The following is a 94,975-nucleotide window of genomic DNA, read 5'->3' on the forward strand; positions in this document are numbered from 1 at the left end:
GGTCACGAAAGGGAGCCCGACGCAACCGCCCGGTGCCGGGGACCGAGGCGTAGACGGCGAGTGCGAGCAACCCGTCGACGATCAGTGCCAGCACGGCGACGAGGATGGCACCGACCAACACGCGGTCGTACTTGTAGAGCGCGAGACCGTCGAATATGTAGCGGCCGAGCCCGCCGAGGTTGACGTACGCAGCCACGGTGGCTGTGGCGATGACCTGCAGAGTCGTATTGCGAAGCCCCCCGAGCATCAGGGGTAAGGCATTGGGAATCTCCACGCGAAACAGCACCTGGGTTTCGGTCATCCCCATGGCCCGAGCTGCGTCGACGACGTCCGGATCGACGTTCGCGATTCCCGCGTAGGTGCCTGCCAGCAGCGGCGGGATTCCCAGCAGGACCAATGCGATGATCGGGGGCACGAGCCCGAGACCGATCAGGAGCACCAGAAACACCAGGATGCCCAGAGTCGGGAGCGAGCGAAGGGCGTTGACGAGACCGACGACCAGCACTTCACCGCGACGCAAGTGGCCGATGAGCAACCCGACGGGGACGGCGATCACGGCGGAGGCGACGACGGCGATCAGGCTGTACCAGATGTGTTCGAGGATGCGGGCGCCGATTCCGGTGCTGCCTTGCCAGTTCGCTGGATCGGATATGTAGGAGAAGGCCTCGGAGAAGATGCTCATGCGACGGCCTTGCCTTTCGAGAGCTTCTTTCCGGTGCGCGCCTTCTTTTCGAGGCGTGTCCAGGGGGTGAGCCACCGGCCGAGCAGGTACAGCGCCGCATCGAAGACCAACGCGAGGAACACGATCGAGATGATGCCTGCGACTATTTGATCCGGATAGTCACGTTGATAGCCCTGGGTGAACAGCGTGCCGAGGCCACCGATGCCGATGACCGAACCCACTGACACGAGCGAGATGTTCGTGACTGCGACGACGCGAACGTTGGCGACGAGGACAGGAAGTGCGAGTGGGAGTTCGACTCCGATCGCTCGCCGCAGCGACGTGTATCCCATGGCCTCGGCCGAGTCGACGACGGCTGCGGGCACCGAATCCAGAGCTTCGGGGACGGCCCTGATCAACAGTGCCGTCGAGTAGACGGCCAGTGCGATGACGACGTTGATGGAGTCGAGTACTCGCGTCCCCAACAGTGCTGGGATGGTCACGAACAGGGCGAGCGAGGGAATGGTGAACGCAATGCTGGCCGCAATCAACGTAATTCGACGAATCCACGACACGTTGCGGATCATCGTCCCGACCGGAACTGCGATGACGAGGCCGATGATCAGTGGCACGAGAGACAGGTACAGATGAGTTCTGGTGAGGCCGAGGACGACGTCGAAGTTGTCGACGAGCCACCGCATCAGCTCGTTCCGTCCTTGCCCAGTGAGAGCGTGTCGAAGTGATGGCTGTTCCTGGCCTCGTCCTCGGCTTTTCTCTGCGCGGCGAGGTGTTCGAGTATCTCGGCGCCGTCGACGCTACCTACTACGGCCCCGGACCGATCGATCGCGACTCCGATACCGGACGGCGACGAGATCGCAGCGTCGAGTGCCTGGCGAAGATCACCGCCGACGGGAAACAGTGATCCGCCGGCAGCGGTGCTCTGCTCGAACGAACGACCCGCGCGGATTCCTTCGACTCCGGTGACATCGATCCATCCGAGAGGAGTGCGTTCGGCGGTGACGACGAGGACCCACTGGCCTTGTTCGAGGCGCAGGTTCTCCAGATCCTCGGTCATCGACGTCTCGATGTCGTGGATCGGCACTGCTCCGGCCGTCCGGAACGACAGTCCGCGGTAACCGCGATCGCGTCCGACGAACGATGCCACGAAATCCGTTGCAGGGGAGGACAGTACGGTCTCGGGGCGGTCGTACTGCTGGAGGCGCCCAGCGGGGCCGAACACTGCGATGGTGTCGCCGAGTCGCACGGCCTCGTCGATGTCGTGGGTGACGAACACGATGGTCTTCTTCAATTCCGCTTGCAAGCGCAACATTTCGGTCTGCAGGTCCTCGCGGACGACGGGATCGACGGCGCTGAAAGGCTCGTCCATCAACAGAATCGGAGGGTCGGCGGCCAGCGCACGTGCCACACCGACACGCTGCTGCTGACCGCCCGACAGCTGGGCCGGGTAGCGGGAGGCCATTGCCGGATCGAGACCGACCCGCTCGAGCACTCCGAGAGCTGCTGTGCGGGCTGCACGCCGAGACTCGCCGCGTAACACCGGAACGGTTGCCACGTTGTCGACGACCGTGCGGTGGGGGAGCAGACCCGCGCTCTGAATGACGTACCCGATGCCGCGACGCAATGTCACGGCATCGGAGTGCGCGATGTTCTTTCCGTCCACCGTGATCACTCCCGACGTCGGTGCGATCATGCGGTTGATCATTCGCATCGACGTGGTCTTGCCGCATCCGGACGGTCCGACGAACACGGTGAACGACTCCGGCTCGATCCGGAGATTCAATGAGTCCACCGCGGTGGTGCCGTCGGGATACTGCTTGGTGACGTTCTCGAAAGTGATCACGGGGGGACGCTCTCTGATCGACCTGCTGGAGTGACTACATGTGCGGGTGTTCAGCCGATCGGTGTGTCGAGTCCCTGTTCCTTCACCCACTGCTGCGCGGCGGCGGCAGGCTCGGTCTTGGTGTCGCCGGATACGGCCTGATTCAGCGCGAGCAGCTCCTCGGTGGTCAGCTTCGCCGAGATCGCATTCAACACGTCGGTCAGCTTCTCCGAAGTCTTGCCTGCATTGATCACCGGGATGACGTTCTGGGCCGCGAAGTTGAACTTGGGATCCTCCAGCACGACGAAGTCGTTCTCGGCGATCGATGCCGACGTCGAGAAGATGTCCGCTGCCGTGATCTGTCCCTCGGCGAGGGCCTTGACCGTTGCGGGGCCACCGCCGTCGGCGATCGGGACGAACTTGCTCGGGTCGATGTCAACGCCGTAGTTGTTCTTCAAGCCGGGAAGGCCGTAGGTGCGCTCCTGGAACTCGGCAGGCGCACCGATGCTGATCTCGGCGGAGTGCGGTGCCAGGTCCGCGATGGTCTTCAGATTCCACCGATCGGCGGTGGCACGGGTGACGACGATGGAGTCCTTGTCCTCGGCGGGAGCCGGATCGGCCACGACGAGTTCGGAGCCCAGTGCGTCGGGAAGCGCAGCCTCCACGTCGGCGGAGGACGTGGCAGTGGCCTCCGGATCGAGGTACTGCAGGAGATTGCCCGTGTAATCGGGAATCACGTCGATGGACCCGTCCTTGACGGCCGGGATGTACGCCTCGCGGCTGCCGATGTTGAGGGTGGTGCTCACATCGAACCCGTTCGCCTTCAGCACCTCGGCGTAGATGTTCGCGATGGTCTCGGACTCGGTGAAGTTGGCGGAGCCGACGACGATCGTGTTCGAGTCCGAGTTGCTGTCTCCTCCGCCGCTGGACAGCGGGTCGGAGTTGCCGCCACATGCGGTCAGCGCCAGCACCGACAGTGTGAGCGCAGCGAAAGCTCGCGTGGTACGGGTGGTGTTCATGGGTTCCTTCCATCGGTTCCGACCGGTCGAGGCGCCACGTGGCGGCCGCTCGGGATGGCAATCGGGGCAAGTCTAGCCATAGGGTTGCCCCGGATGATCATCTCGTTCGGCAATCTTTCCCGGCGATCGAGAACGATAAACCCAACCACCGACATCTGTCCGAATGGAGTCCGTTTCGTGCCTGCGTTCGCCCCGCGGTTTGCTGTGGCCGTACTACTCGCGTGTGGCGTAGCCGGCTGCACCAACTCGGAGCAGGAGCCGTCGACGATTGTCGTCGGTTCCTCGGACGACGTCAGAGGCGAACTGCTCGCGGAGATCTATTCGGGGGCGCTTCGCTCGACGGGAGCGGACGTGCGAATCGACGCTCGCATCGGCGACCGACCGATGTACCTCGAGGCGCTGGACCGGGGTGAGGTCGATCTCGTGCCGGATCTCACAGGGGAATTGTTGACGACGTTCGATTCGACGTCGACGGCCACCGATGCCGAGGACGTCTTCGTCGATCTCAACAGATCGCTGCCTGCGGGGCTGTCGGTGACGGATTTCGCGACGGCGGAGGATCGACGGGCAATCGCGGTGTCTCCGTCCGGCCCGCTTGCCGACGCAGCTGCGGTGCCCGACATCGCACCGCGGTGTGGGGAGTCGACGGTTGTCGTCGGTGAGGCGGATGTCGCGGCGCTCGGCACCCTGGAGGCCCGCTACGGATGTGTGTTCTCCTCGGTACTGACGGTGCCCGAAGAGCAGGAGGTGGTCGACAAGATCGCCGACGGCTCTGCGGACGTGGCCGTGATCCGTACCGCGTCGGCGGGTCCCGGAGCCACGGATCTGACCGTCCTCTCGGACTCCGAGGAGGTGTTCGCGGCGCAGAACGTGGTACCGCTCTTTCGAGATGGAGTGTTGAGCGACAACGAGATTCGGTCGTTCAGCGTCGTGGCAGGTGAGCTTGCCACTGCGGACCTCGCCGACATGATCGGTGAGGTCCGCGGTGGTGAGAGTTCAGCCGACGTCGCTGCTCGTTGGCTCGGCGAGCACAACCTCTGACGTACGGACCCGCGTGCCGAGAAACGCGCCGAGGTGGTGGACCGCTTCGGCGGCTTCACGCAGGATGGACGCCTGCAGATGCGCTACGTGCCATAGCTTTTCGTATTCGACGTAGTCCACCTCGGCTCCCGAGAGCAGCAGCTTGTCGTGGAACGCGACGATCTGTGGATACAGCACCTCGGACGTCCCTACGTGAAGCACGATCGGTGGCAGTCCGGACAGGTCGCCCAGCAGGGGAGCGAATCGCTGATCGAGCGGATCCCCCTCGCCCAAGTAGGCTTCCGCCGATGTGTACGACCACGCCGTGTTGACCACCAGATCACGATCGAACGGCGCGTCTCGCGCGCCCGGGTCGACCCACGGTGAGATCAGTCCGAGTGCTGCGGGCTGCACACCGTCGTCGACGAGTTGGCGCGCGGTGGCGACAGTGAGCCCGCCGCCTGCCGAATCACCCGCGATGGCGATTCGGCCCGCGCTGAACCCGTGCGAGTGCACGAGTTCGCGGAATGCGGCGACGGCGTCGTTCAGGCCGGCGGGCAACGGGTGCTCGGGAGCCAGTCGATAGTCGAGAACGTATACCGCGCTTGCAGATTCGCGAGCCAGATGCGCCGCGAGCGAGCGATGAGTTCCGATCGAGCCGATGGTGTACGCCCCGCCGTGCAAGTACAGGATCGCGGTGGTGCGCTCGGTGGCTCCGACCGTGATGCGTTCGGCCTTGCGCCCCGCCAGCGTCAGCTTCTGGCTGACGGTCCCGTCGGGCAGGGTTTGGAGCGGCGACGCGGCGTCGAGAAGCCTGCGCTGTACGGAGAACGGCAGGCGAGCGTTCAGAGCCAGGCGGTAGAACGGCTTCAGCGACGCAGACACCAACGGCAGTGGCAGGTAGAAGGATTTCACCGCACTACTTCTTCCGCGGCATGACGCGCTTGGCCACCGTTGCGATCAGGCCCTGGTACTTCGAACCGGTCACGCGGACAAGCAGATCGAGCGCAATGGCGTCTGACCCGATCAGCACTCGGCCTTTGCCCTTCTCGACGCCCTTGAGGATCGTCTTGGCAGCCTGGTCCGGGGTGGTCTTGGCCAGTTTGGAGTCGAAGAACTTGGCCACCGACTGCTGATCGTAGTTCTCGGCGACGGTCGCGTTGCGGGCGATGGCCGTCTTGATTCCGCCCGGATGGACGACGGTCATCTTGACCGGCGCCTTCGAGATGAGCAGCTCGATGCGCAGTGCCTCACTGAAGCCGCGGACGGCGAACTTGGCTGCGTTGTAGGCGGCCTGTGACGGCATGGCCAGCAATCCGAAGAGGCTGGAGACGTTGACGATGTGGCCGTCGCCCGACTCGTGCAGGTGTGGCAGAAAAGCCTTGGTGCCGTTGACGACCCCCCAGAAGTCGACGTCGACGATGCGCTCGATGTCCTTGAACGAGGATTCCTCGACGTCGCCGTGGTACGCGATGCCTGCGTTGTTGTAGATCTGATTGATCTTGCCGAAGCGGGTCTTCACCGTCTCCGCGTAGTCGAGGACGTTCTCGCGTTGTGTCACGTCGAGGAACTGAGATTCGACCTCGCCGCCGAGTGCTTCCACCTGGCGGACTGTCTCGGCGAGTCCGTTCACGTCGACGTCGGACAGGGCCAACTTGGCTCCCCGCTGCGCGAGATTGAGCGCCAGGGCGCGTCCGATGCCCGAACCCGCGCCGGTGACGACGGCAACTTTGCCTGCGAATGCTGTGCTCACTGTGCTGCTACCTCGATGTCGGTGTCGGCGACGGTGTTGCCGGCAGAAATGGGGAGATCGGATTCCGCGACGCTACGGTACGCCGCGAGGTCGAACTTTCTGGTGATCGCGCGGAACCGGAACGTGAAGTCCGGCCAGAGCGTGGTGTTGTTGCCGTGCTTGTCGAGATACCAGCTGGCGCAGCCGCCGTTCATCCAGACGCTGTTGGACATGCGGTCCTGCAGGTCGGCGTTGTACTCGTCCTGGACATCCTTGCGGACCTCGATGACACCGATGTCGTGCTTGTCGATGGTGTCGAGTGCGTCGATGACGTAGTTGAGCTGCGACTCGATCATGAACACCATCGAGGTGTGTCCGAGACCGGTGTTGGGACCGACGAGGAAGAACATGTTGGGGTAGTTCGCGACAGCGGCGCCCTTGTAACCTTGCTGGCCCTCCTCTTCGAAGGTCTGCGCGAGCGTCTTGCCACCTTTGCCGTAGATGCCCTGGTACGCAGGCGAATCCGTGACGTGGAAACCGGTTGCGACGACGAGTGCGTCGATCTGACGCTCGGTTCCGTCCGCGGTGACGATGGAATTGGCCTTGACCTCGGCGATGCCGTCGGTCACCAGATCGACGTTGGCGCGATCCAGGGCGGGGTAGTACGCATTGGAGATCAGCATCCGCTTGCAGCCGATCCGGAAGTTGGGCGTCACCTTCTTGCGCAGCGACTTGTCCTTGATGCCCTTGTTGATCTGCTGCTTGGCGATGAGCTCGAAGATACGCATCAGCGCGGGCTTCTTGGCCAGGCCGACGACCTGCGTCTCACGCGCTGCGTATATGCCGGTGCGCGAGAGGCGCTGGAACCCGGGAATGCGCTTGAACGCGAACTTCTCCAAGCCGGTGTACTCACGGTCGAAGCGGGGGAGGATCCACGGTGCGGTGCGCTGGTAGACGTCGAGGTGGCTCACCGTGTCCGCGATGGCAGGCACGATCTGGATTGCCGACGCTCCCGTGCCGATCACGGCCACGCGCTTGCCCTCGAGGGACACGTCGTGGTTCCACTGCGCGGAGTGGAAGACGTCGCCCTCGAAGCTCTCGATTCCCTTGATGGGCGGAAGGTTCGGCTCGCACAGGGCGCCGACCGCCGTGACGACGACCTTTGCGGTGTACTCGCCGGTGCTGGCGACGATGTTCCAGCGGTGGGTGCTCTCGTCCCACGTGACCGAGGTGACGTCCGAGCCGAACACGTGCTTGTCGAGCACGTTGTACTTGCGCGCCACCGAGGAGATGTACTTCTGGATCTCGGGCTGAGTGGAGAAGGACCGTGTCCAGTCCGGGTTGAGGGCGAACGAGTACGAGTACAGGTGCGAGGGCACATCGCATGCCGCGCCCGGGTAGGTGTTGTCGCGCCACGTCCCGCCGACGTCGTTGCCTCGTTCGAGGACGAGGAAGTTGTTCTTGCCCTTCTGAGTCAGCTTGATCGCTGCTCCAAGGCCGGCGAAGCCGCTGCCGATGATCACCGTATCGACCTGGCGCGGCGCCGTCACACGCTCCGAAGTATCTGTAACCGTAAGACTCATGAAGGTGAGCGTAGGAGCTTATTGAGTGTGAGTCAATAGTTGTTGACTACTATTCAGTAAGCTGGTTGCATGGCCGGTGTGAACACACCAGCCGTCAAGCGAACGCGCATGAGTCCGGAGGAGCGTCGGGCCCAGCTGATCGAGCTCGGCACGGAAATGCTGGCGGACAGACCGCTCGACCAGGTGTCCGTCGAAGACATCGCCGATCAGGCGGGGGTCTCCCGTGGCCTGCTGTTCCACTACTTCTCGTCCAAGCAGGACTTCCACCTCGCGATCGTTCGTGAAGCCAGCAAGACGATGCTCGAGCGCACCGCACCCGATCTCAGCCTCGGACCGTACGAGATCCTGCGCGATTCCATCGCCAACTACGTCGACTACGTGACCGAGAATCGCGAAACGTTCATCTCGTTGCTCCGCGGATCCGCCAGCGGAGACCCGGAGATGCGCATGGTGTTCGAACAGACTCGCACCACCATGGCCGAACGCACCGTCGCCAACCTCTACAAACTCGAGGTCGAAGCCAGCCCCACCACCGAACTCGCGGTGCGCGGATGGATCGCCTTCGTCGAGGAGGCCACCATCTCGTGGCTGCGTGAGCCCAAGATCTCGCGCGACGAACTCATCGACCTCAACGTCGGAGCGCTCCCTGCCGTCGCCCTGGCCCCGGCGATGATCGCCTCGCTGCTCGGTGCGGGGTCGGTGCCGTCGGGTGCGGGGTCTGTGCCGTCCGCTTGAATGTGCCGTTCAAGCCACCTGATCGTATGAATGGGCCATTCAAGCGATGTGGGGCCGGCCGCCCGTGAAAGACCGAATGGCGCCCTCGATCACTGGTGAGTGACCGAAGGCGCCATTCGCTCCGAAAATGACCCGCAGAGGGCGCTGAAGCTAGTCTTCGCCGACCGCGTTGAAGGCCTCGTCGATGATCTCGAGCTGCTCGACGGCGTGGACCTTGCTCGACCCCGAGGACGGCGCGGACATCGCACGACGCGACACTCGCTTGATTCCGCTCAGGACGTCGGGCATGAGTTCCGGGAATGCCAGACCGAAGAACGGCCATGCACCCTGGTTCGCCGGCTCCTCCTGGACCCAGCGGAACTCGGTTGCGTTCGGGTAGCTGTGGATCGCCTCGGTGATCCGACGCGTCGGAACCGGGTACAGCTGCTCGATGCGCACGATGGCGACGTCTTCGCGGTTGTCCTTCTGCTTGCGGGCGAGAAGCTCGTAGTACAGCTTGCCGCTCACCATCAGGACGCGCTTGACCTTGCTGCGATCGCCGGTGCCGGTTTCGTAGGTCGGCTCGTCGAACACCGAGTGGAACTTGCCGTCGGTGAAGTCCTCGATGTTGGACACCGCGGCCTTGTTGCGCAGCATCGACTTCGGAGTGAAGACGATGAGCGGACGACGGATTCCATCGCGTGCGTGTCGACGCAGGAGGTGGAAGTAGTTCGCCGGCGTCGACGGAACCGACACGGTCATCGAACCTTCGGCGCACAGTGTCAGGAAGCGCTCGATGCGTCCCGACGTGTGGTCCGGTCCCTGACCTTCGTGGCCGTGCGGCAGAAGCAGCACGACGTCGGAAAGCTGGCCCCACTTGGCTTCACCGGAGGAGATGAACTCGTCGATGATGGACTGTGCGCCGTTGACGAAGTCGCCGAACTGCGCTTCCCACATCACCAGGGCGTCGGGGTTGCCGACCGAGTATCCGTATTCGAAGCCGACGGCCGCGAACTCGCTCAGCGCGGAGTCGTAGACCATGAACTTGCCGGGGGTCGCGCTGCCGATGTTGTGCAGCGGGGTGTACTCGGCGCCGGTCTTGCGGTCGATGATGACCGAATGACGCTGGGTGAACGTGCCGCGGCGCGTGTCCTGGCCGGAGAACCGGATGTTGCGTCCCTCGTCCACGAGCGATCCGAGTGCCAACAGTTCGCCGAAGGCCCAGTCGACCTTGCCCTCGTACGCCATTTCGCGACGCTTCTCGAGCACGGGCTTGACGCGCGGGTGCACGTTGAAGCCGTCGGGAACCTCGAGGTGTGCGTCACCGATCCGGTGCAGTACCGACTTGTCCACGGCGGTGGTCAGCTTGGCGGGCAGCTGCTGATCGAGCTCGACCGATTCGCTGGGCTCCGGGGTGTACTTCTCGAGTTCGCGTACCTCGTTGAAGACGCGTTCGAGCTGACCCTGGTAGTCGCGGAGAGCGTCTTCTGCCTCTTTGAGGGAGATGTCACCGCGGCCGATGAGGGATTCGGTGTAGCTCTTGCGGACGCTGCGCTTGGTATCGATGAGGTCGTACATCGCGGGCTGCGTCATCGACGGGTCGTCGCCCTCGTTGTGGCCACGCCTGCGGTAGCAGATCATGTCGATGACGACGTCCTTGTTGAACTTCTCGCGGAAGTCCACTGCGAGCTGCGCAACTCGGACACATGCTTCCGGGTCGTCTCCGTTGACGTGGAAGATCGGCGCGCCGATCATCTTGGCGACATCGGTGCAGTACTCGGACGAACGCGAGTGCTCGGGGGCGGTGGTGAAACCGACCTGGTTGTTGACCACGATGTGCACGGTGCCACCGGTTCGGTAGCCACGAAGCTGCGCGAGGTTGAGCGTTTCCGCGACCACACCCTGGCCTGCGAAGGCCGCATCGCCGTGCAGCATCAGCGGCAGAACGGAGAAGCCGCCCTCGCCTGCACCCTTGTCGAGTAGATCCTGCTTCGCGCGGACGAGACCCTCCAGGACCGGGTCGACGGCCTCGAGGTGGGACGGGTTCGCGGTCAGCGAGACCTTGATGTCGTTCTCGCCGAACATCTGGATGTACGTGCCCTCGGCACCGAGGTGGTACTTCACGTCTCCGGAGCCATGTGCGGCCGCCGGGTTCATGTTGCCCTCGAACTCGGTGAAGATCTTCGAGTACGGCTTGCCGACGATGTTCGCCAGCACGTTCAGGCGACCGCGGTGCGGCATACCGATGACGACCTCGTCGAGTGCGTGCTCGGCACTCTGGTCGATCACGGCGTCCATCATCGGGATGACGGACTCGGCGCCTTCGAGTGAGAAGCGCTTCTGGCCGACGTACTTGGTCTGCAGGAACGTCTCGAACGCCTCGGCGGCATTGAGCTTGCTCAGCGTGTACTTCTGCTGTGCCACGGTCGGCTTGACGTGTGTCGCCTCGACGCGTTCCTGGAGCCAGCCGACCTGGTCGGTCTCGAGGATGTGGGTGTACTCGACGCCGACGTGGCGGCAGTACGAATCGCGCAGCACGGACAGGACGTCGCGCAGACGCATCTTGTCCTTGCCGTGGAAACCGCCGACTTTGAACTCGCGGTCGAGATCCCACAGCGTCAGATCGTGGCTGATCACGTCGAGGTCCGGATGCATCCGGAACTTGTCCTTGGTGAACTGCAACGGATCCGTATCGGCCATGAGGTGGCCGCGGTTGCGGTACGCCGCGATCAGTTCGAGAACACGGGTGTTCTTGTCGACGGTGCCCTCGGGCAGATCCTTGCGCCAGCGGATGGGCTCGTACGGAATCTTCAGCGAATGGAAGACCCCGTCGTAGAACTCGTCGCTGATCAGCAGGTTGTGGATCGTGCGAAGGAAATCGCCCGACTCCGCGCCCTGGATGATGCGGTGGTCGTAGGTGGAGGTCAGTGTCATGAGCTTGCCGACACCGAGATCTGCCAGACGCTCGTCGCTCGAGCCCTGGAACTCGGCCGGGTACTCCATCGCACCGGCACCGATGATCGCGCCTTGGCCGTTCATCAGGCGTGGAACGGAGTGGACGGTGCCGATTCCACCGGGGTTGGTCAGCGAGATCGTGACGCCCTGGAAGTCCTCGCCGGTCAGCTTGCCGTCGCGCGCACGCCGGACGATGTCCTCGTAGGCGTTGTAGAACTGCGTGAACGTGTGGTCCTGTGTGCCCTTGATCGCCGCGACGACCAGGGAGCGGTTGCCGTCCTTGCCGGGCAGGTCGATGGCGAGACCGAGGTTGGTCGCGGCAGGCGTGACCGCGTTCGGCTTGCCGTCGATCTCGGCGAAGTGGCGGTTCATGTTCGGGAACGCCTTCACGGCCTGCACGATGGCATAGCCGAGCAGGTGAGTGAACGAGATCTTGCCGCCGCGCGTGCGAGCGAGATGATTGTTGATGACGAGGCGGTTGTCGACCATCAGTTTGGCTGGAATGGCGCGCACGCTGGTAGCGGTCGGGATCTGGAGCGAAGCCGACATGTTCTTCGCGACGGCAGCAGCGGCGCCGCGCAGAACCTTGCTCGACTCTTCGTTCGCGCCGGCTGCAGCAGCAGGCTTCGCAGGTGACGCGGACGGGTTGGCGCCCGCCGCCTTCGATGTAGCGGGCTTCGCCGTGGGTGCAGGCTTCGTGGCTGCAGCAGCGGGCTGGGCCTTCGGAGCCTCGGCCTTCGACGCTTCTTGGGCCTTCGGTGCTTCGGCTTTCGGTGCAGCAGACTGAGGGGCCTTCGGTGCGGCAGTCGCAGGCTTGCCGTTGGAGGGAGTCGTACTGCCGTTCGGAACCGCCGCGGACTCGTCACCCGCCGGCGCGTCCGGGTCGTAGTCGGTCAAGAATTCGTGCCAACTGGCGTCGACCGAGGACGGGTCGTCCTTGAATCGCTGGTACATCTCGTCGACCAGCCATTGATTTTGTCCGAATTGGGTAGTAGAGCTGCTGCTCACGGCAGTAGTTCGCCTCTTCTCTTCTCTTCGTTCCCGATCAGCGCGCGTACTTGTCCAGGCTAGACCTCGCCTGGCGGTGAGTGCTGCCCGGGACGTACCTGTGGTATGTACTCACGAGTAACTGTCTACTTCTGTGCTGACGACTCCATGGACTATCGGATTATTCCCGCCGCGCGTTTCTGCCGCATCCCACAATTGTGTGTAGAAGCCTCCGCGTGCCCGTAATTCCCGGTGTGTACCGGTTTCGACGATGCGCCCCGCATCGACCACGACGATCATGTCGGCTCTCGCCGCGGTGGCCAATCGGTGTGCGACGACGACTGCGGTGCGCGTGCGGGCAACGGCGTTGCTGGCGGCGAGAACCTTGCGCTCGGTCGCCGGGTCGAGGGTCGCGGTGGCCTCGTCGAGCAGCAGCAGATCCGGGTCGACGAGCTCGGCCCGCGCAAGGGCGATGAGTTGTCGTTGGCCTGCGGACAGACCCTGCCCGCGCTCGCCGACCGGCTGATACATACCGCTCCGAAGTGCAGCGATGGTCTCGAGAGCGCCGACCGCGCGTGCTGCCGATTCGATTTCCTCGCGGCTGGCATCGGGCTTTCCGAAGGCGATGTTGCTGGCGACATCGCCGGTGAAGAGATGGGCTTCCTGCGGTACGACACCGAGTCGGCGCCGGTACTCGGACAAGCGGTAGCGCCGAAGATCCGTGCCGCCGACACGGACCGATCCGGCCGTCGGATCGTAGAAACGCGCGAGCAGTTTGACGATCGTGGACTTGCCTGCGCCGGTCTGTCCGACGAGCGCGACGGTGGTCCCGGCTTCGATTGTGAGATTGACCTCACTGAGGGCATCGGTGTCGGCGCCGCCATACCGAAATCCCACGTTGTCGAGACGAATGTCACTTCTGAGATGGCCGCCTTCGATGGCGACCGGGGCCGCACTCGATGCGGATTCGATGGAGCTCGGCGTGCGGAGGAGATCACCGATGCGGTGTACGCCGACGTTGGCCTGCTGGTAGCCGTCGAAGACCTGCGAGAGCTGCTGTATCGGTCCGAACAGCAGACCGAGGTAGAGAACGAATGCCACGAGAGTGCCCGCCGAGGTCGAACCCGACGCGACCTGATGAGCTCCGACGAGCACCACGAACGCCAGCGCGATGTCGGACAGAAAAGTGATGAACGGGAAGAAGACGGAGATCGCACGCTGCGAGCGCATACGGCTACGGCGGTAACGGTCGGCGCGCTCGGCGAAGCGCTCGGCGGCGAACTCCTCGCGTCGATATGCCTGCGCCGAACGAAGTCCGGCGACGTTCTCCTGGAAGTCGGCGTTGACGATCGAGATGCGTTCCCGCGAAATCGAGTACGCCGACGAGGACACCTTGCGAAAGATCAGCGTCGATATCACCAGCGGCGGAACCACGGCCAGAGCCACGAGACCGAGCGTGACGTCGGTGATCAAGAGTGCGGCCGAGATGCCGAGAACGGTGAGAAGGCTGACCACTGCAGTCGAGGCACCGGTTTGGATGAACGACGACAACGCGTCGACGTCGGTGGTCATTCGGGTCATGATTCGACCGGACAGTTCACGTTCGTAGTAGTCGAGGCCGAGGCGCTGGATGTGTGCGTAGCTCTTGACCCGAAGACCGAACAGCACTCGTTCGCCCGCACGCGCGGTGATCGTGGTCGTGGCGGCGATGACGAACCACCCTGCCACGGCAAGGAAGACACCGATTCCGGTGGCTGTCCACAGGGCTCCCGCGTCGTCTCGCGACACCCCCGAGTCGACGGCGTAACGCACGATCGACGGGAATGCTATCGAGGCCAGCGAATCGAGCGCGAGCAACACGACGACCGTCACCAGTAGTAGTCGAACGGGCTGCAGCAGGCGGGACAGGCGGAATCGAGGGTCCGGTTCACGGAGCTCGGGGCCACCGTATGCGGGGTCCTCGAGCGCGGGAGGAAGGTCGTCGACTGCTGTCTGAAGCTGAGGGGTCGCAGCGAGGTGTCCGAGGGCACCGGAGGCAGGGCCACCCCGGCCGGGCGGAGCGATACCGGGGGCACGCTGGCCGGCACCGGCGGCCGGCTCCGGCGGCCACAGGGACTCGGCGCTCGGTTCGGGGTAGTCGTTTCCGATCTCGGCGACGGCGGAACCGAGCGGGTCGTCTTCGGATTCACCCCCGGCCAGCAGTAATCGGAACAACGGACATCGCTCGTCGAGTTCTTCGACGGTTCCGGAGTCGATGATGCGGCCGTCGTCGAGGACCGCGACGCGATCGGCCAGCGACAATGTGGATCTTCGGTGCGCAAGGATCACCGTCGTCCGGTCGCGTTGCGCACGGAGTGCATCGAAGATCGACGCCTCGGTGGTGGCGTCGACAGCCGAGGTGGCGTCGTCGAGCACCAGGATCCGCGGGTCGGTGAGCAGCGCGCGGGCCAGCGCGATGCGTTGACGCTGCCCGCCGGACAGCGTCAGACCCCGCTCGCCGACGACGGAGTCGTAGCCCTCGGGGAGTTCGACGACGAAAGCATGGGCTTCGGCGAGTACGGCGGCCCGCTCGATCTCCTCCGCGCTCGCGTCGGGGCGGCCGAGTGCGATGTTCGCGGCGATCGTGTCGGAGAACAGAAACGGCTCGTCGAAGACCAGTCCGACAGCGCCGCGCAGCTGCTCGGCGCTGATGTCCGCGACATCGAACCGCTCGCCGTTCGACGTCAGCGCAACCGATCCCGATGCCGGACTGTAGAACCGGGGGAGAAGTAGTGACAGGGCCGTCTTGCCGGAACCCGCATGACCGACGACAGCGACGCTCTCGCCTGGTGCGACGGTGAGATCGAACGAGCGAAGCACCTCACGTTCCGGTTCGAAGCCGAACGTGACCGACGACAGGTCGAGGCCGAGCGGGCCGTCGGGCAGTGCACGCGGACGCGCAGGCTCGGGGACGGACGGCTCGGTGTCGACGACCTCGTAGACGCGTTCGACTGCGGCCCTCGACAGCTGCGCCATCACGACGACCGAGGACAGAGTGCGAGTGATGGCCGACAGTGTGGCCACGTAGGTGGCGAACGCGAGAAACGTGCCGATCGTGATGTGACCGTGCAGCGCCAGGTATCCACCGAGCGCGATGACGCCGACGAGGCCGAGTTGCGGGATCGCCGCCATCGACGGCGCGAAGCGGGAGTTGATCTTCGCCGAGCGCATGCGTTCGGAGAACAGCATGCGTCCCAGCGACTCCAGCCTGTCGACCGCTCTCGACTCCTGTCCGAATCCCTTGACGACGCGCACGCCGGTGACAGTTTCTTCGACGTGTTGCGCCAGGTCGGCAGCCCGTTGCTGGGCCGACCACGTGGCCGCGAACAGCGTTGGCCGTATTCGGTACACCACTACCGATACGGCGGGAACGATCAGCAGCGCGACGACGGTGAGCAACGGTGACAGATAGGCCATGACGACGAGTGCGAGGAAGAATTGAAGCAGTGCACCCGCCGAGAGGGGCAGCATCGCGAGCAACCCCTGCACGAGCTGGAGGTCGGTGATCGACCGTGAGACGACCTGGCCGGTTCGGATGTCGTCCTGGCCCCGGCCGTCGAGACGCTGCAGCGCGCCGAGCAGTCCGAGGCGCAGATCGTGTTGGACGTCGATCGACAATCGGCCCGCCAGGAACCGTCTGCCGAACTGGCACGCGAACCGTACGACCCCGAGTACCGCGATGGCGATGGCGACTCCGGCGATGGCGCTGCTGTCACCGGCCGACGCGTCGTCGATGGCGATGCGGGTGAGCAGTGGGAACGAAATGTCGATCACCGCGGCGACCATGGTGACCGACAGTGCGCCTACAGCTGTGCGTCGATGAATCCAGCACTGTGCGCCGAGGCGCCGAATCCACCCGGTCCGTGGCTCGGCTGTATCTGTGTCATTACCGTTTCTCACCATCGCGATCCACGGTAGACCGGGCCACCGACACGGTCTCAGCCGATGTCGCGTTCCCTGGTACGCCACCATCCCGCGGCGGCGACAGCGACGGCCCACAGTGCCAACACGATCGGGGCGAACGGCCACGACATGAAGTAGGGGGCGCTGTCGGAGTCACCGGCGGTGAGGGTGGCCAGGGTCGTGGCGGCCGGAGTGATGGTCGAGACGTTGTGGATGCCGAGCCCTTCGAGAATGGAGATCACGATGATCTCGCCGAAGGGATACCACGCGACGATGACGATCGCGGCCCAGGAAGGCGAGCCCAACAGCAGTCCGAGACCGACGCCGATCAGCGACCACAGCACGACCGCGAGCAGTCCCGCGAGCAGTATCGCCAGAATGTGACCGGACAGGGCGAACGCGGTGGGCGAGAACAGCATCAGACAGACGACGCTGCCGAGTTCGACGACCAGGCCGTACCCGAGCGCGAACAGTGCGGTCACCGCGAATTTGGCTCCGATGATGCCGTCACGTCCAGACGCGGTGACGAACGACGTGGTGATCGTGTCGTGGCGAAATTCGGTGCCGCCGTTGACTGCGGCGAACACCGCAACGAATGCCATGGCGAATCCGAGGGAGACGTACAGCCCGAAGGTGGCGAAGCCGCCCTCCACGTCGACTTCGCCCACGCTTTCGGAGATCGCCGACGCGATCGTGCTGGTGAAGATGCCGACGAGGATCGGCGGCAGCGCGAGGGCCCACCAGAACCTCAAGGACGTGACCTTGCGTACTTCCGCGGTCAGCAGGTTCATGCCGCGCCTCCGTCGCGGGGAGACGGCCCCTGTCCCGGTGCCTGATATCCCGGCGGCGGTCCGTAGCCGGAGGGAGGCGGATACCCAGGGGGCCCTTGATAACCGGGCACTGGAAAACCAGGCGCTTGATAACCAGGCGCTTGATAACCAGGCCCTTGATAACCAGGCCCTTGAAAACCAGGCCCTTGAAAACCAGGCCCTTGAAAACCAGGCCCTTGAAAACCAGGCGCTGGATGACCGGGTGCCTGATATCCCGGTGGCGGCCCGTGGAAGTGCTGCGCGCCCGCATGTCCGTAGCCGTACTGCACCTGGCCGACGGGAGTGCCTGCGTACTGGCCTGCCGTCATCGACAGGAACACCTGCTCGAGATCGACGTGCTCGTAGGTCGTTCCGAACACGGTCAGTCCCGATTCCTCGGCTATCCGGGTGACGGTGGCGGAGTCGCTTCCCGCGACGCCCAGTCGGCCGTCGGGTAGTAGTTGGGCATTGCTGAAGCCGTTCGAAGCAAGTGCAAGTGCCAGCGCGGCCGGGTCGGACACCGCGATCAGTGTGCGGCTGGGACGCGAGGCACGCAGCTGTTCGATCGATCCCTGGTAGATCAATGTTCCGGCCGAGATGATCACGAGGTGATCGACCGTCGCCTCGACTTCGCGGAGTAGATGCGAGGAGATCAGTACGGTGCGACCGCTCGCCGCGTATGACTTCAGGAAGTCCCGTAGCCACGCGATGCCCTCGGGGTCGAGGCCGTTCGCCGGCTCGTCGAGGACGAGTATTTCCGGGTCGCCGAGCAGTGCGGTGGCGAGTGCGAGGCGTTGACGCATCCCGAGCGAGTATCCGCCGACGTGTCTGTTCGCTGCGTCGGCGAGCCCGACGACTCGGAGGACCTCGTCGGCGCGCGAGTCGGGAAGGCCGATGGCCGCGGTGTAGATGCGCAGGTGACGCAGTGCGGTGCGTCTGGGATGCAGGCTTCCAGAATCCAGGACCGCCCCGACTGCGCGCGCCGGGTTGGACAGTGCCGAGAACGGCGCCCCGGCGACGTACGACACCCCGCTCGTCGGTGTGGCCAATCCGAGAATCATCCGAAGAGTGGTCGTCTTTCCCGAGCCGTTGGGCCCGAGGAACCCCGTGATGGATCCACGGGGAACCGCGAAACTCAGGTCCGATACCGCTCGCACGGTACCGAATACCTTGGTCAAGCCCTGTGCTTCCAGTGCGCTGACACCGAACCCGTACGTCATTGCAGTCATGCCCCCGACTCTCCACAGCGCCGACTCTCGACAGCGCCGACTCTCCACAGCGCCGACTCTCCACAGCGCCGACTCTCCCAGAGCCTCGACTGTCCAGAGCTCGGACCGTCGCGACCGAGCCGCTACGAGGTTACGGTGTCCACCCGGCGTACGGGAGTCGCCGGCGCCGAAGAGATCGAGGGCATGACCCCAGGGATCAGGGCAGAAACGCTGCGGCAACTTCTCGATAGGTCACCGTGGGGTCGGCGTCATCCGGCAACGCGTGCACCGTGACGTGGGATGCACCCGCGTCGATGTGCTCGTGGAGGCGACGTGCGATCGCCTCGGCATCGCCGTGCGCGACGAGGGCATCGATCAGTCGGTCGCTGCCACCGTTGCCGATTTCTTCTGCCGTGTAGCCGAGCCGCTTGAGGTTGTTGATGTAGTTCTGCAGCCGCAAGTACGGGTAATCCACCGGAGGCCTGCCGATCTCTCGGCCCTTGGCCGGGTCGGTCTCGAGCACCACCTTGTGCTCGGGTGCGAGCACTTTGTCGGGTCCGAGGATCTCGCGTGCGATCGCGGTGTGCTCCGGCGTCGTCAGATACGGGTGCGCGCCTGCGGTGCGATCGGCGGACAGCTTCAGCACTTTCGGCCCCAGCGCGGCAAGTACGCGTCGGTGAACCGGGACACCGCCGTCGTCGAGCACGTCGAGGTACTGCACGAGCGCGTCGTACGGCTTCTGGTACTCCTGCACCGCCTCGGGGTGACCTGCACCGATTCCCAGGAGGAACCGGCCGGGGTGCTTCTTCTCGATGCGGTGGAACGATTCGGCGATTTCCTTCGCGGGTGCCGACCAGATGTTGACGATGCCCGTTGCGACGACGATGGATTCGGTTGCGTCGAGTATCTCCTCGGCCGAGGTGAGATCGGCGGGCGGGGAACCGCCGAGCCAGATCGTGCCGTAGCCGTTGCTCTCGATGCTTCGGGCGAGTTCCGGCGGAATCGCCGTGAAGTTCCGCCAGATACCGAGCGTGCCGAGATCAGGTGTGTTGGTGGTCATAGGTCACCTTAACGCCGAATCACCGATCGGGAATTCCTTCGGTCACAGTGTGATTGCTGCAACCGGTGCGATTCTGTCGAAACGGGTGCACTACTGCTCCAGAATTCCATCGGGTTCGGCGTCGATGACCTTGGGCGCGGGCCACGAGGTGGGCGCCGGGCCGAATGCGTCACGCGCATTCCGGATGACGCCCTTGCCGATCGCCCGGTTGCCTGCGCCGCCGATGACGGCGCCGATTCCTGCGGGCAGAAGTTTGCCGAACAACAGTGCACTGCGTTTGGCCAGGTACTTCGATACGAACTTCTTGACGAGCGAGCGGTTCATGGTGGTCATCGCACCGCCCGGGATACGTGAGGTGACCAGCGTTCCCCAGTTCTTCGCCGACGCGCCGACCGTCTTCTGCACGATCTGCATTCCCGATTCGCCGAGCGCGACCGCGAGAACGAGGGCCCTGCGTTGTTGATGATCGTGGACCGGGATGCCGTGTACGGACGCCACCGACAGCGTGAGCAACGCCGAGGACTCGATGAAGAACGCGGTCTCCGCACCCACCGCGGCCAGCGACGCGACGGTTCCGATCGCGGGCACAGCTGCCGCGCCTCCCACCGCGCTGCCGCTGCCGGTCACAGCCATCAGAAACCGCTTCTCCAGCCGCTCGATCAACTGGGCAGGGTTCTCGTTCGGGTGTGCCCGACGCATATGCGCGATGTATCTCTCGACGGCCGGACCCTGCAGCCTGCTGGCGTTGTCGAGGATGCCGACGAGGGACTTCTCGAGTCGCCCGCCCTCTTCGACGATGTCCACCTTGTCGTTCTTCTTGCTCGCCATCGGCGCTCCGATCGATGTGCAGTGCCGAGTGTCGGCACCAGAGCATTGCTACCCGTTCGTCTTCGGTTCTACCCTGCAAGGCATGACGGCGGCAGTCTCCGAAGGTGCGCGAGTATCCGAAGGCGAGCGCCGAATGCCCGCCGAGCGCTTGCGGCCGTTCGTCGCGCCGTACGACGGGTATCGATTGGCAGGGTTCGAGCCAGGGCACCACGTCGGCATGCCGAGCCCGTACCTCACCGTCATCCTCGCGATCGGTCCGAAGCTGGAGATCTCGCAGTCGCCGCGGCAGGGCGCGTGCGCATTCGAATCCTTGGCCAGCGGGATCTCGGCCGAGCCGGTCACCATCGCACACGATGGCAATCAGCACGGCATTCAACTCTCGTTCACACCGGCAGGGCCTCGCGCTCTGTTCGGGATCCCGACGTCGGCGCTCGGCGACTGGATGGTCGACCTTCCGGAGGTGCTCCCCGGTGCCGACGAGCTTCTCGATCGAGTCGGGACGGCGTCCTCGTGGGATCAGCGGTTCGACGTCGTCGACGACATCCTCTCTCGCGCACTGACCGAGCAACAGGTGGAGCCGACGCTGACCGAGGCGTGGCGCCGGTTGGTGGAGGGAGGGGGAGCGGTGCGAGTGGGGGAGGTGGCGTCGGACATCGGCTGGAGTCGACGGCATCTGATCAACCGGTTCGCCGCCGAGTTCGGTGTCACCCCGAAGGATTCTGCGAGGATCGCCCGCTTTCATCGTTCGCACCGAATACTGCGCAGACCGGTTGTCCCTCGTTTGTCCGAGGTAGCAGCGGAGTGCGGGTACTACGACCAGGCCCACATGGCACGTGACTGGCGAGATCTGGCGGGGGCTTCGCCGTCGCAGTGGCGACGGGACGAGAAGTTCGCGTTCATCCAAGACGCCTTCGCGTTCATCCAAGACGCCGAGGAGTAGTCGGCGGAGGATCGTGTTCATGACCGAAACGACAGGAAACAGATCAGCGATCTGGCCGTGCTTCCGCTACGAGGACCCGCGGGCAGCAATTCGATTCATCGTCGAGGTACTCGGTTTCACCGAGGCGGCCGTGTACGGCGAGGGCGATCGCGTCGACCACGCCGAACTCCGTTGGCCCGGTGGGGGCGGCGTGATGCTCGGGAGCGTCAAGGACGGAGATCCGCCGGGCGAGCGCCCGGGTGTGGGCAGTGTCTACGTCGTCACCTCGGAGCCGGACGCCGTGTTCGAGCGCGTCGTACGTGCAGGTGCTCGCGTGACGCGCCCGATGCGCGAGGAGGACTACGGGAGTCGAGGGTTCACCTGCGGCGACCCGGAGGGGGTGCAGTGGAGCTTCGGCACGTACGCCGGCGCCGAGTGAGGGAAGCGGTGTTCACGGTCGGGCGAGCTCGACCGAGGTGACCTCGCCCCACTCCTCGTAGCCGAGTCGGCTCGCGAGGCGTCGCGCCACGCCGTTCTGCGTGTCCGAGCGCCATTGCGGGATCAGGCCCTCGTCGATTGCGTCGTTGGTGGCCAGCCGCGCGACGACTTGGCCGTAGCCGTGGCGTCGGGCCTCGGGAGCGGTCAGGACCCCGACGTCGGCGAGCAGCCCTTCCCATTCGATGTACGCGGCACCCGCGAGTGGTGACGCCGATTCGGCCGGTTGTTCGTCGCCCATGAGCGTGAACCACGAATGTTTCTGCGTCAGCTCCGCGGCGATCACGTCGTCGGGCGCGCACGAAGCCTCCAGTGCGCGCGCGTGGGCGAGTTCATGGGAGATCAACGGATCGTGGTGGTCGAGGGCGGAGCCGACATCGCCCGCATACGACAGAACGATCGGGCCTCGAACTCGACCGGATCTGGCCGGGTCGAGCTCCGCGAGCACCCCCCGTTCGGCCAAGTCGTCGTCGGTGCGTTCTCGGGCCGCGTCGAGCGCCCACTGCGGTCCGACGAGAGCAGATGCGTCGCCGAGTCTGACAAATGTGATCTTGGTCGCATTCGGGTGTTCGAAACTGTGCCGCGTGCCGCTACGCAAAGCCGTATCGGCCAGTCCGAGGTGCCGTGACCACGCAAGTCTCACGATATCGTGATGATGGGAATCCACCGGGACAAGGCTATCCGGGGGTCGACGAAATCAAGCTATTGGTCTTTTTGTCCCCCGCAGTACCGCAACTCGTCCATGGATGGCATGATCAGGAAATGAGATTGGAACTTCGACGTGAAGGTCCAGCTCGCTACAGAAGGTTTACGGTATGACGCAGGGCAGTGTTAAGTGGTTCAACGGCGAAAAGGGCTTCGGCTTCATCGAGCAGGACGGCGGCGGACCTGACGTGTTCGTTCACTACTCGGAGATCCAGGGAACTGGCTTCAAGTCGCTCGACGAAGGTCAGCGCGTGGAGTTCGAGGTTGGACAGGGCCAGAAGGGCCCCCAGGCCACCGGCGTTCGCGCTATCTGATCCCCTCAAAGGATCGCCAACCTGGATTTGCTGACGGCTAGACGCTGTCCTACTCCCGGTAGCAGAGGCCGGATACACGAAGAGAAATCTTCGAGTATCCGGCCTTTGTTTGCGTTTGTGGCCCCTGTTTGTGTTTGTGGCTCCTCTTCGTGGTTGCGGCTCGCGCCCGTGCGCGCGTAGTGAAATCCGGACCGGACTGCGCACGCTCGGCATGCGCTACTATTCCAACTGGAATAATTCAGTTGGGAGATTCGAATGGCAGGGAAGGCGCTGACGCCACTCGGGGTCGCGGTTCTCGCGCTGCTCGCCGAGGGGCCCATGCACCCCTACGAGATGTGTCAGCTGTTGATAGCGAGAAACGAGGATCGGATAGTCAAGATCCGTCCGGGCTCCCTCTATCACGCTGTGGACCGGCTCGCCGAGAAGGACATGGTGCGGGCGGTCGGCACCGAACGTGAAGGAAATCGGCCCGAGCGCACCACCTACGAGGTCACCGAATCCGGTCGCGCGGCATTGACGAGCCGACTCTCGGAAATCCTCGCTCAACCGGTGTCCGAGTACCCGCAGTTCGTACTCGCGTTGTCGGAGATCCACAACATCGATGCTGCACGGGCGATGTCGTTGCTGCGCAAGAGAATCGAATGCAAATCGATCGAGGATGCCGAACTTGCCGAGATCGAGAGAGCGGTCTCGGCGCGAGCGGTCCCGCCGATCTTCTACGTCGGAGTGGGTTATATGCGGGCGGTCATCCAGGCCGAGGTCGCCTGGCTGAACCAGTTCGTCGACGACGTCGACAGCGGCCGCATCCCCTGGCTCACCGAGGACATGGCTTCGGACATGGCGGCCAGGCGTGCCGCGAGTTCAACAGAAACCGCGAATTCAAACAGAACAGCGAATTCAAACAGAACAGCGAATTCAAACAGAACAATGGGGAACGAATGAAAACCGAAGTAGCGGTAGCGGATACCGAGATCAAGCCGTGGCCTGCGCTGTGGGCACTGTGTCTCGGCTTCTTCATGATTCTCGTCGACACGACGATCGTCGCAGTGGCTCAGCCCGCGATCCTCGGGGGTCTGCAGACCGACATCAACAACGTCATCTGGGTGACCAGTGCCTACCTGTTGGCCTACGCAGTACCGCTTCTGGTGACCGGACGGCTCGGTGACCGTTTCGGCCCGCGCAACCTCTACATCGCCGGACTCGTGGTGTTCACGCTCGCCTCGGCGTGGTGCGGGCTCTCCGGTTCGATCGAGATGCTGATCGCAGCCCGCGCGGTGCAAGGCCTCGGTGCTGCCATGATCACTCCGCAGACGATGGCCGTCATCACGCGAGTCTTTCCCGCCGACAAGCGTGGAACCGCGATGGGCGCGTGGGGTGCCGTCGCAGGCGTCGCCACTCTCGTCGGCCCGATCCTCGGCGGAGTTCTCGTCGACTCGCTCGGGTGGGAATGGATCTTCTTCATCAACCTGCCCGTGGGCGTGGTGGCCATAGCGTTGGCGCTCAAGTTCGTTCCGGTTCTGCCGACGCACGAGCACAAGTTCGACATTCTCGGTGTGGCGCTCAGCGGAATCGGTCTCTTCTGCATCGTCTTCGGTATCCAGGAGGGGCAGAAGTACGACTGGGACGGCCGCATCTGGACGCTCATCGCCGCTGGAATCATCGTGTTCGCGGCGTTCGTGTACTGGCAGGCGAAGAACAAGAACGAGCCGCTCGTACCGCTCTCGTTGTTCCGCGACCGGAACTTCTCGCTGTCGAACATCGGAATCGCGGCAATGGGTTTCGCGACCGCGGGGATGATGCTGCCGATCATGTTCTACGCGCAGAGCGTCACCGGTCTTTCTCCGACGCGGTCGGCGTTGTTGTTCGTTCCGATGGCGGTGTTGACCGGGGCGCTTGCTCCGAACATCGGCAAATTGGTCGATCGAATGCATCCCAGGTACATCGCTGGTTCGGGCTTGCTCCTGCTGGCCGTCGCGCTGCTGGCGTTCGCCGCGTTGATGACGCCGACGACGGCGATCTGGAAGCTGCTGATTCCGGTTGCGCTGATGGGCGTCGCGAACGCGCTCATCTGGTCGCCGTTGGCGGCCACGGCAACTCGCAATCTGCCACTGAGTCAGGCCGGCGCAGGATCGGGAATCTACAACACGCTGCGCACGGTCGGGTCGGTGCTCGGTAGCGCCGGAATCGGTGCGCTGATCCAGTCGCGCCTTGCGGTCGAGATCCCGGGTTCGGCGACATCGGGCGCCAACGAGTTCAGCGGTCGCGTACCGGAAATGCTGCGCGACGGCTTCACGACGGCGATGGCACAGTCGCTGATCCTGCCCGCGATCGTCCTGCTGGTCGGAATGGTTGCGGTGTCGTTCTACGCCAGGCCCGAGTTCAAGTGATACTGCGGTGGCACGCCTTCGAAGGCGTGCCACCGTATCGCTACAACCCGAGATCGCGGCCGATCAGTTCTTTCATGATCTCGTTCGAGCCGGCCCATATCTTGGTGACCCTGGCGTCCTTCCATGCACGGGCGGCACGGTATTCGTTCATGAATCCGTAGCCGCCGTGCAGCTGTACGCAGTGGTCGAGGATCTCGTTCTGCACCTGCGAGCTCCACCATTTGGCTTTGGCGGCGTCGATGGCGGTGAGCTCGCCCCGTCCGTGCGCGACGATGCAGTTGTCGATGAATGCCTGTGCCACATCGAGTTTCGTGATCTGTTCGGCAAGAAGGAACTTGTTCCACTGCAGCGAGCCGATCTGTTGACCGAATGCCTTGCGGTCCTTCGCGTACTGGATGGTCTCCTCCAGAATCGGCCTGACGTGCCCGAGGTTGGCGACCGAGCAACTGATCCGCTCCTGCGGCAGCAGCTGCATCATGTGAATGAATCCGCCGTCGAACTCACCGATCATGTTCGCCGCCGGTACGCGCACGTCCTCGAAGAACAGTTCCGCGGTGTCGGATTCGGGCTGACCGACCTTGTCGAGTTTGCGTCCGCGCGAGAAGCCATCGGTGCCGTTCTCGACTGCGAACAGGGTGATGCCCTTCGCCTTCTTCTCGGGCGACGTACGGGTGGCGACGATGACGAGGTCGGCGCTGTTGCCGTTGGTGATGAACGTCTTCGAGCCGTTGATGATGAAATCGTCCCCGTCCTTGACCGCTGTGGTCTTCAGCGACGCGAGATCGGATCCGCCGGACGGCTCGGTCATCGCGATCGCGGTCAGGATCTCACCGCTGCAGAACCCGGGGAGCCAGCGCTTCTTCTGCTCCTCGGTGGTGAGCTTGACGAGGTACGGCGCGACGATGTCGTAGTGGATACCGAAGCACGACGCGATGGCCGCACTCGACCGAGACAGCTCCTCACCGAGCACGGCGTTGAAGCGATAGTCCTCGGCGCCGCTGCCGCCGTACTCCTCGGGGACCTCCAGTCCGAGAAATCCGTTGCGGCCTGCTTCGAGCCAGATGTCTCGATCGATGAAGCGCTGCTCGGTCAGCTTCTCCTCGCGGGGCGTGATCGTGCGGGTGACGAACTCGCGGACCGACTCGCGGAACGCGTCGTGGTCGGCGTCGAACAAGCTGCGCTTCATGTGTGTTCCTCCAGGTAACGGTAATCTCGACGCGATAATACTCGCCGGTAACTACGGCAAGCGAAACCCCTGGATCTTCGGGCCGCTGTATTTTCGGGCCGCGGTATGAAGGCCGGTAGAATCGCCTGGATGACTACCCCGCTCGCCGAACTGCACATGCACATCGAAGGTTCGCTGGAGCCGCCGCAGATTTTCCAGTTCGCCGAGCGCAACGGTATTACGTTGCCGTACTCCGACATCGACGAGCTGCGGGAACTCTACGAGTTCACCGATCTCCAGGCGTTCTTGAATCTGTACTACGCGAACACCGATGTGCTCAGAACTGCAGAGGATTTCGCGGATCTGGCGCGCGCGTATTTCTCCCGTGCGGCTGCCGGTGGCGTCACGCACGCCGAGATCTTCTTCGACCCGCAGGCGCACACGTCGAGGGGAGTCCCGCTGGAGGCCGTCGTCGAAGGGTTGGCCGACGCGGCGGCGTCGAGCGAGCGTGAGTTCGGTGTGACGAGTGGATTGATCGCATCGATCCTGCGGGACAAGCCGGTGCTGCACGCGAACAAGCTGCTCGACGATCTTCTCGCGATGCAGGCACCGATCATCGGCCTGGGCCTCGATTCGGCCGAGGTGGGCTTCCCGCCGTCGCTGTTCGTCGATGTCTTCGCCAAAGCACGCGCCGAGGGATTGCACGTCGTGGCGCACGCGGGGGAGGAGGGCCCGGCAGAGTACATCTGGGAGGCGCTCGATCTGCTCGGTGCCGAACGGATCGATCACGGCATCCGCTGCCTCGAGGACGACGCTCTGGTGAATCGTCTGGTGGAGGAGGAGATTCCGCTGACGGTGTGCCCACTGTCCAACGTTCGCCTGCAGGTGACCCCTGACCTGAAAGACCATCCGATCCGGCAGATGATCGAGCGTGGCCTGATCGTCACGATCAACTCCGATGATCCCGCGTACTTCGGCGGCTACGTCGACGACAATTTCGCTGCGTTGGTCGACCGACTGGGACTCACCGACCGCGAACGAGAGATCCTGTACGACAACTCGATCAAGGCGTCGTTCAACTGACCGAGATGAACGCCTTCGGATAGCCGGTGGCGCCGTCGGGCACGGTGTCGGCGGTCATCGAGGTCTGAATCTCGCCCGACGCGTCGGAGGCGCGTGCCCGGATGGTGTGATTGCCTGGGGTCGCATCCCACTGGTAGGTCCACTGTCGCCACGTGTCCTTCGAGTACTCCTCGGACAGTGTGGCGGGAACCCAGTTGCCGTCGTCGATCTGCACGTCGACGCCGGAGATTCCGGTGTGCTGCTTCCACGCGACGCCTGCCACGACCACTGTTCCCGCTTCGACCGAGCCGCCGGATCGTGGGGTGTCGATGCGCGATGCGGTCTTGATCGGACCGCGTGCGCCCCACCCGCGATCGGTCCAGTACGCAGTGACCTTGTCGAAGCGAGTGACTTCGAGATCGGTGACCCACTTGGTCGCCGAGACGTAGCCGTACAGACCGGGGACGACCAATCGCGCGGGGTAGCCGTGCTCGACGGGAAGGGGTTGCCCGTTCATCCCGACGGCAAGCAGGGCGTCTCGGCCGTCGAGCAGGGCGTCGAGCGGTGTGCCCGCGGTGAAGGCGTCGTGGCTCGAGGACAACACCATGTCGGCACCGTCCTGAATGCCTGCTTCCTCCAGCAGATCTTTCAGCGGGTAGCCGATCCATGTGGCGTTACCGACGAGATCGCCGCCGACGATGTTCGATACACATGTCAGCGTCACGGTGCGTTCCACGGCCTGACGAGCGGCCAGGTCGTCGAACGTGATCACGAGTTCCTTCTCGACCATCCCGTGAATGCGCAGCGACCACGAATCCGACGCCACCTGCGGCACGACGAGTGCGGTGTCGATGCGATAGAAGTCTTCGTTCGGTGTGATGTACGAGGCCAACCCGTCGATTCTCAGATCGGCTCCGGGCGGGATGGGTGGTTGCGGCGTCGGCGTCGGCAGCAGGAATCCCAGCCGGTTGGCGGTGACGTCGCGAGCCTGCGAGATCAGGCGACCTGCGGTCCCCGCGGCCACAGCGACGACGCCCGCTGCGACGGCGAGTCCGAGGAAGCTGCGGCGGGACATTCCTTCGGTGACGGGGTTTTCCGTTCGGAGAAGTGCATTCAGTACGACGATCCCGACCGCGACGCCCACGATGGTCGGCAGTGCCGACAGCGGCGTGGACGTGGATCTGGTCACTGCGGCGAGGACGCCGACTGCGCCGAGGACGCCGAACAGGACCGCGCCCAGAGGACGCCGTAGTACGCCAGCTCCTGCCGCGACCAGCGCGATGACGATTCCCATTCCGAAGAACAGCGCAGTCTTGTCCGACGTGCCGAACGTATCGATCGCCCACTCGCGCACCGCCTCGGGAGTGTTGTCCACGACCGTCGATCCGACCGCGTAGAACGGCGACGAATTCGGGCCGAACGGAACGGAAACGAGTTCTCCGACGCCGAGGATCACTCCGGCAGCGATGATCCCGGCGAGGGCTTTGCGCAACATCACTCCAGTGTGCCTGCGCCGGCCGTGCGCGCGGAGTTACGTTCGGCGGTCACTGCGCGCGCACGGGCAGCGTCGCCGCCAGATACGGGTTCGCGAACACGCCGCCCGGATCGACCGCGTCGCGTACTTCGCAGAAGTCGTCGAACTTCGGATACGCCTCGGCGAGGTCGGCGGCTCCGAGCGAGTGCAGTTTGCCCCAGTGCGGCCTGCCGCCGACGCTCCGGGCGATGGCCTCGACGGCATCGAAGTACGCACGATGATCTCGGCGGTGGTACTGGTGTACGGCGATATAGGCGGTGTCGCGGCCGTACGCCGTCGAGAGCCAGATGTCGTCCGATGCCGCGAACCGCACCTCGACGGGAAATGCGACGACAAAATCCGACGAGTGCAGCCACCTGTCGACCTCGCGCAGCACGTAGACGATCGACTCGGCGGGGACGGCGTACTCCATCTCGCGAAAACGAACGGTGCGCGACGACGCGAAGACCCGGTAACTGCGGTCGGTGAACTCTCGTGCCGACAGGGCCCGTGCGGAGAAGGCATTGACACGCGGGATCGCGCGCGGATAGCGAGTCACGATGCGGTTGACGGCCTCGAAGGCCTTGTTGGACAGCAACTCGTCGTCGACGAAGGCGCGTGCGCGACCGAGCGGAGCCAGCGGACTGTCGGCGGGCAGTCTGGTGTTTCGCTTGGTCAGCACCCGATCGGTGTGCGGGAACCAGTAGAACTCGAAGTGGTCGGTGGTCGCCACGCTGTCGGTAATTCCGGCGAGTGTTCCGGTCAGAGTGGCGGGGGTTTCTACGGCGTGCAGGGCAAACGCGGGTTCGCAGCGCAGTGTCACCCGCGTGATGATTCCCAACGCGCCGAGCCCGACGCGGGCGGCGACGAACAGCTGTGGGTCGGTCTCGGGCGAGCACGTCGTGACTTTTCCATCGGCGGTGACCATCTCGAGCGCCCGTACCTGAGTGGCGATGCCGCCGAAACGTGCACCTGTCCCGTGGGTGCCCGTGGAGATGGCCCCGGCGATCGACTGTTCGTCGATGTCGCCGAGGTTGGTCATCGCAAGACCGAGGTCCCACAGACGCGCTGTCAGCTCCCGTAGTCGTGTTCCGGCCAGGACTGTGACGAGAGCCGAGCCGTCGCTCGACGGTACGACGGACTCGATTCCGCTGAGAGCATCGAGACTCACCATGACACCGTCGGTCACGGCGATCGAGGTGAACGAGTGCCCCGCGCCGACGCACTTGACGCGAAGACCGTTCTCGGCGGCGCGCCGAACCGTACGTCGGAGTTCGTCGACCGTTTCCGGGCCTGCGTACTCGGCCGGTCGAGCGCTCTGGTTGCCTGCCCAATTTCGCCACACGGCCCCGTTCATCGTTCAATGATGGCTGCGAACCTCCGAGACGGTCAATAATCCGTCCGCGCAGCATGGTCCGCGCTTACTATCGGGTGCATGCAGACCCGGCTGTCGGCAGACTCGCGGCGTGCTCGGCTGGTGACTGCCGCGGTGAATCGGGCCGAACAGGTCGGAATCGAGTCGTTGACCGTCCGTGCCGTCGCGGAAGAGGCGGGCGTGAGCCAGGGATCGGTCTACTACTGGTTCGATTCCAAGGAGGCCCTCGTCATCGCGATGGGCGAGGGGCTCATCGTCGACGTGACACGTGCACTGGAGGCCGCGTTCACCGACTCGGTGAACCTTCCCGGCGTGCCAGGGCTGCGCGAGCTCGTGCACAGCGGGCTCAGTGCGATCTGGCCGCTCGTCGAGCAGACCGCGGACAGGCAACTGCTCTCGTACGAGATCAAGACCTACCTCCTGCGTCACCGTGCGCTCGGATCCGAACTGGCCGCCTCCATCGCGACGGGTCAGTACCGCATCAGGGACAGCGACACGCTTCTGTTTCTGGAGAAGTGCGCCCAGTTCACCGGCACCCGTTGGCTGGAACCGATCGACGCGGTCGCGCGTTTCGGCATGGCCACCGTCGACGGCTTGATTCTGCGGTGGTTGGTCGACCGCGACGACGTGGCTGTCATCGCGGCCCTCGACGATCTGTCCGGGGTCATCGCCTCGAAAGCAGTGGAGATCTGACGCTCGTCGGGTGAAAACCGCGCTCGGATGTTTGACTGGTCGAGAGCCAACCCCCCGGCGCTACGAAGACAAGGAAGTATCGCTGACGTGACGTCACTACTCGGGCGAATCTCGCAGGGTCGAGCAACACAGGGCCGAATCTCACAGGGCCGAACAACACTGGGTCGAGTAACACAGCGCGGGTCGATACAGGAACCGGGTGCACTCGACCGCATCTCGGCCGCGACAGCAGATCTCGAGCCTGTGTTCGCGGCCGTGGATTCGACTGCGCTCGACGCCAATGCCGCCGCCCTGGTGCGCCGCGCCAACGGGCTGCCGGTGCGGGTGGCGAGCAAATCGGTTCGCTCGCGCGCGGTACTCGAACGTGTCCTCGGTTCCGATCTCACTGCGAGAGAAGGCTTTCGGGGGATCATGACGTATTCGCCCGCGGAAGCGATCTGGCTTGCGGGTCTGGGCGCGCAGGACATTTTGATGGGGTATCCGAGCGTCGACCGCGAGTCATTGGCAACCATCACGCGTGATCGAGTGCTGTCCGGACGCATCACACTCATGGTCGACGCAGCCGAGCACCTCGACGTCATCCGTGCCGCCGCCGGATCCGATCACCTCAAACCGCGCATCTGCATCGACGTCGACGCCTCGTTGCGGCTCGGGCCGCTACATCTGGGTGTCCGACGTTCACCACTCCGTGAGCCCGCTGAGGTCGCAGGTTTCGCCCGCACGGCCAAGTCTCGCGGGTTCCGCGTGGTCGGCGTGATGTTCTACGAGGCGCAGATCGCAGGATTGCCCGATTCCAACCCGATCGTCGAGCTCGTCAAGCGCGCGTCGGCTTCGGAGCTCGCCGGGCGTCGGCGCGCGGTCGTCGAGGCGGTCACCGACGTCACCGGGAAGCTGGAGATCGTCAACAGCGGCGGCACCGGCTCACTGGAGGTCAGTTCGGCCGACCCGGTCGTGACGGAAGTGACCGCAGGCTCGGGCCTGTTCGCGCCGACGCTGTTCGACGGCTACACGGCGTTCACCGCCACCCCGTCGCTCTACTTCGCACTCCCGGTGGTGCGGAAGCCGACCCCGCAGATCGCGACAGCGTTCGGCGGCGGCTACATCGCGTCGGGTCCGGCGTCGACGTCTCGGACGCCGTCACCTGTCGCGTTCTCCGACGCGCTCGGCGGCCTGGTGCGCGGTGGCCTGAAATTGCTGCGCAACGAAGGGGCCGGCGAGGTGCAGACGCCCGTGGCCGGCACCGGGATAGCGATCGGCGACCGCATCTGGTTCCGACACGCCAAAGCCGGTGAGATCTGCGAGCGTGTCGACGCCCTTCATCTCGTCGAGCCCGACGGCACTGTCGCCGCCGTACCCACCTACCGCGGCGAGGCCAAGAACTTCGGCTAGCCCCGGCCAGCCCGCCAGCCCGCAGCCCACCGCACCGCCCGCCGGCCCGGCAGTGGGAACCTCGGATGACGTATCGTCCGGTCCGCAGACGAGCAGTAGAGCTGGAGACAAGAGGGTGGAACTGTGAAACGCGGAGTGATCGAGCGTGCTCGGTGGATTGCCATGACGTCGGTGGTGGCAACGATGCTCGCCGCGACGGGTCCGGTGGGCACTGCGGGCGCCGACGAGATATCGGCGGGAGCCCAGGTTTCGGACGACGGGTCGAAGATCGTGTCCAGCGGGGTCGACGGCCGCACGGTCACCCTGGAGGTCTACTCGGCTGCGATGGACAAGAACATCACGGTGAACGTGCAGCGTCCGAAAGATGCCTCGGTGCCGCGGCCGGTGCTCTACCTGCTCAACGGGGCAGGCGGCGGAACCGACTCGGCTACCTGGCAGGCCAAGACCGACGTCGTGGATTTCCTCGCCGAGCAGAACGTCAATACGGTGATGCCCGTGGGAGGCAAGTTCTCCTACTACACCGACTGGAAGCAGGACGATCCAGTTCTCGGCCGCAACAAGTGGCGCACGTTCCTGCTCGACGAACTACCCCCGCTTGTCGACCGAGCTCTGGGAACCAACGGAGTGCAGGCGATCGCGGCCAACTCCATGTCGGCCACCGCTGTGTTGCAACTTGCCATCGCCAGGCCCGGTTTCTACTCCGCGGCGGCGGGATACAGCGGATGCGCGCAGATCTCCGACCCGGTCGGGCAGCAGTTCGTCAAGCTGGTCACCGAGACCTGGGGTGGGGGCGATGTCCGCAACATGTACGGCGAACCCGACGATCCGGCCTGGCGCGCGAACGACCCCGTCGTCGGCGCGGAAGGTCTGCGCGGGACGGCACTGTTCATCTCCAACGGAACCGGGCAGCCAGGTCCGCACGACGAGTTCGCCGACCCCGCGACCTTCGATCCGACAGCGGAAAGCATTGCCGCGCAGATCGGAGTCGCGAACCAGATCGCGCTCGGGGGAGTCATCGAAAGTGCCGTGAACTGGTGCACTCACAATCTGCAGAATCGTCTCGACGAACTGCAGATCCCGGCGACATTCGACTTCGATCCAGTCGGTACGCACTCATGGGGTTACTGGCAGGACGCCTTCCACGCATCCTGGCCGACCCTGGTCGGCGGACTCGACGCGGCGCGCTAGCAACGTCGACGTCCGCCGGACCCTAGGCGTTCGGTCAGATCCCCATGCCCGTGGCCAGCAGCGGCCACGAGTCGTGCAGGGCTTCCTGCCAGTACGGCCAGTAGTGCGTACCGACCGGCGGGAACTGGTACGTCGCCGGTATGCCGATCGAATCGAGCTTGTTCATCAGATTGTGCGAGCAGTAGTTGGTCGCACCCTCGATGACAACACCGAGACCGAGGTTCACCACGCCCTGAGGGCCGTTGCCCTCGGTGTAGTAGCGCACGTCTTCGGGCTGGGGAATGCCACTACCGCTGGAGATGTAGAGGGCGGTGCCGCGAAGCTTCTCGGCGTTGATGACGGGGTCGTTCTCCGCCCAGGCAGGGTCGTTGTCGGGGCCGTACATGTTGACGGTGTTGCCCCCGCTCCAGGTTTCCACGGACAACTTCACGAATTGTCGGCCCAGGGGGTCGGCGATCTGCGCGCAGCCGCTGTAGGCGGCGACGGCCTTGAACAATCCGGGCCGTGCCTCGGCCATCTGGAGGACGGCGGTGCCGGAGGTGGACAGGCCGGCCAGTGAATTCAGCCCGGTCGAGCCGAGGGTGTCGTCGAGCAGCGGTGGAAGCTCCTGGGTGAGGAACGTCTGCCACTTGTTGACACCGAGCTTCGGATCTTCCTGACGCCAATCCGCGTAGTAGCTGCCGCGTCCACCGATCGGCAACACCACGTTGACCTGCTTGTCGGACAGGAAGGTGAGCGCATCGGTCTGTTGCTGCCAGCTCGCTGTGCCCTCACCGGCGTCGAGGCCGCTGAGGAGGTAGAGATTGGGGGCGGGCTTGGACTCGTCGACCGGGCGTTGCACCTGGACGGTGATGTCCTTGTCCATGGCTGCCGAGTGCACCTGCAGATGCCACGTCCGCCCGTCCTTGTCGACCGAGGTCACCGAAGATCCGGTGGCGTCCTCGGCCGAGGCGACTCCGCCGAAGGCGGACAGCACAAGGGCTGCCGTCGCGGCGACGACGGCGCCGCGAAGTACGGCTCGATTGCGTAGTGAAAGAAGCTTCATTGCGAAGTCGATTCCAGTCCCCGGGCCGCGGTCGGTCCCGATGTAGCGGTTGTTCCGGCCCAGGCTCGGTGTTGCACAGCGTGGAGACGGCTGAGTTGTACTTACACTGCATGTCTTTCTCGAAGGGTAGTTCGTTACTGTAGGCGATCGTCACATACATCCGCGTCAGAGTCGATCGTTCGGCTGGTCCACCAGCGACATGAAGGCGCCGAGCGTCTCCAGACCGTCGGGAGTCGCTGGTAGGAAGTGTGTCAACGTTCTGGATTGGATCACGATGGCCGCCCACTGGCCACGAGAGACGGCTACGTTCAATCGGTTTCGTGAGAGCAGGAAACTCGCGCCTCGGGGTGACTGCCCGAGGTTCGACGCCGTCATCGACAACAGCGCGATCGGGGCCTGCCGTCCCTGGAACTTGTCGACGGTTCCGACGAGTACGTCCGCGAGCCCGGCTCGATCCAGATGCTCACGAACGAGCGCGACCTGCGCGTTGTAGGGCGCGACGACGATGAAGTCGCTCGGTTCGAGGCCCCGAATTCCGTCGTGGGTGTCGGGGTCGGTCCACGGCGACCCGATCAGTTTCTCGATCTGCCTGCGGATCTCCTCTGCTTCCTCGGGCGAGTCGGTGGTGTTGTCATGATGCTCGACGGTGACCGTGTGCAGTCCGGGCCGGACACCGCCCATGATGCGCTTCGAGGTTGCCTCGACATTCGAGACGAGCTTGCCCTCGTACGACAGCACGGACACCGGCGCGCAGAGGTCGGGGTGCATGCGCCACGTTCGGCTGAGGAAGTAGCCGCGGTCGGCCGGGAGCGCTCCGTGGCCTGCGGCAAGCCACCCGAGCGCGGATTCGTCGACGGGCTCGGGGTGTGTTCCTTGACTGACCTGGGGGAGTTGCTGCGGATCGCCCAGTAGCAGCAGATTGCGTGCGGCGCCCGCGACGGCGATGGTGTTGGCCAGCGAGAACTGTCCCGCCTCGTCGACCACGAGCAGATCGAGCGAACCGGGTACGACGCGTGTGTCGTGCGAGAAATCCCATGCCGTGCCGCCGACGACACAGCCGCCTGTGGCGTCGGAGACGAACGCCGGATAGTCGGTGTCGCGTAGCTCGGTGTGTTCGGTCGGCTTCTTCTTGCCGACGAGTTCCGGCGCCACACCCGCCTTCACGATGCCGTCGAGCAGATTTTCGACGACGGAATGTGATTGTGCAACAACGCCGATCCGCCAGTGGTGCTCGGAGACGAGCCGGGCGATCACGGCCGCAGCGGTATAGGTCTTGCCGGTCCCCGGTGGCCCCTGCACGGCGAGGTAGGAGTCGTCGAGATCGAGCAGTGCGGAACTGATCGCGTCGATGTAGTTGTCCTCGACGACCTCCGGTAGCGGACTGCCCGATCGTGTCCTCGGCGGTGTCAGCGAGGTCAGGTCGGCGGCCGCGGTGCGTGGCAGTTGGGGCAGCATGGCCTGAACCTGGGTGGCAGCGCGCACGATCGCTTGCTCGAGGCTCGCCGTCATGATCGGCGACGTCGGCGCCACCGCCATCGGCAACTGTGTGTACGGTTCGACGCCAGCGGCGAGCTTTTCGTCGACGACGACGAAGTCGTCGCCGATCTCGACCACGTCGGCTTTGCTGCTTGCCCGGTACGTCGGGTGGGGTTGGTCGAGTCCGCCTGGAGCCGGGACGTCGTACAACAGCCGAACCGACTTGTCGACGCCGCCGGTACCGACGAGCCGGAGTCGTCGGCGCAGCAGTTTCTGGCGAGGCGAGGTCTTGGCCCACTCCGATTCGATCGATCCGGAGTCGATCTTCATGACGTCGGCCGCATCGGCCCACTCGTCGACCGGGCTCTGTAGACGGTCGAAGTGAGCCCACCAGAACGGCTTTCGTTCGCGTCGGTGATATCCGATGGATCCGCCGTACAGGGCAACGGCCCGTTGGATCGGTGTGCGTTCGCCTGCCGGGCCGGTGCCGACGTACTCGCGCAGCGATTCTTCCAGGGGAGTGGCCTGATCGTCGATCTCGGGTGCGAGCTCGGCGGGCGGCCTCGGGGAGATACCTGCGTCGGATGCTCGCTCCAGCAGCCAGTCTCGCAACTCGATGGTCGACACACAGTCGTAGCGGTTGTATTCGGTGATCTCTGCCAGCAATGCGTCCGCTTCCTCGGTGCGGCCCTCGTCCCGGAGGTCACACCAGTGGGCGTACTCGGCGATCGACGCTGCGGCATTGGTGACGTCGCCGTCGCGGTCTGCCTGCATGTAGAGAGGCTCTAGCTTCTTGATGCTGTACGACCGCTCACCGATCCGAACCGAGCCGCGTACAACGGGATACAAGTCCACCAGAACGTTCTCGCGCAGCAGGTTGTCGACGATGTCCTCGCCCACGCCGTATCGTCCGGCGAGTCGAAGCAGTGCGGTCTTCTCGTATGCGGCGTAGTGGTACACGTGCATGCCGGGGTACTCACGACGACGTTCGACGACGTATCCGAGAAATTGTTCGAGGGCAGCACGTTCCTGAGCGCGGTCGTGTGCCCAGAACGGCCGGAAGGTTCCGTCGGTCTCGAGCACACCGAACAGGTACTCGAGGCCCCATTCCGACGACCCCGGTTCGGCCCACAGCGGGTCGCCTTCGAAGTCGAAGAAGATATCGCCCTGGTCCGGCTGTGGAATGGATCCGAGTGCAGCGGCGTCGAAGATCTCGAACTCGGTCCGGCCGCTGTTTCGCTGCGCGATCTGCACGGCAGCCTGTGATCGAAGGGCCAGCAGTGTGCGAGCCGACATGTCCTCGACCGCTCCCTCCGAACGTGCGAGCTCGACGACGGTGGTGATGCCTGCCGCGTTGAGGTGTGCGCGTTGCCCACCGTTGAGCCCGGCGACGAACAGCAGATCGTCCCTGGCGACCACCTGCTCGTCGCACATCTCGCACCGCCCGCACATGCTGTACCTCGGATCGCCCCACTCGGCAGGGTCACCATCGGCGACGTGCTCGTCGATGATCTCTTCCAGATGTGCACGCTGACGTCGATAGACCGGGAGCAGGTCCTTGCGGGCATGATCGGTCGTCGAGCCGTCGCCGAGCATCAGGTGCAGTCGATCGGCCACCTCGATGCCGTTGTTCTCCAGCGCATCGGCGTAGGCGGCGAGCTGGAGCAGGGCGGGCACACGCGCGTGCCGCGACAGCTTGGTGTCGTAGACCGAATAGCCTCGATCCTCCTTGAGGAGGAAGTCGCAGAATCCGAGGAAGCGGCCGTCGAAGAACGTGGCCTGATACAGGACGTCGTAACCCCAGTGCGCGGTTTCGATGGTGGCCGCATTGGCGTCGGCGAGTGCCAGTTCGGTTCGCTCGGGCCTCGGCATGATCGAGACGCCCGAGCCGAACTTCGCTTGCAATGCCTCCAACTGGCGGCGCTCGTGTGCAAACCCAAGAGCGGACGTTCGTTCGAGCATCGGGTCGGGTGCGCTGGGCACGGCCTCGATGCGGCCCAGCTTTGCATCGAGGGTGCGCAGCATTGCGTATTCACAGACCGCAGCCGCCGACAGGTCGCTCGCGCTGTAGACGACCCGGTCGCCGAGGAGGAACACGCGCACAACTGTAGGGGAATGCAACGACACGAACTCGAAGCAGGCAAAATAGCCCAATGCCGTTTTTCGAAGGAGTCACCGGTGCCGTTCACTACCGTTCGTGGACGACGCCACATCCCCATCTGGTTGTGGTGTTCCTCCACGGACTCGGCCAGAACAGCGGGAACTACCACCGCTTCGCCCGAGTGCTGAACGGCGAGGACATCGATGTCTGGGCCATCGATCACGTAGGTCACGGACTGACCGAGGGGGAGTTGTCGGACGCGTCGCAGATCGGCGGCCTCGCCGACAACGCACTCCAGCTCGCCGACATCGCACGGTCCGAACGCTCCGGCGTGCCGATGGCGCTGATGGGCCATTCACTCGGCGCTGCGACGGCGATCGCCGCACTGGACAAGGCTCCGGGCGGTTTCGTCTCCGCGGTGCTGTGCGGAACCCCGACGTCGACGACAGGCAAGGCGTCCGACCTCAACGAGTCGACAGTGCCGCTTCTGGCGCTCCACGGCGTCGACGACCGCCTGGCCCCGATCGACGCCGTCCGTGCGTGGATCCCGTCGGTTCCCGGCGCGCGGCTACGGGAGTTCGAGAACGCAGGTCACGATCTTCTGCACGAGAGAGTGCACCGCACGGTCTCACTCGAAGCCGCGGAGTTCCTGCTCAGCCATACATGAAGACAAGCAGGCACGCATGAGAACAGGCAGGCCCGGGGTGCGGACCTGCCCGTTGTCGAAAGGAATGAGCTAGCTGTAGATCGACTCGATCTCGGCGCCTCGCTCCTTGTGAATGATGTTGCGCTTGAGTTTCAGCGTCGGGGTGAGCTCACCGGTTTCGACGGTGAAGTCGAGCTCGAGAATCTTGTACTTCTTGATCTGTTCCGCCTTCGAGACCTTCTTGTTCGCGTCGGCGACGGCTTTGTCGATCTCGGCGATCAGGTCGGCGTTCTTGGACAGATCAGCGAACGCGATGCCGTCGGTGATGCCGTTGCGTTCCTTCCACCCGGGCAGTGACTCGGGATCGAGCGTGATCAACGCGCCGATGAAAGGCTTCGCGTCTCCGACGACGAGGCACTGACTGATCAGCGCATGCGCACGTAGCGCGTCCTCGAGCACCGCCGGGGCGACGTTCTTGCCACCCGCGGTGACGATGATTTCCTTCTTGCGTCCGGTGATGGAGACAAAACCGTCCTGGTCGATGGCGCCGAGGTCGCCGGTGTGGAACCAGCCGTCGACGATCGACTCGGCTGTCGCCTTGTCGTTGTGCCAGTAGCCTCCGAACACGACCGGGCCCTTGACGAGGAGTTCGCCGTCATCGCCGATTTTTGCGGCATGGCCGTTGATGGGCTTGCCGACGGTGCCGACGCGCTGATCGGCTGTGGTGTTGACGGTGACCGCAGCGCTGGTCTCGGTGAGGCCGTAGCCCTCGTAGACCGGGACGCCGATTCCGCGGAAGAAGTGACCGAGACGTGCGCCGAGCGCGGCGCCACCGGATACCGCGCGGTCGCATTCGCCGCCGAGTGCCGCGCGAAGCTTCCCGTAGACCAGCTTGTCGAACACCGTGTGCTTGAGGTTCAGTACCAGGCCGGCTCCGCCCTTGTCCTGAGCCTCGCTCCACTCGATGGCGGTGGCGGCGGCCTTGTCGAAGATGCCGCCCTTGCCGCCGTCGTGCGCCTTCTGCTTCGCCGAGTTGTAGACCTTCTCGAACACGCGGGGGACCGAGAGGATGAAGTTCGGCTTGAACACGGCGAACTGCTCGACGAGCGTGCTGACGTCGGAGGTGTGCCCGACCGTCGTCTTCGATTCGAATGCTCCGAACGAGATGGCGCGGGCGAACACATGTGCCAGGGGCAGGAACATCAGCGTCCGCTTGCCCTCCTTCATCGCGTCACCGAGTGCGAGATGGACCGCCTTGGTCTCGGCGTAGAAGTTGGAGTGAGTGAGCTGCACACCCTTGGGGCGACCGGTGGTGCCGGAGGTGTAGATGAGGGTTGCCGGAGACGACGCGACGACCTGGTGACGGCGAGCGTGCAGGTCCTCGTCGCTGACACCGGATCCGCGAGTGGTCAGTTCTTCGACGGCACCGCCTTCGATCTGCAGCACCTCACGCAGATCCTTTGCGCCCTCGGTGACGTCCTTCAACGTCTCGGCGTGCTTGGTGGTCTCGACGACGAGGAGCTTGGTGGCGGAGTCCTCGAGGATCCACTGAGCCTGATCCGGCGCGGATGTTTCGTAGATGGCGACGGTGCAGCCGCCCGCGGTCCAGATCGCGTAATCGAGGACGACCCACTCGTATCGAGTCCCCGACAGGATGGCGACACGGTCACCGAGTTCGATGCCCGACGCGATGAGGCCCTTGGCGACGCCCGCCACCTCTTTCGCGAACTGGGCGGCCGTGACGTCGACCCACGCGCCGTCCTTCAGCCGCAGGAACGGGACGAGATCAGGGGACTCCTTCTCGTACCTGAACACGGTGTCTGCCATCGACGCGTCGTCGGGAATGGTGAATGAAGCCGGCACAGAATATTCGCGCACTGTAGATCCCCTCCGAAATACTGACGTATAGGTGTGCATTTCATCACATTCCGGGCCGCCGTGCACTACCGATTGGTGTCCGGTTTGCGAATTTTCGACCTGTCCTGCGGAGTTATGTGTGACTCACAGTGCACAATAACCGGCAAGGGCCCCGAATTCGAGGGCGGGTGTTGCCGCGGTCACGCCAACAACCGGGACACCTCGCCGTCCGTCAATTGATGAAAGTCGCTGTACGCAGCGCCGACGCCGCCCAGTCTCATGCCGACCCGAGCTACGACGTCGTCGGCGACCGATCCGACTCTGACCACCGCCTCGGGTGCAGCGACCGGAACGGCGACGACGATGGCCGACGGGTGTTCGGCGGCGACCACACGGCAGGCGGCCTCCGCGGTGGCCCCGGTGGCCATCCCGTCGTCGACGATGATCACGAGACGACCACGGCGGGAGATGGGGTCGCGTCGTCGCCAGCGGCGCGCTCGTCGCTGGAGTTCGATCTGCTCCTGCTGCCTGACGCTCGCGATGTCGGCCGGGGTGATCTCCATCCGATCGATGACCTGTTCGTTCAGCACGGTGATGTCGTTCTCGCCGATCGCGCCCATCGCGAGTTCGGGCTGACCGGGGACGCCGAGTTTACGGACCGGAACGACGTCGAGATCGGCGCCCAGGGCTGACGCGATCTCGGCAGCGACCGGTACACCGCCGCGCGGTAGGCCCAGTACCAGCGGATTCCTCGCTCGGAGGTAGTCCAGGTCCAGTGCAAGAGCGCGGCCGGCTTCGGCGCGATCGGTGTACATCATCACCTTCGACGCTAGATCCAACGACCGTCGTTCGCACCGATTACAGCCACTCGGTCTGTCTGTGTCGTGACAGGGACTAAACTCGGTTGTATATGAGCACAACAGAGCCGAATCAGGATGCCGCCGTGACGAAAGACGACTCCATTTCCGCAGGGCCGGCATCGGCGTCTTCGGACGCGACCCCCAACACCGAGGAAGCGGCGCAGTTGACGTTCGCCGACCTCGGTATCGACGAAAGGGTCCTGAAGGCTCTGCGCGATGTCGGGTACGAGACCCCATCGCCCATTCAGGCCGCGACCATCCCGCCGCTGATGAGTGGCAGTGACGTCGTCGGACTCGCGCAGACCGGAACCGGCAAGACCGCCGCGTTCGCGGTGCCGATCCTCTCGCGGCTCGACGTCGAACGGCGCGTGCCGCAGGCTCTCGTGCTCGCGCCGACGCGTGAGCTCGCGCTGCAGGTCGCCGAGGCCTTCGGCAAGTACGCGGCCAACATCCCTGGCCTGCACATCCTCCCGATCTACGGTGGCCAGGCATACGGCATTCAGCTGTCCGGGCTCCGGAAGGGCGCGCAGATCATCGTCGGCACCCCCGGCCGTGTCATCGACCACCTCGAGAAGGGCACGCTCGATCTCTCGCAGCTCGAGTACCTCGTTCTCGACGAGGCCGACGAGATGCTCAAGATGGGTTTCCAGGAGGACGTCGAGCGCATTCTCTCCGACACTCCCGAGTACAAGCAGGTCGCATTGTTCTCCGCGACCATGCCGCCTGCCATCCGGAAGATCTCCAAGCAGTATCTGCACGATCCAGTCGAGATCACCGTCAAGACCAAGACCTCGACGGCACCGAACATCACGCAGCGCTACGTGCAGGTCGCGCATCAGCGCAAGCTCGAAGCACTCACGAGGATCTTCGAGGTCGAAGAGTTCGAAGCGATGATCATGTTCGTTCGCACCAAGCAGGCCACCGAGGAGCTCGCCGAGAAATTGCGTGCACGGGGCTTCTCCGCGGCCGCGATCAACGGCGACATCGTGCAGGCGCAGCGCGAACGCACAATCGGCCAACTCAAGAACGGTCAGATCGACGTACTCGTCGCCACCGACGTCGCAGCGCGCGGACTCGACGTCGACCGCATCTCGCACGTCATCAACTACGACATTCCGCACGACACGGAGTCGTACGTTCACCGCATCGGTCGTACCGGTCGCGCGGGTCGTGCCGGTGAGGCACTGCTGTTCGTCGCGCCGCGGGAACGACACCTGCTCAAGGCCATCGAGCGTGCGACGCGTCAGCCGATCACCGAGATGCAGCTCCCCAGCGTCGACGACGTCAATGCGCAGCGCGTCACCAAATTCGGCGACTCGATCACCGACAGCCTGAACTCGGCTAATCTCGGTCTGTTCCGGAAGCTGATCGAGGACTACGAGCGAGAGCACGACGTCCCACTCGCCGACATCGCAGCAGCGTTGGCCGTCCAGTCACGCGACGGTGAAGAGTTCCTGCTCAAGCCCGAGCCGCCTGCCCCGCCGCGCGCACCCCGCGAAAAGCGTGAACCTCGCCCCCCACGCAGCTTCGACGACGACGCCGCCGACTCGCACCACCGCAAGACCGGCCAGGAGATGGCGACGTACCGCATCGCCGTCGGTAAGCGTCACCACGTGGCCCCCGGCGCCATCGTCGGAGCCATCGCCAACGAAGGCGGCCTGCGGCGCAGCGATTTCGGGCACATCAGCATCCGCCCCGACCACTCGCTGGTGGAACTGCCCGCCGATCTCGCCGACGAAACCGTGGAAGCCCTGCGGCGCACCCGCATCAGCGGCGTCCTGATCCAACTGACTCCCGACTCCGGCCCTCCCGGCGGCCGCGGCGGTCCCCGTAGCGGCGGCAAGTTCAAGGGTCGCCGTCCCCGAGACTGATCTTCTTCCCTCGCTTCCTCCTCACCCGCTGACGCGACGTTGTGCACCGGATTCCTCCGAGTCCGGTGCACAACCTCGTTCTCGGTGGGCAGCGTTGTCTTAGGTGGGGAGTGTTGTCTTAGGTGGGGAGTGTTGTCTTAGGTGGGGGAGCGGTGTTTCGGTGGGGCAGCGTTGTCTTAGGTGGGGAGTGTTGTCTTAGGTGGGGAGTGTTGTCTTAGGTGGGCAGCGTGTTTCGGTGGGGCAGCGTTGTTTCGGTGGGGCAGTGTCGTTTCGGTGAGCAGTGCCGTTCTCGGCGGCGAGTGGCGACAGAGCGTGCGTGCTGTCCGGCATAGTCGCTGAGCGCAGGGTTGTTGAGTGCTGCCGGCTGAGTGCTGATTTCTGGGTGAGGGCATGACTGTAAGCGGCACATGTGTTGCTCTGTGCCGCTTACAGTTCGGTGATCCTCGGCTCGATCCGCAGCCCTTGGGCTACGGCTCGGGTTCCCCGTGGCCAGGCGTCCCGGGTTCAGGTTTCCCAGGTTCAGGTTTCCTAGTTCCGGGCCTCCCAGTGCCAGGACTCCCAGGTCCAGGTTTCCCAGGTCCGGGCCTCCCAGGTCCTGGATCTTCGGGTTCTCGGTACAGGAATTCTTGTGGGTGATGGTAGTGATTGACCATGCCGCGGCGAGTCGGGTCGACCGCTTCGGGTGGGTGCCACAGCGTTCGCCCGGCTTGTGGATGATTCGGGCCTGCAGTGGTTGTGGCCCAATCGTTGGGGCCGTCGCCGACGAGGGGATGATGCCGGTCGCATCCGAATGTCAGCGAGTCGATATCGGTGTCGCCGCCTTTGTCCCACTCGGCGATGTGATGGACTTGGCTCCACGTCGCCGGGCGGGTGCAGGCGGGGAAGCTGCATCCGCGGTCGCGGGCGATCAGCACGATCCGTTGATCGGCCGAGGCGATCCGTTTGGACCGGCCCAGGTAGAGGGCTCGGCCGTCGTCGTCGAACACCGCCAGGAACTGGTGCGCATGCGAGGCCATTCGGATCGCATCCCGCATGCTCACCAACGATCCGGTTCCGGTGACCGCATGCCCGGACGCCGATTCCAGATCCGCGGCGGTCATGCTGATGACCGCGGTCACCGGCAGCCCCCGATGCCGGCCGAGGCTCCCCGACGCCAGCATCTGCCGCAGCACCGCTTTCATCGCATCGTGATTGCGTTGCCCCTGCGTTCTGATATCACGCCCGGCGCGGCGCCTTTCGTCCTCGGTGGTCACCCGATCCCGAGCAGCAGCAGCATCTTCAGGCCCGGTATCTCCCGGCCCTGTGTTTTCCGGCGCAGGGTCTTCGGGCCCTGTGTCTTCCGGCGCAGGGTCTTCCGGCGCGGTGTCCTCGGGGCCGAACAGTGTCGGATCGCTGCTACCGGAGCCGCCGGTCCCGCTCGGGCCACCGCCGCCACCACTGTCACCGCCGCCAGTCCCGCCAGTCCCACCGCCGCCAGTCCCACTACCGCCAGTCCCACCGCCATCACTGCTGCCGGGTTCGTCGGCGACGGGTTTCGGCTCATCCGGGTTGCACTGCCCGGGCCGGGCGAGCTTGGCCAGCAACGCCTCCAGGTAGGCACGGAATTCCGCGTCGATGACGAAGCCACCTTTGCTCAACCCGTCCTTGCCTTGCTGCCCGAGATGGAAGTAGCACTTCCGCGACAGATCCGTGTCATCGTCGAGTTCACCGTCGGGATCGAGCAACGCATGCAGCCTCGCGGCCGCGACCCGAAGCTGCTCGGGCGAAAGTTCTTTCGCGAGAGTGCCCAGCAGCATCTCCGACTGCACCTTCGAATCGTGATCGATCGCCTCGGGCAACTCCTTGAAGAACTCCTCGACCACGCTCACGTGCGCGGCATCGATCTCACCGGCACGATGCGCCTGCGCGGTGGTGGGAAACACCGGCTCCAACCGCTCCCCGGTCATCGCGCGCCGCGCCGACATCTTCGCCGCGATCTTGATGCGTTTACCGGCAACACCGGGATCGATCCGCAGCAGGCACGCCAGACGAGACGGATTCGCTCGCTCCGGCAGCACCGCCAACCCGTCGCCCTCGATCAACTCCGTCAACCACGTATGCGAGGTCCCGTACATCGCCCGCGAGAGCGTCTCCATCCGCACCAACACCGCACGCCGATCCGCATCGGTCAACGCCCACGTCTCGACATCCGCGACCGCAGCCCACGCCGCCTCCATCGACTCGACCGCATCACACAGGGAAGGATCCGAAATGGGCAGCACGCCACGCGAACCCACCCCCATATCGTCGACCAGACCGGCGACACTCTCCCCCGAAAGCATGCCCCAATACTATCCCACAAACCACCATCTGTCGAACACCAGTTCGAAAAAAGCGGGTCCGTGATAGGTGGATGGCAGAGTGGGTCGCGTGACGGGGCAGCAGGGGTACGACGCGATAGCCGATATCTACGCCTCGACGTTTCCGACGGCTTATCAGTTTCCGATCGAGCGGCACGCGGTAGCAGCGTTCGCAGAGGTGGTCGGTGACCGCGAGGGCGTCGTCGTCGATGTCGGCTGCGGGGTGGGCCACGTGACCGCCGACCTCGTCGATCGAGGGTTGGCCGCACTGGGATGCGACCCCAGTGCGGCCATGCTGGATCATGCGCGCCGCCAGTACCCCGAGCTCACATTCATCGAAAGCGACGCTGGTGCGGCCCTTTCGGCGCTCGGGCCGATTGCCGCAATCATCGCCCGGTTCAGCCTCGTTCACCTCGAACCGGCGAGCGTAGCGCACGTGCTGGGACTGTGGTCCGCTCGACTCACCGCTGGTACACCTGTTCTGATCGCCTTTCAGGCGAGCGACGAACGAGGCGCTCCGATCCTCTTCGATCATGCCGTCGCCCCGGCGTGGCGCTGGCACCCGGACGAGTTCGCTGCACTCCTCGGTCTGAACGGTTTTCACGAGGATTGGCGAATCGTCCATCGCGACAACAGCTACCGATTCCCCATGGCGCATCTGCTCGTGCACCGTGCCTTGGGGACTGCTCTGGTCACAGGGTGACAGTGAAGCTGTTCATCACCCGGTCGGCGGCGTCGAGGTCGGCATCGCTGTTGGCCTGTACCGCGACCAGCGTGAGATATCGGCCCGAATCTGCTTGCGCGGCAACGACGATGTACGTCGCGGCGGTCTCGCCGCAACCGGTCCACACCTCGAACCGGCCGGTGTGAAGGGCGTCGCTGTAATCCTCTCGGCCGGTCGAGACGCACCCCGCCTGCGGCAGTGTTGCTGTGGCCCAGTTCAGTAGATCCTCCGGCGACGAGTTTCCGACGGCGGTGTCCGAGGCCATGACCGAAGTCCCCACCGCGCCCCAACCGCCCTGGTACTGATCGAGATTCGAGCTGGCTTCGACGCCGTAGAAGGAGTTGCCTCGGTCGTCGACGAACTTGGTGCCGTCCACCTGATTCCAGGCTGCAGGAACGTCGACGGTGACGACGCCCTCGTTGTCCTCGACGGTGGTGAAACCGCCGGTGGACGTCTGTGACACACTACCGCCGTTCGATGAGCCCGACACTCGCGAGGACACGGTCGTGGTCTCCTCGATCGCATCGCCGTTGAACTGTCCGCGCAGGTACGAGTCGGTCGCGGGCCGATACACCTCGACCGACAACGTCGCATCCTGCCCGTGAGTACGCAGAACGCTGCAGTACTCGGCCATTGTGCCGTCGGCGCCGAGGGTGACACCTTCCATGCTCGTCAGCAGATCACCGGGTTCGACACCGGCCTTGTCCGCGGCCGATCCCGACGCGACGGAGTTGACCCAGACGCCGAGGCCGGTACCGTCGTCGTCGGTCAGTGCTTCGCCGTTGATTCCGAGGCTGAGGACGTTCCTGCCGTTCTTCAGATCCTCGACGACCTTCTGCACCTCGTCACGGTGAATGGCCATGTTGGTGTCGTACTTGTCGTTGCCCGCGTAGTTGACGCCGACCAGCCGCCCGTCCGGATCGACGAGTGGCCCGCCCGAGTTGCCGCCCCGGATCTTCGCGTCGTGCTCGATGACGTGATCGAGTGATGCCCACGGGGTGTCGCCCTTCGTGTCCGCCTTGGACACGATTCCCTTCGTCATCGTGAACGTCGGATCGCCGAGAGGAAAGCCCGCGGCGTAGATCTCGTCGGCGGTGTCGATCGAGCCTTCGTGGTACGAGACGTACGGGAAGTCGCTCCCGTCGAGCTTGACGACGGCCAGGTCGAGGCATTCCGACGAGCCGACGACGCGAGCATTGAGTTGCTCGCTCTGATCACCGCCCCGCCACACCTTCAATGTGCCCGCGCCGGTCACCACGTGGTTGTTGGTGAGTGCGTAACCGTCGGAAGAGATCAGGAAACCCGACCCGCGTCCGGCCGCCTCGTATCCACCTTCCTGCGGCGAGACGAACGTCCCGAACGCTTCGAGCTGGATCGTCGCCGACTGCAATCCCGTGAAGTCGACGCCTCCGCCGGACTCGGCGTCGGTGTCACCGCCGGTGCCGATGGAGAAGGAACATGCCGATAGAAGTGCGGCACCGGCGATCGTGGCCAGTGCGGCTGCAGATGCTCTGCGGGCTGTTGTTGTCATGGGGACACTGTCGCGGCACCCACTTGGAGGGCGGTTGGAAGCGACTTGGACCCACGCGGAGGAACACCAGGCGCCCGGCGCGAGGCATGATGACACGGTGATCGCGCGAACGGTATACGGGCAGGTCGAGGGAATCGCCGACGACGGTATCGCCGTCTGGAAAGGCATCCCGTATGCGGCGCCGCCGGTCGGGGACGGAAGGCTGCGCGCACCGGTGACGCCCGGATCGTGGTCGGGAGTACGTTCGGCGACCGAGTTCGGGCGGATCGCTCCGCAGAGCGCGCAGGGTCCGATGCCGATCGATCCGTCGCTCACGCTCGGTGAGGACTGTCTGACGCTCAACGTCTGGGCGCCGCAGGACCGACACGGCCTTCCGGTGATGGTGTGGATCCACGGCGGTGCGTATTTCATCGGGTCGTCGGCGCAACGGATGTTCGACGGCCGCACCCTGGTCCGCGAGGGCGGAGTCGTCCTGGTGACGGTCAACTACCGTCTCGGTGCGCTGGGGTTCCTGGACTTCTCGTCGTTCGGGGACTTCGATTCGAATCTCGGTCTGCGAGATCAGATAGCTGCCCTCGAATGGGTGCGAGAGAACATCTCCGCGTTCGGTGGGGATCCGTCGAACGTGACGCTGTTCGGCGAGTCGGCAGGCGGAGGGGCGGTGACGACACTGCTCACTTCCCCTTCGGCCGAGGGGTTGTTCCATCGCGCGATAGCCGAAAGTTCGCCTGCCACTTCGGTGTACGGATCGGCGCGTGCGTCGAGTATCGCGGAGCGTTTCCTGGAGTTGGCGGGAGTGCAGGCCGACCGGCTGCGTGACATGCCCGTCTCGGAGTTCGTTCGCGCGGGCGCCGAGCTGGTGCAGGACATCCCGTCGAAAGTGCCGGGAACTCTGGCCGTCGCACCGACCGTGGACGGCGACATCGTGCCCCACTACCCGGTGGCGTCCTTCCAGAAGGGACGGCAACTGCAGGTTCCGCTGCTGATCGGAACCAACCGCGACGAGGCATCGCTGTTCAAGCTGATGAAGTCGCCGCTGATGCCGATCACGCCGGACAAGATCCACGAGATGTTCCAGGCGATCGCTGCCGATCACCCACAGCTGCCTGCGGACGAGGAAGCCGAGATCGCGCTCGCGTACCCGCACTATCCGTCGAAGAAGACGGCGATGGAGATATCGCGGGATGCGGCGTTCCGCATGCCGACGCTGTGGATCGCCGAGGCGCACAGTCGGCTCGCTCCGACGTACGTGTACCGCTTCGACCACGCGTCGCCGCTGTTTCGGTTGACGGGCATCGGGGCGACCCACGGTACCGAGGTGCCGTACGTGTTCGGAAATTTCGGGGTGATCCCGAAGGATCCGACGTACAAACTCGGTGGTCGGAAGTCTGCGCAGATCGTGGCTCGGCGTATGCGGCAGCGGTGGATCGATTTTGCGCACGGGCGTGCGCCGTGGACGGCCTACGACGAGACGAATCGGACGACTCTGCTGATCGACAAGCAGGACAGGGAGGTCGACGATCCCGATCGTGACCTTCGTCGGGCATGGGGCGAGGAGGTCGTCGCCTACACGTGACGAGGGTAGCCTCACCTTCATTGTCCGGCATACCTTTTGAACGTTTGATGGCACTGTCGCAGGGGTACCCGCACCCGCATGAGCAGAGTAAGCCTGCGGGTGAACGGCACCGACCACGATGTCGAGTGCGACGTGCGTACCACGCTGCTCGACGCGCTACGAGAACATCTGGACCTCGTTGGTGCCAAGAAGGGGTGCGATCACGGTCAGTGCGGGGCCTGCACGATTCTGGTCGACGGTCGACGCATCAACAGTTGCCTCGCGCTTGCAGTGGCTTATCAGGGGCGTGAGATCACGACGGTGGAAGGCCTCTCCGACGGCGACACGCTACATCCCGTGCAGCAGGCGTTCGTCGACAACGACGCGTTCCAATGCGGGTACTGCACGTCGGGGCAGATCTGCTCCGCCGTCGCCGTCATCGAGGAAGCCAAACAGGGCTGGCCGAGCGCGGTGACCGACGATCCACCCGAGGCAGATATCGAACTCGACCACGACGAGGTCCGCGAACGCATGAGCGGCAACCTGTGCCGATGCGGGGCATACGCCAACATCATTCCGGCGGTACTGGAGGCCAGCGAATGAAAACCTTCGCCTACGACGTCGCAACCGATGTCGACGACGCCGTCGCCCGACTCGGAGCCGACCCGGACTCGGCTCTGCTGGGCGGTGGTACCAATCTCGTGGATCTGATGAAACTCGGTGCCGCCGAACCATCCTCGCTCATCGACGTCACGAAACTCCCGCTGGGCGAGATCGAAGTCGCCGGCGACGGAGCGCTCCGCGTCGGTGCCGCGGTCACCAACAGTGATCTCGCCGTCCACCCGGTGGTGCGTAGCCGGTATCCGGTGCTGTCCCGTGCGGTTCTGTCCGGGGCATCGGGACAGCTGCGGAACATGGCCACCACCGGCGGCAATCTGTTCCAGCGCACGCGATGCGTGTACTTCATGGACGCGAGCAAGCCGTGTAACAAGCGCAATCCGGGCTCGGGATGTCCTGCGATCGAAGGCGAGCATCGCAACCTCGCGATTCTCGGCGCGTCCGATCACTGCGTTGCGACGCATCCGTCCGACATGGCTGTTGCCCTGACCGCCCTGGATACGGTCGTCGACATCACCGGACCACATGGCCAGCACCGCGTCCCGATCGGCGAGCTCTACCGTCTACCCGGACACGACCCCGATCTGGACACCACGATCGGCCACGACGAAATCGTCACCGCTCTCGAAATTCCCGCTCTCCCAGCCGGAACCGTGTCTACCTACCGTAAGGTTCGCGACCGCGCGTCGTACGCGTTCGCGCTCGCATCGGTGGCCGCGGTGCTCCGAGTCGAGGACGGACAGGTGACCGAAGCGCGTATCGCTCTCGGCGGAGTGGCACACAAGCCGTGGCGCGCCATCACCGCCGAGGGTGAGCTGCTCGGCCGTCTGGCGCGACCCGAGGTGTTCAGAGAAGCCATCGATCTCGAACTGAAAGCTGCCAAGCCATTGCGTGACAACGTGTTCAAGATCCCACTCGTCCGAAATTTGGTGACCCAGACGTTGACCGAGCTGGCACGACAGGAAGTCTCGGAATGAGCACCGCATCGATCGGTCGACCGATCCAGCGCACCGAGAGCGTCGCCAAGGTGACCGGTACCGCCCGATACGCGGTCGAGCAGCGTACCGATGGGGCCGCGGTCTACTGCGCGTACGTCCCGGCAACGATCCCGAAGGGCCGCGTCGTACGCGTCGACACATCCGGCGGCGAGGAAGTGCTGGCAATCCTGTGGCACGGCAACGCGGAGAAGCTCGGCGACATCGAGGACGGCGAACTCGCCGTGCTGCAGTCGGATCGGGTGGCGTATCGGGGTCAGATCATCGCGGCAGTGGTGGCGACCACCCTGGAGGCTGCTCGCGACGCCGCCGACACGATCCGGGTCACCTATTCGGACGAGGAGTCGCCGGACAACACCCTGTCGGCCGAGCATCCGTCGTTGTTCGCGCCGGAGTCGGTCAACGCCGGGTTTCCCACCGATGTCACCGTCGGCGATCCTGATTCGACACTGTCCTCGGCAGCCCATGTCGTCGACCGCTGGTATTCGACGTCGCCGATGCACAACAGTCCGATGGAACCGCACGCAACCACCGCAGAGTGGTCGAACGGCGCACTGACCGTGTGGGATTCGACGCAGGCGCCATCCGGTGTCCGTGACGACCTCGCGACGCTCTTCGAGCTGGATCCATCGAACGTCCGAGTTGTCGCGGAGAACATCGGCGGCGGTTTCGGGGCGAAGGGAAGCACTCGGCCCAACGCGGTGTTGGCGGCGATGGCGGCCCGTGCGAGCGGGCGCACCGTCAAGCTCGCGCTGCCGCGTCAGGCACTGTTCGATGTGGTCGGATACCGGACGCCGACGATCAATCATGTTCAGCTGGGCGCTGATACACGCGGCAAGCTCACTGCGATAGCGCACGATACGTTCCAGCAGACCTCGCACGTCTTCGAGTTCTGCGAACAGACAGCCGAGTCGACCCGGCACATCTACGCTTCTCCCCACCGGCGTACCACGCACCGCCTCGCGGTGCTCGATGTGTCGACACCGCGGTGGATGCGCGCACCCGGTGAGGCGCCGGGGATGTTCGCGGTGGAGACCGCGATCGACGAGTTGTCCTATGCCGTCGGCATCGATCCCATCGAACTGCGAATTCGCAACGAACCCGACGTCGATCCTGCGAGCGGCAATCGGTTCAGCTCACGCAGCGTCGTCGAATGCCTGCGGGAGGGCGCCGAGCGGTTCGGCTGGGCAGACCGTGATCCGCGTCCGGGGCACAGGCGCGAGGGTCGCACGCTGATCGGTACCGGCGTTGCGACGGCCAGCTACCCGGTCTTGATCAGCCCGTCGTCCGCGTCGGCACAGCTCGGCGCCGACGGCTCGATCACCGTGTCCGTTGCGGCCTCCGATATCGGCACCGGGGCTCGAACCGTGTTGCGGCAGATCGCAGCCGACGCGTTGGCCGTATCGGCAGAGCGGGTGGAGCTGAAGCTGGGCGACAGTGCGTTGCCGACAGCGCCGGGCGCGGGCGGTTCCTCGGGAACGTCGTCGTGGGGATGGGCGGTGACGAAGGCATGCAGGCAACTCGTCGACGAGGTCGGTGGCAGCATCGACGACGCCGGCGGCCCCGCGCAGGTGAGCGTCGAGACGTCCGAGGAGATCGATCAGCAGAAGGATCTGGCGCGCATGGCCTTCGGGGCACAGTTCGCCGAAGTGAGAGTCGATATCGACACCGGTGAGGTGCGGGTATCGCGGATGCTCGGTGTGTTCGGAATCGGGCGAGTGATGAACCCGCGTCTCGCGCGTTCGCAGCTGATCGGCGGGATGACCTTCGGTCTCGGAATGGCTCTGATGGAAGCCGGGAACACCGATCACGAGTTCGGCGGCTTCTCCAATCACGACCTGGCCGAGTATCACATTCCGGTGTGCGCGGACACCCCCGACATCGAGGCGGTGTGGGTCGAGGAACACGACGACGAGCTCAGTCCCATGGGAGGCAAGGGAATCGGCGAGATCGGAACCGTCGGCTCACCCGCTGCGATCGGCAATGCGGTCTATCATGCGACGGGGGTGCGGGTGCGGGATCTGCCGATCACCCTCGACAAGGTGCTACCGCACCTCTAAGCGAGGATGCGCTGCAGGAACTGACGGGTCCTGGCCTCGGTGGGGTTCTTCAGCACCTCGTCCGGTGTGCCACGCTCGACGACGACGCCGCCTTCGATGAACAGCACCTGATCGGCCACCTGTTGGGCGAACCTGATCTCGTGGGTCACGATCACCATCGTCCAGCCCTCGGCCGCAAGGCCTTTGATGACGGCGAGGACCTCACCGACCAACTCGGGATCGAGGGCCGAGGTGGGCTCGTCGAACAGCATCAGTTTCGGTTTCAGCGCCAACGCTCGTGCGATTCCGACGCGTTGCTGCTGACCGCCGGAGAGCTGGAACGGGTACTGATCGGATTTCGCGTCGAGACCGACCTCGTCGAGCAGCTTGTGCGCGTCGGCGATCGCGGCGTCCTTCGGGCGCTTCTGCACGATCACGGGGCCTTCGATGACGTTCTGCAGCACCGTCTTGTGCGGAAAGAGATTGTGCTGCTGGAAGACCATGCCGCTCTGGGCACGGAAGGCGCGCACCGCAGCACCCGACGGGGCGTGTGCGAAATCGACCGACACCTCACCGATCCGGATGACTCCACCGTCGGCGGGGTCGAGGGCGTTCAGCGAGCGCAGAATGGTGGTCTTACCCGACCCGGACGGCCCGATGATCACGGTGACCGTTCCGGCCGGTACCGAGAACGAGACGTCCTTCAACACCTCGATCGCGCCGAACGACTTCTTCAGGGAGTTCACGTCGAGTAGGTCGGTCATTTCGCCACATACCTGTCGAGTCGGACTTCGAGTTTGCCTTGGAAGAACGAGAGGATCATGCAGATCACCCAGTAGTAGATCGCCGCGACGCTGTACAGCGCGAAGAAGTCGAACGTCGGTGCCGCCGCGAGCTGCGCCACCCGCAACAGCTCGGTCACCAGGATGGTCGACGCGAGCGAGGTGTCCTTCACGAGCGAGATCAGCGTGTTGGACAGCGGTGGAACGGCAGTGCGCAGCGCCTGAGGGAGAACGATGCGTTGCAGCGTCGTCCGATATCCCATGCCGATGGTCTGCGACGCCTCCCACTGGCCTTTCGGCACACTCAGGATCGCAGCTCGAATCACCTCGGCTGCGTAACCACCGACGTTCAACGAGAAGGCGATCACCGCGGCCGGGAACGGATCGATCACGATTCCGAACTGAGGCAGCGCGTAGAAGACGATGAACAACTGCAGCAGCAGGGGAGTGCCGCGGATGATCGAGACGTAGAACCGGGCGGCATTCGATAAAGCCCTCTTGGAGGAGATCCGAGCCAGCGCGACACCCAATGCGATGACGAGCCCGATCACGAAACTGATCGCCGTCAGCGGGATCGTCATCGTGAGCGTCGCCTTCAGCATCGGCCACAGGTTGTCCAGAATCAGATCGAGTTTCGACGGCGCCTCGGCGCTGGCCGCGTCGGAGGTCGGCGCCTGTGTGTCCGCAGTGGGTGCGGCGACGTCGGATCCGAAGTACTTCTCGGAGATCTGGGCGAGGGTTCCATCTGCCTGCAGTGTGTCGATGGCGTCGTCGACCTGGCCCATCAGCCCGCTGTCCTTGCGGGCGGCGAATGCCTGGTAGCTGGTGTCCCCGGTCTGGGCGGCGACCTTCACCCCGGTGTCACCCGTTTGCTTCAGATACTCGGCGATTGCGAGGCTGTCGTTGACGGTGGCATCGACACGACCGTCCTTGACGAGCGTGACGGCCTGGACGAAGCCTTCGACCGCCTCGACGTTCGCTCCCGCGTCGGAGGCGACCTCGGCCCAGTTGCTCGTCGACGACTGTGCGGTCGTCTTGCCTGCGAGGTCTGCGACCGAGGTGATCGAGGTGTTGTTCGCCGCGGTGAGGATCTCGCCCTCGGACACCGTGTAGGGCTTCGAGAGGTCGTACTTGCTCTGTCGTTCGGGGTTGATCGTGACCTGGTTGGCGATGAGGTCGAATCGCTGCGATTCGAGTCCGGCGAAAATGGAATCGAAGGGCGTCTGGACGTACTCGACGCGTACGCCCAGCTCACTCGCGACCGCGTCGACGACGTCGATGTCGTAGCCCGTCAGCTGCCCGTCGCTGCCCTGGTAACTGAAGGGGCTGTAGGTCCCCTCGGTCCCGACGACGAGTACGCCGTCTTCCTTGATCTGGTCGATCAGCGGGCCCGAGGACGACCCGCAGCCGGCCACGGCCGCCAGGGCGACGATCGTTGCCAGCAGTGCAAGCGCTCTACGGTGCACGAGGTGCCTTCCTACCCGTCGATCTCCAACTCAGCTGAGACAACCACAGCGTTGTTCATCGGCAGAGCTGCCACACCGATGGCCGTGCGCGCATGCCCACCGATCTCGGGGCCGAACACCTGCAGGATCAGGTCCGAGAATCCGTTGACGGCCGTGGTGGTCTGGGTGAAGAGATGGTCGGCGTTGACCATCCCCGACACCGTGAGCCACGCACTGATTCGGTCCAGATCCCCGATGGCGCGCCGGACACTCGCCAGCACGGCAAGCGCGGTGTCGCGAGCCGCATCGGTGGCGGCGTCGAGGGAGACCTCCGACGGCACCGGCCCGAACGGACCGGCCAGCGTGCCGTCGGGGTGCTGCGGCGAATGACCGGAGACGTAGACCCGGTTTCCGCGCACGCGTACCCACTCGAACGAGAACTGGAATCCCGGTGGAGCCTCGGCCTGCGCCGGTAGGACGAATCCGAGCTCGGCGATTCTGCGTTCGATGTGCATGCGCTCACGTCCTCCGTGCCGGGATGCTGTTGATGGTCTCGACGGTCCATCCCGACCCGTCGTGTACGAGGGTCGACACGCCTGCGTTGAGGATCCTCGGCGACGGTACCCCGCGGATGGCGTCGAAGATCGCCCTGATCACACCGCCGTGTGCGACGGCGATCACCGACGAGTCGGGATGAGCGGCCGCGATCTCGTCGACGGCACGGACGCCGCGCACGATGAGGTCACGCCGCGATTCCAGGCCGGGGTAGCGGCCGTGCGGCCAGTGCGAGTACGCGTCGTAGTCGGTGAAACCCTCGGCGTCGCCGAAATGCCGCTCGGCGAGATCGGCGTAGGTGGCCGTGCGTTCGATCCCGAGATGCTTGCCGATGATGTCGGCGGTCTCCGCGGCCCGCGACAGCGGCGAGCTCACCAGCAGGTCCCACTGACGCTCGCCCAACTCGTATACCGCCTCGCGTGCCTGCGCCCGACCTGTCTCGTTGAGGGGAATGTCGGAGGATCCTTGCAGGCGGCCGTGCAGATTCCACTCGGTTTCGCCATGCCGAACCAGCGCCAGAAAAGTCATAGTCAGCGAAGATTATCGTAGTTACCAGGGAGTACGGTCGAGAGGTACACAGTCGATGACAGCGGAGGGATCTCATGAATCTGGCCCTGACAGAAGAGGAAGCCGCGTTTCGTGACGAGATGCGGACGTTCTTCACCACCGAGATTCCCGCGGAGATCCGCGAGAAGAACAGGGTGGGCATCGAAGTGAGCCGTGAAGACATGGTGACGACGATGCGAATTCTCAACGAGAACGGGCTGGCCGTCCCGCACTGGCCGGTGGAGTTCGGGGGTCGTGACTGGACGCCGGTGCAGCGTCACATCTGGCTCGACGAGATGCAGCTCGCGTCGGTTCCCGAACCGCTGGCATTCAATGCGTCGATGGTGGGACCTGTCATCGCGACGTTCGGATCGCAGGAGCAGAAGGAGAAGTTTCTGCCCGCCACGGCGAATCTGGACATCTGGTGGTGTCAGGGCTTCTCCGAACCCGAAGCCGGGTCCGATCTCGCATCGCTGCGGACGACGGCCTTGCGTGACGGTGACGACTACATCGTCAACGGGCAGAAGACATGGACGACGCTCGGCCAGTACGCGGACTGGATTTTCACGCTCGTGCGTACCGATCCCGAGGCGCCGAAGAAGCAAGCGGGAATCTCGTTTCTGCTGATCGATCTGAAAACTCCAGGGATCACCGTTCGCCCGATCAAGTTGATCGACGGCAGCTTCGAGGTCAACGAGGTGTTCTTCGAGAACGTACGCGTTCCGGCGGAAAACCTTGTCGGCGAGGAGAATCAGGGGTGGAGCTACGCGAAGTTCCTACTCGGCAACGAGCGGACAGGGGTCGCCCGCGTGGGGCACACCAAGGTCCGTCTCGAGCGCGCGAAGGAGTATGCGGCGTCGACCACGGTAGGCAACGGAACGCTGCTCGACGACCCGCTGTTCGCGGCGCGATACGCCGAGCTCGAAAACGAGGTCCTCGCACTCGAACTCACTCAACTTCGGCTCGTGTCGAGCTCCGCCGACGGCAAGCCCAATCCGGCGTCGTCGATTCTGAAACTGCGTGGATCCGAACTGCAGCAGGCCGCCACCGAGATGTTGATGGACATCGCCGGACCGGACTCGCTTCCGTACGAGGGGGGTGATGACATCGAGAGCCCTGGATGGGCGCAGCGTTCGGTGCCGACCTACCTCAACTACCGCAAGGTGTCGATCTACGGCGGTTCCAACGAAGTGCAGCGGCAGATCATCGCATCGACGATTCTCGGATTGTGAGGGCAGGACAATGGATTTCGAACTGAACGAAGAACAGAAGCTGCTCCGGGACACCACGCGCGAGGTTCTCTCCCGTGCGTACGACACCGAGAAGCGCAACAAGATCGTCGATGCCGATCCCGGTTGGTCCGCCGAGGTATGGAAGCAACTGGCCGAGGTCGGCCTGCTCGGGTTGAGTTTCGCCGAGGACGACGGCGGCATGGATGCAGGCCCGGTGGAGGTCATGGCCGTGATGACCGAGGTCGGTCGACGCCTTGCACCCGAGCCGATTCTCGATGCCGTGCTCGTCCCCGGAGGATTGATCTCGGATGTCGGTTCGGTGGATCAGCGTCAGCGGATTCTGCCGGGCGTAGCCGAAGGCTCGACACTGCTTGCGTTCGCGCACAACGAATCAGGCAGCCGCTGGCCGAACATCGAAGTGAAGGTCTCGGCCACCGAGGACGGTGGGTCCTGGGCCTTGAACGGGGTCAAGAACCCGGTGCCGCACGGCGGTAGCGCCGACATCCTCGTCGTCAGTGCTGCGCTTGCAGGGGGCGGCGTCGGTCTGTTCCTGGTCGACGGTGACGCAACCGGGTTGGAACGAAAGAACTACCGGACACACGACGGTCAGCGTGCGGCGCAGATCTCGCTGAGTGATGTTGCCGCGGAGCCGCTCGGTGACGGAACCGATGCGAGTGCTGCGATCGTTGCCTCGGAAGTACGCGCACAGGCCGCACTGGCAGCAGAAGCGGTGGGCGCAATGGAAGAGGCGCTTCGGCTGACGACCGACTACCTCAAAGCGCGCAAGCAATTCGGAGTTCCGCTCGCGAAATTCCAGGCGTTGACGTTCCGAGCAGCGGACATGTACGTGCTGCTCGAACTGGCCCGGAGCATGGCGCTCTACGCGACGATGTCTCTCGCGGACGGCGTCGTCGATACCGAGGTCGCGTCGCGCGCGAAGCTGCAGATTTCGCGCTCGTCACGCAAGATCGGCCAGGAGGCGATCCAACTGCACGGCGGCATCGGCGTCACGGCCGAGTATCCCGTCGGGCACTATGTCAGCCGGTTGGCCGCGATCGAACACACACTCGGCGGCGCCGACGATCACCTGCGGGTGCTGTCGAAGTAGAGCAGCCCTCGGTGGTGCGGTCCACGTGGGCCGCACCACCGAGATCTGTCAGGACGCCGTGACGAGCGGGCCCCGAGCCGAGCCGCACCTCGTGTTCGTCCGGCGTTCGTGTGTAGTACCCGAAGGGTTCCTCTCAGGGGGCTTGGCTACTGTGGACGGCAAGAGGACGACGCGATCGGCGTATCCACTCGAGGGCTGATCGGAAGCGAGATACCGATGAAGGCACGGACGGCGGAGTACCCCCGCCCGAATCATTGCCTGCTACATCTGAGTGACACCCATCTCGTCGAGGGCGGTGACCTGTACGGAGCCGTCGACAGCACGGCCAGCCTGCGCCGAGTGCTGGGCGATATCGAGGCGTCGGGAGTTCGTCCCGACGCGTTGATCTTCACCGGCGATCTCACCGATCAGGGGGAGCCGGGCGCGTACGATCGCCTGCGGGCGTTGGTGGAGCCGGTCGCAGGCGCACTCGATGCGCAGTTGGTGTGGGCCATGGGCAATCACGACGATCGGGCAACCTTTCGCGCTCGGCTGCTGGATCAGGAGCCCACGACCGGGTCGGTGGACCGCGTACACGATATCGACGGGCTCAGAGTGATCACCCTCGACACCACGGTGCCGGGCCATCATTACGGCGCAGTGTCGACGGATCAACTGGACTGGCTCGCAGGTGTTCTCGCGACCCCGGCCGAGTTCGGCACCATCCTGGCAATGCACCATCCGCCGGTTCCGGCGGTGTTGGACCTCGCTGTCGTCGTCGAGCTCATCGATCAGCAGGCACTGGCGGAGACGCTGCGCGGCAGCGATGTTCGATCGATCCTCGCCGGGCACCTGCATTACTCGACGACGGCGACATTCGCCGGTATCCCGGTGTCGGTGGCATCGGCGACCTGTTACACGCAGGATCTCAACGTCCCGTCCGGCGCGATTCGTGGCCGAGCAGGAGCGCAGGCGTTCAACCTCGTGCACCTCTACGACGACACGGTTGTCCACTCGGTCGTCCCCGTCGGCTCGTACGACACCGTCGGGGAGTACGTCGACGCCGACGAGGTCGCTCGTCGATTGGACGCCGCAGGTGTCCGAATCGCCGACAGCGCGAGGAGTTCTCGAATCAGGCTGTAGTTTCCCAGGGCGCCACGATCGGGAAGTACCTGTCGAGGAATTCGGTGACGCGACGGGTGCGCACCTCGAGATCCACCTCGGGGAAGCTGCCGTCGTTGAGGCAGAAGAAATCGATGGCCCTCTTGGGCAGCATGTTCTCCATGGCGTGCAGACCCGCATGTGCGGTGGTGTCGATGTAGGTGACCTTGGCGTCTCGCTGCACGACGGCTCGGCCGCTCATCAGCGCGTAGTAGTGATACAGCGAGTTGGTGACCGAGATGTTGGTGCTGGCGCGGAAGACGCTGGCCGCAGTGGCGGCGAACTCGTCGGGAAACTCGTTCTCCATCTCCTGCATGACGCTCTTGCGCAGCGGCGTCGCGGCGTGCTCCAGATGCCGAGTGGTCATGAGGCCGAACCGGTCCTGCAGCAGCCGACGGTTGACACGTGCCGCATTCTCGAAGCCGCTGCGGTCCTCGTCGTTGTAGCCCAAGCCGATTCGCGTCGTCGCCTCGATGAACATGCTGATGCCGCCGGGGGAGAAGAACATCTGTGGACCCACCGGCCTGCCGAAGAACATGTCGTCGTTGGAGTACAGAAAGTGCTCCGACAGACCGGGGATGTGGTGCAGCTGCGATTCCACGGCTTGCGAATTGTGTGTCGGCAGAACGGAAGTGTCGACGAAGAACGTCTCGCTCGGAACGAACGTGACTCGGGGGTCCTCGGCGAGCCATGCAGGCCTGTCCGAATCCGTCGCGACGAAGATACGGCGAATCCAGGGGGCGTACATGTGGATCGAGCGCAGCGCGTACTTGAGTTCGTCGATCTGGCGGAACCGTGCAGCCGACGCGTCGCCCTCGCCGACGACGTAGTTCTGCATCCGCCGGGCGCGTTGTGCCTGGAATTCGGCGGATGAACCGTCGACCCAGGAGAAGACGATGTCGATGTCGAAATTGATGTCCGACGCGTGGTCGGCGAACATGTTCTCGATGGTCGGCCAGGTCTTGCCGAAGCGTTCGACGGTGCCGCGGACGGCTTCTTCACGCATTATCGTCCGTCGCGTCAACGAATTCTCCACCGGCAGAACTATTTCGGTGGGGGAGAACGACCACAGCTCGATCTGGACTCCGGTCGAGGCGCCGTAGTTGAGGCCACTGACGGGTTCGACCCGCGGCCGGTAGAGCCGGAAGATGCGTGCGTCGGCGGCGCTGTTCGGCAGTCCGTCGGCGACGAGAACGGCTTTGCCGCGCTTGACGTCGACGGTTTTGCAGTAGAACGGCTCGCGCAGGCACGCCTCGACCAGTGTGTCCCTGAGCTTTTCGCGAACCGAGCTGTCCACTGCGACGACCGGGCGTTCGTCGTTGCCGCGAACCAGCAGATACGTGATGCCTGCGGCGTCGAGCGCTTCCCGGATGAACAGCAGGTCCTCGACCATCGCCTGATGCGGCGTCGTCGAGGTGATCGACAGTGCAAAGCGGCCGTCGAACGGGACGACGTCGTCACGATCGGTCAGCCGTGCGATCGACCGTGCGGATCCATCGGTCACCGAGTCGTCGAGATCGTTCTCGGGAGGGACCAGGTAGATCTCGTGGGGAGACGACGTCGAAGTAATGGTGAACCTTCCTCCAGGTGGGCGTGCCGAGGACCCCCGGAGCGTGATGTCAGTGTATAGCCGAGCGGGCAGGGATGATGCGCGCGGCGATCAGCAGGCCCGACGCGACGCCGAGAACGTCGAAAAGGGCATCGAGTGCCGAACCGCTTCGCCCGAGCGGCAGCACGGCCTGCAGTATCTCCGACAGCACCGCGAACCCCGAAGTCCACGCTGCCGTCGTCGCCACCGGGATCGCCGCCACACGAGAGGTGTACGCCAACGCCGCGAACAGCGTGAAGTGGATGATCTTGTCGCTGTGCTCGAAACCGCTCGGCACTCCGGACGCCGGCGTGAACAGGATGATCAGGGCGGCGACCATCGCGACGGCGAGCGGAAGGTAGAACTTCAGCGGTAGGGGCACCGCTCCTATTCTATGAGCCGCTCCTGCGCAGGAGGACGACGGTGTCCCTGCGTTCGGCAGGGGTGCCGTCGGGATCGACACCGTCGCGCGCACGATCCTCGGCGACGACGGTCGTCCACTCGGCGGCATCGAACAGCGACGTGATGGCGTCGGCGTCGAACAGCAGCTGAGCGTGCTTGTGCTGTGACGCCATGTGATCGTGGGGGCTGTGTCCGACGATCAACAGGTGCCCACCCGGTGTGACGGCATCTCCGAATCGGGTGAACGCCGGGCCGGTCTGATGCGGTGGCAGCTGGAAGAAGTGGGCGGTGACGAGGTCGTACTGTGCTTCCGGCTCCCAGGTCAGGAGATCCCGGTGCAGCCATTCGATTCCTCGATCGCCCTGCGCCTGCCGAGCGCGTTCCAGTGCAACCTCGGAGATGTCGGCTCCGGTGGTGGTCCAGCCGTTGTCGGAGAGCCAGAATGCGTCGCCGCCCTCGCCGCTACCGATGTCGAGCGCGGTGCCGGGGGTGAGTTTCGAGGCCTCGGTCACGAGAACGGGGTTGGCCTTGCCGCTCCACCGCTGTCCCTGCTCGGTGTACAGGTTGTCCCAGAACGGCTGATCGAAGGCCGGAAGGGCGTCGTCGTGTGTGTGCATGCTGCCACGGTGCCAGGGCACCCGCAGTTCTGCAAGTTTATTTGCTGTTTCGGCAAAGGAAGGCAATGCCGGTACATCACACGTCGATCAGTACCTTTCCGGTCACGCCGTTCTCGACAGCGTCGTGCGCAGCGGCGGTGTCCGACAACGGGAATCGATGCAGCGGCAACCCCGCGGTCTCGCCGACCTCGAGGACGCCTGCTGCCGCCGCGGTCGTGACGTCCTGCTGCGCGGCGGCCAATGCATCCTCGCCGACGGTGTAGAGCAGCAGGAACTGGTAGCGGGTGTTGAGCACCATGTTCGGCCGGACGTCGAGAGTGATCGTGTTGCCGCCGTTGTTTGCATACACCGCAATCGACGCTCGGGTCGACGTCACCGCGGCGTTCAGAGCCGCATTCTGGGCGGGAGCGACCTCGACGACGAGGTCGACGCCGTCGGGTGCGATCGCGCGAATCTCGGACGCCGCGTCACCGGTCTTGTAGTTCACCACGTGGTGCGCACCGGCTGCACTGGCCAGTTCGCCTTTCTCGGGTCCGCTGACCGTCGTCACCACGGTTGCCCCGGACCAGCGGGCGAGCTGGATGGCGGCATGCCCGACGGCGCCCGCACCTCCCGCGACGAGGACGGTCTTTCCCTGCAATGCGCCAGGATGCAGTCGCGACGGCCCGTCCTCGGAGACCGTCAGCGCCCGGTGCGCGGTCATTGCGGGGACGCCGAGACTGGCACCGACGTCGAAGCTGACGTTCTCGGGTAGGCGCACGACATGCTCGGCAAGCACGATCGTGAACTCCTGCGCGGTGCCGGTTGGCCGCTGATGTTGAGCGAGGTAGAGCCACACTCTGTCGCCGACGGCGAGGCCCTCGACGCCCGGGCCGGCGGCGTCGACGATGCCGGAGCCGTCCTGGTTCGGAACGACCTCGTCGAATGCGAGCTTCTCACCGGGCCCGGAGCCGACTCGGTTCTTCCAATCGGTCGGATTGACCCCGGAGACCACGACCTTCACCCGGACCTCGCCTGGGCCGGGTTCGGGAACGTCGCGTTCGACGAGGTCGAGTACGGAGGTGTCGCCGGTCCTGGTGTAGGTGATTGCCTTCATTCGAAGTGCAACGGGATGGAAGGTGATGGAAATTCCGTTGGTGGGTATATGCCCTCCGGGGTTGGTGGGTACAAATCCTCCGGGCTGGTGGGTACAAGCCCTCCGGGCCAGGTGAAGCCGCATGACCGAAAGGACCGCACGTGAATCACTCCGCAGTGCTCATCGACGCCTTCGACAGGATCAAGGGCGTCGTCCACGACACCCTCGAGGACATCCCTGTCGGGGCTCTCACCTACCGCCCGGACTCCGCGGCGAACTCGGTGGCTTGGCTGATCTGGCACCTGACGCGGGTGCAGGACGATCACATCGCGGGCGTGGCGGGCAGCGAACAGGTGTGGACAGCCGACGGATGGAACGCCCGGTTCGCCCTGCCGTTCGACGACGACGCCATCGGCTACGGCCAGAGTTCCGACGACGTCGCGGCCGTCGCCAGCGGAGCCGATCTGCTGCGTGAGTACCACGACGCCGTCCACGCGAAGACCGTTGCCTACGTCGACTCGCTGGCCGCCGACGATCTCGACCGTGTGGTGGACGAGAACTGGGATCCGCCGGTCACGCTCGGTGTGCGGCTGGTGTCCGTCGTCTCCGACGACCTGCAGCACGTAGGTCAGGCCGCCTACGTCAGGGGCTTGTTCGAGAGAATCTGATCCTCGTCGTCCGACGTCTCGGCAGCATCTGTAGTCGGCTCTGAAAATACGGTCGGCTCTGAGAATGCGGTCGGCTCTGAAAGTGCGGTCGGCCTCGGAAATGCAAGGGCCAGAAGGAATCCGACTGCGAGCAGCCCGGCGCAGACGAGCAGGGCCGTGCTGTACCCGTCGACGAGGCCGTCGAGGGCAGGCCCGTCGAACCGGGCGCTCGCGGCCGCGGCGACGCTGACCAGTGCCGCCAACCCGATCGAGCCGCCGATCTGGCGTGAGGTGTTGAGCAGTCCCGACGCCATTCCGACCTCGTCGGGCGGCAGGTCCGCGGTGGCGATGTTGGACAAGGGCATGAAGCAGAGTCCGATTCCGATGCTCAGTATCAGCGAGGGTCCGAGCACGATGGCCAGGAAGTCGCTGTCGGTCGTCATGCGGGAGAACCAGAACAGCCCGGCCGATGCCAACGCCGTGCCGCCGACCAAGAGCGGTTTCGCGCCGACGCGGGTGAGCAGTTTCGTGGAGAGAACGATCGCCAACACCAAACCGATGCAGAACGGAAGAAACGCGAGACCTGTTCTGGTGGGCGAGTATCCGAGCCCACGTTGTAAGTAGAGCGAAACGAAGAAGAATCCACTGAACTGTGCCGCGCACAGCACGCACATGATGAGGTTCGCCGCGGCGATACGTGGTCGGCGGAGGGTCGCGAAACGGACCAGCGGCTCCGCGACGCGGCTCTCGACCAGCGCGAAGATTCCGAGCAGCACCGCGGTGACTCCGAAGCCGACGAGTACCAACGGGTCGGTCCACCCGCGATCCTCGGTCTCGACGACGGTGTATGCCAGCAGCACGAGTCCGGAAGTGACGAGCGCTGCGCCGACTGTGTCCAACCGGCCCGTGCGGCCGCCGCTATGCGATGGCATGCCGACGAATGCCGCGCACGCTGCGATGACGGTGAACGGTGCAGCGGAGAACATCACGAGACGCCAGTCGACGGCGTCGGTGAGCAATCCGCTCAGAACCACTCCGATCGCGCCACCGCCTGCCGACGCCATCGCCCCGATCCCGAATGCTCGTGCTCGTTGCTTTCCGGTGGGGAACATCGCACTGAGAGCGGCCAGCCCCGCCGGAGCTATCAGTGCCGCGCCGACGCCTTGGACAGCTCGTGCGACGACCAACATCCATGGTGCGGTCGACAGCGCGCCGAGGATGCTGACCAGGCCGAAGATGGCAAACCCGGCGAGAAGGACGCGTCGGGTACCGAGAACGTCGCAGAGTCTGCCGCCGAGCAGGAGCAGGCCGCCGAAGGCCAGGGCGTAGGCGTTGACGACCCAGGACAGGTCGGCGTCGGAGAATCCGAGGGAGGACTGGATGTCGGGTAATGCGACGTTCATGACGGACATGTCGAATGCGACGAGGAATTGTGCGAGCGCCGCGGCGGTCAGGACCAGATGAGGGCGCGTCGTCGGGCGGAGCCGTGCGCCAATTTGTGTACGGTATCTCATAATAAGGAAGGATTACCTTACCGGCGCCGGGAATGCAATGCCTACGGATCGTGATTGACTGCAGTCGTGACTATCCGAACACCTCGCCGTGGCCGCCCACCCACGGTGACCCGCGAGCAGATCGTGGCCGCAGCCAAAGGTCGGCTCGAGGCAGGGGGAGTCGACGGGTTCAGCATGCGTTCACTGGCGTCAGAGGTAGGGGTGTCGCCGATGGCGATCTACCGACACGTCGGAGATCGTGAACAGCTTCTGTCACTGGTTCTCGACGAGGTATCGGCGTCGTTTCCGTCGACGGATCTTCCCGATGATCCGCGTGAGCGGATTCGAACGCTCATCGGCGATGTGTTCGACGTGCTCGCGAGCGATCGGTGGATCGCGGATGTGTTGCGGACCGGCAACAGAGGGGGCGCGGGTGCGCTGTGGATGGTCGATCGAATACTCGGTGCTGCAGGCGAACTCGGTATGTCGCCCGGCGCAGCCATGGTGATGTACCGAGCGCTCTGGAACTACACGCTCGGCGCGATTCTCAATCTGGACGCGACGGCCCCGCGGGCAGAGGACGACCCGTCGCCGCTGACCGTCCGTGTACTCGAGATCGGCGCCGATCGGCTTCCGAATCTCGTTGCAGCAACACGGGAACGGCCGAGCGGGACGACCAAGGGGAGATACTTGCAGGGCATCGACTTTCTGGTCGACGGGTTCGTTCGGTCGCTTCAGGCGTAGTTCAGGCGTGGTTCAGGCGTAGTGCTCGCGCAGGTTGTCGAGTGTCGTGCGAATGTTGCGCCGCTGAAACTCCGGGAACGTCTTGCCGCCGGTGACGATCTTGTCGAACACGGGTGTCAGCGCGTCGGGCCACTTCGTTCGGTCGTCCGTCCAGGTTTCGGTGACTTTGGTTCCGCCGGCCACTGTTTCGAAGTCGTATCGCCACGTTGCGTTCGCGGCGTTGAGTTTCGGTGTCTTGACACCGATCGCGTGGACACGAAACTCGAAGGTCTTCCCTGGGTCGGCCACGGTGACGGTGCACCGGGTGACCCAGCGTGCGCGGCCGCGCTTGTTGGTGCCTTCGAATACCATTCCGGCGTAGGCGCCTTCGCGCGGGTAGGACACGACGGCACCGGTGTTCTCCGGACTCCAGTCGCGCATTTTCGTCGGATCGCTGATGGCGGCGTACAGAGTGTCGGCGTCGGCATCGACGACAACACTGTCGGAGACGGTCATCTCGCGGGTCATTGTGCTCTCCGTAGTCCTGGGTGGTTGCGAGCGAGGATGGGAACCAACAGCTTTCGCGGCGCTATCGACGCGAATATCGATGTTACTCGGTTGACAGCGCCCGGTATCGCGACCATGCGGCCTCGGTCCATGGCGTCGACGGCGGTGCGTGCGACGACGTCGGGAGAGATCCACATGACCGACGGCAGTGCGGCGTCGGCGTCTTCCTTGGAGAAGCCCGCGGCTTCGCCGAAACCGGTGTCCACGGGTCCCGGGCACAGCGCCGTGGCGCTCACGCCGGTTCCTTTCAGTTCGCCGACGAGACTCTGGGTGTACGACAGCACGAATGCCTTGCACGCCGCGTAGCCGGCCTGGCCGGGCAGAGGTTGGAATGCGGCGGTGGACGCGACGTTGAGCACGGCGCCGCGGCCTCTCGCGGTCATGCCGGGCAGGAATCGGCTGCAGAGGTCGGCCACCGAGGCGACGTCGACCTCGATCATGTTCAGTTCCGCGTCGGGGTCCGAGGAGGCGACAGCGCCGAGCGTCGACAGTCCGGCATTGTTGACCAGAATGTCGGGCGTCAGGCCCAGGGACTCGATGCGGCCCAGAAGGCCGGCGCGTTCGGATCTGTTCGACAGATCGGCAGGTAGAACGTGTGCGCGGTCTCCGAGTTCTTCGGCCAACGCGCGTAATTTGTCTTCGCGCCTCGCGATGAGAACGACGCCGTGTCCACGGCGGGTGAGTTCGCGGGCGATTTCTTCACCGATTCCCGACGACGCACCGGTCACCACTGCGGTGCGATCGGGGGCTGGAGTGGGCAGGCTCATGAACCCACCGTAGCGGGCGCAAAGTTTCATGGAATTTGAAATTACAGGGAAGGTTAGCCTATTCTACTTTCGATCTGGTCCTAGGAAAGGTTTTCTCTTGCGACATGCATGCCTCCGGCGCACAGCGGTGTTGTCCGGTCTTCTCGCTGCGGCTCTGGTGATCGGTGGCTGCAGCTCGTCGAGTGACGACTCGGCCGCCGATGCGTCGAGCACGGATTTCGAGACGGTCACCATCGACTCCGCACTCGGCCAGGCCGTCATCACCTCCAAGCCGGAGCGGATCGTGACTCTGGGAATGGGATCGGCGGAAACGGCTATCGCGCTCGGTACCACGCCGGTGGGTATCGAGGAATACCCATGGGGCAGTGACGATTCCGGCTACCTTCCGTGGGTGAACGATGCGATCACATCCGCGGGTGGTGAGTTGCCGGAACAGTTCACCGGCGGTACCGAACTGAACATCGAGGCCATCCTCGCCCTCGAACCCGACCTCGTTCTTGCACCGTGGTCCGGCATCACACAGCAGCAGTTCGACGCGCTGAATGCTTTTGCACCGGTGGTTGCCTACGAGGAGCAGCCGTGGACCATCACCTGGGAGGACCAGATCTCGGTCATCGGCAAAGCGATGGGTGAGCAGGAGAAGGCAGCCGACGAGATCGAGAAGATCGAAGCGCAGTTCGCCGACGCCACGGCGGCGCATCCCGAGTACAAGGACGTCTCGTTCTCGTACATCTACAACACCGGCCCGGGAACCCTCGGTGTCTTCCTCGCCGAGGAACAGCGCGTGGCCATGGTTCGGGCACTGGGACTCCAGGTCGACCCCGTCGTCTACACCCTCGACGAAACCGAAGGCACCGACTCGTCGGTCATCGGCCTCGAGAATGCGAATCTGCTCAACGATTCCGACCTGATCTTCACGTTCTACTCCGATCCGGACAATCGCGCGGAGACCGAGGCGCAGCCGGCATACCAGCAGATCCCGGCGATCGGCCGAGGTTCGGTCGTCGCCCCGACCGAGCAGCCGTTCGTCACCGGATCGTCGATCATCAATCCGTTGACCGTGCCGTGGGCGCTCGAGCGCTACGTGCCGATGATCGACGAGGCCGTCGGAAAGCTGTAGTGCGGCTACGGGTCAGCGCCCGTCCCGCTCTTCCTTGAACCGGTTCCACTCACTCCGCAGCATCCGGTTGTCGATGATCCACCCCATGTAGTCACGCATGTTGAGAACACGCAGATACGCCGGCCCGCTCGGGTCGGCGTATTTCAATGCCTCGGTGGCAAGCGCGCGCTGATTCTCCAAGTACGCGTGCTCGTTCTCGAGAAATCCACCCCACACGTCGGAATCCATGACGTAGTAGTGAACTCGGTCCTTCGGTCGTCGAACCTGCTTGACGAAACCGCGAGCGATCAAGCGTCTGACGTAGTTCGACACCGAACCACGGCTGGTGCCCAAGGCGTCGGCGAGTTCGGCCGCACTGACACCGGGTGACTCGTTGATGAGCATGTATCCGACGATTCGGCCCTCGATCCGTGACGCGCCGCCGGACTGCCAGTAGTCAGCGAAGCGATCGACGAACCAGTCCGGAAATGCGTCGGAGGTCCGTGGCCCCGCCTCGACCATCGAAAATCTCCTTTCGCCACCCAGCCACCCAGCCGTGCAGTCGTCGGAGAAATTAAAACACCTCGCGCTGCGCTTCCTGCTCCAGCACCTGATCGAGATCGGACAATCTGTTCATCGACGACACCTGGCGTGCCGTTCGGTGGTTCTGCGCCAAGCGATCTCGATGCCGGTGCACGAAAGCCCAGTAGCCGGCGGTGAAGGGGCATGCGTCGCGGCCCAGCCGCTTCTTCGGGTTGTATTCGCATCCGCCGCAGTGATCGGTCATCCGATTCAGATATGCCCCGCCCGACGCGTACGGCTTGGTCGCGATCAGGCCGCCGTCCGCGTGTTGGCTCATGCCGATGACGTTGACCGGCATGACCCAGGCGAACCCGTCGACGAACGCGGTGGCGAACCATTCGGTCAGTGCCTTCGGGTCGTAGCCGCGTTGCAACGCGAAGTTGCCGAGGATCATCAACCGGGGGATGTGGTGGACCCAGCCGCGCTGTCGGAGTTCGGTCAGAGTGTGGGCGAGGCACGCTGCGATCGGTTCGTCGCCGTCGAGATCGGTGAACCACGCGGGCAACGGTTCGTGCGCGTTCAGCTCGTTGCGGCCCAGATACTCGGGCCCGAAATGCCAGTAGAGATGCCACACGTACTCGCGCCACCCGAGAATCTGCCGGACGAAACCCTCGACCGACGCCAGCGACGCGTCACCGTCTCGCCACGCTTGTTCGGCGGCCTCGGCGACATCGAGAGGCTGCAGCAGTCCCAGGTTCAGCGGCACCGACAACAGCGAATGAGCCATGGTCCAGTCCTCGGTCATGACGGCGTCCTCGTACTTGCCGAAGTCCTGCAACCGGTAGGACACGAAGTGCTGCACAGCTTTTCGAGCCTCGGACGCCGTGACGGCAAACAGGCGCGGCCCGTCCGATCCGACGGTGTCCAATGCCATGGAGTCGAGATCCTCGCGAACCCGAGCGTCGATGTCGTCCTCGGTGGGCCACCACGGTGGATCGACGCCAAGCGTCACCTGCTTCTTCGGCGGCGGCTCGCGGTTCTCCTCGTCGAGATTCCACTTGCCGTCGACCGGATCGTCCCCCTTCATCAGCACGTCGAAGCGCCTGCGTTGGTCGCGGTAGAAGTTCTCCATCCGAAACTGGTGTCGATTGCCGGCCCACTCGGCGAAGTCGGCGCGGCTCAGCGCGAACATCGGCGTCGGGAGTACGTCTTCGACGAGACCCTCGCGGAACAGTCGCTCGACGAACCGTTCGGCGGCGTGTGACGTCGGCTCGAAGACGAGCACCGGACGGCCGAACTGCTCGAGTGCTTCGCGGTAGGTCTCGGTGCGTAGGTAGGTCGCGCGGTCGCCCAGCTCTTCGGCGAGATGACGCATCCCGGACAGCACCAGATGCAGTTTCTGACGGTGGAACCGGCGTTGTCGGAGAACCCGAGCACTCTCGACGAGCAGGACGTCCCGCCGCACGTGCTCGGGCGTGGAATGAAAATGCGGCCCGAGTTGATCGCCGAACAACCACAGAGGGGAAACCATGGGATCGAGAATGCTCACATCGTTACCCCGGCAAACCCGGCTGCCGTGTGCTGAACTAGGCCCGACTTCACGAAAGAGAGGGCCGGAGCATGGCGACTGTCATCGCCACGATCAATTTGAAGGGTGGCGTCGGGAAATCGACGACGACGGCTGCGTTGGCCGAGTTCATGTCGGCGGAGTTCGGCTACCGTGTGCTCGTCGTCGATCTGGATCCGCAGACCAATCTGACGACGATGATGATCGGTGAGCAGCGGTGGCGCGAGGTCAACGATCGTGGTCTGACGCTGAACAATCTCTTTGCGAGTGCTCTGGATACGGATCTGCCCGAGTTCGATGTGGAGAAGGCCCTGCAGCGGAACGCGTCTGCCCTCGAGTCCGTGCGGAGTGTCGATCTTCTTGCGTCGTCGCTGGACTTGATGGAGACGCAGGAGGAGATGAATGCCTGGCAGTACGAGGTGCCGGGCTCGTTGGAGCCACTGTTGGTGCTGCGGGCGGCACTTGCTGGTATCAAGTCCTCGTACGATTTCGTTCTCATCGACTGCGCGCCGAATCTGGGTATCGTGACGGCGAACGGGCTGTTGATGTCCGACGCGTATCTGGTCCCGACCATTCCCGATGTCCTGTCCACGTACGGCATTCCGCAGTTGCAGAAGCGGGTGCAGAAATTCGTCGATCACACTGGTCACGAATTGACTCCGCTCGGTTTGATCATCACCAAGTACCGGTCCAGTTCGACTTTGCACAGGACGACGATCGAGCGGTTGCAGCGTGCGGTGTTCGAGTTCGATTCCGCTGCCGAGAAGGATCGTGCGGGCAGGCAGCGGCCGCCGAATGTGATCCCGCACTGGATTCCGGAGTCCAACCAGATTGCCCAGTCCGCCGAGTTCGTCGATTACGGCACATTGCGGCAGAAGTACGGTACGCACGGCCAGTTCGAGGCGCTGCGCAACATGACCGAGCACGTCGTTCAGAACGCAGGGGTGTATCTCTGAATCTCGATGATTTCAACCGATGACCGGCCGAACTGCAGCCGATAACGTGTCGTGGTGTGACTGTCGATCTTCAGCCGACTCCCGGTTCCACCACTCATCCGCTCGACGACGCCGTTCGTACGTCTCTGCGGGGTGAGCACGCCCAGTTCGCGCAGTGGTCCGGCCGCATCGCGAGGTATCACCCGGATGTCGCGGGGCACCTCGGACACCCGGCCGTATTGACGTCGCAGGACTGGGTCGATCTCGCGTCGTTGGTCGGTCCTGGCCAGCCGACGTCGGTGCGCGGTTTCGGCCACGTGGTGCCGCCGGGGTGGGAGACGGTCGGCGGGTTCGATTCGGTGCAGCTCGACGGAACCGGTCTCGATGTCGAGTTCGATTCCGATGTGATCGAGCTCGGTCCGGCCGATGTGCCGGAGATTCTCGAGCTCGTCGAGCGGACCAAGCCGGGGCCGTATCGAATCCGCACCATCGAGATGGGACGTTACGTCGGGCTTCGCGTCGACGGCAGATTGGTCGCCTTGGCCGGTGAGCGTCTGCACCCGCCGGGGTGGACGGAGATCAGCGCGGTCTGCACCGACCCGGAATTCCGCGGGCAGGGTCTGGCGACGCGTCTGGTTCGCGACGTCGGGGCAGGAATCCGTCGGCGCGGTGAGACTCCCTTCCTGCATGCGCTGGCGTCCAACACCACAGCGATCAGTTTGTACCTCACTCTCGGATTCACGCTTCGCAAGCGGTCGGCCGTCACCTCGGTTCGTACGCCCATCGACAGCTGAGTGAACTTTCACCCCTGGTGGCCAGGCCGACTTGACCATGGCCCTGTGATCGCATGAACTTGCTCGGTGACCGTGAGACAAGGTGTATCCAGGCGGGGCTTTCTGCGCTCGTCGTCCGTCGCGATCGCCGCAGCAGGAGCAGCGTCGGCTGTGCCTGCTATCGCGCGAGCGCAAGGAACGACGTTCGTACCGTTCCAGCACGGCGTCGCTTCCGGTGATCCGACGCCGGATGCGGTGATCCTGTGGACGCGGGTGAGTCCGGTTCCCGATGCGACACCAGGGTCCGGGATCGGGCCTGCCACGACGGTCCGATGGCGGGTGGCGTCGGATCCTGAACTGACCACGCTCGTTCGCAGCGGAACGGTGACCACCGACGCCGACTCCGATCACACCGTCAAGGTCGATGTGGACGGACTCCTGTCCGCGACGTCCTACTACTACAGCTTCGAGATCGAAACCGGGGATGCCGCCGGAACACAGTCCGTCGTCGGAACCACGAGGACTGCGCCGAGCAACGACGCCGACCTCGACCGCGTTCGTTTCGGCGTCGTCTCGTGTTCCAACTGGGAGTCCGGGTACTTCGGGGCGTATCGGCACCTCGCTGCACGCGACGACCTCGACGCGATCATCCACCTCGGGGATTACATCTACGAATACGAGACCGGCGGCTTCGCGGGCAAGAACGGCGTGGTCCGCGAGCACAGCCCGGAGCACGAGATCGTCAGCCTCGCCGATTATCGGATCCGCCACGGCCAGTACAAGAGCGATCCGGATCTGAAATCGGCGCACCTGGGCGTGCCCTGGATATGCACGTGGGACGACCACGAAAGCGCAAACGACGCCTACGACGGCGGAGCCGAGAACCACCAGCCGGAGACCGAGGGTCCGTGGTCCGACCGCAAAGCTCGCTCGGTCCAGGCTTACTACGAGTGGATGCCGGTGCGCGCAGCGGGCACCCCGCACAACCGTCACCTGTACCGGCGGCTGCGGTTCGGCACCCTGCTGGAGCTGTCGATGCTCGATCTGCGGACGTACCGTTCGCAGCAGGTGCTGCCGTTTCAGGGCGGCGACGTCGATTCGCCCGATCGCACCATCACCGGCAAGGACCAGATGGAGTGGCTCACCGAGGGCATCGTGAGCTCGCCGACGCGGTGGAAGATCGTCGGCAATCCCGTCATGATCACCCCGGTCCTGCTGCCCCCGCTCGAGAGCGAGGCGGCCCGTGCACTGACGGGGTTGCTCGGTATCCCCGCGGGAGGACTGCCGTACAACGCCGATCCGTGGGACGGCTACACCGCCGACCGCAAGCGACTGCTGAGCGCGATCGCCGACAACTGCGTATCGAACACCGTCTTCATCACCGGTGACATTCACTCCGCATGGGCATGCGACGTCCCGCTCGACGCGGCGCGCTACTTCGAGACCGGTGGTGTCGCGACAGAACTGGTGGTGACCTCGGTGTCCTCGGCGAACGTCGACGACCTGACCAAGACGCCGCCGCACACTCTGGGCCGGGTGGCCGAATCGGCGCTGACCACGTTGAACAGGCACATCCGCTACGTCGATCTCGACAGTCATGGTTTCGGAGTATTCGACGTCACGCCATCGGGCGTGCAGATGGATCACTGGTATCTCGATGCCAAGGAAGATCCGTTGACCGGTGTCTACTGGGGAGCCGGTTTTACCGTCGGCGATGGGGTTGCCCAGGTGGTGGCAGCTCCGCTGCCCGTGCGCGCGTAGTTCCGTTCGTCCGGCACATCCCGCTCACGGCATACTTGCACCCATGGCTGTACCGAAAATCGTCCTGTTCTACGTGTTCACCCCGCTGCCGGATCCCGAGGCCATCCGGCTCTGGCAGCACACCCTGGCCGCGTCGAACAATCTGACCGGACGCATCCTGATCTCGGAGCACGGGATCAATGCCACCGTCGGAGGCGAGCTCGACGACGTCAAGAAGTACGTCCGCGGCACCCGCAGCTACCCGGCGTTCAAGGACGCCGACATCAAGTGGTCGGAAGGACGCGGTGACGATTTTCCGCGGCTCAGCGTCAAGATTCGCTCGGAGATCGTCACCTTCGGCGCACCCGAGGAGCTGAAGGTCGACGCGGACGGCGTCGTCGGCGGGGGAGTGCACCTCAGCCCGCAGCAGGTCGACGAACTCGTCGAACAACGCGGAGACGACGTCGTGTTCTTCGACGGACGAAATGCCTTCGAGGCGCAGATCGGAAGATTCAAGAACGCGGTGATTCCCGACGTCGACACCACGCGCGACTTCGTCACCCAACTCGATTCCGGGCAGTTCGACCATCTCAAGAACAAGCCGGTGGTCACCTACTGCACCGGCGGAGTGCGCTGTGAGGTGCTGTCCTCGCTGATGCGCTCCCGCGGGTTCGAAGAGGTGTATCAGCTCGACGGCGGCATCGTCCGCTACGGGGAGACCTACGGCGACGATTCGCTGTGGGAGGGCTCGCTCTACGTCTTCGACAAACGCATGAAGATCGACTTCTCGGACCATACCTCGGTGATCGGCCGCTGCACCGTGTGTGCGAACCCGACGTCGAGATACCAAGATTTCGACGACGACGAAGGGCGCGGCCTGCGTCTGGTGTGCGTGGACTGTGCCTGAACCGCTTCCGTTCAGAAACGGCTTGGCGCCGTTGCGAATTCGGCTGCCCCATGGCGAGGTGGCGCCCTCGCTGCTCGAGTTTCTGGAGCGCGAGCACCCGGAGGACGATTGGGCGTCGTCGATCGAGGGAGGCGAGGTCGTCGACGAGAAGGGTCTTTGTTGGACCGCTGAGAGTCGTTACATACCTGGTCGATTCGTCTATTTTTACCGCGAACCCGCGCCCGAGGTTCCGGTACCGTTCGAGCTCGACGTTCTGTACGACGACGACGGCCTGGTCGTCGTCGACAAGCCTCATTTTCTCGCCACCATCCCGCGCGGCATGCACGTCACCGAGACTGCGACAGTGCGTCTACGACGCCTTCTCGACTGCCCGGATGTGACTCCGGCCCACCGTCTCGACAGGGCGACGGCCGGTGTGCTGATCTTCACGCGCACCAAAGAACTGCGGCGTCCGTATCAGGAGTTGTTCAGCAACCGCGAGGTTCTCAAGGAGTACGAGGCCGTGGCTGGATTCGATCCATCCCTCGCATTTCCGCGCGTCGTGCGCAGTCGAATCCTCAAGGACCACGGCGTCATGGTGGCCCGCGAGGAACCCGGCGAGCCGAACAGCGAGACGCGCATCGAGCTGATCGAGTCGGTGGGGGAGTCCGCTCGCTACCGGCTGTTTCCGCACACCGGGCGCACCCATCAACTACGAATTCACCTGTCGTCGTTGGGTATTCCGATCCTGGGTGACCCGTACTATCCGGTGTACACCCGCACCCCCGTCGACGACTTCCACCATCCGCTCCAACTTCTGGCCCGGGCCGTCGAATTCGACGATCCGATCACCGGCGAGCGGCGTAGGTTCGAAAGCCGCCGCACACTGGCCTTCTAGCCCCCGCCCGCCCGAATCCCGCCCCGCCCCAATCCCGCCCCGCCCGATCCCCGCCCCCTGGTCACGCAAACGCACGTGCGTTTGCGTGGGGGTGGGGCGCCGGCCTGCGGTTTTGCCCCCTCGTCACGCAAACGCACGTGCGTTTGCGTGGGGGTGGGGCGCCGGCCTGGGGGTTTGCCCTCCCCGTCCGCAAACGCACGTGCGTTTGCGGACAGGAAGGGGGAGGACACAGGGACCGGTGGTGCTGCAGTTCGACCGAGTTACGCTCCCGCGCGCGCGATACCTCGCTCGACAGCCGCGATGATCTGCGGACGGAGTTCGGCGGCGGGCACGATGTGGTGCACCGATCCGACTTCCTGAGCGCGCTGGATGTTGTGGATCGCCTCGAACTCCGAGGCCACTTCGCCCAGCTTCTGGTTGCGGACGTCGGTGCGGGCCGATGCCAACTGGACTCGCAGGTGCGCGCGGTCGGCGTCGGTCTCGGCGGCGGACAGTGTGGCTTCGAGTTCCTTCACTGCCGGATCCGCTGCGGTGCGTGCGTTGACGTCGCGGGTGAACACGACGGCAGCGGCGGGTGCACCACCGAGCACGGAGGCGAACGATCCTTCGACTGCCAGGACCTCCATGTTGTCGTTGAGTGCGCCGGAGAACACCACGAATGCGCCGCCGTGGTAACGCGATACGACGCAGAAGACGATCGGTCCGTCGAAGTTGACGATGGCGCGGCCGATTTCGGCACCGTATTCGAGCTGGATGTTGCGCAGCGATTCGGGGGAGCCGTCGAAACCGGACAGGTTGGCCAACACGACGATCGGCCGAGATCCGCTGGCCGCGTTGATGGCACGCGCTGTCTTCTTCGACGAGCTCGGGAACAGCGTGCCCGACGTCCACTGATCCGGTCCGTCTGCCGGGAACCAGCCCTTGCGGGGGATGGCCCGCGACTCGATGCCGATGACGCTGACCGGGATGCCAGCCAGGTGTGCGTCGAAGACGACCGAGGTGTCGGCGTCGGCCATGTCGGCCCAGCGCTCGAGCACCGAGTGATCCTGGTCGACGACGGCCCGCATCACGGTGCGAATGTCGAACGGCTTCTTGCGGTCCGGGTTGGTCGTGGACGAGAAGATGTCCCCGACGGTGGTGAAGTCGCTGGATGGGTGCACGTGCGGGTAGCTCTGCACGTCGCGGTCGGCCGGGTCGGCCGTGATCGCCCGACGCGGGAATCGTTCGCCCGGAAGCGCGTACGCGTGGTCGTAGTGAGCGAACAGCACCTCGACTGCGGCGCGCAGATTCGGCGCCCAGTACTGGGCCTGGCCGTTGGGGCCCATGACGCGGTCGTAACCGCCGATCCCGAAGTTGTCCTCGGCGGAGACGCCGCCGGAGTAGTCGAGGGACTGCTTGCCCGTCAACACCATTGCGCTGTCCGGGGTCATGACGAGGATTCCCTTGGTGTGGGCGAGCATGGTCGCTTCGGCGTTCCAGTACGGCTGGGCGCCGACGTTGATGCCTGCGACGATGATGTTGATCTCGCCGCCGGCCTGGGTGAAGGTGATGATGCGGCGCAGTCCGCGCGAGACCCAGTCCATGTTCTCGGTTCCGGTGCTCATCGAGATCGTTGCGCCGGAAGAGAGAGTGAACCACTCGACGGGTGCGCCCAACTTCTCGGCGAGATCGATGGCGGCGACGATGCGGGAGCATTCGGCTTCGGCGACGGTTCCGAGAGCCTTGGTGGGGTCACCGAACAGGGCAACGCGGGTGATGCCCTCGGGGTATCGCTCGGTTGGGGTCGAGACGACGCCCGCGATGATGCCTGCCTTGTTGCGGCCGTACGGACGGTCGATGGGGTTGAGGACTCCCTGCTCGTCGAAGTCGTATTCGGTGAACGTGCCACCGGATGCGGTGAGCAGCGGAATGAGTTCGTACGGGTAGACGGTTCCGCGTGCCTGCGAACGCTGCACCTTCTGCGTGTACTCGTCGAGCGGGCGCAGTGGTTCGGTCGGCTTGGCGGTGACCTTGGCGACGACTCCGGCTCCGGAGCGGTACGAGAACCGGATCGCCACTTCACGTGCGGCCGAGCCGGTTCCGTTCTTCAGTCGCGCGATCATCGTGATCTCTTCGAGGCCTGCCCCGATGGTCGACGGCGCGATGTGACGCGCGATGGTCGCGAGACGGTCCTCCGGCACGTCGAGTACCGGCCACACGTACAGAGTGATGCGGTTGGCGTCGAGACGCTTCTTGCCGCGTCTGGCCTGAGTGCGGCGGATGCCGTCGAGGCAGGCTGCGACGGTGCGTTCGATCTCGGGGACGGCGACGACGTTGCCGTTCTCGTCGACCTGCGTTGTGACGCCGCGGATTTCGGCGAGCGCCATGAGCCGCTCGTCGGACGGGTTCTCCTTGGCCTGGAGCTGGTACAGGTAGGTTCCCGCGGTGGCGGGCAGGCGCTTGCCGTCGAAGTTCTTCAGTCGCCAGAGGTCGAGTCGCTGCCCGGTGAGGGGGTGCATGTCGCGAATGATGAGGTCCTCGGCCAGCGGCTCGGATCCTTGGGCGGTGGCGCGGCGGAACGTCACGTGGCGAACATCGGTGCCGCACACGGTGATCGTGATACGACGCCATCCTCGGGTGCGGGGGTGGTCCGACAGCACGGCGTGGATCGTCGACGAGATCTCGTCGCCGTCGGTGGGGCCGCCCGGCCATGCCAGGTAGAGGTCGACGGCGAGGTGCTCGGGTGCGGGCCCCGCGATGTCGTCGATGGCGTCCAGAGTGGTCGACAGGTCGGCGAATGTCGTTGCAGTCGAGACCAATTGAAGCCGTTCGCCGGCCAGCTCGAAGTTGCCGGTGACGAAGTGCTTGCCTTCGCGGTCGAATGCCTTGATGTCCTCGAGCGTACGGATCTCGTAGTACTGGCGGGTGATCACCTCGAGTAGCGCGCCCGGATCGCCGATGCGTGACGCCAACAGGTCGATCAACGGCTCGGGGGTCGAGACCAGCGCGTCGATGCGTGCGGCGTAGTCCGACGCATCGGGATTTTCGGCGAGGTACTGCAGGCTGCCGCGTACGCCGTCGTAGACCTGGTCGCGTGCGCGAGCGATCTGCGGGGCGTCGAACAGGCGGAAGCGTAGGTTGCGGGCGACGTCACCGATGACCGGGTAGCGCGCCTGGGTGGCGACGATGAGGCGCTCGAGGACCTCGCCGATTGCCGAATCGGCGGCGGGCTGGCCTGCGGAGTCGGTCAACCAGTGATCGAGAAGCGCTGCGACGACGGGCACCTGGTTCTCGATGCGCTGCAACGCCAGGAAGACACGGTAGACGGCTTCTTCCAGTTCGGGGGTACGCCCGTCGGCGGCGTCCGCGTCGTAGTGACGCAATGCGCGAGAGAGCTTGCCGCGGAACGAATCCGGCAGGCCTTGGATGTCCGCGTCGAGCGAGTGCAGGAAGGAGTGGAAGTGTTCGCGTGGGGAATGGACGCGTTCGTCGGTGTTCTCCTCGTCCATCGTCGGACGGTTGCGGGAGAGCTCGCAGATGTCGGCGAACGTGTTGAGCAGGGCCAGTTCTGCGTCGACGACGTCGCGGTCGTCGCGGGGGACCTGGCTGCGCAGCGTCTCGTAATCGGACAGCAACGCCTGTGCGCGGGTGGCGCTGACGTCGAATCCGGTGATGAGAGCGGCCAGTTCGCCGAGTTGGGCGAGTGCGGAGTGGCTGGCGGACTCGTCCAGCTCGCGTGGGGCCGTGCGGAACTCGACGCGGGCAGTCTGTGAGGTGGCCTTCTGCTCGCCGGCCTGATCGACGCGGAGCAGTGCGGCGCCGGAGTCGACCTGGCCGTTGACGGAGGCGAGGACTTCGCGGACGGTGCCTGCGTAGGGGGAGCGGACCGCGGTTTCCATCTTCATGGACTCGAGCACGACGAGGGTCTGTCCTGCTTCGACCTCGTCGCCGACGGCAACCGGTACGGCAACGACGACGGCGGGCGCGGGTGCGCGCACCAGTCCGGCTTCGTCCTGGCTGATCTGGTGGCTGATGCCGTCGACCTCGACCAGGAAGTGTGCGGCACCGGCGACGGCGACGACCTGGTACCGACGGCCGCCCAGCACGAGACGGCTTTCGTAGTCGCCGAGACGTTCGATGTCGACCTGCAGGTCGCCGCTGTCACCGTCGACGCGGTAGCGGTGCGGTCCGGTCTGACCGACGGCCAGCTTGTATGCCTGACCCTGGTAGTTGAGTTCGACGGTGCGGCCGATCGTATGGCTTGCACGGGGGCGTCCACCGCGCGCCGACGACAGGAATGCCGCACGTTCGCGGGCCTCTTCGGCGTCGTATGCGTCGATGGAGGCTGCGATGATCGCGATGTCGGCCAACGACGTCGGCCCGGTGGCGGTGCCTGCGTCGCTTCGGTCGAGCCAGCCGGTGTCGGCGGAGGCGGAGATGACCTCTTCCTTGTCGAGCAGGCTCAGCAGGAAGGATTTGGTCGTCGTGCCGCCGTCGATGACGACGGTGGTTTCGCGCAGTGCGTTGCGCAGACGGGCGAGTGCCTCGCTTCGGTTGCGTCCCCAGGCGATGACCTTGGCGACCATCGAGTCGTAATCGGGAGGAATGACGTCGCCCTGCGCGATGCCGGTGTCCACGCGGATGCCGGAGCCGAGTGGGAACTTGAGCAGCTCGACGGTTCCGGGTGCCGGGGCGAAGCCGTTGTCGGCGTCCTCGGCGTTCAGGCGTGCCTCGACGGCGTGGCCGAACTCGGGTGGGCAGTCGCCTTCGAGGCGTTCGCCGTCTGCGACGAGGATCTGCAGCTTGACCAGGTCGATTCCGGTGGTGAACTCGGTGATGGGGTGCTCGACCTGAAGACGGGTGTTGACCTCGAGGAACGTGAAGATCTTCTGCTCGGGCTGGTAGAGGTACTCCACGGTGCCCGCACCGGAGTACTCGGCGGCCCGCACCAGCTCGGCCGAGACTGCCCGCAGATGATCGGCCTGCTCCTTGGTCAGCAGAGGCGAGCTGGACTCTTCGATGACCTTCTGGTTGCGACGCTGGATGGAACAGTCGCGTACGCCCGGTGCCCAGACGTTGCCGTAGTTGTCGGCGATGACCTGGACCTCGACGTGGCGGGCGTCGGTGACGAGGCGTTCGATGAAGACGACGGGATCGCCGAAGGACCGTTCTGCTTCACCCTGGGTGCGTTCGAGTGCGAGTTCGAGTTCGCTCTCCTCGAACACCTTGCGGATGCCGCGACCGCCGCCGCCGCTGCGTGCCTTGATGATGAGGGGGTAGCCGATGGCCTGTGCGTGGCGCCTGGCGTCGGACCTGGTCTCGACGGGGCCACCGGACCACGGTGCGACGGGAACGCCGACCTTCTCGGCGAGCAGTTTGGCTTCGACCTTGTCGCCGAGCAAGCGCATGGCGTTCGCGGACGGGCCGATGAAGGTGATGTTCAGGCGGGCGACGATGTCGGCGAACGCAGGATCCTCGGCGACGAAGCCCCATCCGACCCACACCGCGTCGGCTTTGGATTCGAGGAGCGCAGCTTCGAGCACGCTGTAGTCCAGGTAGGCGGAGCCGACCTCGGGCTTACCGAGAGTGACGGCCTCGTCGGCCTGGCGGACGAACATCGCGCGGCGTTCGGCCTCGGTGTGGAGGGCGACCGTCCGGATGCCGTAGTCGTACTCGGCGTTGAGTTCCTTGACGGCTCTGATCAGGCGTACGGCCGCTTCGCCTCGGTTGACTACTGCAATCCGCTTGAACAACGTGTCTCTTCTCGTCAGTTGTGGAATTCGGTCGCCGGTCGTGGATCGACCGCCGGCCGTGGAGTTCGCCAGACCTTCGACTCGCTCGGGCGGGAATGTGGAACGTGGACGCCCCGCGCCACGGGTGGTTAGTACCGCGCAGTACGTCCGCTGCTGTGCCGTCCCCGACCATTCGATCCGAACTGCTGTCCCCCCGCTGCTCCTTCGTCACCGATGGAGCGTGTCTGAATGCGGGTTTATTCTAGCGGCTCACATCGATTTTTCCATGTCAACTGCATTCGGGGTAAGTGTGATTGATATCGCTTCCTTCAAAGGTCAACTACTGCAGTGACTTTCACGGACTCTGTCCGAAATGGCTGTGAAAAGTCACTGAGGCCTTGACGGCATACTGATGAGTAGCGTTGCCGGAATTGACATTTCGCGCGCATAGCAACCCCTTTACTTACCGGCGAGTACGTTACCGTTCGGTACCCGTGCGAGACGAAGGTCGGTTCCCGGCGCGCAGTCCGCTACTTGCGCCGACGCCTCGGCCGGAGGTATGTTGCGCGGCTCTCTCGCGGCGAGTGGCTGAACTGCAGTGGCGGCTGTGACGTGAGCGCACGCAGGTGGAACGCCTTTGTGAGTTGACACCACAGAACAGACCGCGAGTTCGGAGAGCATGAACAATTCCGCGATTCCAACTAGTCTGATCCCGAGTATGCAAGCATCGTCCCTGTTCGAGGACGGCCGTTCGAGGAGTTCAGAGGTCCAACTGTGTCGACTGCATCGGTTTCCGGGAGCGAGCCCGTCGGTGGTGCAACCGAGGGAGGTGGTGCAACCGAGGGAGGTGGTGCGACCGAGGGAGGTGGTGCGACCGGGGGAACGGGCGAGATTCACAGCAAGGTGCTTCGGCTTCTTCGTTTTCTCCGAGAGATCGTCACCGCACGCTCCGAACCGACGTTGCACTACGAGAAGCATCTCCGTGTCGAGTGGCTGCACGGTGATTCGCGTGCGGCCGAGGTCGACGCCTCCGCCGTCAACGGTGGGCTCGTCTTGCGAGCGAGGCGGGTACAGGTCGTGGACCCGCCGGAGCTGCCGGAGGTCCTGGTAGGGCTCGTGGATGCGGCGATGGTCGAGGACAGTCGCTACCGCGCCCTCGAGCTGAATTCAGCCGGGCTTCCGTCGTCGTCCTCCGACGACACCGATGCCGACGCCGACTCCGATGTGCGCCGTGTGTACGAGATCCGCACTGCGTTCGCGGCGTACTCGGCGCAGTGGCGAGGGTGGGCCGACACCGACCGACTCTCGCGGCCGAAGGCGTTGCTCTACCAGGCGCTGCAGTTGATGATGCACGACCTCGCATCGCGGCCGGAGTCGGTCGAACTGGTTCTGGCATCGGGTCTGCTGACACTCGCGGCAGCGGATTCGGACGACACCGTCAGCACACATCTCGTGACCCAGGCCGCCACGATAGAGCGCGACGTCCGCACCGGAGACCTGATGGTCAAGCTTGCCGGCATCGGTCAACCTCGACTAGAGGACACCCAACTTCTCACCGGAAGGCCGGGATTCGACGCGGTGGAGTCGGCTCGGTTCCAGCAGGAACTATCGGGCCGAATCGCATCGCCGCTCGACCCGTCGGTGATCCCGTTTCTCGCCGAGTGGGCTGATCGGGCCCTGGCGTTCCCCGTCGATGTACATGCCGATCTCGAGCGGCCGTCGACCTTCGCCACCGCGGAGCGATCGACTCTGACCGCGTCGCCTGCGTTGCTTCTGCGCACCAGAAATGCATTCGCCCTGCGGGACTACTACGAGCAGATGATCATCGATCTGGAGACGGAAGACGCCACGGTGCCACTCGGGCTCGCGCAGCTGGTGGAGCCCATCGAACCTGCCGATCGACTGGCATGGCTCGCGCGCACCGGCGCGGCGGAAGCGCATTCGCTGGCCGAGGATCCGTTGTTCCCGCTGCCCGCGAACGCCGAGCAGTCGCAGATCGTACGACGGCTCGGCGTGGACAGTGGAGTGGTGGTGGAGGGTCCCCCCGGTACCGGTAAGACTCACACGATCGCGAACCTGATGTCCTCGTTGCTCGCCAGCGGACAGCGTGTGCTGGTGACGAGCGAGAAGTCGCAGGCCCTTCGCGTACTCCGTGACAAGCTCCCGCCCGAACTGCAAGAACTGTGTGTGTCCATCACGGATCTCTCGCGAGGTGGATCCGAGGAGCTGAGCCGGAGCATCTCCCGCATCGCCGACAGGAAGGCGGCGTACGACGACGTCGACGAGTCCGAGAAGATCGAGTCGCTGCGCGGCAGGAGGACCGACACGCTCGCCCGCCGGGCAGAACTCGTGGAGTCGATGGCTGCACTCCGCGACTCGGAAACCGTGGTGCATCGTCAGGTGTCCGACGGATACGACGGCACCACGGCCGCCGTCGTTCGCAAGGTCATGGCCGCCACCGACGCCAACGAATGGCTTCCTGGGCCACTGCTCACCGATCGACCGCCCCTCAGCGGTGCCGAAGTGGACACGTTGAGAACGCTCATTGCCACGGCTCCCGAGGGCCGAGCTCGTCGATCGCGACAATCGCTGCCGCGGCTGCAGGAAATCCTGCCCAATTCGGCCGAGCTGCGATTGCTGTGCCGACGAGCAGGTGCGCAGGTGGCCGCTGTGTCCGAGCAGACTGCGCAGTTGCTCGAATTCCTGGCCGGTATCGACCCAGCGGACGCCTACGACATCCGGCGACTGTGCGAGGAACTCGAGACACGGGTGCGCGAGGTGGAAGAACTCGACTCGGTCTTTCGTCAGCTGACCGACTCGGTACTGTCCGGTGAAGCCGCCCATCTGTGGTCGCGGGTGAGCGGAATCGTACCGATGGTCGATCTTGCAGCGCAGTCGGACCGTTTCGTCGGCGCACACGACGTGCAGTGCTCGGCCGTCGACTCCGCCGCTCTCCGGGCGATGGAATCGCTTGCCGTGGCGTTGGAATCGGGCATCGAGTGGAAGGGTCGGTTCAGGAAGAGCGAGCAGCAGAGAGTCGTCGAAGAACTGGGAATCATTGCCACCGTGGACGAGATGCCGCCGACGACGGCGCTCGCAGCGCGATTGGTGACCGAGCACATTCGGGCCCTCGAGATCGTCGGCACCGCCTCGGTGTTGCTCGCGGATCTACGAATCTCGGTGTCCACCGAGGGTTCTCGCTCGCGGCAGGTCAATGATCTCGGCCTCGTCGCCAGCAATCTGACTCGTGTTGCGGGCGCGCTCCACGCGCGCGATGCTCTCGTGGAGCGGTTGTATTCGGTCTCACCGTCGGCGCCGTGGATCCGAAGCCTCGACGACGCACTGCACTTCGCGGGTTCCGCCGGTGCCATCGCCACTCGCGTCGATGCCGACGCAGCGCGGTCGGAACTGGAACAGGCCATGTATCTGCTTGCAACGCAGATCGATTCGGGCCCGTCGCCGGAGGGGGCCGCGCTGGTGACCGCATTGAGCAATGCCGACGAGGACGCGGTCGCGGAGGCAGTGGCGGCGTACGACCTCGCATGCCAACAACAGCGGGATCAACAGAAGCAGGACGAGTTGGCCGCGTCGTTGTCACAGGCGGCACCCGCGCTGTACGAACTCGTGGTCGACACTGCCGGTGACCCCGAATGGGACGAACTCAGTTGGCAGATGTCGAAAGCGTGGGCATGGCGGCGGGCGCGTGAGTGGGTGACCGAACAGCATCGTGCGAATTTCGCGGACCGACTGGAAGCGGACCTCGACGCGGTCGACGCCGATCTGAGCTACCTCACCGGACGGTTGGCCGCAGCGATGGCGTGGCGGGACTGCCTGGAACGCATGACCGCCGTCGAGGTACGGGCGCTGCAGACCTACCGAGAGCACGTGTCGGCCATCGGCGCGGGCGCAGGTCGGTACGCAGAGACGTTCCGAAGTGCGGCCCGCTCCGCGATGCGCGATGCACAGAGCGCTGTCCCGGCATGGGTCATGCCGCTGCAGCAGGTGCTTGCGTCGATCCCACCGATCCCGGACAGCTTCGACGTGGTGATCGTCGACGAGGCCAGTCAAGCCGATATCAGCAGCCTGTTTCTGTTGTATCTGGCTCCGCGCGTCATCGTCGTCGGAGACGACAGGCAGTGTGCCCCAGCGGAAGTGCCGAACTCGGGGACACTGGAAGATGTGTTCACCCGGCTCGACGTCTATCTGCCGGACCTCCCCGAGCACGTCCGAGCCACCTTGACGACTCGATCCAGTCTCTTCTCCATGCTCAGGACGAGGTTCGGTCAAGTCGTCAGGCTGCGTGAGCATTTCAGGTCGATGCCCGAGATCATCAACTACTCGTCGCAGCAGTTCTACGGGGATTCGCCCCTCGTGCCGGTGCGGCAATTCGGTGCCGATCGACTCCCGCCGCTACGGTCGACCTTCGTGCCCGACGCCGAGGTGGCCGGATCCGGATCGGCGATCGTCAACCGGGCCGAAGCGCTGGCCATCGTCGGTCAGATCGTGAAATGCCTCGCCGACCCTGTCTACGACGGAACGACGTTCGGGGTGGTCGTGCTGCAGGGCACCGCTCAGGTGGACGAGATCCGGAACGAGCTCATCAAGCGCATCGGAATAGAGCAGTGGGAGGACCGCCGACTCCGCGTCGGCACACCCCCCGATTTTCAGGGCGACGAACGCAACGTCGTGTTCCTGTCGATGGTCGTCGCGCCGGGCCAGAAGTTCGTGGCGCTCACGGCGAATCAGTACAAGAGGCGGTTCAACGTCGCGACGTCCAGGGCCCAGGATCAGCTGTGGTTGTTCCACTCGGTGACCGGTGACCAGCTCAAACGAGCCGACCTTCGCAACTCCCTTCTCGGCTACATGACCGCGATATCGCCTGCACCCGCCGATCCGATGCCGGACGACGTGTCGGGGGACGTACGCCACCCAGCGTTCGACACGTTGTTCGAGCAGCGAATCTTTCTCGAACTTCGCCATCGTGGCTATCACGTCAATCCGGGTGTCGTGATCAACAACCGAAGGATCGACCTGGTTGTGACCGGTCGGTCGTCCAGGCTCGCGGTCGAATGCGACGGCGACATCGTGTTGAGCTCACCGGCACGCCGAAAGGCAGACCTGCAGCGCGAGCAGGAACTCAAGCGGTGCGGGTGGACGTTCTGGCGGGTCCGTGAATCGGAATACTGGCTCGACCCCACCGCCGCACTCGACGGGTTGTGGGCGACGCTGTCGGCAGTGCGGATCGAACCACACACGGTGGACGTCGGACCGGACTCGGCAGTATCCGCCGAATGGGTACCGGTCGACCTCGATCCGCCGCGCGAAGAACTTTTCGCCGAGGTCGCGTTGTCGGGCTCGCCGACGCGCCCGGACCCGGTCGGTGACACCGGGGACGGTCACTGGAACGGGTGGCTCGGCAGTGCAGCACGCGAGCGCACCGACATGTGGACCATGCCGCCCAGCCAGGAACTTCCGGTCAACAGCTCGTACGGCAACGGCTTTCTGGGCAACGGCTTTCAGGGCAACGGCTTTCACGACGAGGGAGTCGATCGCCGCAGCTGACGTGGGGGAGGGCCCTCCGGTGAGTTACCGTGGTCGGAGTCCATGGAGTCGCCGCGCGAGGAGCCGTACATGTCACGAGTCGTCATCTTCGGAGGCCATGGGCAGGTGGCACTCCGACTCATACCGCTGCTCGTGGGCCGCGGGCACGAGGTCGGGGCCATCGTTCGCAACCCCGACCACGTCACCGATATCGCCGACGCGGGAGCGACGCCGATCGTCGCCGACGTCGAGCACCTCGATGTCGGCAAGATCGCAGCTCTCGTCGACGGCTTCGACGTCGTGGTCTGGACGGCAGGAGCAGGCGGTGGCAACCCGGACCGGACGTACGCCGTCGACCGCGATGCGGCGATCCGTTCGATGGATGCTGCCGGTCGCACCGGTATCTCGCGCTACATCATGGTGTCGTATTTCGGCGCAGGACCCGGTCACGGCGTCGATCCGGAGACGTCGTTCTTCGCGTATGCAGAGGCGAAAGCCGCTGCCGACGAGTACCTGAGGTCCACCTCGCTCGAGTGGACGATTCTCGGACCGAGCGCATTGACGCTCGATCCGGGAACCGGCCTGATCCGTACTCGGGAGGACGGAGCTACAGGCGCATCGGTGACTCGTGACGACGTAGCGGCTGTCGCAGCCGCCGCTGTCGACCGACCGGGGACCGTCGGTCGCTTCATCGAGTTCGACAACGGTGATACGCCGATCGATCGAGCCCTGGTCTGAACCGTCGTCAGTTCGACGCGTCCGCGATCTGCTCGATGAACCGGTCGAATCCGTACGGAATGCTGAGCACGGTCGGCGCCGACACGGCCATCGCGTAGTCCATGCCTACCTGGTGGACGAGCCTGCCTTCGGCGACGGCGGTCAACCGGGCGAACGGCTCGAATGCCATTGCTTTGTCGAGGTTGGTGCCGTCGGCGTCGACGAGGACGAGGATGTCCGCGTCGAGCGTATCGACCATCTCGCCCGGAACCGATACCGACGAATCCCCGGAACTACACGCGGCGACGACGCCCGGCGAGGAACCGATCCCCAGCTTTCCCAACAGCTCGATGCGTGGATCGTTGGGGCAGAACACGATCATGCCTTCGTCGGTGCGCATTCCGAAAGTGATTGTCTTACCGGCGAAGTCGGGGTGGGCGGCGGCTTGTTCGGCAAAGTAGTCGTCGACGCCGTCGAGGAGCGTGCGCGCCTCCTGTGGTCGCCCGAGCGCTGCACCGATCATCGTCATCTGGTCGTTCAGGTCTGTCTCCCACCGTTCTTCGGGAAACGCGACGGTCGGTGCGATATCGGACAGGCGCTCGTAGTCCTCGGCGCTGATTCCGGAATACACCGCAAGGATCAGATCGGGTTCGAGCCCGAGGATCTGCTCGAACGGAACGTCGGGGTTGCTCGTGAGCAGTTCGGTTTTCGTATCACCCATGGCTGTTGCATCCCACGGCAGCACATCGTCGTCGATACCGTCACCGGAGAACCGTTCCATGGCCACGGGCACGGTACCCAAGGCGAGTACGGCATCCTGGCTGCTCCAACCGAGTGTGACGACGCGGGCAGGAGCGTCCTCGACGAGGGTCGATCCGTACGCGTGCTCGATCGTCGCGGGATACGCGCCGGGCTCGGTGACACTCGATTCGGCAATGCCGGAGCCCGAGTCGTTCTCGCTCTGACCGCCGCACGAGGTGAGCACGACGGTGGCGATGGAGAGCACTGCCAACGTGGCTTTCGTACCTGTCGAACATGGCATGCGGCGAAGCCTTTCTCGAAGTCCGGCGCCGGAAGTTTCCGGCCGCCGAGGTGGAGCTAACCCGCGGCAGTCCATCGAAGCAAAGCCTCCAGCTGGGATTACGGCCGATCTGGCGCGTCCGCTGCACACATTGGCCATCCGCGTATCTTGGTGCTTGTTTTCCGTCCCGCTTTTTCGGTCGTCGTCACTGTGAGGTTTGTTCATGGCGGAATCACGCCAATCCGGCACTACGTCTGCACCACCCGTTGCCAGACCCGCGCGTCGCGTCGTCATGACGGGGGTGGCGCTTGTGGTCGCGGCGCTTCTGTTCGGAGTGCCGCTGTGGACGGTGTTCTTCGCCGGAGCCGAGTGGCCGCTGTGGGTGCGGGTGGCAGGGTGCGTGGTGATCCTGGCGGCCGCGGTCACTCTGCCGGTCGCGATGGTGCGAGGGCACGGCAGAGCGAGCGACCCCGCAGCGAGGCTCGGAGATGTACTGCTCGGAGTCGTATGGGTGAGTTTCGTGTGGAGCACGATCGGTGCGCTGGCCCGAGTCGTGCTCGGGCTGATCGGGGTAGCGGATCCGTTTCGATCTCGGGTCGTCGCTGCTGCCGTCGTCGCGGTAGTGGTGGTGCTGTTGGTGTGGGGCCACTACGAGGCGATGCGGGTTCCGCGCGTCGTCCGGCGTGACGTGATCGTCCCGCGTCTCGGACATGACCTCGACGGCCTACGCGTAGTGATGATCACCGACACTCATTACGGTCCGATCGACCGGGCCGGGTGGTCGGCGAAAGTCGTCGACGTCGTCAATTCGCTCGACGCCGACGTTGTGTGCCACATCGGAGATCTGGCCGACGGGTCGGTGTCGCGACGCGAGCAACAGGTCGAACCGCTGCGACATGTCACTGCCACCCTCGCCAGGGTGTACGTGACCGGCAACCACGAGTATTTCGGCGAGGCTCAGGCGTGGTTGGACCACATGGATTCGATCGGCTGGACGGCCCTGCACAACAAGCACATCGAGATACAGCGCGGAAACGACACGATGGTCTTCGCTGGAGTGGACGATCGGACAGCGGCAGGCTCGAAGGAAGACGGGCACGGCGCGGACCTGGATCGAGCCCTCGACGGGGTCGCGCCCGATCTTCCCGTGTTTCTGCTGGCGCACCAACCCAAACAGATCGCCGACGCCGTGCGACGCGGAGTCGACATCCAGGTCTCCGGCCACACACACGGCGGCCAGATCTGGCCGTTCGAATATCTGGTGCGGCTCGATCAACCGACGGTGCACGGTCTCAGCCGCCACGGCGAGAGAACTCAGCTGTACACCAGCCGAGGCACCGGATTCTGGGGGCCACCGTTCCGCGTCTTCGCTCCCAGCGAGATCACCGTCCTGACGCTCGGATCGAGCAGTTAGTCGGGAGCGCCCACGTTCAGCTCGTCCGGGTGTGCGCCGACGCGTATGCCGTCGTCGAGGGTGGCGATGTCGTCGAGATCCTGATCGGTCAGCTCGAAGTCGAAGACGTCGATGTTCTGCGAAATCCGTTCGTCGTGAACCGATTTCGGGATGACAACGAGCCCGTTCTGCAGATGCCATCGAATCAGAACCTGCGCGGCGGACTTGCCGTGCCGCTCGCCGACGGCGGTGATCACATCGTCGCTCAGCAGGGTGTTCGGTTTGGACGAGCGACCCCAACCGGAATTGCTGGTCCCACCGAGCGGACTCCAGGACTCGACGATGATTCCGTGCGTCCTCGCGGCGTCGCGAATCGCCTGCTGCGGAAGGTGCGGGTGCAACTCGACCTGGTCGACGGCCGGAAGCAGCCCGCCCCGGTCCACCAGCAACTGCAGGTGGCGTGGTTCGAAATTGCAGACACCGATGGATTTCGCCTTGCCGCTCTCGGCGATCTTCTCGAGCGCATCCCACGTCTTCAGCAGCCGCTCGTCGTTCTGGAGCGGCCAATGAATCAAGTAGAGATCGACGTAGTCGAGTCCGAGTTTCTGCAGACTCACGTCGAATGCTGTCAGCGCGGGCTCGTAGCCCTGATCGGAGTTCCACAGCTTCGTGGTGACGAAAATGTCGTCGCGGTCGACGGACGAGCTGCTGATTCCGCGGCCCACCGCAGCTTCGTTGCCGTAGGCGGCAGCGGTGTCGATGTGGCGGTAACCGGCTTCGTCCAGCGCGTATCGAACGGCGTGTTCGGTCTCGTCGTCGGCGGCCTGCCACACGCCGAGTCCGAGTTGAGGAATGCTGGCTCCGGAATTCAAGGTCAGGTTCGGAATGCTCACGTTCTCCAGGTTAGCCGCGCCCCCCGTGCGAGTGGCGTCGTATCGCGCCTGGGGTATGAGTGGCGTCGTATCGCGCCTGTGGGTATCGCACGGCGTCCTGGCAGTATCGGGCGTGTGACTATTCGATTGCTTGCCACCGATCTCGACGGGACGCTGCTCAGGTCGGATCGGACCATCTCGGCACGGACGGCAGCGGCGATGGACGCGGCGAGGGCGTCGGGCATCGAGGTTGTCTGGGCCAGTGCCCGAGCGCGGCACTCGATCGACGAACTTGCTGCCTCCTGCGGTTTCACCGGCAAGGCGATCGGGGCCAATGGCGCGGTCGTGTTGGATCTGGCGGACGGCACTCCGGTCATCTCGGGTACGACGGCGATCGATGCCGCTGCGGTGGATGCCGCGATGGCGCACGTTCGCGAACTCGTCCCGGGCGTCGTGTTCGCCACTGTCGGCCCGACCCGGTTCGTCGCGGAACACGAGTACGCGGCGTTGTGTGTCTTCGCCGATCACCATCGTCACCCGAGCGAGATGGATGTTTCCGCCACTGTTCTGGCGGCGGAGCCGACGGTCAAGATCGTGGCGCGTCATCCGGAGATACCCAGTGTCGAGCTGTATCGCACCGTCCTCGGAGCGCGAGTCGAGGGAGTGGAGCTGACCCACTCGGGTGCGTCGTACATCGAGATGTCGGCGGCGGGCGTGTCCAAGGCCAGTGCGTTGTCGCGGTTGTGCGCGGAACTGGGGATCGAGCGCACGGCGGTGGCGGCCGTCGGAGATGCGTTCAACGATCTTCCGATGCTCGAATGGGCTGGTACCGCGCTCACGACGGCCAACGCGATGCCCGAGGTCAAGCAGGTTGCGCATCGAGTCCTCGAATCGAACGACGAGGACGGAGTCGCTGCGTACCTGGAAGAACTCGTGGACGCGGCCGAATCTCGGTCGAATTCCACTGTTTCGTAACATGTTTCGAGATTCTGAAGGGGATGTGCGATGACCGAGGTACCGACCGGACAGCGTGAGGCGATGACCGTTGCGCAGTATCTGTCCACGAACGGGATCGAGGTGGCTGCTGCGGACCGCGACGAGGCGGCGCGACTCGGCTTCGTCGCCGCCACTCCAGCAGGGTGGGAGTCGGCTCCGGTGGGTCAATTTCCCGGCGCCACCGAGGTACTCGTCGAACCTGGCCTGGTCGAGAACGGATTCGCGCCCAACGCTGTCCTCCTCGTCGGCAGGCTGTCCGCACCGGTGGATCCGCAGGCCCTGCTCGAGTGCAGCTTCACCGACGCGCGACTCTTGCCGGGCTGGGTGGAGAGCGAGTCGCACTCTGCCGATCTCGGGCCATGGCCGTCTCGCTTCATTCGCGGATCCTTCACCGTCGAGAATCTGCATCTGGAGGTGACGACCAGGTATGCCGTCGTCGACCAGTTCTTGGTTCAGTTGACGGTGACAGTCCTGGTGGATCAGGTCGACCGACTGGCGTTCGATGTTTCGGCAATCAACGACGGGCTTCTTGCCGGTCACGCATGACGGGCCGACCGACGACGGTTCGGCGCTAGGGTCGGGTCATGCCGAATCGCACAGGACGACGCCGGCACCTGACGGTGGTGCCGGATATTCCGATCGAATCGCAGTTTCCCGACGTCGGTGGATTCACACCGGAGACGGCCGCGCACCAGGTTCTGCAGTTCGTTCTCGACGTGTCGCTGGAAAATGTGGACACCCCCGTGTGGCGCCGGATCCGAGTGCGGTCCGATCTACTGCTGCCGGAGCTGCATTCCGTGCTGCAGAAGGCCATGGGCTGGAACGACACACATCCGCACGCGTTCTCCGTTCGAGCGGGCGGTAGTACACGCAGGTTCGAGATGCAGGAGATGCTCGACGGGGGCGACGACGGTTCCGGCGTCAGCGAACACCACGTTCGTATCGACTCGCTCCTCACCGACACCGGCGATGTCGTGCGATACGAGTACGACTTCGGCGACAACTGGTTGCACTCCGTCCGTCTCCACGCCGTCGACACCGACATCGACGACCTGCGGCCGCAGTGCTTGGACGGTTCTGGAGCATGCCCGCCGGAAGACTGCGGCGGGGTGGGTGGATACCGGATCCTCGTGGACAGCTCGGTCGATATCGATCCGACCGCCTTCGACATCAGGAAGGTGAATCGGCGACTCCTGGCGTCCGCTGCCCCGAGATCGACCGAGGCCGAAAGCACCGCAGCGTCGCCGTTGGTTGCCAGACTGTTCAGTAGAACTCGGCCCGAACGCGTACCGCGGCTCATGGAGCTGCTACCCAGGTGCGAGCTCACCATCGAGAGCTCTGTCGACCTACCGGTCGCGACAGTGGCGATGTCGAAGCTGACATGGTTCCTCCACCGGGTGGGCGAACGACTCGAACTCGCCGAGGCCCGCTATTTGCCTGGCCCCGTAGTAGAGGCAATTCGAGACGAACTCGACTGGGGCATCGGGTGGCACGGCGCAAGTTCCCGAGAGCTCGACCACCACCAGGCCACCGACCTCAGGGAAGCGGCCCGCACATTGGGGTTGGTTCGGGTGCTCGAGGGTTCTTTGCTCAGAACCAAGGTCGGCAAGCAATTCACCGACGACCATGTCGGGTTGTGGCGTCACTGCGCGTCACGGCTCCCTCTCGGACGTGAAGATCACGAGAGCGATGCCGGCACCCTGTTCCTGATTGCACTCGCGGCCTCCGCATCGTCGGTACAGCGAGACGCGATGATCGAGGAGACCATGCACGCACTGGGATGGAGCATCGACGCCAAGGTGGCGGGACAACGAACCATCGCGTTCCTCGACCTCATCGGGGCGCACGGCCCCATGTACTACCTGGGGAGAGCAGGCTCGGATGCACCCGGTTGGTCGCGACGCTTTGCGCGAGATGCCCTCCGGACATGACGCCAGAGCTCTGACCAGGCGATTTGGAGTTACGGCTCTCGTCGCGTAACTTTTGTCGAGTCAGAGCGACACGGACACCGACCAGGTTTTCACGGACATGGCAACGAGGTTGTACGGAGTGTCTGACAGTACGTAAGCAGTAAGGTTTGTCCCACCAAGAGTCGGAGCTTGCATCCGAGACCAAGCTGGGATAAGCTGGAACGGTTGCCCCAGACACCCTGAGATTACGGTTTCTTGGTTGTGTGGTGTGTGCGTGTTCTTTGAGAACTCAACAGTGTGTCGATGAATGTCAGTGCCGAATGTTTTTGGCGCTCATGCCTTTCGGGGTGTGGGTGTGACATCTTCTTGCTTCATTCTTCCCGTCTGAAGTGAGTTGATTTTGTTTTATAGCTAGTTGAGTTTTTTTGCTAGTGATTTGGCTCTTTTGGTTTTAGAACTGATTAGCAGCTTTCGGGTTGCTGTCTAG

General features: G+C 64.5%; 74 protein-coding genes. 35 read left to right on the plus strand and 39 right to left on the minus strand.

From position 1 onward, the window contains the following. From RY1_RS25560 to RY1_RS25575, 4 genes are all read right to left on the minus strand, one after another. Positions 1–682, minus strand: a 682-nt coding sequence (locus RY1_RS25560; protein WP_072806859.1) for an ABC transporter permease, incomplete at its 3' end; no start/stop codon positions are given. Beyond that, positions 679–1,362 carry an ABC transporter permease gene (locus RY1_RS25565; RefSeq protein ID WP_072806860.1) on the minus strand — a complete coding sequence of 228 codons (684 nt, stop codon included), beginning with the start codon at positions 1,360–1,362 and terminating at the stop codon, positions 679–681. The genes RY1_RS25565 and RY1_RS25560, both read right to left, overlap by 4 nt. Next, entirely contained in the window at positions 1,362–2,522 is a 1,161-nt protein-coding gene (locus tag RY1_RS25570) for an ABC transporter ATP-binding protein (protein ID WP_072806861.1), read from the minus strand. Before RY1_RS25570 ends, RY1_RS25565 begins: the two co-directional genes overlap by 1 nt. Before the next feature lie 50 nt (positions 2,523–2,572). Further along, positions 2,573–3,520, minus strand: a complete 948-nt coding sequence (locus RY1_RS25575) for an ABC transporter substrate-binding protein (RefSeq protein WP_072806862.1) — start codon at positions 3,518–3,520, stop codon at positions 2,573–2,575. A gap of 177 nt (positions 3,521–3,697) precedes the next feature. On the opposite strand from RY1_RS25575, the gene RY1_RS25580 reads away from it, so the two are divergent. Then, entirely contained in the window at positions 3,698–4,561 is an 864-nt protein-coding gene (locus tag RY1_RS25580; protein WP_072806915.1) for a glycine betaine ABC transporter substrate-binding protein, read from the plus strand. Here the strand turns inward: RY1_RS25580 and RY1_RS25585 are convergent. Genes RY1_RS25585 through RY1_RS25595 form a run of 3 tightly spaced genes read right to left on the minus strand, consistent with a single transcriptional unit; the run spans position 4,517 to position 7,855 of the window. Next, positions 4,517–5,455 carry an alpha/beta hydrolase gene (locus RY1_RS25585; RefSeq protein ID WP_072806863.1) on the minus strand — a complete coding sequence of 313 codons (939 nt, stop codon included), beginning with the start codon at positions 5,453–5,455 and terminating at the stop codon, positions 4,517–4,519. The two genes, RY1_RS25580 and RY1_RS25585, sit on opposite strands and share 45 nt — an antisense overlap. Positions 5,456–5,459: 4 nt before the next feature. After that, positions 5,460–6,293, minus strand: a complete 834-nt coding sequence (locus RY1_RS25590) for an SDR family NAD(P)-dependent oxidoreductase (protein ID WP_072806864.1) — start codon at positions 6,291–6,293, stop codon at positions 5,460–5,462. Beyond that, a complete protein-coding gene (locus RY1_RS25595; RefSeq protein WP_072806865.1) occupies positions 6,290–7,855 on the minus strand; it encodes a flavin-containing monooxygenase in 1,566 nt (521 codons plus the stop codon). Before RY1_RS25595 ends, RY1_RS25590 begins: the two co-directional genes overlap by 4 nt. A gap of 69 nt (positions 7,856–7,924) precedes the next feature. Between RY1_RS25595 and RY1_RS25600 the strand changes: the two genes are divergently transcribed. Continuing rightward, the gene (locus tag RY1_RS25600) at positions 7,925–8,590 is read left to right on the plus strand and encodes a TetR/AcrR family transcriptional regulator (RefSeq protein ID WP_072806866.1); all 666 of its coding nucleotides are present in this window, start codon (positions 7,925–7,927) and stop codon (positions 8,588–8,590) included. 150 nt (positions 8,591–8,740) lie between these two features. On the opposite strand, the gene RY1_RS25605 is transcribed toward RY1_RS25600, so the two are convergent. The 6 genes from RY1_RS25605 to RY1_RS25630 all read right to left on the minus strand — a co-directional run bounded on the left by RY1_RS25605 (position 8,741) and on the right by RY1_RS25630 (position 20,358). Further along, complete coding sequence (locus RY1_RS25605; protein ID WP_072806867.1) at positions 8,741–12,532, minus strand: multifunctional oxoglutarate decarboxylase/oxoglutarate dehydrogenase thiamine pyrophosphate-binding subunit/dihydrolipoyllysine-residue succinyltransferase subunit; 3,792 nt, start codon at positions 12,530–12,532, stop codon at positions 8,741–8,743. A 111-nt stretch (positions 12,533–12,643) separates the two neighbouring features. Further along, a complete protein-coding gene (locus RY1_RS25610; RefSeq protein WP_084727856.1) occupies positions 12,644–16,453 on the minus strand; it encodes an ABC transporter ATP-binding protein in 3,810 nt (1,269 codons plus the stop codon). 35 nt (positions 16,454–16,488) lie between these two features. Beyond that, complete coding sequence (locus tag RY1_RS25615; RefSeq protein ID WP_072806869.1) at positions 16,489–17,244, minus strand: hypothetical protein; 756 nt, start codon at positions 17,242–17,244, stop codon at positions 16,489–16,491. Then, entirely contained in the window at positions 17,241–18,491 is a 1,251-nt protein-coding gene (locus RY1_RS25620; RefSeq protein ID WP_072806870.1) for an ABC transporter ATP-binding protein, read from the minus strand. The genes RY1_RS25615 and RY1_RS25620 overlap by 4 nt, the downstream gene beginning before the upstream one ends. 196 nt (positions 18,492–18,687) lie before the next feature. After that, positions 18,688–19,530: an LLM class F420-dependent oxidoreductase gene (locus tag RY1_RS25625; protein ID WP_072806871.1), complete on the minus strand. Its 843-nt coding sequence runs from the start codon at positions 19,528–19,530 to the stop codon at positions 18,688–18,690. Positions 19,531–19,620: 90 nt separating this feature from the next. Further along, the gene (locus RY1_RS25630; RefSeq protein WP_072806872.1) at positions 19,621–20,358 is read right to left on the minus strand and encodes a YbdD/YjiX family protein; all 738 of its coding nucleotides are present in this window, start codon (positions 20,356–20,358) and stop codon (positions 19,621–19,623) included. An 82-nt stretch (positions 20,359–20,440) separates the two neighbouring features. On the opposite strand from RY1_RS25630, the gene RY1_RS25635 reads away from it, so the two are divergent. Beyond that, positions 20,441–21,298 (plus strand): helix-turn-helix domain-containing protein, encoded by an 858-nt coding sequence (locus RY1_RS25635; RefSeq protein WP_174565475.1) that lies wholly within the window; start codon positions 20,441–20,443, stop codon positions 21,296–21,298. Positions 21,299–21,317: 19 nt separating this feature from the next. Further along, on the plus strand, positions 21,318–21,716 hold the full coding sequence (locus RY1_RS25640; protein WP_072806873.1) for a VOC family protein: 399 nt from the start codon (positions 21,318–21,320) through the stop codon (positions 21,714–21,716). Positions 21,717–21,728: 12 nt separating this feature from the next. On the opposite strand, the gene RY1_RS25645 is transcribed toward RY1_RS25640, so the two are convergent. Beyond that, positions 21,729–22,439 carry a GNAT family N-acetyltransferase gene (locus RY1_RS25645; protein ID WP_072806874.1) on the minus strand — a complete coding sequence of 237 codons (711 nt, stop codon included), beginning with the start codon at positions 22,437–22,439 and terminating at the stop codon, positions 21,729–21,731. A 148-nt stretch (positions 22,440–22,587) separates the two neighbouring features. On the opposite strand from RY1_RS25645, the gene RY1_RS25650 reads away from it, so the two are divergent. The 3 genes from RY1_RS25650 to RY1_RS25660 all read left to right on the plus strand — a co-directional run bounded on the left by RY1_RS25650 (position 22,588) and on the right by RY1_RS25660 (position 25,178). Continuing rightward, positions 22,588–22,791 (plus strand): cold-shock protein, encoded by a 204-nt coding sequence (locus tag RY1_RS25650; protein WP_068369974.1) that lies wholly within the window; start codon positions 22,588–22,590, stop codon positions 22,789–22,791. 255 nt (positions 22,792–23,046) lie between these two features. Next, on the plus strand, positions 23,047–23,733 hold the full coding sequence (locus RY1_RS25655) for a PadR family transcriptional regulator (protein ID WP_072806875.1): 687 nt from the start codon (positions 23,047–23,049) through the stop codon (positions 23,731–23,733). Then, entirely contained in the window at positions 23,730–25,178 is a 1,449-nt protein-coding gene (locus RY1_RS25660) for a DHA2 family efflux MFS transporter permease subunit (RefSeq protein ID WP_072806876.1), read from the plus strand. Before RY1_RS25655 ends, RY1_RS25660 begins: the two co-directional genes overlap by 4 nt. A gap of 40 nt (positions 25,179–25,218) precedes the next feature. On the opposite strand, the gene RY1_RS25665 is transcribed toward RY1_RS25660, so the two are convergent. Continuing rightward, entirely contained in the window at positions 25,219–26,364 is a 1,146-nt protein-coding gene (locus RY1_RS25665) for an acyl-CoA dehydrogenase family protein (RefSeq protein ID WP_072806877.1), read from the minus strand. 129 nt (positions 26,365–26,493) lie between these two features. Here RY1_RS25665 and RY1_RS25670 point away from each other — a divergent pair, with 129 nt between their 5' ends. Beyond that, complete coding sequence (locus tag RY1_RS25670; RefSeq protein WP_072806917.1) at positions 26,494–27,426, plus strand: adenosine deaminase; 933 nt, start codon at positions 26,494–26,496, stop codon at positions 27,424–27,426. On the opposite strand, the gene RY1_RS25675 is transcribed toward RY1_RS25670, so the two are convergent. Continuing rightward, positions 27,419–28,900, minus strand: a complete 1,482-nt coding sequence (locus RY1_RS25675) for a molybdopterin-dependent oxidoreductase (protein WP_072806918.1) — start codon at positions 28,898–28,900, stop codon at positions 27,419–27,421. The two genes, RY1_RS25670 and RY1_RS25675, sit on opposite strands and share 8 nt — an antisense overlap. 49 nt (positions 28,901–28,949) lie before the next feature. Then, entirely contained in the window at positions 28,950–30,275 is a 1,326-nt protein-coding gene (locus RY1_RS25680; RefSeq protein WP_072806878.1) for a D-arabinono-1,4-lactone oxidase, read from the minus strand. A gap of 78 nt (positions 30,276–30,353) precedes the next feature. On the opposite strand from RY1_RS25680, the gene RY1_RS25685 reads away from it, so the two are divergent. The 3 genes from RY1_RS25685 to RY1_RS25695 all read left to right on the plus strand — a co-directional run bounded on the left by RY1_RS25685 (position 30,354) and on the right by RY1_RS25695 (position 33,563). Continuing rightward, positions 30,354–30,986 carry a TetR/AcrR family transcriptional regulator gene (locus tag RY1_RS25685; protein WP_072806879.1) on the plus strand — a complete coding sequence of 211 codons (633 nt, stop codon included), beginning with the start codon at positions 30,354–30,356 and terminating at the stop codon, positions 30,984–30,986. Positions 30,987–31,172: 186 nt separating this feature from the next. After that, positions 31,173–32,375 carry an alanine racemase gene (locus tag RY1_RS25690; RefSeq protein ID WP_072806919.1) on the plus strand — a complete coding sequence of 401 codons (1,203 nt, stop codon included), beginning with the start codon at positions 31,173–31,175 and terminating at the stop codon, positions 32,373–32,375. A gap of 162 nt (positions 32,376–32,537) precedes the next feature. Then, positions 32,538–33,563 (plus strand): alpha/beta hydrolase, encoded by a 1,026-nt coding sequence (locus RY1_RS25695; protein WP_072806880.1) that lies wholly within the window; start codon positions 32,538–32,540, stop codon positions 33,561–33,563. Between the two features lie 34 nt (positions 33,564–33,597). Here the strand turns inward: RY1_RS25695 and RY1_RS25700 are convergent, their stop codons facing one another. Together RY1_RS25700 and RY1_RS25705 are read right to left on the minus strand one after the other, a co-directional pair. Beyond that, a complete protein-coding gene (locus tag RY1_RS25700) occupies positions 33,598–34,608 on the minus strand; it encodes an alpha/beta hydrolase (RefSeq protein ID WP_072806881.1) in 1,011 nt (336 codons plus the stop codon). Between the two features lie 165 nt (positions 34,609–34,773). Continuing rightward, positions 34,774–38,181 carry a TM0106 family RecB-like putative nuclease gene (locus tag RY1_RS25705; protein ID WP_072806920.1) on the minus strand — a complete coding sequence of 1,136 codons (3,408 nt, stop codon included), beginning with the start codon at positions 38,179–38,181 and terminating at the stop codon, positions 34,774–34,776. 56 nt (positions 38,182–38,237) lie between these two features. Here RY1_RS25705 and RY1_RS25710 point away from each other — a divergent pair, with 56 nt between their 5' ends. Further along, a complete protein-coding gene (locus RY1_RS25710) occupies positions 38,238–38,852 on the plus strand; it encodes an alpha/beta hydrolase (protein WP_072806882.1) in 615 nt (204 codons plus the stop codon). A gap of 69 nt (positions 38,853–38,921) precedes the next feature. Here the strand turns inward: RY1_RS25710 and RY1_RS25715 are convergent, their stop codons facing one another. After that, complete coding sequence (locus RY1_RS25715) at positions 38,922–40,709, minus strand: AMP-dependent synthetase/ligase (RefSeq protein WP_072806883.1); 1,788 nt, start codon at positions 40,707–40,709, stop codon at positions 38,922–38,924. 179 nt (positions 40,710–40,888) lie between these two features. Further along, a complete protein-coding gene (locus RY1_RS25720; RefSeq protein ID WP_072806884.1) occupies positions 40,889–41,506 on the minus strand; it encodes a phosphoribosyltransferase in 618 nt (205 codons plus the stop codon). A 92-nt stretch (positions 41,507–41,598) separates the two neighbouring features. Here RY1_RS25720 and RY1_RS25725 point away from each other — a divergent pair, with 92 nt between their 5' ends. Beyond that, complete coding sequence (locus RY1_RS25725) at positions 41,599–43,419, plus strand: DEAD/DEAH box helicase (RefSeq protein ID WP_245819952.1); 1,821 nt, start codon at positions 41,599–41,601, stop codon at positions 43,417–43,419. Between the two features lie 467 nt (positions 43,420–43,886). Here the strand turns inward: RY1_RS25725 and RY1_RS29495 are convergent, their stop codons facing one another. Then, positions 43,887–45,740 (minus strand): HNH endonuclease signature motif containing protein, encoded by a 1,854-nt coding sequence (locus RY1_RS29495; RefSeq protein WP_139279989.1) that lies wholly within the window; start codon positions 45,738–45,740, stop codon positions 43,887–43,889. Between the two features lie 88 nt (positions 45,741–45,828). On the opposite strand from RY1_RS29495, the gene RY1_RS25740 reads away from it, so the two are divergent. After that, complete coding sequence (locus tag RY1_RS25740; protein WP_072806922.1) at positions 45,829–46,461, plus strand: methyltransferase domain-containing protein; 633 nt, start codon at positions 45,829–45,831, stop codon at positions 46,459–46,461. On the opposite strand, the gene RY1_RS25745 is transcribed toward RY1_RS25740, so the two are convergent. Beyond that, positions 46,451–48,013, minus strand: a complete 1,563-nt coding sequence (locus RY1_RS25745) for a S1C family serine protease (protein WP_072806885.1) — start codon at positions 48,011–48,013, stop codon at positions 46,451–46,453. The genes RY1_RS25740 and RY1_RS25745 overlap by 11 nt on opposite strands. 97 nt (positions 48,014–48,110) lie before the next feature. On the opposite strand from RY1_RS25745, the gene RY1_RS25750 reads away from it, so the two are divergent. The 4 genes from RY1_RS25750 (at position 48,111) to RY1_RS25765 (ending at position 53,241) form a co-directional block, all read left to right on the plus strand. Further along, positions 48,111–49,589: a carboxylesterase/lipase family protein gene (locus tag RY1_RS25750; protein ID WP_072806886.1), complete on the plus strand. Its 1,479-nt coding sequence runs from the start codon at positions 48,111–48,113 to the stop codon at positions 49,587–49,589. A gap of 78 nt (positions 49,590–49,667) precedes the next feature. Then, complete coding sequence (locus RY1_RS25755; protein ID WP_072806887.1) at positions 49,668–50,171, plus strand: 2Fe-2S iron-sulfur cluster-binding protein; 504 nt, start codon at positions 49,668–49,670, stop codon at positions 50,169–50,171. Continuing rightward, positions 50,168–51,163, plus strand: a complete 996-nt coding sequence (locus RY1_RS25760) for an FAD binding domain-containing protein (protein ID WP_072806888.1) — start codon at positions 50,168–50,170, stop codon at positions 51,161–51,163. The genes RY1_RS25755 and RY1_RS25760 overlap by 4 nt, the downstream gene beginning before the upstream one ends. Then, the gene (locus tag RY1_RS25765) at positions 51,160–53,241 is read left to right on the plus strand and encodes a xanthine dehydrogenase family protein molybdopterin-binding subunit (protein WP_072806889.1); all 2,082 of its coding nucleotides are present in this window, start codon (positions 51,160–51,162) and stop codon (positions 53,239–53,241) included. Before RY1_RS25760 ends, RY1_RS25765 begins: the two co-directional genes overlap by 4 nt. On the opposite strand, the gene RY1_RS25770 is transcribed toward RY1_RS25765, so the two are convergent. The 4 genes from RY1_RS25770 to RY1_RS25785 are packed head-to-tail and all read right to left on the minus strand — an operon-like array spanning position 53,238 to position 56,530. Next, on the minus strand, positions 53,238–53,984 hold the full coding sequence (locus RY1_RS25770; protein ID WP_072806890.1) for an amino acid ABC transporter ATP-binding protein: 747 nt from the start codon (positions 53,982–53,984) through the stop codon (positions 53,238–53,240). The genes RY1_RS25765 and RY1_RS25770 overlap by 4 nt on opposite strands. Continuing rightward, positions 53,981–55,468: an ABC transporter permease subunit gene (locus tag RY1_RS25775; protein ID WP_072806891.1), complete on the minus strand. Its 1,488-nt coding sequence runs from the start codon at positions 55,466–55,468 to the stop codon at positions 53,981–53,983. The genes RY1_RS25770 and RY1_RS25775 overlap by 4 nt, the downstream gene beginning before the upstream one ends. 11 nt (positions 55,469–55,479) lie before the next feature. Further along, the gene (locus RY1_RS25780; RefSeq protein WP_072806892.1) at positions 55,480–55,962 is read right to left on the minus strand and encodes a RidA family protein; all 483 of its coding nucleotides are present in this window, start codon (positions 55,960–55,962) and stop codon (positions 55,480–55,482) included. A gap of 4 nt (positions 55,963–55,966) precedes the next feature. Continuing rightward, positions 55,967–56,530 (minus strand): histidine phosphatase family protein, encoded by a 564-nt coding sequence (locus RY1_RS25785; protein ID WP_072806893.1) that lies wholly within the window; start codon positions 56,528–56,530, stop codon positions 55,967–55,969. A gap of 74 nt (positions 56,531–56,604) precedes the next feature. Between RY1_RS25785 and RY1_RS25790 the strand changes: the two genes are divergently transcribed. The 3 genes from RY1_RS25790 (at position 56,605) to RY1_RS25800 (ending at position 60,010) form a co-directional block, all read left to right on the plus strand. Then, positions 56,605–57,780, plus strand: a complete 1,176-nt coding sequence (locus RY1_RS25790; RefSeq protein ID WP_072806894.1) for an acyl-CoA dehydrogenase family protein — start codon at positions 56,605–56,607, stop codon at positions 57,778–57,780. A 10-nt stretch (positions 57,781–57,790) separates the two neighbouring features. Continuing rightward, the gene (locus RY1_RS25795; RefSeq protein WP_072806895.1) at positions 57,791–58,888 is read left to right on the plus strand and encodes an acyl-CoA dehydrogenase family protein; all 1,098 of its coding nucleotides are present in this window, start codon (positions 57,791–57,793) and stop codon (positions 58,886–58,888) included. A gap of 216 nt (positions 58,889–59,104) precedes the next feature. Continuing rightward, the gene (locus RY1_RS25800; RefSeq protein WP_072806896.1) at positions 59,105–60,010 is read left to right on the plus strand and encodes a phosphodiesterase; all 906 of its coding nucleotides are present in this window, start codon (positions 59,105–59,107) and stop codon (positions 60,008–60,010) included. Here the strand turns inward: RY1_RS25800 and RY1_RS25805 are convergent. The 4 genes from RY1_RS25805 to RY1_RS25820 form a co-directional block, all read right to left on the minus strand. Next, on the minus strand, positions 60,000–61,499 hold the full coding sequence (locus RY1_RS25805) for a stealth family protein (RefSeq protein WP_371829511.1): 1,500 nt from the start codon (positions 61,497–61,499) through the stop codon (positions 60,000–60,002). The two genes, RY1_RS25800 and RY1_RS25805, sit on opposite strands and share 11 nt — an antisense overlap. A 148-nt stretch (positions 61,500–61,647) precedes the next feature. After that, entirely contained in the window at positions 61,648–61,998 is a 351-nt protein-coding gene (locus RY1_RS25810; protein ID WP_072806897.1) for a VanZ family protein, read from the minus strand. 10 nt (positions 61,999–62,008) lie between these two features. Continuing rightward, positions 62,009–62,635: a class I SAM-dependent methyltransferase gene (locus tag RY1_RS25815; RefSeq protein ID WP_072806924.1), complete on the minus strand. Its 627-nt coding sequence runs from the start codon at positions 62,633–62,635 to the stop codon at positions 62,009–62,011. 76 nt (positions 62,636–62,711) lie between these two features. Next, on the minus strand, positions 62,712–63,731 hold the full coding sequence (locus RY1_RS25820; protein ID WP_072806898.1) for an NADPH:quinone reductase: 1,020 nt from the start codon (positions 63,729–63,731) through the stop codon (positions 62,712–62,714). A 140-nt stretch (positions 63,732–63,871) separates the two neighbouring features. On the opposite strand from RY1_RS25820, the gene RY1_RS25825 reads away from it, so the two are divergent. Further along, positions 63,872–64,378: a mycothiol transferase gene (locus tag RY1_RS25825; protein ID WP_072806899.1), complete on the plus strand. Its 507-nt coding sequence runs from the start codon at positions 63,872–63,874 to the stop codon at positions 64,376–64,378. Here the strand turns inward: RY1_RS25825 and RY1_RS25830 are convergent. Further along, complete coding sequence (locus tag RY1_RS25830; RefSeq protein WP_084727866.1) at positions 64,348–65,871, minus strand: MFS transporter; 1,524 nt, start codon at positions 65,869–65,871, stop codon at positions 64,348–64,350. The two genes, RY1_RS25825 and RY1_RS25830, sit on opposite strands and share 31 nt — an antisense overlap. A gap of 66 nt (positions 65,872–65,937) precedes the next feature. Here RY1_RS25830 and RY1_RS25835 point away from each other — a divergent pair, with 66 nt between their 5' ends. Then, positions 65,938–66,594: a TetR/AcrR family transcriptional regulator gene (locus RY1_RS25835; protein ID WP_072806900.1), complete on the plus strand. Its 657-nt coding sequence runs from the start codon at positions 65,938–65,940 to the stop codon at positions 66,592–66,594. A 12-nt stretch (positions 66,595–66,606) separates the two neighbouring features. Here the strand turns inward: RY1_RS25835 and RY1_RS25840 are convergent, their stop codons facing one another. Further along, on the minus strand, positions 66,607–67,101 hold the full coding sequence (locus RY1_RS25840; protein ID WP_072806901.1) for an SRPBCC family protein: 495 nt from the start codon (positions 67,099–67,101) through the stop codon (positions 66,607–66,609). Then, positions 67,098–67,907 carry an SDR family NAD(P)-dependent oxidoreductase gene (locus tag RY1_RS25845; RefSeq protein WP_072806902.1) on the minus strand — a complete coding sequence of 270 codons (810 nt, stop codon included), beginning with the start codon at positions 67,905–67,907 and terminating at the stop codon, positions 67,098–67,100. The genes RY1_RS25840 and RY1_RS25845 overlap by 4 nt, the downstream gene beginning before the upstream one ends. 97 nt (positions 67,908–68,004) lie before the next feature. Between RY1_RS25845 and RY1_RS25850 the strand changes: the two genes are divergently transcribed. After that, positions 68,005–69,027, plus strand: a complete 1,023-nt coding sequence (locus tag RY1_RS25850) for an iron-siderophore ABC transporter substrate-binding protein (protein WP_072806903.1) — start codon at positions 68,005–68,007, stop codon at positions 69,025–69,027. A gap of 12 nt (positions 69,028–69,039) precedes the next feature. Here RY1_RS25850 and RY1_RS25855 read toward each other — a convergent pair whose 3' ends face one another. After that, positions 69,040–69,528 carry a GbsR/MarR family transcriptional regulator gene (locus RY1_RS25855; protein WP_072806904.1) on the minus strand — a complete coding sequence of 163 codons (489 nt, stop codon included), beginning with the start codon at positions 69,526–69,528 and terminating at the stop codon, positions 69,040–69,042. 52 nt (positions 69,529–69,580) lie between these two features. Next, positions 69,581–71,059 (minus strand): cryptochrome/photolyase family protein, encoded by a 1,479-nt coding sequence (locus RY1_RS25860; RefSeq protein ID WP_072806925.1) that lies wholly within the window; start codon positions 71,057–71,059, stop codon positions 69,581–69,583. A gap of 89 nt (positions 71,060–71,148) precedes the next feature. On the opposite strand from RY1_RS25860, the gene RY1_RS25865 reads away from it, so the two are divergent. The 5 genes from RY1_RS25865 to RY1_RS25885 all read left to right on the plus strand — a co-directional run bounded on the left by RY1_RS25865 (position 71,149) and on the right by RY1_RS25885 (position 76,327). Further along, positions 71,149–72,051 carry a ParA family protein gene (locus tag RY1_RS25865; protein WP_072806905.1) on the plus strand — a complete coding sequence of 301 codons (903 nt, stop codon included), beginning with the start codon at positions 71,149–71,151 and terminating at the stop codon, positions 72,049–72,051. Between the two features lie 56 nt (positions 72,052–72,107). After that, positions 72,108–72,824, plus strand: coding sequence for a GNAT family N-acetyltransferase (locus tag RY1_RS25870; protein ID WP_072806906.1), 717 nt, complete (start codon positions 72,108–72,110; stop codon positions 72,822–72,824). Positions 72,825–72,890: 66 nt separating this feature from the next. Beyond that, the gene (locus tag RY1_RS25875) at positions 72,891–74,564 is read left to right on the plus strand and encodes an alkaline phosphatase D family protein (RefSeq protein WP_072806907.1); all 1,674 of its coding nucleotides are present in this window, start codon (positions 72,891–72,893) and stop codon (positions 74,562–74,564) included. A 43-nt stretch (positions 74,565–74,607) separates the two neighbouring features. Continuing rightward, complete coding sequence (gene trhO, locus RY1_RS25880) at positions 74,608–75,450, plus strand: oxygen-dependent tRNA uridine(34) hydroxylase TrhO (protein WP_072806908.1); 843 nt, start codon at positions 74,608–74,610, stop codon at positions 75,448–75,450. Then, a complete protein-coding gene (locus RY1_RS25885; RefSeq protein WP_072806909.1) occupies positions 75,443–76,327 on the plus strand; it encodes a pseudouridine synthase in 885 nt (294 codons plus the stop codon). The genes trhO and RY1_RS25885 overlap by 8 nt, the downstream gene beginning before the upstream one ends. A 260-nt stretch (positions 76,328–76,587) precedes the next feature. On the opposite strand, the gene RY1_RS25890 is transcribed toward RY1_RS25885, so the two are convergent. Continuing rightward, on the minus strand, positions 76,588–82,059 hold the full coding sequence (locus RY1_RS25890; RefSeq protein WP_072806910.1) for an ATP-binding protein: 5,472 nt from the start codon (positions 82,057–82,059) through the stop codon (positions 76,588–76,590). A gap of 882 nt (positions 82,060–82,941) precedes the next feature. Between RY1_RS25890 and RY1_RS25895 the strand changes: the two genes are divergently transcribed. Continuing rightward, entirely contained in the window at positions 82,942–87,600 is a 4,659-nt protein-coding gene (locus tag RY1_RS25895; protein WP_084727875.1) for a PDDEXK-like endonuclease domain-containing protein, read from the plus strand. 69 nt (positions 87,601–87,669) lie between these two features. Beyond that, entirely contained in the window at positions 87,670–88,317 is a 648-nt protein-coding gene (locus tag RY1_RS25900; protein ID WP_072806926.1) for an NAD(P)-dependent oxidoreductase, read from the plus strand. 7 nt (positions 88,318–88,324) lie between these two features. On the opposite strand, the gene RY1_RS25905 is transcribed toward RY1_RS25900, so the two are convergent. Continuing rightward, positions 88,325–89,338, minus strand: coding sequence for an iron-siderophore ABC transporter substrate-binding protein (locus RY1_RS25905; protein ID WP_072806911.1), 1,014 nt, complete (start codon positions 89,336–89,338; stop codon positions 88,325–88,327). Between the two features lie 202 nt (positions 89,339–89,540). Between RY1_RS25905 and RY1_RS25910 the strand changes: the two genes are divergently transcribed. After that, positions 89,541–90,731, plus strand: a complete 1,191-nt coding sequence (locus RY1_RS25910) for a metallophosphoesterase (protein ID WP_072806912.1) — start codon at positions 89,541–89,543, stop codon at positions 90,729–90,731. On the opposite strand, the gene RY1_RS25915 is transcribed toward RY1_RS25910, so the two are convergent. Then, positions 90,728–91,603 (minus strand): aldo/keto reductase, encoded by an 876-nt coding sequence (locus tag RY1_RS25915; protein WP_072806913.1) that lies wholly within the window; start codon positions 91,601–91,603, stop codon positions 90,728–90,730. The two genes, RY1_RS25910 and RY1_RS25915, sit on opposite strands and share 4 nt — an antisense overlap. A 114-nt stretch (positions 91,604–91,717) precedes the next feature. Between RY1_RS25915 and RY1_RS25920 the strand changes: the two genes are divergently transcribed. Genes RY1_RS25920 through RY1_RS25930 form a run of 3 tightly spaced genes read left to right on the plus strand, consistent with a single transcriptional unit; the run spans position 91,718 to position 94,509 of the window. After that, positions 91,718–92,557, plus strand: coding sequence for an HAD family hydrolase (locus RY1_RS25920; protein WP_245819955.1), 840 nt, complete (start codon positions 91,718–91,720; stop codon positions 92,555–92,557). A gap of 30 nt (positions 92,558–92,587) precedes the next feature. Then, a complete protein-coding gene (locus RY1_RS25925; protein WP_084727872.1) occupies positions 92,588–93,124 on the plus strand; it encodes an LpqN/LpqT family lipoprotein in 537 nt (178 codons plus the stop codon). Between the two features lie 38 nt (positions 93,125–93,162). Then, on the plus strand, positions 93,163–94,509 hold the full coding sequence (locus RY1_RS25930; RefSeq protein WP_072806914.1) for a plasmid pRiA4b ORF-3 family protein: 1,347 nt from the start codon (positions 93,163–93,165) through the stop codon (positions 94,507–94,509). Positions 94,510–94,975: the final 466 nt, after the last annotated feature.

Origin of the sequence: Rhodococcus yunnanensis NBRC 103083 (assembly GCF_001895005.1) — a bacterium.
In the GTDB taxonomy this organism is placed as follows: Bacteria; Actinomycetota; Actinomycetes; order Mycobacteriales; family Mycobacteriaceae; genus Rhodococcoides; species Rhodococcoides yunnanense.

What these genes read in the sequence shown, in the direction of transcription:
- RY1_RS25610 (WP_084727856.1), bottom strand. Translation starts at nt 16,453, where the DNA reads ATGGTGAGAAACGGTAATGACACAGATACAGCCGAGCCACGGACCGGG.
- RY1_RS25905 (WP_072806911.1), bottom strand. Translation starts at nt 89,338, where the DNA reads ATGCCATGTTCGACAGGTACGAAAGCCACGTTGGCAGTGCTCTCCATC.
- RY1_RS25600 (WP_072806866.1), top strand. Translation starts at nt 7,925, where the DNA reads ATGGCCGGTGTGAACACACCAGCCGTCAAGCGAACGCGCATGAGTCCG.
- RY1_RS25855 (WP_072806904.1), bottom strand. Translation starts at nt 69,528, where the DNA reads ATGGTCGAGGCGGGGCCACGGACCTCCGACGCATTTCCGGACTGGTTC.
- RY1_RS25650 (WP_068369974.1), top strand. Translation starts at nt 22,588, where the DNA reads ATGACGCAGGGCAGTGTTAAGTGGTTCAACGGCGAAAAGGGCTTCGGC.
- RY1_RS25755 (WP_072806887.1), top strand. Translation starts at nt 49,668, where the DNA reads ATGAGCAGAGTAAGCCTGCGGGTGAACGGCACCGACCACGATGTCGAG.
- RY1_RS25815 (WP_072806924.1), bottom strand. Translation starts at nt 62,635, where the DNA reads ATGCACACACACGACGACGCCCTTCCGGCCTTCGATCAGCCGTTCTGG.
- RY1_RS25655 (WP_072806875.1), top strand. Translation starts at nt 23,047, where the DNA reads ATGGCAGGGAAGGCGCTGACGCCACTCGGGGTCGCGGTTCTCGCGCTG.
- RY1_RS25760 (WP_072806888.1), top strand. Translation starts at nt 50,168, where the DNA reads ATGAAAACCTTCGCCTACGACGTCGCAACCGATGTCGACGACGCCGTC.
- RY1_RS25860 (WP_072806925.1), bottom strand. Translation starts at nt 71,059, where the DNA reads ATGGTTTCCCCTCTGTGGTTGTTCGGCGATCAACTCGGGCCGCATTTT.
- RY1_RS25635 (WP_174565475.1), top strand. Translation starts at nt 20,441, where the DNA reads ATGACGGCGGCAGTCTCCGAAGGTGCGCGAGTATCCGAAGGCGAGCGC.
- RY1_RS25845 (WP_072806902.1), bottom strand. Translation starts at nt 67,907, where the DNA reads ATGAGCCTGCCCACTCCAGCCCCCGATCGCACCGCAGTGGTGACCGGT.
- RY1_RS25765 (WP_072806889.1), top strand. Translation starts at nt 51,160, where the DNA reads ATGAGCACCGCATCGATCGGTCGACCGATCCAGCGCACCGAGAGCGTC.
- RY1_RS25665 (WP_072806877.1), bottom strand. Translation starts at nt 26,364, where the DNA reads ATGAAGCGCAGCTTGTTCGACGCCGACCACGACGCGTTCCGCGAGTCG.
- RY1_RS25670 (WP_072806917.1), top strand. Translation starts at nt 26,494, where the DNA reads ATGACTACCCCGCTCGCCGAACTGCACATGCACATCGAAGGTTCGCTG.
- RY1_RS25865 (WP_072806905.1), top strand. Translation starts at nt 71,149, where the DNA reads ATGGCGACTGTCATCGCCACGATCAATTTGAAGGGTGGCGTCGGGAAA.
- RY1_RS25675 (WP_072806918.1), bottom strand. Translation starts at nt 28,900, where the DNA reads ATGTTGCGCAAAGCCCTCGCCGGGATCATCGCTGCCGGAGTGATCCTC.
- RY1_RS25790 (WP_072806894.1), top strand. Translation starts at nt 56,605, where the DNA reads ATGAATCTGGCCCTGACAGAAGAGGAAGCCGCGTTTCGTGACGAGATG.
- RY1_RS25800 (WP_072806896.1), top strand. Translation starts at nt 59,105, where the DNA reads ATGAAGGCACGGACGGCGGAGTACCCCCGCCCGAATCATTGCCTGCTA.
- RY1_RS25720 (WP_072806884.1), bottom strand. Translation starts at nt 41,506, where the DNA reads ATGATGTACACCGATCGCGCCGAAGCCGGCCGCGCTCTTGCACTGGAC.
- RY1_RS25900 (WP_072806926.1), top strand. Translation starts at nt 87,670, where the DNA reads ATGTCACGAGTCGTCATCTTCGGAGGCCATGGGCAGGTGGCACTCCGA.
- RY1_RS25840 (WP_072806901.1), bottom strand. Translation starts at nt 67,101, where the DNA reads ATGACCCGCGAGATGACCGTCTCCGACAGTGTTGTCGTCGATGCCGAC.
- RY1_RS25660 (WP_072806876.1), top strand. Translation starts at nt 23,730, where the DNA reads ATGAAAACCGAAGTAGCGGTAGCGGATACCGAGATCAAGCCGTGGCCT.
- RY1_RS25780 (WP_072806892.1), bottom strand. Translation starts at nt 55,962, where the DNA reads ATGCACATCGAACGCAGAATCGCCGAGCTCGGATTCGTCCTACCGGCG.
- RY1_RS25620 (WP_072806870.1), bottom strand. Translation starts at nt 18,491, where the DNA reads ATGACTGCAATGACGTACGGGTTCGGTGTCAGCGCACTGGAAGCACAG.
- RY1_RS25785 (WP_072806893.1), bottom strand. Translation starts at nt 56,530, where the DNA reads ATGACTTTTCTGGCGCTGGTTCGGCATGGCGAAACCGAGTGGAATCTG.
- RY1_RS25565 (WP_072806860.1), bottom strand. Translation starts at nt 1,362, where the DNA reads ATGCGGTGGCTCGTCGACAACTTCGACGTCGTCCTCGGCCTCACCAGA.
- RY1_RS25630 (WP_072806872.1), bottom strand. Translation starts at nt 20,358, where the DNA reads ATGGCGAGCAAGAAGAACGACAAGGTGGACATCGTCGAAGAGGGCGGG.
- RY1_RS25695 (WP_072806880.1), top strand. Translation starts at nt 32,538, where the DNA reads ATGACGTCGGTGGTGGCAACGATGCTCGCCGCGACGGGTCCGGTGGGC.
- RY1_RS25925 (WP_084727872.1), top strand. Translation starts at nt 92,588, where the DNA reads ATGACCGAGGTACCGACCGGACAGCGTGAGGCGATGACCGTTGCGCAG.
- RY1_RS25820 (WP_072806898.1), bottom strand. Translation starts at nt 63,731, where the DNA reads ATGAAGGCAATCACCTACACCAGGACCGGCGACACCTCCGTACTCGAC.
- RY1_RS25910 (WP_072806912.1), top strand. Translation starts at nt 89,541, where the DNA reads ATGGCGGAATCACGCCAATCCGGCACTACGTCTGCACCACCCGTTGCC.
- RY1_RS25770 (WP_072806890.1), bottom strand. Translation starts at nt 53,984, where the DNA reads ATGACCGACCTACTCGACGTGAACTCCCTGAAGAAGTCGTTCGGCGCG.
- RY1_RS25725 (WP_245819952.1), top strand. Translation starts at nt 41,599, where the DNA reads ATGAGCACAACAGAGCCGAATCAGGATGCCGCCGTGACGAAAGACGAC.
- RY1_RS25700 (WP_072806881.1), bottom strand. Translation starts at nt 34,608, where the DNA reads ATGAAGCTTCTTTCACTACGCAATCGAGCCGTACTTCGCGGCGCCGTC.
- RY1_RS25830 (WP_084727866.1), bottom strand. Translation starts at nt 65,871, where the DNA reads ATGAGATACCGTACACAAATTGGCGCACGGCTCCGCCCGACGACGCGC.
- RY1_RS29495 (WP_139279989.1), bottom strand. Translation starts at nt 45,740, where the DNA reads ATGCTTTCGGGGGAGAGTGTCGCCGGTCTGGTCGACGATATGGGGGTG.
- RY1_RS25575 (WP_072806862.1), bottom strand. Translation starts at nt 3,520, where the DNA reads ATGAACACCACCCGTACCACGCGAGCTTTCGCTGCGCTCACACTGTCG.
- trhO (WP_072806908.1), top strand. Translation starts at nt 74,608, where the DNA reads ATGGCTGTACCGAAAATCGTCCTGTTCTACGTGTTCACCCCGCTGCCG.
- RY1_RS25745 (WP_072806885.1), bottom strand. Translation starts at nt 48,013, where the DNA reads ATGACAACAACAGCCCGCAGAGCATCTGCAGCCGCACTGGCCACGATC.
- RY1_RS25625 (WP_072806871.1), bottom strand. Translation starts at nt 19,530, where the DNA reads ATGACCACCAACACACCTGATCTCGGCACGCTCGGTATCTGGCGGAAC.
- RY1_RS25685 (WP_072806879.1), top strand. Translation starts at nt 30,354, where the DNA reads ATGCAGACCCGGCTGTCGGCAGACTCGCGGCGTGCTCGGCTGGTGACT.
- RY1_RS25595 (WP_072806865.1), bottom strand. Translation starts at nt 7,855, where the DNA reads ATGAGTCTTACGGTTACAGATACTTCGGAGCGTGTGACGGCGCCGCGC.
- RY1_RS25795 (WP_072806895.1), top strand. Translation starts at nt 57,791, where the DNA reads ATGGATTTCGAACTGAACGAAGAACAGAAGCTGCTCCGGGACACCACG.
- RY1_RS25680 (WP_072806878.1), bottom strand. Translation starts at nt 30,275, where the DNA reads ATGAACGGGGCCGTGTGGCGAAATTGGGCAGGCAACCAGAGCGCTCGA.
- RY1_RS25930 (WP_072806914.1), top strand. Translation starts at nt 93,163, where the DNA reads ATGCCGAATCGCACAGGACGACGCCGGCACCTGACGGTGGTGCCGGAT.
- RY1_RS25640 (WP_072806873.1), top strand. Translation starts at nt 21,318, where the DNA reads ATGACCGAAACGACAGGAAACAGATCAGCGATCTGGCCGTGCTTCCGC.
- RY1_RS25615 (WP_072806869.1), bottom strand. Translation starts at nt 17,244, where the DNA reads ATGAACCTGCTGACCGCGGAAGTACGCAAGGTCACGTCCTTGAGGTTC.
- RY1_RS25710 (WP_072806882.1), top strand. Translation starts at nt 38,238, where the DNA reads ATGCCGTTTTTCGAAGGAGTCACCGGTGCCGTTCACTACCGTTCGTGG.